The organism is Salegentibacter lacus (genome assembly GCF_020164555.1).
Taxonomy (GTDB): Bacteria; Bacteroidota; Bacteroidia; order Flavobacteriales; family Flavobacteriaceae; genus Salegentibacter; species Salegentibacter lacus.
Genome location: NZ_JAIQZB010000004.1, coordinates 1 through 115,343 on the forward strand (window position 1 = coordinate 1; position 115,343 = coordinate 115,343).

The window sequence follows — 115,343 nt, forward strand, 5'->3', positions numbered from 1 at the left end:
GAAGTATATCATACAGGATTATCCAATAAACACCGGTTGTTTCCATAGCAACAGTATCTACATTATTTTCCAGTAAGTAGGATGCTGCAGCTTCCAAATCCTCCGTAAAGGTGTCGAAACTTTTCACCTCTTTACCTTCCAATCCAACAAAAATTTTGCGGGCACCTATATCAATACCCGCCGCATGTGTTCTAATTTTTTTCATGGCGAATAAATTTTAAAAACCACAGTTGGAAAATCTTTCAGCTTGCAAGACTACCATTCGGGCATCAAGTAAATTGAGCACCAGCATCGCTAACAATATTTTCCAAAACCATACTCAGGAACAGGTATGAAAACACTATACTTATATCGGTTAACTCGTGGTTCATTATATTTACCAATAAAATTACGTCAAAATCCTACGCTAGGTAATTTTTTTTATCACAGGTCTCAGGATGACGATAAAACAAAAAGGCCTCACAGGTTTTCGAAAACCTGTGAGGCCTAATATTTTTATCAAACTTCCGAAGAAACTTAATTACCAGATCTTAACTCGATCTTCTGGTGCTACATACATTTTATCTCCTTCTTCAATATCAAAAGCGCTGTAAAAAGCATCAATATTTTGAAGCGGTACATAAGCTCTGTACATTCCAGGAGAATGAGGATCTGTCTTGATCTTGTTTTTCAAGGCTTCATCACGCATTTTGGTTCTCCAAACTGTTGCCCATGATAGGAAGAAACGTTGCTCTGGGGTGTAACCATCTATCTTTCCTGGATCTCCGTTTTCTTCTAAGTGAATTTGTAAGCCATCATAGGCAGCATTAACTCCGCCAAGATCTCCAATATTTTCACCAAGAGTAAACTGTCCGTTTATATAGACGCTATCCAATACTTCAATGTCGCTATATTGATCTGCAAGGTCTTTTCCAAGTGTTTCAAATTGTTTTAAGTCTTCGTCTGTCCACCAGTTATTCAGGTTTCCTTCAGCATCAAAACGAGAACCGCTATCGTCAAATCCGTGAGAGATTTCGTGCCCAATTACAGCTCCAATTCCACCGTAATTTACAGCAGCATCTGCTTTGTAATCGTAAAATGGGGGCTGAAGAATAGCCGCAGGAAATACAATTTCATTGTAGCTTGGGTTGTAATAAGCATTTACCGTTTGTGGGGGCATAAACCATTCGCTCTTATCTACCGGTTGACCAAGATCTGCCATATTATCGGCAACTCTCCACTTGCTGGAGTTCATCATATTTTGGAAAAAAGAACCACCGTTTTCAACATTTACAATTTCAAGGTCGCTATAATCTTTCCATTCATCTGGATAACCAACTTTAATAGTTGTAGTTCCCAGTTTTTCCTTAGCTTTTTTCTTGGTCTCTTCGCCCATCCAGCTTAGGTTATCTATCCTGTTTTCGTAAGCTTTAATCAGGTTAGAAATCATTTCCTGGGCTTTTTCTTTAGCTTCAGCCGGGAAATGTTCGTCTACATAAAGTTTACCTAAAGCTTCTCCAAGAGTTCCGTTTACAGTTTGTAGAGCGCGCTCGTCACGAGGTCGTTGCTCCTGTGCTCCTCTTAGGGTTTTGTTATAGAATTCCCAGTTTGCAGTTTCAATTTCTGTAGAAAGTGCTCCTGCTGCATCATTAAAGATGCTCCACTTTAAATAGTCTTTCCAGTCTTCAACAGAATTTTTAGCAATTACATCCTGAAGGGATTTCATATATTCAGGCTGAGAAACGATTATGGTATCTAAATTTTTTGCTCCAATTTCTTCAAAATAAGTATTCCACTCAAAAGCTGGAACCATATTTTGAAGCTCGGCTACTGTTTTTGGATTGTAAGTTTTACGGGCATCACGGCGTTCTACTTTGTCCAGTCTTGGTTCTGCAAGGCTGGTTTCAAAAGCTAAAATTCGTTCTGCTGCATCAGTTGCTTCTTCTTCAGAATAGTCTATATATTGAAGCATTCTGGTAATATGCTCCTTATATTTCTCCCTTTTTTCTTTGGAATCTGAATCATCTGCAACATAGTAGTCACGATCTGGTAGCCCTAATCCTGCAGGATAAAGGTAAGCAGCGTTCATATTACTGTTTTTAGCATCTGCACGAACCCCGAAAGAGAAAAATCCGGCACCGCCGTATTGTTGCATTTCGGTAAGGAATTCCTGTAGGTCTTCTTTGTTTTCAATAGCATCTACTTTTGCCAAATATGGTTTTACCGGTTCCACGCCTTTTTCATTTCGGGCTACGGTATCCATAATTGTATTATAAAGGTAAACCGCTTTAGCTTGATCACTCGAAGGGTCTAAGCTATCGTTAGCAGAAGCGCCTTCTAAAATAGCCATGGCATCTTTATCGGTACGCTCACGAAGTTCCATAAAACTTCCCCAGGTAGTCTGGTCTGAAGGGATTTCGGTAGAATCTACCCATTTCCCGTTTACATATCTAAAGAAATCATTCTGAGGTGCAACGGTAGTATCCATATACGCAAGATTAATACCGTGTACTTCTTCATTTTCAGCTTGGTCTTTGTCGTTATCCTGACAGCTGCTCAAGGTGGCAGCTCCCAAAACTGACAAGAACATCACTTTGGTTATTTTTTTCATGTGTGGTTTAAATTATTATGAATTTTGGCGCTAAAGTACTAAAAAGTAGCATACTTAGCCCAAGATTATTTAAGGCTGAAAATTTATTGATTTTTAAAGTGAGGATGGGCTTCCCTGTACTATTTCTCTTGAAGGTTTAATCAATTTCATTGATTAATTGTTTATCGAATTTTTCCTTCAATTTAGTTACTTCTTCAACATTCTCATTTGGAACGGTAATGGAAAGCACATAATGCGCAATTTTCCAACCTTCATTGGTTTTTTGAAGTACACCTGAGCCACGGCAGATTCCCATTTGCGTATTTAGCAACTCATCAAACCAGGCAATTTTGCTGTTTTCTTCGGTATAAATATTTCGTTCTAGAGTTGTGAAACTCCAGGCATTTCCACGATCAAAATATGGTTTTGAAAATTCCCGAAAATCATCGTTTTGCCAGTTTTCGGTAGCATCGGTACCTATAAAAACTCCGTCTTTGGTCATTAAACTGAAATACGTATCGAAATCGGCTTCGCCAGCGGCTTTGTGCCATTGAGTAAGTACAGCGTCAATATTAGATTTTTCCTGAGCCGATAGACTTATGCTGAAAATTAAAAAAAGTAGTGTTGTAAATTTTTTCATTTTGAATGAATTTTAATTCAAGATACCGATTTTTACTCAGCCGGAAAGATTTGAAACAGACGAAAGAACTAATCTATTCTACCGAAATTGAATCGACAGAAATAGTATCTCTTTCGGCTTTAAATTCATCGAGTTCATCTTCGAAATCTTCCAGCGTTTTTAGGAAAAGTTCATTAAGCTGAATCTTAAAATTATTGAATTCATCGGGAATTTCGCCAGCAACTTCAGTAATGGCATCGGCATCTAATTGCCGGCGATGAGAAAGTTGTTCTAAGACCTTTGCTTTGGTAGCCAAAACATTGGCACGGGCTCTTACCGCATTAGAGCTTAAAGAATCTGGAATACTGGTAGAAAGAGATTCCATAACCTGAGAAATTGGCCTGGAGCTTTCTATAGTTTGCTTCAGATTATAGTTTTTTAATTGGTCAACTTCATTTTGCGCCGCGATGTAAGCTAGCCACTGTATCGCGTGTTTTCTGGCTTCAGGAAGCAAAACCACTTCAATGTTAGTGGTCTTTATGGGTTGGTTTAATGCAGTAGAGTCAATCTTAGTACTGGCAATATTTTGATTTTCTGACTTTTCGCCACAAGACCAGAGAAAAATAAATGATATAAAAATCAGTTTTTTCATATAAATACAAAGTTAATCTAAAATATTTCAGATTTCATAAATTCATGGCGTGAAAGCCAAAGACATAAAAGATTTCTAATAAAAGTAAAGGTTTCGGCTACTTCATTGCGAAAACCTCTATATAAATAAATATATTTGCGGAAAAATCAATAAGATGGCCGGGAAAATTTTAATTATTGGAGCTTGCGGGCAAATTGGAACCGAGTTAACGCTGAAATTACGCGATCTCTACGGAAACGATCGGGTAGTGGCTAGTGATATTAGGGAAGGGAGCGAGGAGCTTATGGAATCTGGTCCTTTTGAAATTGCCGATGCTACTGATGCCGCTCTAATAGAATCTATTATTGATAAGTACAGCATTTCTGAAGTTTACCTTATGGCCGCTATGTTAAGCGCTACTGCAGAAAAAGTCCCGATGAAAGCCTGGAACCTTAATATGGATTCCCTTTTTCATATCCTGAATTTTGCAAAGGATAAAAAGATTGAAAAAGTATTTTGGCCGTCGAGTATTGCAGTTTTTGGGCCTACCACGCCTAAAAATGATACTCCGCAAACTACAATAATGGAGCCTTCTACGGTTTATGGAATTAGTAAACAAACCGGCGAAAGATGGTGCGAATATTATCACGATAAATACGGCGTAGACGTTAGAAGTTTGCGTTATCCTGGCATTATAAGTTATAAAACCCTTCCCGGCGGCGGAACTACCGATTATGCGATAGAGATTTTTCACGAAGCCCTTAAAAAGAAAAACTATACTTCATTTCTGGACGAAAATACCGGCCTTCCTATGATGTATATGGACGATGCGATTAAAGCTACCGTAGATATTATGGAAGCACCTTCGGAGAAAATAAAAGTACGTTCTTCTTATAATCTTTCGGCTTTAAGTTTTACGCCAAAAATTCTTGCTGAAGCTATTCAAAAGGAAATCCCTGAGTTTAAAATTGCTTATGACCCCGATTTTAGACAAAAAATTGCCGATTCCTGGCCTTCGAGCATAGATGACTCTGAAGCGAGAAAGGACTGGCAGTGGAAACACGATTTCGACCTGCAAAGCCTGGTTAAGGAAATGCTGGCAGGAGTTTCAGAGCAATTAAATACCGCGAAGTAATTCTATAAATCGAGAATTATTTCTTCTTTTTCTTCATTTTGTTCAACCAGATTAGTGTTCCGGTGATTGGTAGGCTGGTAGCGATCAAGCAGGCCAGAAAATAAATGACTTTAGAAAAAGTACCAAAGATCTCACCGGTATGAATGGGTTTTATTAAAGAAGCAACCTGAACATTTACCGGTTTTTCTGAAAATAGTTCTTTTTTGAGAATTTTCCCGTCACGATCTATAACTAACATATCATAAGTATTGGGCGACCAATTGCCGGATTCATATTTTCTAATTGAAAAAATACCCTTTTCGTCCTGCGGAAAAGAAATTGAAGTCTCCCCTGGATAATCCAGGTTTTTATTAGAAATATTGAGAATTTCAGTAATATCCAGCGTTTTAGAATTTGCGTTAATTTCTGAAGCGATTTTAGGCCCACCACGACCTCCAAAAACCTGGGTTCCTAAAACCTGGCTGCCCAAATCTTTATACCAATCAAAAGACCAGAATAGTCCGGTAAGTGTCATGACAACTAATACTAAACACGAATAAAAACCAAGGGTGTTGTGTAGATCGTGGTTAATTCTTTTCCAATTTGCTGACCATTTGATTTTAAAACCTGGTTTTAAAGTTTTCCACTTTATTTTTTTCTTCGGAAACCAAAGTACAATTCCGCTTATAGATAAAAAGAGAAAGATGATCGTAGCAATTCCCACAATGGGTCTGCCGATAGCAGAATCGAATAGCAACCAGCGATGCATTCTAAACATAGTAAAGAAAAAATCATCTGCCGGATTTTCACCTAGTTGTTGGTAATCACCGGTATATTGGTTTACATAAAAAGTGGTACCACGTCTATCTTCCGGCGAGGTTTTCACTTTGAATTCATAAGCTTTATTGGGATTTTTAGGCAACGTAAGCCCGGTAACCGCTCCTTCTTTTTCAAGGTTTTGCTGCAAATTTTCAACAGCAATTACTTCACCTTGTTGCGGGTCTACTTTTAATTCTTCAGCAAAAAGCGATTTTATTTCGGTTTGGAAGGTTAAGATAGTTCCGCTTAGGCAAACCAGGAAAAGGATAATCCCGCTCCCAAGCCCTAACCATAAATGCAGATCGTTGAGTAATTTTCTAAACGTATATTTTTTCTTTTTTTGCTTCTTCTTTGTCATGGATTCTGGTATAAAACTTAAAATAAGACTGACCGGAAAAAAGAATTTCCGGTCAGCCCTTTTTGGCAAATTCAAATATTTTTTAGGTGCTTAAAAAACTCCTATAAAGTGGCTTCCTTCTACATTTACCAGCTCGGCCCCTTTAGTTACCTCGCCCGTTTCTGTATCAATAATATAAATATTCCCGTTTTCTCCTACGGGAGCTTCGGTTACATAAACTTCATCTCCATCTACCACAAATCCCTGGTATTGGAATAGGTAGAAATCTTCGCTATATGGGATTTCATTTATTTTTTGTGCAGTTTTTGCTTCTAAATCTACCAGCGCGAAATATCCTTGTGCTCCTGCTACACCTTCAGTAGAACCTGCGTGGCGATAAGCTACAACTGCTTTTCCGCTTGCGGTAGGTCTCCAGGCCAGAATATAAGCGTCTTCTACACCTAAGGCCTCATCTAAGTTAAATACGTATGAATCGTCATACTGATTATTCGCACCAATTTTTAAGATATGAGAACCGTTGGGATCGCCCTGATTTGCCTGGTAAACACTTCCGTTCACTAAGAAAGCATTAATGCTTCGGTAACCATTGGTGTTTCCTTTCCCTACTTCAGAAGTAATAATAGTTGGGTTTTCTAAAGAAGGGTAGTCTAATACAATGGTTTTAGAACCTAAAACTTCGCCGTTCCTATCTGTTTCCCCGGTTTCAGGGTCTACCTTACTCATACGAGCTCCAATGTATAATTTATCTCCCGCAGCATTTAAGGTTGGCATATCAATCCTACCAATGTAATAGCCCTGTGCTTCCAGTTCTTCGCTTAGCTGAAGGTTTGATTCTTTGAATTCTTTTATTGCTGAGTTCTGTAAATCCAAGGTGACAATACCCATTGTAGCTTCAGTGCGAAGATAATTATCGTTATCATCAAACAGGTTCTCGGTATCTACATAAACTGCAGCTCCTGTTTGATCTCCATCAAATAATTTAATCCATCTTGGAGCAGAACCTACATATGGAGCAATGCTTATTTCAGTTCCGGTTTGTTCAAAATTTTGCCCGCCATTCACATTATATTTCGTGTAATTACCACCGGTATCGCCGGCATAACTGATATTGAATATAGTGCTGCCGTCTTCAGAAGATTGTAACCTGGCAGTTCTGTTAGAAGGTACTATAAATCCATTATCAAAAGGTTCTATAGATACTGTTGGGTCTTTAGCGTCTTTACTGTTTACAGAATAGATTAGGGTACCTCCATTACCATCGCCGGGATTTTCTCCCATTCTGGCGGCGGCAACGGTAATCCATCGGCCATCTTCATTTTCTCCCGGCTCCTGGCCGTTGTCAATAGGGGCGTCGTCACTACTACAAGAAGCCAGTAAGCCTGTTGCTATTGTAATGGTTGCTAAGGTTTTAATGCTGAAAAAATTACGTTTCATAATATTATTTTTATTAATTGGTTAAAATTTATTGATTGAATAATTTAATTTTAGATAAAAAGCCCTTCCCGGTTTTTGCACCGATAAGTTGTCGTAGACAGGCTTGTCAAAGATGTTTTTTACATCAAAACTCATTACGAAATTTTGATTCGGGAAAGTGTAGCTAAGGCCAAGATCTTGCGCTAATTGCTGAGGTACTTTAAAAAAATCGTCTCCTACCGTGTTGGATCCCTGGGGAACCAGATATGAAAATTCATCAGTAAAGTACATCGTGTAAAATAGATTTAGCCGGGAGTTTTTCTGAATTAAATTTTTAAATGAATAACGTAAGCTGCCATTCATGGTTAAAAATGGAGTATTGGGGACATCTATTTCTACGCCTCTGTTTTCAATTTTTAAATCGAATCGGGATACGTTGAAATTAAATCCAAAATTATTGTTGTAGGTATAACTGAACTGTGCGTCTATGCCTTTTGAAGTTCCGCTTCCCTGGTTTACATAAACGATTAATTCTTCATCCACATTTAAGGAAGTCTCGATAGGTAAGCCAATTCTATCTTTAATATTTCTGGTAAAAAGGTTTGTTGAAGCATTAAATCGATGTTTCTTAAGGTTAAATGTGCCTAGTTTAAGACCTAAATTATAATTGTTGCTTTGCTCGGGATTAATACTTGCATTTGCTACAACATTATCACCGTCGTTACCAAAAATTTCGGTTTCGTTTGGCAGGCGTACGGCTTTTTCGGCCGAAGTTAATAAGGTAATAGTGGAGCTAAGCTCGTAAGAAGCTGCAAAACCATAACCTTCATATTTTTTGTTGCTGCTTACAACATCATCTACAATTTGCCTGCTTCCGTCTGAATTTCTTTGAATTTCAGGATCTACACTTATTGATTTTTGTTGGTAGTATTTCCCGAATACATTGGTTTTTAACCTGTCGTCAAAAGCATTTAATTCATAGGTTAGTGAAAGTATGTTCTTGTGTAAATCCCGTGTTCCTAAAAAAGTATTTTCTAATACAGATTGTAGTTCGTCGCTATCTTCTCTGTCAATTCCACTATAAACGTGGTTTGCTAAAATTTTGTGGTTATCGTTAATAGCGTAAGCCAAACCTGTTCTAATCGAGGCAACATTTCGGTTAATTTTTGCAAGGGTAGGCCCGCCTTCTTGCTGTGAGCCCCAGGTATATTTGTATTCGTTACCTCTAAAATCTATTGCCCGTTCGCCGCTCCAGCTATAAGCCCACGGCACCGTGTCATTTACCTGGCGGTTTCGCTTCCCGTAGTATCCGGTGATATTTACATCTAATCCCGCGGTAAATAAATCTTTTTTGTGGTAAATTAAATTGGCAAGAGTTGCGTCAGATTCCAGGAATCTTCCTTCGTATGGCATAATAGTCATAAATGCACCATGTTGTACTTCTTTATAATCATCAGAACCTGTAAAACCTACAAAAAACTGGTCGGCCCATTTTATATCGGTATAGCCTAGTTGAACAGTACCTCCGGTAGACCTGTAGGCATCGTTAAACCTTCTTGCGGTAATAGGGGTTTGTTGGCCACCTAAACCTGTTACTACTACACTTCGGCCTGAAACTTCATAGTCGTTATCAGAATAATTATGAAAAGCAGAGGCTTTTACGGTAAACCCGGAATTATCAAACCTGTACAACCCATTTAAATTTGTTTGAAAAGTATTGAATGAGCCGTATGAAACAGACGCGTTAATAATTTCACTCGATTGTTTATTTAGCACAATGTTAATAGCGCCACCAAGGGCGTCATCTGCTAAATGGCCGGGAACAACTCCTTTATAAACTTCAATTCGCTCGATCATTGAGGGAGGAATACTGTTTAAGTTATAGGAAGAACCAAATGTGGAAATTGGAATTCCGTCTATAAAAATCCGTACTGCACTTCCCGATAATCCATTCAAACTGTATTCTGCACGAGAGCCTAAGCCACCATTTTGCCGAATTTTCACCCCAACGGTAGTGTTTAGTAATTCGTTTGTCTGGATATTTCTAATACTGGCTTCTCCGGTTTCTACAACATTAAGGGCAAAACCTTTTTTCTCCATTTTAGATTTGAATGATTGTGCCTGGAGGTATACTTCGCTTAATTCATTTTCTGAAGTATTAATAGTTATATTATGTTCTAAATTTTTAGAGTTTACAGCTATTTGATGGTGAGCTATAAAATTATCTTTACGAATTTCTAGTAAAAAAATTCCTGCCTGTAAGTTCTTTAATTGGTAATTGCCTTTTGAATCTGATTGGGTATTCTCACTTTGATAAAGATTGGAGGCTGTAACACTTGCTCCAATTAAAACATTCCCATTTTCATCTTCAATTATTCCAGAAATATTGAAGCTTTCAGGTTCAGTTTGCTGTGCGCTTAAAGTAGGCACACCAGCTAATAATAGCAGTAGAAAAAAGCTTATAGTAAAATTTGAATCCACAATTATATTTTATTATTCTTATTTAAACTAATTTTAAATAACTTGCAGCAAATTTATATTTTGGGTGTCTAAGGCAGTTTCTGTTTTGGGAATAAAAATTATGGAAAGCGTATTATGTATATTGAGTCTAAATTAGTAGAGATAAATGAATTATTGTTTTCATTAGACCTTTTAGAGGAAAAGGATCAAAATATTATAAAGGAAGAAATATCCAGATTCTCACAATCCTGGTTAAAAGCTAACAGCAAAATCCAGTTTACTAAGGGTTTATTTGTTGTTGATACCACCTTTAAAAACGAGAGGGATCTTACTGATGTCTTCAGCATCGGGGGCGAGTATATTCAGATATCTTATTTAGGCAAGGGAGATTCGCATTTAATTTCAGCAAAAGAGAAGAAGCCCATAGGAATGGGAAGTATTAACTGTTGTTACGAACATGATACGATTAGTACAATAGAAATGCCTGCAAATAGCCCTACACATTACCAGGCGGTTTTTCTTTCAAAAGAATATTACCTGCAATTGTTAAAAGATGAAGCCTGGATAAAGAATAATATATTTTATAGAAATATAATCGAGGGCAATTACATAAAATGGGGAACTTGTAAATTTCATATCGATTATAGTTTATATCATATTTTAAATGAGATTACACAGGGTGATTGGGAATCTGATTTCAAGAAATACTACCTAGATCTAAGGCTTAAAGAATTGTTTCTTTCCTTGCATTTATGCCAGCAAGAAGTATGTAGTGGAGTAGGAAAAGGTATAAGTGTGGAAAATCTTGAAAAAATAAGAACGGCTCACGCTTATCTAATTGAAAATTTTAAAAATCCACCTACAATAAAAGTGCTGGCCAGAAAAGTGCTTTTGAATGAGCTTCAGCTAAAAAAGGACTTTAAAAAAATGTATGGGAAAACGATTAGAAGTTTTATAATTGAGTTGCGAATGGAGAAGGCTAAAAGTTTATTGGGCAAATATACGGTAAATGAAATGGCCGGTATTTTGGGATATAAGAGCGTTCCGCATTTTATAAACACCTTTAAGAAGTGTTATGGGTATACCCCGAAACAAGGATTAAATCAGTAAAATTAGAGCATAAAAAAAGCCGCTATCACAGCGGCTTTTCAAGTTCTTGAAATAGGATAATATATATTATTCTATAACGCGTACTTCCGCAGCGTTAACTCCTTTTCTACCTTCTACTTCAACGTACTCAACTTTATCACCTTCGTTCAAGCTCTCGCCATCTAATCCAGTAATGTGTACGAAGATGTCTCTTCCTGTTTCGTCGTTGGTAATGAATCCATATCCTTTTGATTCATTGAAAAATTTAACTGTACCTTCCATCGTAATAATAAAATAAATAATTAATAAAGGGCAAAGTTAGCAATATATTATTGATGACAATGCAATATTTTTGATTTTCTTTTGAAAGACTTCTAAAACAGGTGATTAATCTATGCCTTTATCTTTCATTCTATCCATGTTCTCTTTAGTGAGAGTGTAGTCTTTGAGACGTTTTCCCTTCCATCTCACATACAGGAAAATAGGCATTAAAATAAATGCACTCGCCAGCACAGCCAGGCCAATTATCTGGTCTCCCAGCAAAACATCTTCATAAGTGCGGTAATAAAACCCCACCCCGATGGCAATTAATATTAAAATTCCTAAAATTTTTAAAATGGTATTCATAGCATTAAACGGTTACTTCTATTAATTTCTGGCGGTATGCGGTGAGTAATTTGGATTTAGAAATAAAACCAACATATTTGCCATCATCTACTACCGGCAGATTCCAGGCATTTGTTTCCTGAAATTTACTCATGATATCTTTTGGCCTATCTTTTCTAAGATCAATAATTTCCGGAGCTCGTTGCATAATGTCACTCACCTTTACTTCTTCATACATTTTCTGATCAAACATTATTGGCCTTATATCATCTAATAGAATAATTCCTAAGAATTTACGATTTTCATCGATAACGGGGAAAAGATTCCGGGAAGATTTTATTACGCCTTCGTGAATAACATCTCCCAGATTCATATCTATATTAAGGGTTACAAAGTTTTTCTCTATAATCTGCTGAATATTTAAAAGGGTTAAAACGGCCTGGTCTTTATTGTGAGTAATTAACTCCCCGCGTTGTGCAAGTTCTGTAGTGTATACCGAATGCGGCTGAAACCTGGTCGTAACTGCAAACGAAATGGCTGCGGTGATCATTAGCGGAACAAAAAGTTCGTACCCGCCGGTAAGCTCGGCAATAAGGAAAATCGCGGTAAGCGGCGCGTGCATTATTCCGGCCATAACCCCGGCCATTCCTACCAGTGTGAAATTACTAACCGAAATAGGATTATTTAAAATCCCGAGATTGTTAATAATAAGAGCGAAACAATGGCCCATGGCGCTACCCATATATAAAACCGGCGCAAAAATACCTCCAACTCCGCCGGCACCCAGGGTTAATGAAGTCGCGATTACTTTAAAAACTACCAGTCCTGCCAGCAGAAGAATTACCACCCAAATATTATCTAAGTAGGCATCAAATAAATTGGTTTGCAAGGCGAAAATATAATTTTCCTGCAGCAAATTATTTATTACATCGTAACCTTCTCCATATAGCGGAGGAATAAAAAAGATTAATACACCAAGCCCGAGACCGCCGGCGAGTAATCTTAAGAACCCCGATTTTATTTTTCGGAATATTGCGGCGAACTTAAAATAAACCTTTCCGAAATAAATAGAACAAACCGCTGCTATTACGCCCAGTAAAACATAAAATGGAACTTCAGAAACATTAAACTGATCACTTAATTGATAGTGTAAAATGATATCGTTGCCAAAAAAGAAATAGGAGGTAAGTATGGCTGAAACCGAAGCTGTAAGTAACGGAATCATAGAAACCAACGTAAGGTCAAGGCTAAATATTTCAATCGCAAAAATAATAGCGGCAATTGGTGCTTTAAATAAAGAAGACATTGCCCCGGCAGCAGCACAACCTATTAAAAGTGTGCGCGTGGCCTGGTTCATTTTGAATAAGCGAGATAAGTTGGAGCTTATGGAAGCCCCGGTAGCCACTGTAGGCGCTTCTAATCCTACCGATCCTCCAAACCCAACGGTAAGCGGGGCGGTTATTAAAGAGGCGTAAGATTGAAACCTGCGCATAATTCCCTGCCTTTTAGAAATAGCGTGCAAAACGGTGGGAATACCGTTTCCTATATCTTTTTTGATAACATATTTAATGAGAAAGACAGAAAGGGCAATCCCCAGGATTGGGAAAATAAAATAGAAAGCATTGTGATAATTCACAATAAACTCGTCTTCCAGTAAACGCTGAATATAGTGGGTGAAATTCTTGATGCCTACCGCTACAAGTCCCGCCAGGAAGCCAATGAGGGAGCTTAGCACCATCAAGAATTGTTGATGGCTAAGGTTCCTGGTGCTCCAGTCTGAAAAACGGGTTAGAAGTTCTGTAACTCTGGTACTCACTCAAAAATTTATTTAAGTGAAGATAAAAAAATCCCGATGTGAAACCGGGATTTTTCATCAATTATAATTTTACTCGATAATCGAGATTCAAATGCTCTGGCGTTTGCATTGAATACAAAGAATCATTTTTCACGGATACTTTTTGAGCTTTATTTCAGGTAGTTTACCTGTAAATGAAGTTCTTTAAGTTGTGATTCGTCAAGTGTGGCCGGCGCATCTATCATCACGTCCCTGCCGTTGTTGTTTTTAGGAAAAGCAATAAAATCCCTAATGCTTTCCTGACCGCCAAGAATGGCTACCAACCTGTCAAAGCCAAATGCAAGCCCGCCGTGAGGTGGTGCCCCGTATTGGAAAGCATCCATTAAAAAGCCGAATTGTGCTTTAGCTTCTTCCGGAGTAAACCCTAAATAATCGAACATTTTTGCCTGGGTTTCCTTGTCATGGATCCTTATGGAGCCACCCCCAATTTCATTTCCGTTCAGCACCAAATCGTAAGCATTCGCTCGAACTTCTCCCGGTTTTGTTTCCAGAAGGGCAAAATCTTCTTTTTTAGGCGAGGTAAAAGGGTGGTGCATCGCGTGAAAACGATTTGTTTCTTCATCCCATTCTAAAAGTGGGAAATCTACTACCCAAAGCGGGGCGAATTCATTAGCCTTTCTTAAACCTAATTCGTTTCCTAAGTGCATTCTTAAAGCGCTTAGCTGGGTTCTCGTTTTGTCGGCATCACCGGCCATTACAAGTATAAGATCGCCGGGTTTTGCATTTGCAGCTTCTGCCCAGGTTTTTAGATCTTCTTCGGAATAAAATTTATCTACGGAAGATTTTAAAGTTCCGTCTTCATTATATTTTGCCCAAACGAGTCCGTTGGCGCCAACCTGTGGTCTTTTAACCCAGGATATTAATTTGTCTATTTCCTTTCGGGTGAAGGAAGCTGCTCCCGGAACCGCAATTCCCACAACCAGTTCCTGCTGATCAAAAACATTAAAACCTTTGTCTTTGGCAAGTTCGTTTAATTCGGTAAACTCCATCCCAAACCTTATGTCTGGTTTGTCGTTTCCGTATTTTTTCATCGCTTGAGCGTAGGTCATTCTTGGGAATTCGGCTACTTCTACACCGTTGATTTCTTTCAGTAAATGTCTGGTTAAACCTTCAAAAATATTCAGGATATCTTCCTGCTCAACAAAAGCCATTTCACAGTCAATCTGGGTGAATTCCGGCTGTCTATCGGCTCTAAGATCTTCATCCCTGAAACACTTTACAATTTGGAAATATTTATCTATTCCGCCAACCATAAGCAATTGCTTAAAGGTTTGTGGTGATTGTGGAAGGGCGTAGAACTGACCTTCGTTCATTCGGCTTGGTACTACAAAATCGCGAGCCCCTTCAGGAGTAGATTTTATTAAATACGGAGTTTCCACCTCGATAAAGTCTTGTTTTGAAAGATAATTTCTAACTTCCATTCCCACCTTATGGCGAAATTTCAGTTTATTTTTCACCGGATTTCTACGAATATCGAGGTAACGGTATTTCATTCTTAAGTCTTCACCGCCATCGGTTTCATCTTCAATAGTAAAAGGAGGGGTGAGGGAAGTGTTGAGAATATTCACTTCTCCAACCAAAACTTCAATTTCACCGGTTGGAATATTGGTATTTTTAGATTCCCGCTCAATTACTTTTCCGCTAATTTGAATTACAAATTCACGACCCAGTTTTTGAGCTTTTTCCATAAGTTCTTTTGAAGAGCGTTCTTCATCAAAGATAAGCTGGGTGATGCCGTAACGATCGCGCAAATCTACCCAAACCATAAAACCTTTGTCCCTTATTTTTTGAACCCAGCCCGAAAGTTTTACTTCCTGGCCAATTGAAGCTGCATTTAATTCCCCGCAGGTGTGACTTCTATACATAATATTCCTGAAATTTTAAGTAGCGCAAAAGTAAGAAGTTCTATTGGGTTTCCCGATAAAATCGACTTAGAAAATACTCCCTAAATGCGATTTAAATACTCGTTCGCTCGCTTGAAAATCATATAATCTTTTAAATCATTTAAGCTGATTATCTCGGGAAAAAATCCTGTGTTAAGTTAAAAAATAACATTTAAGTAATTGTTTATCAGTTTTTTAATGTTTTAATGTTAACTTAATGTTACGTGAGTGTTGTTTTAAAGTAAACATTTAGCTATATTTGTGAAGTAAAGTTTAAAAAATAAGACTATGAAAAAGATAAAAAACATATTGATGGCTGCCATTTTTACCTTTGGAGCAGCTGCTATGGCGCAAGAAAGTCCGGAACCAAAATTTGAAAAAGAAGGAGATCTTATTAAGGGAACTTTCTTTTATGAAGACGGTTCTGTAAAACAAATGGGAACTTACAAAGATGGAAAGCTTCATGGCGAATGGATTGCTTATGATGCAGACGGTAAAAAGCAAAGCATTGCCACATACACTGAAGGGAATAAAACCGGCAAATGGTTTTTCTGGACCTCAGATAAATTGACTGAAGTAGATTACGACAATAATCAAATCGCCGGGGTAAATACCTGGAAGAGTGATGGTACTTTAGCTGATAACTAAAAGCTAAATTTCTTTACAATAAAATTTAAAGGCTGTCTGAAAAGACGGCCTTTTTTTGTTCAATTAAATCTGATTTTTAATCTTCTACCGGTACTGCATCTACTGGATCTTCAAACGCAATAAAAAGAACGCAGGGAGCATCGCCACATTTTGCCGAATGAGGTTTATTGGCCGGGCCGTAGGCGTACGAACCTTCTTTTAAGGTTTGTGGTTGTTCTCCTTCATAAGTCACCTCCATTTCACCTGAGATAAGAATAATCCTTTCGGGAGAAGTATGAGTGTGAGCTGGGATGTATGCATTAGCAGGAACTTTAAAGAAGATATCTGCATTTTTTTTGGCAGGATTTCCGTGTAACACAGCAATATTACAACCATCCGGCATAAAATCTGGGCAAGGGGCCCATTCAAGATTTGAATCGCTTTTTGAAATGGCGACTGAGTTTTCAGAAATTTCCTGGGCGAAAATTCCGCAGGAAAAGAAGAGCATAATTAAAAAGCTAAAACTTATTAAATTGGTAAGCTGATGTTGAATTTTCATAATTCCCCGGTTTTAATTGGTTAAAAGCTTTTAAAAATGTTTAATCTTTTAAGCTACTTCAATTAAATGGAGAATGGAATGAGTGAATTCCCTGTAAATAGTAAAAATAAAAAAGAGGCTGTCTGAAAAGTCTCATTTCGTCAAGCTGAACTGGTTTCAGCTTCTAACATGATTTTATTATCAACATCTTAGATTCTGAAATGAATTCAGAATGACGATTTAAAAAATTTTTCAGACAGCTTCTTTTATAATTTAAGTTTTTGCTTCCAGCTTTCTTTGTTTTCGCTCTTCGCGTTTATCGGCGGTTTTAACCTTGGCTCGATTTACCAGGTAAAACATCACCGGAACTACAACCAGCGTAAGGAAGGTAGCAAATACCAACCCGAATATTACTGTCCAGGCCAATGGCCCCCAGAAGATCACGTTATCACCCCCAATAAATACTTTTGGGTCGTAATCTGTAAATAAACTAAAGAAATCTATATTCAATCCTACTGCAAGTGGTATTAAACCAAGTACTGTAGTAATTGCGGTAAGCAAAACTGGTCGCAACCTCGATTTTCCACCTCTAACAATACAGTCGTAATACTGGGCACGGGTAAGTAAATCGTCATCATCTAAATTAAGCTCCCGTTTTTTCCGGTCTATAAGAATTTGGGTGTAATCAATAAGTACAATAGCATTATTTACTACAATACCTGCAAGAGAGATAATACCCATCATCGTCATAATAATGATGAAATCCATCTGGAAAATAATCAGCCCAAGAAACACTCCAACCAAACTCAATACTACCGCCATAACAATGATAATTGGTTTTGATAGCGAGTTGAATTGCGCAACAAGAATAAGCAAGATACCGCCCATCGCGATTAGCAAGGCTTTAAGTAAAAAAGCCATGTTTTCTTCCTGTTCTTCCTGCTCACCGGTAAATTCTAAGGTGATATCTTTTGGAAGATCATAACTTCTAAGCGCTGTTTTTAACTGGCCCACAATCTCATTCCCATTATAACCTTGCAGCACGTTGGAATAGAGGGTGATTACCCTTTTTAAATCTTTTCTTTTAATAGAACTAAAAGAAGAAGCAGATTCTGTAGTAACCAAAGATGAAATTGGCACCTGAATTATTTCTCCGGTGTTCTGATCTTTAAAAGTAACCGGCTGATTAAATAATACGTTTTCGTCATAGCGATATTCATCGGCAAAACGCATATTTATCTCATAATCATCATCACCATCTTTATATGTTGAAACCTCTTCCCCATAAATAGCACGCCGCAAAGTTTGACCTACCTGCGATGTGGAAACTCCAAGCTGTCCCGCTTTTCTTCGATCTACATTTACACTTAATTCTGGTTTAGATTTATTAACGTCTATTTTAAGCTCTTCAATTCCGGCAATACTAAGATCGTTAACATACGAACGCAAATTTTCGGCTTCCATCAACATTTGTTCATAATCTTCACCTTTAAGTTCCATATTAATTGGATATCCCGTAGGTGGGCCGGCAGCATCTTTCTCTACCACAATAGAAGCACCGGGGAATCCCTGTACTGCTTCCCGAACTTCAGATAAAACTTCGCTACTACTCACACCTCGTCTTTCGGTGAATTCACGCATAGAAAGGGTGATCTTGGCCTTGTGTGGCATTTCATTTTGCTGGCCACCATCGGTTTGCGGGTTTCCTGCACCTTCACCAACCTGAGAGATAGCCGATTCAACCATAAAGTTGTAACCGTCTTCATCCTCATATTGCTCAATAGCTTCAAAAACACGTTGCTCTACTTGTTTGGTAAGAGCGTTGGTTTTATGAATATCAGTTCCTTGTGGATACTCGATATAAGTTATTACCTGGTTTGGTTCATTTTCAGGAAAGAACAAAACCTTTGGTTGCACCAAGCCAATCAATACAAAAGAAACGAAAAGCAAGAGTAAGGTTCCGAAAAAGGTGAAATAAGCTTTCTTTCCGCGTAGCGCATATTTGAGGGTTTTTTCATACGCATTTTCCATTTTTTTAAGGGCGGTGTATTGAAAATACTCTACCCCGCGGGAAATAAAATATTTATAAACCCAAAGTAAAATAGCTACCAGAATTAGAATATTTCCGAATGCCCTAAGCGCTCCGGCATCAACTACAAATCCTATAATTAATAACAATGCTCCAAACCCGGCGAGAATAGAACTTATTTTTATAAGCTTCTTTTTCGTAAATTCTTCCTCTTCGGTTCTCATAAATTGAGAGGTAAGCATCGAGTTGATGATTAGTGCGACAAAAAGCGAGGAACCTAATACTATAGACAGCGTAATGGGGAAAATCACCATAAAACTTCCTATAATTCCCGGCCAGAGTCCCAGTGGGAAAAATGCAGCCAAGGTGGTTGCTGTAGAAGCAATAATTGGCCAGGCGATTTCACCTAAACCTTGCTTGGCAGCCTGTTTTCGTGGCATACCTTCGTCCATTAAAGTATAGACGTTTTCTACCACAACAATCCCGTTATCTACCAGCATCCCAAGTCCCATCACCAGAGCAAAAAGCACCATGGTATTTAGGGTATACCCCATACTGGATAGAATGATATACGAAAGGAACATAGATAGAGGAATCGCGATTCCTACAAATAGTGCGTTTCTAAAGCCCAGGAAAAACATAAGTACCAGAACCACCAAAATCACCCCAAATATGATATTATTTACCAGGTCGTCTACCTGGCTTCGGGTGTTGGTAGAAAGGTCGTTGGTGAGACTAATGTGTAAACTTTCGGGAAGATATTCTTCCTGTTCTTTTTTTACTATTTCTTTTATCTGGTCAACAGCCTCGATCATATTCTTACCGGCACGCTTTTTAACGTCCAGCATAACCACCGGTTCACCATATTCGCGCGCAAAAGTGGTGGCATCTTTTTCTCTAAAATTAATAGAAGCAATATCTTTAAGGAAGATATTACCACCATCGGTTTTTACCACAACATTGTTAAGTTCCTTAGGATCTTCAATTTCCCCAATGATCCTGATGTTTTTTTGAACCCCGCTGGTAATCACATTTCCACCGGAAATTGTTCTGTTTTCACTGCTTACGGCATTTACAATATCTGTAAAACTAACTTTGGAAGCCGTCATTTTATAGATATCTACGGCGATTTCAACCTCCATTTCTTCAGCCCCACGAATACTCGCTTCTTTTATCTGCGGAAGCAATTCTATGCGTTCCTGAAGATATTCGGCATATTCCTTTAACTGCTGAACGGTATAATCACCAGTTAGGTTAATGTTTAGAATAGGTTGTTCTTCTGAGATATTAAGGTCAAACACATTAGGTTCTACCTTTGCACCATTATCTAAAGTAGGCCAGGTAGTTTCGGCTTTCACCATATCTACCTTGTCTTTTACTTTGGTTTTGGCACTTTCTACTTCGACATCTTCTTCAAATTCTACAATTACAAGGGAATAATCCTGAAAAGTAGAAGACGAAATCTCTTTAACTCCGGCAACATCATTAAACTCTTCCTCGAGCGGTTCTGTGATGAATTTTTCAACATCTTCAGCAGAGTTTCCGGGGTTGATAGAACTAACATAGATCTTGGTTTCCACAACCTCGGGAAAGGTTTCCCGGGGCATATTGTAATACGACATGAGCCCACCAATCATCACAATGGCGATAATTACATATACCGTCATTTTGTTGTTAATGGCCCAGGACGAAAGCTTAAATTCTTTATCTAAATTCATTGCAGCTTAGTTTCTTATTTTAACTTCCTGACCATCGCGAAGGTTTTTAGCACCTTCTACGATCAGGGTTTCTCCGGTTTGTAATCCACTGGTTATTTCTATTTTATTATTATAGGAATATCCTGTTTCTACAATTTTTCTTTTTGCAGTACCAATCTTGTCTTCACCTTCTTTTTCCTGAAGCGTAAATACGACGCTTTCTCCTTGCGAATTTTTAAGCAAAGCATTCTCTGGAATTACGATGGCGTTTTCTGCAGTATAATCGTTTAATCTAATGGTTGCGATTTGATTTGGTTTTATCATCCCGTTTTCATTGGGAACTGCAACCTGAATACTGAACGAACGGTTGTTAGGGTTAATAGTGTTTCCAACCCTTCTAATTTCACCTTCAAATTCACGATCCAAGGAACTGATTTCTACAATTACCTCGGTACCTTTTCTTACGGTGTTTAAGTAATTTTCTGGCACTGCAGCTTCTATATACATATTTTTTAGACTCACTAATCGAAATAACTGACTTTGTCCCGGGCTTACTACTTCACCTTCCTCGGTTAAAATTTCATCTATAATTCCGCTAAAAGGAGCTCTCACAATGGTTTTATCAAGTTGAGATTTCAATCTGTTTACTGAGTTTTGCATAGACTCAAAATTGGTTTTAGCTTCTAAATACTGCATTTCTGAACCAATATTTTGCTCCCAAAGGCGCTTCTGTCGCTCAAATGTGGTTTTAGCTAAAGTAGCCTGGGTTTCTAATTGTGCCAATTCGCTTGAAAGTCCGCCGTCATCTATTTTGGCAAGAATCTGCCCTTTATTAACCTGTTGGCCTTCTTTTACCCGAAGATCTTGCAGGATCCCTGAAAATTCAGAATAAACCACAATGTTCTCATCGGTAGCAACATCCCCCTGTACTTCGGTATAATGTTTAAATAGGGTGTCGGTAATTTTCTGGGTTTCTATCAGATCTAAACGACGGCTTTTATCTAAACGGTCTATGGCCTGATCCAATTTGTCTAACTTTTGGGTGAGGTCACTTTGTTCCTGACTTAATTCAGATTTTTTGGCCCGAATTTCGGTTAGGTCTTCGTTTTCTATAATTTCTTCTACAGATTTTTCTTCCTTATTACCTCCACACGAGAGCAATAAAAGCGGAATACTTAATAAAACAGCTAACTTTTTCATTCTTGATATTTGATGGGTGTATTTAATCTTCATTGTTATATTTTCTGGTGTCCAATAGGTTTTCTAGTTCCACCTTGGCGGTAATTACATTCAGCATGGATTGTAAAAAGTCTTGCTGCGCCTGGTATAATTGGCGTTGGGCTTCGCTAAGTTCAAAACTACTGGCAATTCCTTCAAAAAACTTGATTTGGTTTTTATTTTCTATCCTTTCGGCAAGCTCCAGGTTTTTCTTTTGTGCCTGGTAATTTTCGAGGCTAAACTCATAATCGCTTTTAGCCGAATTTATTTGTCGCTTAACTTCATTTTCGGTTTGTTCTAATTCTACCATTGCCTGTTCGTAGGCAATTTGCTTTTGCTGAGTTCTGGAATTTCGCATACCACTACTAAATATGGGAATGTTTAAACTCACGCCTAAAATAGATTGGCCAAAGTATTCCTGGTCTTCATCAAAAAAGGTGAATTCCTGGCTGAAACCCTGAACGCCATAATTTAGAAATCCGCTTAAAGAAGGAAGCGCTTTAGATTTTTCCAGCTTTACTTCAATTTCACGAGATTCTGCAGTATTTGCTGCGATACGATAATCTATATTTTCTTCTACCGGAATTTCCTTTTGTAAGAGTTCCAGGTCAAAATATTCCATAGCCAGGTTATCGAGTTCTTCGGTTAGATTAACTGGTATTTCTACAGGAATTCCAAGAGTTAAATTGAACATTTCGTAAGCGATATTGCGCATACGCCGGCTTCGGCTTAAGTTATTTTTTAAGTTAAGCAAGGTGATTTCAAGCTGTTCTACATCCTCTTGTTCTGCCAGCCCGTTTTTATAGATCTCGTTGGTTTCATCATAATTTTTCTGAACGTTTTCTACGTTTTTCTGAAGAATAGCTACGTTTTCTTCTGCCAGTAAAACATTTCCGTAGGCATTAATCACCGCTTTCTTTATTTCGAGATCGGTTTTGGTTTTTGCATTCTCAGAAATTTGAAGCAAAGTTTTTGCCGATTGAATACCCACGATATATGAACCATCAAAAATTAATTGGTTCCATGTGGCTGTGGCGTTTACATTTTGTTCGGTTCCAAAAGTAACCGGTGTAAAAGTGCCTGGTTCGCCTCCGGTTATTTCAGCAGGAAGTAAGGTAACCGGCTGCTTCAGGTAATTCTGATAATCAGCCGTCGCACTTACTTGTGGTAATCCCTGGGCGATAATCTCCCATTTTTGTTTCAGGGCAATTTCAATATCCTTTTGAGCATTCACAGAAGAATAATTATTCTCCAGTCCAAATTTTATAGCTTCTTCCAGTGAAAAACTGTAGTCTTCCGGGGTTTCCTGAGCTATACTGCTTACCGAAATCAGTAAAATTAGCAGGTATCTAAATTTCATTTTCTTTCTTATTAGATTTTAATAATTCATCCAGTGTTTTTAATCCTTTCTCAGTACAAATAGAGTTGAGGTGGTATTTTAAAAAATAATCCATCAATTTAGCATTGCTGTATTCATCTTCAGGAAATAGATTTTTATCCTTTATACCTAGCATTCCCACAAAGTAAATTCGGCTTACGAAAGAAATAGGAATATCTCCTTTATAATGCCCGGTGGTAATTCCTCGCTCGAGATTATCAATTACAATTCGTTGGACAATCTCAAATTGTTTATCCCGCAACGGATAATAAACTTCGGGATAATATTTTTTTAGCTGAAACTGTGGGGAACTCTTTTCGTTCTTCAACATTTCCATCGCATACTTTTTCATTTCATACGATTCTACAATAGGATTTAGTTTTTTAGAGTTAAGAATGGTAATACCCTGCTCTATTTCTTTAATTAAATAATCTACCGTAGCCTTAACTAATTTGGTTTTAGTACTAAAATGCGCATAAATGGTTTTTTTTGAAATGGCCATTTGCTGGGCAATATCATCCATTGTTACACTTTTAAAACCGAGTCTTAGAAAGAGGTCTGCCGCATTTTTTAAAATATCTTCTTTCACTATCTTTTTAAATTTCGGCAAAACTACAATCCGGAAACTTAAAAAACAACAAAAGTTTCCTTAGTTTTTATTAATTTAACTTCTCTTATAGAATTTGAAGTACGATCAATTATGTATTTTAGCCGGAAAATTTTTTGGTATGAAGTCCATTTCTCAATACAGGGAAGCTTTTCAGGAATATTTAGATCTTAAAGTGCAGGTAAAAGAGCCTAAAAATCTTTATGAACCTATGAAGTATATTCTTAGTCTGGGCGGGAAACGTTTAAGACCAGTTTTAGTACTTATGGCGACTGATATTTTTGAAGTTGATTATAAAAAGTCCTTAGATGCTGCGTTAGCCATAGAGATATTTCATAATTTTTCTCTGGTTCACGATGATATCATGGACGATGCGCCTTTACGTCGTGGGAAAGAGACTGTGCACGAACGCTGGGATATTAATACTGGCATTCTTTCTGGCGATGCTATGCTTATAAATGCTTATCAGCTTTTTGAAAATTATGAGGGCGATACTTTTAAAGAATTGGCGCGCTTATTTACGAAAACGGCTATCCAGGTTTGTGAAGGCCAGCAATATGATATAGATTTTGAAACCCGCGACGATGTAGCTATTGAGGATTATATTAAAATGATTGAATTCAAAACTGCTGTGCTTGTTGGGGCTTCTCTACAAATGGGTGCTATCGTTGCCGGTACTTCTACACAATGCAAAGAAGCGGTTTACGAATTTGGCCGGTTGTTAGGGATTGCTTTTCAGCTTCAGGACGACTATTTAGATGCTTTTGGAGATCCTGAAACTTTTGGAAAACAACCCGGTGGCGACATTATTGAAAACAAGAAGACCTTTCTATATTTAAAATCTTTGGAAACTTCAGGAAAAAGTGAAGCTCAGCAATTAGAACATTTATATACCATTAATCCGGCAGAAACTTCAGGTAAGATTGAAGCGGTTAAAAATCTTTTTGAAAGTAGTGGTGCTGCAGAATTAACCAAGCAGGAAATAGAAAAGTACACCAATAAAGCTTTTGAGGTTCTTGATAGAATAGAAATTTCTGAAGAGAAAAAACTTCCTTTAAGAAAATTTGGAGAAATGCTTATGAACCGCAAGGTGTAAATTAGAGCAAAACCCAAATTAAGAAATTCTTAATTTTTAGGCGGTTACACCTAATATATTTGCAAACAATAAACATTTTTGGGCACATCCTGAAGTTTCTACTATGTTAAACTTCTTATAATTCATAAGATAAAAATATAGTTTGCTGCCGCCTGTTTTTTCTAAAAATTGTATTTTTGCTGTGTTTTACACTCAAAAGAAACATTAGTTTCAACTTATGGATAGATTTTCATTTTTAAATGCTGCACATACGGCATACTTCGCCGAACTTTACGACCAATATCTCCAGTACCCCGATAGTGTAGAGCCCAGTTGGAGGGCTTTTTTTCAAGGTTTTGACTTTGGAATGCAACAAAACGGAGTTTCTGCAGAAACGATGGAAGAAGCTCCTGTAGATTTTCAGGAGGGAGAAATTCCAGAACACGTTACAAAAGAATTTAAGGTAATTAGACTTATAGATGGTTACCGAACTCGCGGGCACTTGTTTACTAAAACAAATCCGGTTAGGGAGCGCCGTAAATACCGTCCAACCTTAGATATTGAGAATTTTGGACTGGAAGAAAAAGATCTGGACACTAAATTCAATGCTGGTGATATACTTGGCGTTGGTCCGAGCACTCTACGGGATATCATAAAGCACCTGGAAAAGGTTTATTGTGAATCTATCGGTATCGAATATATGTTTATTCGGAAGCCGGAAGAAATTCAATGGATTCAGGATAAGTTGAATAAAAATGAGAATCATCCCAATTTTAGTGACGATCAGAAAAAGAAGATCCTGAAGAAATTAAATCAGGCAGTTTCTTTTGAATCATTTTTACATAGAAAATACGTAGGGCAAAAACGTTTTTCACTGGAAGGTGGAGAAAGTTTAATCCCGGCCTTAGATGCACTTATAGAAAAAGCTGCAGAGTATGGCGTAAAAGATTTCGTGATGGGTATGGCTCACCGGGGTCGTTTAAATACGCTTACCAATATCTTCGGAAAAAGCGCTAAAGATATTTTTAGTGAATTTGACGGAAAGGATTACGAGCAGGATATTTTTGACGGAGATGTTAAATATCACCTGGGCTGGACTTGCTGTCGGCTTACAGATAGCGGGAAAGGAATAAATATAAATATAGCACCTAACCCTTCGCATCTTGAAGCGGTAGGTCCTGTTGTAGAAGGTATTACAAGAGCCAAGCAAGACAGGCATTACGATGGCGATAATATGAAAGTGCTTCCTATACTTGTACACGGTGATGCAGCCATTGCAGGACAGGGAGTGGTTTACGAATTGGTACAAATGGCGCAGCTGGAAGGTTATCAAACCGGCGGAACCATTCATATTGTGGTGAATAACCAAATTGGATTTACCACGAATTATCTTGATGGTCGTTCCTCAACTTATTGTACCGATGTAGGGAAGGTAACCCTTTCTCCGGTATTACACGTAAATGCAGATGATGCTGAAGCGGTGGTTCACGCGATTTTATTTGCTTTGGATTTTAGAATGAAATTCAAGCGTGATGTGTTTATAGATTTATTAGGTTACAGGAAATACGGGCATAATGAAGGCGATGAACCTAAATTTACCCAGCCAAAGTTATATAAGGCTATTTCCAAGCATCAGAATGCAATGGATATCTATGCTGAAAAGCTTAAATCGGCTAATATAATTGACAACGATTACCTTACTAAACTTGAAGAAGAATATAAAGCAGATCTGGAGGAGAATTTAGAAGATTCCCGGAAAGAAAAAACCACTAAGATCACCCCGTTCATGTACGATGAGTGGGAAGGTTTTGAGAATGTTCGGGAAGAGGAAATGATGAAGGATTTCGATACCACCTACAAGATAAAAGATCTTGATAAGGTGGCTGAAGCGATCTCTAAATTGCCAGAGGATAAGAAGTTTATGCGTAAGGTGAAAAAGATTATAGACCTGCGGCATACACTTTACTTTGAAGACAATAAGCTTGACTGGGCTATGGGGGAACATCTTGCCTATGGTTCCTTAATGAAAGAAGGATTTAACATTAGAATTAGCGGGCAGGATAGTGAAAGAGGTACTTTTTCTCACCGTCACGCCATAGTAAAAGTAGAAGATAGTGAAGAAGAAATTATTCTTCACAATAATATAGAAGGTAGAGATGGCGATTTCTTCGTTTATAACTCTCCGCTTTCAGAATATGGTGTAATGGGGTTTGATTATGGTTACGCAATGGCGAGTCCTAAAACCTTAGTCATTTGGGAAGCCCAGTTTGGGGATTTCGTAAATGGTGCGCAAATAATGATAGATCAGTATATTTCTGCTGCAGAAGACAAGTGGAAATTACAAAACGGATTGGTGCTTTTCTTACCTCACGGTTACGAAGGTCAGGGAGCAGAACACTCTTCAGCTAGAATGGAGCGTTTTCTTCAGCTTTGCGCGAAAGATAATATGTATGTGGCAGATGTTACAACACCGGCCAATATGTTTCATATCTTACGCAGGCAGATGAAAGCCGGTTTTAGAAAACCTTTGGTGATTTTCACACCAAAAAGTTTACTTAGGCATTCTAAAGTGATTTCAACAAAAGAAGATTTTGCTGAAGGAAGTTTTCAACCACTACTTGATGATCCAAAAGCGAAAGCAAAAGACGTAAAATCCCTGGTATTCTGTACCGGTAAATTTTACTACGATCTTTTAGAGCATAAAGAAGAAAACGATCGTGATGATGTAGCTCTGGTGCGTGTGGAGCAGTTGTTCCCGCTACCTATAGAGCAAATGCAAAAAGCGATCAAGAAATATAAAAATGCAGACGACGTAGTTTGGGCCCAGGAAGAACCAAGAAATATGGGTGCTTACGGACATATGTTATTGCATTTTGATGAAGCTAAAAACTTTAGGGTTTGCAGTAGAAAATTCTATGGTTCTCCGGCTGCCGGAAGTTCTGTAAGATTTAAAAAGCGTCACGATAAAGTGATTGCAAGTGTTTTTGACAAAACAGTAGAGAATTAATAATATAAATAACGAATCAAATGTTTTCGCCTGGCGGAAACTTTAAATAAAAACAAAGATCATGGCCTTAGAAATGAAAGTTCCTTCTCCGGGAGAATCTATAACCGAAGTTGAAATAGCCGAGTGGTTAGTTGAAGACGGCGACTACGTAGAAAAAGATCAGCCAATTGCCGAAGTAGATAGCGATAAAGCTACATTGGAACTTCCGGCTGAAGCCAGCGGTATCATTACGCTTAAAGCTGAAGAAGGTGATGCTGTAGCTGTGGGGCAAGTAGTATGTCTTATTGATACCGAGGCTGAAAAGCCGGGTGGAGGTGATGATAAAAAAGAATCTAAAGACAAAAAAGAAAAAGAGGAGTCTAAGGATGATTCTTCAGATAAAAAAGAAAAGGAAGATAAAGACAAGGCTGATTCTAAAACCCAGGAATCTTCTAAATCTTCAACACCTTCTCAAAAACAAGATTCTCACGCAAAAGGTAGCCCGTCTCCTGCTGCTAAAAAGATCCTTGATGAAAAAGGAGTTGATGCTAAAGATGTAGAAGGAAGCGGAAGAGATGGACGTATCACTAAAGATGATGCTGTTCAGGCAAAAGCTTCTATGGGAAGTCCGGGTAAAGGAAAACGCGGAGAATCTAAGAAGAAAATGTCTATGCTTCGTAGAAAGGTGGCTTCGCGATTGGTTTCAGTTAAAAATGATACCGCTATGCTTACTACTTTTAATGAAGTAGATATGCAGCCTATTTTCAACTTAAGAAAAAAATACAAAGAGGAATTCAAAGACAAGCACGGCGTGAGTTTAGGTTTTATGTCTTTCTTTACCCTTGCAGTGGTGCGTGCGCTGGAACAATATCCAGGTGTGAATTCTATGATAGATGGCGATCATCAGATTAGTTTCGATTATAAAGATATTAGTATTGCGGTTTCAGGACCAAAAGGTTTAATGGTGCCGGTAATAAGAAATGCTGAAAATCTTAGTTTTAGAGGAGTAGAAGATGAGGTAAAACGTCTGGCTACAAAAGCCCGTGACGGGAAAATTACCGTAGACGAAATGACCGGCGGTACTTTTACAATTACCAATGGAGGCGTATTTGGTTCTATGCTTTCTACGCCAATTATTAATCCTCCGCAAAGTGCTATTTTAGGAATGCACAACATTGTTGAGCGCCCTGTGGCTATAGATGGTCACGTAGAAATTCGCCCTATTATGTATGTGGCACTTTCTTACGATCACAGGATTATTGATGGTAAAGAATCTGTTGGTTTCCTTGTAGCGATTAAAGAAGCTATAGAAAATCCTGAAGAATTATTGATGGATAATGACGTGAAAAGAGCGCTTGAGCTTTAAATAAACCGATGTTTATAAAAATAAAAAAGGCAGCCGATCGGCTGCCTTTTTTTGATACCACAAATAACAATTAAAATAAAAACAAATTTATTATGTTCAAAAACAAAACGAATACTACAAAAATACCTAAGAAAATATAAATAAGATTATCGCGAAGTTTGTTTTTAGACACAATTGACATAGACTAACATTAATTTAATCAAACTTAAGTAACATCAGTCGGTGAGTCAAGGGGATATTTCCCCTTTCTAAAATGTTATTTTAAATAAAACGCGGGTGCCTTGTAGTCTATAATTGCTTTTCCTCTTTTTAAAAGATCAGCGCCAATAATACCGTGAACCTTTTCGGCTTCGTGGTTTACCAGGGCTTCATTTACGTGTCTTAAATCAAAGAGTACGAGGTCTACTTTTTTCTTTTTCCAGCCTTTTATTTCTATTCGGTTTTTTTGGGCGATTTGCGTAAGCATATTGGTTGCGCCGGCGCCGGCAGCTTTAACATCACTGTCTTCGGCAAGAAGTTTAAAGTGCTCTACAGCTTCGAGGCCGACGCAAGTACTGGAAGCTCCCGTATCAAGGATAAAGTTCCCTTCAATATTATTAATTTTGGCTACCAATTCCAGGTGTTGGGTTTTGGTATATTTCAATTTTATACGTTTAAAGCCTTTTTCTTTCAGCAGTTTTTTTAAAGATGACATTCTTTATGTTTTTCGCAAAGATAGGTCTTCAAAATAAATTATTTTTGCTTTTATGATTTTAACCGATACGCATATACATCTTTACAGCGAAGATTACGAAAAGGACAGGGATGAGCTTATAGAAAACGCCTTTCAGCAAAATATTGAACGGTTCTTTCTGCCTGCCATAGACTCTGAAACTACAGAAGCTATGTACGATTTGGAGGCACATTATCCCGAGAATGTTTTTTTAATGATGGGGTTACATCCAACTCATGTTCAGGAGAATTTTGAGGAAGAATTAGAACATGTAGAAGAGCAATTTGAAAAAAGAAGATTTTATGCCGTCGGCGAGATTGGTATAGATCTTCATTGGGATAAGAGTACTTTGGAAATTCAGCAGGAAGCTTTCAGGAGGCAAATCCAGCTTGCGAAGAAATACAAGCTTCCTATTGTGATTCATTGTAGAAAAGCTTTTGATGAGGTTTTTGACGTTTTGGAAGAAGAAAAAAGTGAGGATCTTTTCGGGATTTTTCACTGCTTTACAGGAACTCTGGAACAGGCTAAAAGAGCCCTTTCTTATAATTTAAAACTTGGAGTTGGAGGTGTGGTTACTTTTAAAAACGGGAAAATCGATAAATTTCTGAATGAAATACCTTTAAAGGAAATCCTTTTGGAAACCGATGGTCCATATTTATCACCATCGCCTTTCCGCGGAAAGCGTAACGAACCCGAATACCTGTTAAAAGTAGCAGAAAAGCTTGCTGAAATATATGAAAAACCGCTTGCTGAAGTTGCTGAAATAACCACCCAGAATTCAAAAGATATATTTGGGATATAAAGGAGGTTAAAATTAAAATTTGTTCATTTGCCTAGCTAACACAATTTTGCGTGAAAGAATTTGACGACATAAGGTTTTACAACGAGAGTGAGGTGCAACCTGCCTTGCAGGAGTACATGAGGCACCCCATGTTTAAAACACTATTGCAGTTTACATTTCCTGAGAAAAGTTCTGAGGAAATTGCTGCAATTATAGGAGAATGCCATTCTATCAGGGATTTTCAAACCAAAGTGATTTATAATTCGGTTTTAAAAGTTATCGAAAAAAGCACTGAAGGACTTACCTACAATGGTTTTGATAAATTAGATAGCGATCAGGCTTACTTTTATATCTCCAATCATCGTGATATTATTCTCGACACCTCATTGCTGAATACCACTTTGTATAAGCAGGACCTTGTCATGACGGCTTCAGCTATTGGGGATAACCTGGTGCAGAAACCTTTCTTAATGGCTTTATCTCGTTTAAACCGGAATTTTCTAGTAAAACGCGGAATTAGTCCCAGGGAAATGCTGAAAAGTTCTATGGTGCTTTCAGCGTATATTAAAAACCTGCTGCTAGAAGATGGAAGATCGGTTTGGATGGCGCAAAGAGAAGGTAGAACCAAAGATGGAAGCGATTATACACAGCAAGGTGTGCTAAAAATGCTTGCTATGGGCAAAGGTAAGAAGAGCCTGGCCGAGTATTTTACTGAACTCAAAATTGTGCCGGTAGCGATTTCCTATGAATTTGATCCTACCGATATTTTAAAAATGCCTGAGCTTCTTGCTAAAAGAATGAAAGAAGAATATGTGAAATCGGCTAACGAAGATTTTAATTCTATTATGCAAGGTGCCCTTGGGAATAAGGGGCGTATTCATATAAATGCTGGCGAAGTGCTTACCAAAGAAGTTTTTGAAGAAATTGAGAAAGAGCATAATTCTATTAACGCGCAACTAAAAGCAGTTGCGGCAAAAATAGATCAGCATATCTATAAAAATTACAAATTATGGCCGGCCAATTATATTGCTTTCGATTTGCTGAAGAATTCAGAAACCTATGCCGGTAAATATTCAGATAAAGAAAAAAGGCAGTTTGAGCGCCGACTTAGCCGAAGGGTAGATGTGAAAAATGCCCTGGAGCTAAACAGTTATTTATTAATGTATGCAAATCCTGTAATTAATAAAGAAGCGCTTTATGAAGAAAAGAGCTAAAATCCTGCTTGTCTATACCGGGGGAACTATTGGTATGATTAAGGATTATGATTCTGGAGCCCTTAAGGCTTTTAATTTTAATGAATTATTGCAAAACATCCCCGAGCTTAAAATTCTGGAGCACGAGATTGATACTTTGAGTTTTGATGATCCTATAGATTCCTCTAATATGAATGTGGAATGCTGGGTAAAGGTTGCAAATACGATTAATGAGAATTTTGAAACCTACGATGGTTTTGTGGTTTTGCACGGTAGCGATACTATGTCTTATACCGCATCGGCTCTTAGTTTTATGTTTGAAAATTTAACCAAACCAATTATTTTCACCGGATCACAATTACCCATTGGGGATTTAAGAACAGACGCCAAAGAAAACCTTATTACCAGTATTCAAATCGCCGGTTTGCAAAAAAATGGGAAACCTGTAATTTCTGAAGTCGGACTTTATTTTGAATATAAATTATACCGAGCCAATAGAACTACAAAGATTAATGCAGAACATTTTCAGGCTTTTGCTTCACTAAATTATCCTCCTTTGGCTGAATCGGGTGTGTATCTTTCAGTTGATTATAATGCTTTATGGCGTCCAAATCGCAGGCAAAGAACAAAATTGCACACAGGATTTAATAATGAAGTGCTGATTTTAAAGATTTTTCCGGGTATAAATGCCAAAACAGTGGAGTATATGTTATCTAAACCCGGTCTAAAAGGTGTGGTTCTGGAAACTTATGGGAGCGGTAATGCGCCAAGCGACGAATGGTTTCTGGATATTCTAAAAAGAAAAATTTCTGAAGGATTATTCGTAGTAAATGTTACCCAATGTATTGGTGGAAGTGTAGTTATGGGTCAATATGAAACAAGCGTTCAGCTTAAAAAAATAGGTGTGGTTTCAGGAAAAGATATCAGTACTGAAGCTGCGGTGGCAAAATTAATGTATCTTTTAGGAAAAGAATTGTCTCCTAAAGTGTTTAAAACTATATTTGAAACCTCTCTTAGAGGGGAAATGTCATAAAATTAACGGCAGATGCTTGACGAAGTATATTTTTTTTCGTTATTTGGCGCACCGTTTGGAAAACGTTAAGAAAGAGAGGTGGCCGAGTGGTCGAAGGCGCACGCCTGGAAAGTGTGTATACGCTACAAGCGTATCGAGGGTTCGAATCCCTTCCTCTCTGCAATAATTATTATATTTTTATTAAAAATTTATTTTTATATCTTTAACCCTTTAACTAATTAAATTAAGACAAACAGTAATGAAAAGATTATTTTCTATTTTGGTAATCGCCGCGGTGATGGTACTTGGAGCCGGAAACCTAAATGCGGCCAATAATGTTAACACATTACCTGGTACAATTGTAAATTTTGTACAAGATGAAGAGGCTGCAGCTGCCGCAGATGAGGCAGAGGAAGAAACTCTTGGTTTTCATCAGGAACTCAAAAAACGATTTATAGAAGGTGGTCCTGCATTTATGGGGATTGTTCTTCTATGTTTAATTCTTGGATTGGCTGTTGCCATAGAGAGAATTATCTTTTTAAACCTTTCTACAACTAACACTAAGAAATTAGCTAGAGATGTAGAAGATGCTTTAAATAGTGGTGGTGTAGAATCTGCTAAGGAAGTTTGTAGAAATACAAAAGGACCTGTTGCTTCTATCTACTATCAGGGTCTTGATCGTGCAGACGAAAGTATTGATGCTGCAGAAAAAGCTGTGGTAGCTTACGGTGGTGTTCAAATGGGACAGTTGGAGAAAAACGTTTCCTGGTTGTCTTTATTTATCGCTATTGCTCCTATGCTTGGTTTCATGGGTACTGTAATTGGTATGATTACCGCCTTCGATAGAATTGAGGCTGCTGGTGATATGCAACCATCTCTTGTTGCCGGAGGTATTAAAGTGGCACTTCTTACAACCGTATTTGGTTTGATCGTAGCTATTATTCTTCAAATTTTTTATAATTATATTATCGCTAAGATAGATAGTATTGTAAACGATATGGAAGATGCATCTATCACTCTTATCGATATGTTGGTAGCTTACAAAAACAAAAAAAGAATCTAAGACCAGATTAAATTATGACTTTACATAAAATATTAAAATATGTATCCATCGTTATAGGCGTTATAGGTCTTATCCTTTTAGGTAGGATACTTGCCGAAGACGGTGATGCTATAGAGGCCTCGGCCGATTTGCAAACCAGTTTGCTCAATCCATTTATGTATGTTGCATATTTAGTATTGGCAATTGTGATTGCTTTGGTTCTCGTCTTTGTGATAAAAGGCCTGTTTAAAGGAAATATAAAAAACACGCTAATTGCTGTTGGAGCATTCCTGGCGGTTATTATAATAGCTTACCTTGTAACTGACGGATCTCAAATGACGCTTAAGGACGGAGACATACTTTCGGCTAGTGCAGCCCATTGGATAAGTGCAGGTTTAGTGACTTTTTATATTCTTGCAGGAATTGCGATTTTAGCAATGTTTATATCAGGAGTTAAAAAATTAACTAAGTAAAATTATGGCAAAAAGAGACGCACCAGAAGTTAATGCCGGTTCTATGGCCGATATTGCTTTCTTGCTGCTAATCTTCTTTCTGGTAACTACTACCATTGAGACAGATAGCGGAATTAGCAGGAAGTTGCCGGAATGGCAGCCTGAAGAGCAGGATCCGCCAATAATTAAAGAACGGAATATCTTCCAGGTATTAGTTAATTCTAATAACGAATTACTTGTAGAAGATGAAGAGATGGAGATCGGGGAATTAAGACAGGCAGCTGTTGAGTTTCTTGATAATGGTGGAGGAACAGGTGATGAAGCTTGTGATTTTTGCCAGGGAGCCGGAGACCAGAGTTCATCTGTTAACCCAACGAAAGCTATTATTTCTTTGGTTAATAACAGAGGAACCGAGTATGGAACTTACATCGCTGTACAAAACGAACTTGTAGCGGCTTATAACCAACTTAGAGATAGAGAGGCCCAACGTTTGTTTGGAACCAGCTTTACAGAGATGGAGGCCAAATACAATGACTCGCGTACAAGTGAAGACGCTAAAGAAACTTTGAAGGAGAGAATTGAATTGATAAAAGATATGATCCCTCAAAAGCTTTCTGAAGCAGAACCTACGAGTTAATAACCTTAATATAAAACTTAAATTTAAGACTTAATTATGTCTAAATTCAAAAAGAAAAAGAGTGAAGGGCAACCAGCCATTAGTACAGCATCTTTACCAGATATTGTATTTATGTTACTGTTCTTCTTTATGGTTGTTACCGTTATGCGCCAAAATACGTTGATGGTACAAAATAAACTGCCATTTGCCGATCAAACTGAAAAGTTGGATAAGAAGGACTTGGTAATGTACATTTACGCCGGAAAACCCAGCCCACGTTACCAGGAAAGATTTGGTAGTGAAGCCAGGATTCAGTTAAATGATAAATTCGCTAGTGTAGGTGAAGTACAGCAGTTTATTTTTTCTGAAAGGGAAACTAAACGTGAAGAGTTAATTCCATATCTTACAACTGCCCTTAAGGTAGATGAAGAAACTAATATGGGATTGGTTTCAGATATTAAACAAGAATTAAGAAAAGCTGAGGCCTTAAAGATTAACTACACAACCAAAGAAGGTGATGCTCTGCAAAATATGCAATAATTACCAGTAGGTTATTTTTTCAAAACTGTATAAACATCCTGTCAAAATTTAAATATTTGACAGGATGTTTTTTTTATCTTTAATCTCAATTTAGCTTTGGTTTAAAATGTATAAGATATTCTCTTTTTTTTTCTTCGTTATGTTTCTTAGTGCCCCAGTTTGGGCGCAAACTGAAGAAAAGGATAGATTAGAAAGCATTCCCGATTCGGTTACTTCGGTAATAGATAGTTTGTATCGTGAAGATCAGTTTTATGTTGGCTTAACCTTTAATCTTATAGGAAACAAACCTGAAGCTATTTCCCAATCGGGGTTTTCAGGTGGAATACATGCCGGATTTACGAGAGATTTCCCTCTAAATAAACGTCGAAATATTGCGATTGCTGCCGGATTAGGTTGGTCTTTGAATAGTTATAGCCATAATCTCTTTATAGGCGAAGATGCCAATGGAGAAAGTATTTTTAGGAATCTTACTCGTGATTTAGAGTATGGTACTAACCGTTTTACTGCACAGCTAATCGAAGCGCCGCTGGAATTTCGTTGGCGTACTTCTACTCCAGAAACGTATAAATTCTGGAGAATTTATACAGGATTAAAATTCGGGTATATTTATCATTTTAAAAGTAATTTTGTTCAACCTGAAAACCAGGTCGTCCAAACCGATGTTCCAGAATTAGATCGTTTGCGAATGGGAGCAACTTTTACATTTGGATATAATACCTTCAATTTTCATATTTATTACAGTTTAAATTCTCTATTTCCGGACGCTCGCTTAAATGGTGAAACTATAGATATTTCGGTATTTAGAGTTGGGCTTATGTTTTACATTCTATAACCAGAAATATAAAACCAAAGTTTGTGGTATTACCCCGCAAAGGAGGCCAAGTAGAAGTTCATTAAATGTATGTGCTTTATAGTAAATTCTGGAAGATGCGGTGATACCCAGGGCAAGAATTAAAAAGCTAATGGTATAGGTTAAATTTATCTTGAAATTTAGACTTATGCCTATTATAAAAATTATAAGTCCGCTAAGTCCCATAATATGTAAACTGGCTTTTAAACGGAACATTACCAGTACAAACGCGAGTAAAGTTGAAAAAAGAATACCTACAAAGAAGTAATAAAGCTCGGCATAATTATAGGCATTTAGTATCTGATTTAGAACCATCGTGACTAAGATGGCAAAGAAAAGTAAAGGCCATTTACGCTCATTTACATCTTCTAAAAAAATAGATTGTGCCTTTCCCAGGTTTTTCAATAAGAAGTAAAATACAACCGGTATAAAGATGGTGAGTATTGCAATTGCAAGAAGTTTAGCCTGCGTTACTCCCGATGGAAAAAATCGTGGTGTAAATAAAAAATAAAGTAAACTTCCTACCAGCGGTATCCAAAGCGGATGAAATATGAAGGAGGCACTTTTTAATAGAAATTTCATTAAATCTCTTTTCGAAGTCTTGCTACCGAAATATCTAACTGCTCCCTGTATTTTGCCACAGTACGTCTTGCTATAGGATAACCTTTGTCTTTTAGCACCTTTGCCAGCTTTTCGTCAGTAAGTGGTTTTCGTTTGTCTTCTTCCTCAATAGACATCTCAAGGATTTTCTTGATCTCCCGGGTAGAAACATCTTCTCCCTGATCGTTTTTCATAGATTCAGAGAAGAATTCTTTAATAAGTTTAGTCCCGTAAGGAGTATCTACATATTTACTATTAGCAACACGGGAAACCGTAGAAACATCCATTTCTATTTCGTCGGCAATATCCTTTAAAATCATAGGGCGTAAATTACGCTCATCGCCGGTAAGGAAATATTCTTTTTGGTAGTTCATAATAGAACTCATAGTTACCATCAAGGTTTGCTGCCTTTGTTGTATAGCTTCAATAAACCATTTTGCGGCGTCCAGTTTCTGTTTTATAAACATTACCGCATCTTTCTGCGCCTTTGTCTTTTCTTTAGATTCCTTATAGCCTTTTAGCATATCGCTATAATCCCGGGAAACGTGCATTTGTGGTGCGTTTCTTCCGTTAAGGCTTAATTCTAAATCGGCATCGACTATTTTTATAGTAAAATCTGGGATTACGTGTTCTACCATCCTTGTATTTCCGGAGTAAGAACCACCCGGTTTAGGATTTAAATGCTCAATTACATCTATGGCTCCCCGAAGTTCGTCTTCAGAAATATCGTGTCTTGAAAGTATTTTTGTGTAATGTTTTTTGCTGAATTGATCAAAAGAGCGATCTAAAATGTCTTCAGCTAATTCAACGGCTTTTGTGGGCTCCCTACGTCTTAATTGTATAAGAAGACATTCCTGAAGCGATCTTGCGCCTACGCCCGCCGGATCAAGTTCCTGAACCTTTTTGAGCACTTTCTCTACCGACTTTTCATCGGTATAAATATTTTGGGTAAATGCCAGGTCGTCTACAACATCCTGTAACTCTCTTCTTAAGTATCCACTTTCATCAACACTGCCTACTAAAAATGCAGCGATTTGCTCTTCAGTTTCATCGAATCTAAGCGTGCTTAGCTGGGTGGTTAAATATTGTGTAAAGGACGTTCCTGCAGCATATGGGACACTTTTTTCATCATCATCAGGGCTGTAATTATTGGCTTGAAGCCTGTAATTCGGTACCTCGTCGTCACTCAAATATTCATCAACATCAATTTCAGTTTCTATAGATTCGGTTCCTTCATCTTCCCGTTCTTTGTCATTATAATCGTCTTCATATTCCTCGTATTCATCCTGAGATTCCAGCTTACCATCTTCCAAAGCCGGATTTTCTTCCAGCTCCTGTTTTATACGCTGCTCAAAAGCTTGCGTAGGAAGTTGTATAAGCTTCATCAGCTGAATTTGCTGAGGGGAAAGCTTTTGGGATAATTTGAGATTTAGTTGCTGTTTAAGCATAAATTTATTTTGCTTTACTCACTCACTAAGTGAGATTTAATTCATTTCAACGCTAAGTCGAAACATTTGTTGTTTACTACAAAAATAAGCAAAACAAAGCGACACAGCCTTTGGCATAGTAAATGATTGTGGTAAAATTTTGTTAAGTATTCTTAGCGAAACTCTTAATTTCCCTGAATTTCTTCGGAAGCGGAAGCTCAAAATTCATATTTTCCTTACTTAAAGGATGCTGAAATTCAAGGCCTGTAGCAGCTAAAAATAAACCGCTTTTTTTGATAATTTCTGAATTTTTACCGTAAAGTTTATCGCCCACAATTGGATTTCCATTGGTTGCCAGATGAATCCTTATCTGGTGCGTTCTTCCCGTTTTTGGAAAAGCTTTAACCAGGCTTAAACTTTCATTTTTAAGTTGAAAATGTTCCAAAATTTCGATGCGGGTTTCAGCTTCTTTTTCTTCTATCTTATCTTTTAAAATAACTGAAGCGGGAATAGTTCCTGAAACTAGCGCGTGATAGCTTTTTTGGATCTTTTTTTCTTCAAAAAGCCTGTTTAAATCCACCTGAACCGATTTGCTTTTCGCAACAAGCAATAATCCGGAAGTTGGGTTGTCTAAGCGATGCACAGGTAGGGGAGCCGGTAAAGCATCTTTAGCTTTAGATTCTTTTAAATTAAAAGGTAACGCATTCTCAATAGTTTTAAAATAATTCCCGCTAGTTGGCATCCCAGCCGGTTTATGCACAACCGCAAGGTAATCGTCTTCAAAAATCACTTCCAGTTTTAAAGTGAATACTTTTCTTACTGGATTTTCGGATTCAAGCAATTCCAGTTTTTGACCTTCTTTAATCCAGTCTGAAGTTTTTGCGGGTTGCCTGTCTAAAAGGATAAGTTCTTTTTTTAAAGCCTTCTTAAGCGAGCTTTTGGTGGGAAGGGAAGCAAAGATAGAAACCGCGTATTCCTGTAACCTGATTTTTTCAGTTATTACGGGAACAATATGCGTTTCTCTAATTTTCAATGGTCAGGTGGTTATTATAAACTAAAAGCTTTCGTCAAGCTGAACTTGTTTCAGCTTCTAACATGATGCAAATTTTTAATCAAATTAGATCCTGAAATAAATTCAGGATGACGTAGACAAGAATAAAAAAACCTCACAAGTTTTGAAAGCCTGTGAGGTTTTTAAAATATCTTAAAACTCAGCGTTACCGGGGAATCTTGGGAATGGAATTACATCCCTGATATTTCCCATTCCGGTTACGAATTGTACCAGTCTCTCAAACCCAAGTCCGAAACCACTGTGTACACAGGTTCCAAACTTACGGGTGTCCAGGTACCACCACAATTCTTTTTCGTCTATATTTAATTCCTTCATTTTATTTTGAAGCACGTCTAAACGCTCTTCCCTTTGTGAACCGCCAACAATTTCACCAATACCAGGGAATAAAATGTCCATCGCTCTTACGGTTTTACCGTCTTCGTTAAGACGCATATAAAAAGCCTTGATGTTTGCAGGATAATCGAACAAAATTACTGGGCACTTAAAGTGTTTTTCAACTAAAAAGCGTTCGTGCTCACTTTGTAAGTCGGCGCCCCATTCTTCAATGATATAGTTGAATTTTTTCTTTTTGTTCGGTTTGCAATTTTTAAGGATCTCGATAGCTTCAGTATAACTTACCCTTTTAAAATTGTTGTCTATCACAAAATGAAGTTTATCCAAAAGTCCCATTTCGCTGCGATCAGCTTTAGGTTTTGCATCTTCTTCAGTTTTAAACCTTTTGTCGAGGAATTCCAAGTCGTCCTGGCAGTTTTCTAAAATATATTTCAGTACATATTTTATAAAATCTTCAGCTAAATCCATATTGCCATCCAGGTCACAGAAAGCCACTTCGGGCTCTATCATCCAGAATTCAGCTAAATGGCGGGAAGTATTGGAATTTTCAGCCCTAAAAGTAGGTCCGAAAGTATAAATTTGTCCGAGACCCATGGCATAGGCTTCGCCTTCTAACTGACCGGAAACCGTTAAATTGGTCTCTTTTCCGAAGAAATCTTCACGAAAATCGATGCTACCGCCTTCATTTTTTGGAGGGTTTTCCATATTTAAAGCACTAACCCTAAACATTTCTCCCGCACCCTCGGCATCACTTCCAGTTATAATTGGCGTGTTTACATAATGAAAGTTATTTTGCTGAAAATAACTGTGTACAGCAAAAGACAGTTTAGAACGTACACGCATAATCGCGCCAAAAGTATTGGTGCGCACTCGTAAATGAGCTTGTTCCCTTAGCTTTTCAAGGCTGTGGCGCTTTGGGGAAAGAATGGTGAGTTTCACCTCTTCCGGATTTGCATCTCCGAGAATAGTAAATTCTTTAACTTCAATCTCAACTCTTTGTTGATTTCCCTGACTTTCAACCAAAGTACCTTTTACAGAAACCGCAGCGCCAATGGTGATTCTTTTCAGCTGATCCTGATCAAAATTTTCAAAATCTATTACACATTGCAGGTTGTTGATGGTAGAACCATCGTTTAAGGCAATAAAGCGATTGCTCCTAAAAGAACGAACCCAGCCGTTCACCTCAAATTCCTGTAGAAATTGATTGCTGTCTAATATTTCAGCAATTTTTGCTTGTATCATTTATGTTAGATTTAGAAAAAACAAATATAATTTTTCCGTCTCAGCCTGCAAAGCAAGCCGGTTTTTATTAATCCCTCCAGAGGCTTTAATTCCCTGGAGGCTTTTCTCGAATGAAAATATAATTTTGCAACGCATACCTCGTGGGCTTGCCCCGAGGTTCTTGATTATCTTTCTGAATTTTTAGATTCCTCTTTTTCAATTTCGGCCTCGTCTTCTTCGGTTTCAATAATTTTCATTGCGGGCTCTTTCAATACTTCTTTATTAGCGATGTTTTTCTCTAAGGAAAGTAACAAAGAAGGAAGCAATAATAAATTAGCGAGCATTGCAAAAAGTAATGTTGCAGATACAAAACCTCCAAGTGCTACCGTGCCACCAAAACTACTAATCATAAATACCGAAAACCCGAAAAATAGCACGATAGAAGTATAAAACATACTCACGCCCGTTTCCCGTAAAGCCGCATAAACCGAACGTTTTATTTTCCAGTTGTTGGCTTTAAGTTCCTGCCTGTATTTGGCTAAAAAGTGAATGGTGTCGTCTACCGAAATTCCGAAAGCGATACTAAATACCAAAATGGTAGAAGGTTTTATAGGTACACCCAAAAAGCCCATCATTCCTGCAGTAACCAGCAAAGGAAGTAGATTGGGAACCAGCGAAACCAGGATCATTCTAAACGATCTAAACATCCAGGCCATAAAAAGTGCAATAAGTAAAATGGCCAGGGAAAGCGATATAATAAGGTTTTTTACCAAATAATTGGTTCCCTTTTGAAAGATGAAGGCTTTCCCGGTAATGGAGATTTCGTAGCGTTCCTCTGGAAAAATCTTGTTGATCTTGGGCCAAAGATCTTCTTCCAAATCTTCCATCTTCTCGGTGCCAATATCCTTCATATAAGCGGTAATCCTGGCATATCTTCCCGTGCTGTCTACGTATGAAGTGAGTAAATTTTCATCTGAAGAAAAACCTTTGGTGTAAGGCATTATAAAATTCTGTTCCTGTGAACTGGGCAATTGATAGTATTGAGCATCGCCATTATAAAAAGCCTGCTTTGAATATTTTACCAGCCGGGTTATAGAAATTGGCTGAGAAAATTCAGGAATTTCAGCAAGATGGTTTTCTAATTCTTCTATTCGCTTAAGCGTAGCCGACTTTAAAACCCCATTCTTTCGTTTTGTATCCACAAGGATTTCCAAAGGCATCACTCCGTCAAATTCTTCCTCAAAGAATTTGATGTCCTGGAAGAATTCTGCTTCTTCGGGCATATCTTCCAGTAAACTTCCCGAAATTTTTATGGTGTAAATTCCAATGATGCTCGCAACTAAAAGAACAATGGAAGTTATATAAATACTGATGCGGTGATGTCTCACCATGCGTTCCATCCAGCCCACAAAACCGCCTATCCATCGCTTGTTAAGGTGTTTTAAGTGTTTACGTTTTGGCAAATTCATATAGCTGTAGATAATGGGAATTATCAACAAGCTGAGAATAAATATCGCCACAATATTTATGGAAGCTACAATACCGAATTCCTTTAGCAGGGTACTATCGGTTAAAATAAAAGTAGCAAAACCGGAAGCCGTAGTAATATTGGTCATTAAAGTGGCGTTTCCAACTTTGGTAATTACCCGTTGCAGCGATTTTGCCTGGTTGCCGTGTTTTTTGATTTCCTGCTGGTATTTATTGATGAGGAAAATACAGTTAGGAATCCCTATTACAATAATTAGCGGTGGAATAAGTGCGGTAAGCACCGTAATCTCGTAATGCAACAAACCAATGACTCCAAAAGCCCACATCACACCAATACAAACCGTGATCATGGAAATAATTGTAGCTCTTATTGATCTAAAAAAGAAGAAAAAAATCAGCGAAGTAACACCAAGCGCGGCTAGAATAAAAAGCCCTATTTCATCAATTATATTCTGAGCATTCAGCGTTCTTATGTAAGGCATCCCGGAGACTTTTACATCTATACCGGTTTTTTCTTCAAAATTAGCAATGAGCGGCTGTAATTCATCTATAACAAAGGTTTTTCGTTCCTTAGAATTCACGATTTCCTTATTCAAATAAATCGCAGATTGCAGCGTATTGGAGTGTGAACTATAAACCAGGTTTTCGTAAAACGGCAGTTGGTTATAAAGTTGATCCTGGTATTGCTGAAGTTCTTCTTCTGTAGGATCTTCTTCTGTAATAAAAGGAACCATTTCAAAACGGCTGGGATCTTCAAACTTTTTTAATTGCTGAAGATTGCTCACAGAAATCGCATAATCTACCGCTGGATATGCTTCCAGTGTTTGGGTGAGCTCTTTCCAGGCTCTAAAATTTTCAGGTTGAAAAAGCGTAGAATCTTTTATACCAAGAAGAACGAGATTTCCCTCTTCCCCAAATTTGGCAAGAAATTCATTATAAGCGATATTTTCAACGTGATCGTCTGGTAATAGGTTAGCTTCAGTATAGGAAAAACGCATATTTTTCCATTGGGTGGAGAAAAACACCGTAACGGCAATAATGAGCAAAAGTATAACAATCCTGTTACGCAGTATTAATCGCGCAACTGAGTTCCAGAATCCGAAACTAAAAATCTTGGCCATGGGAAGTTTTTAAGCGAGCGCAAAGGTATAAAAAGGAAGCCTATTTATCAGGGTTTAAGCGATTAAAGTAGCGCCGCCTAAATATCTATATGAAAGGTGAATTTAAAAGCAAAATTTTCATCAAAAGTAGGCAAACTGTATGGGCCGTAGCGGTAAGCCGCTCCTAAACCGAAACCGACAAGGATTTTTTGTAATTCTATCCCAAATTCGTGATAACCCTGTTCTAAACTTTTAAACGGAATATTGTGCCTTTCAGTATTGCTTATGTCACCAATAACGTGACGAGAAATAAAAACAAGTTCAGGCTGAATTAACCTGTGAACATTTATTGGCCTTAATTGGTGTTTTATGTGCAACATCGCCTGCTTATCGCTAAAAAACTCGTTGTAATACATCGTTTCAAAACTTCGTCTTCCGGCTACAGAGAACCGACTTAAAATCCCTTCGCGTGAAGGGCTGTTAGGTAGGGAATGAAATAAATGTGTTAGCGGAACTTCCCCGGCAGCATAGTTTCCTTCCAGGATAATTTCAGTTCGGGATTGGTTGAGCCTTTTAATTTCGTGTTCTATTAAAAGACCGAATTTGGTGTAATCAAAATCGCTCCCAAAAATTCCGGAAACACCTTTGGTAATTTGTCCCGTAAACTTAGGATAGCCTTTCTCTATTAATTTGGTAGAACTTGGGGTTTCTAGGAATTTGGCAAACGGCCTCCATGAGAAAGAAAATATAGCTTCAGAAAGCTTGTATTCTGAATATTCCTGCCCATTCAATAAAAAGCTGTAATCCCTGGTTTGAGAAATATCGCTTTTAGAAATTTGAAGCTCAGTTTTAAAATCTGAGCCAAATCTATGGGTTAAACCGCTGCTTAAAGTGCGATGCTCATAAAAGAAATTAATGTTTACAAATCGTGGTTCTACAATAGAAAAATCGTTCTTGCCCTGCAGGTAGCTAAAGCTTCCGGTTTCTACGATATCACGGGTGTAGTTGAATTTGAGATCGGTTTCGGTAGCTTTATTTAAATAGATTGAAGTTCCCAGGTTATATTTAAAGAGTTCGTCTTTGGTACCGTAAACCAGGTAGCCATTTAAGCTGAATTTCTTTGAAAATTGTTCATTTGTCTTCCCTCCAAAGCCAAGTCGAATTCCTTCATAATTATTGAACTTAAAAAACTTTCCGAGATCAAAATCCCAAAATCCCACAGGATAATATCCGGTAGAAACCGAATTTTGAAGCGCTAATTTTTCCTCAATATTTTTTTCTTTTATAAGGCTTTCGGCACGTTGCTGACTAATTTTGTTTTGTGCGCTTAAAGCTTCGGTCCTGTTTTGTTTCCAAAAGCTTTCTTCGCGGTTAATCGCTTCCGGTTGCACAAGAATTTCAGCTGAAGTTTTTAAAGTTTCAGTTGAATTTAGATGAATATCGAAATTGGTGCTTGTGGCGTTTAAAAATAGGTTTGGATCACCTTCTCCCGGAGCCAGAACATTATTTAGTATAGATTTTTTTTTCTGAAGTGTTCCTGCCGATATAATTCCGCCAAAAACCGAAATTGCCTTCTCGCCATTTCCAGGGCGAATTGTTGTGGTTTGTGTTTTAGGGAACCACAAATTTTCTTCAGGGAAATATTGATATTCCTGATCTATTTCCAGTTTTATTGCTCCCAGGAGTTGCGCCTTTGCCTGCTGGATGGCTAAAGTTTCAGTGTCCAGGTAAAGAAGTCCTTCCAAACCGGCAACGGCATGTTGTCTTTTTGGTTTGAAATAAACCACATAAGCAGGACGGGAAGCTTTTGTAGTGTCCAAAATTCTAAACGTATAATTCTTGAAAGCAGAATTTTGCAACGGCCCGGCATAATCTGTTTCAAAAATTCTAAAATCTTTTTCATACAGCGAAAATGGATTTACCGAAAGCGATAAGATCTCATAGACGGGTTTCTCAAACCCCGTGGTATTTAATGCCTGGACTTCTTCTTTTAAACCCTCTTTTTGAGTAAAATAAAATGTTGAAATTTTTTCTGAAAAATAACTCGCGGCAGAATTTATTACGGTGCCTATTTCAAAATTAGTACTGTCGCTTTGCATTGTTAATACGGCAGACTCATTGTCAATAATAAACTTATTGTAATTCTTAAAGTTGAAATTTTGTAGTTTTTCTTCGGGATCGTTCTGGTCTTTGCGTGCAATTGCTTTTTCAATTACAGCATTCGCTTTGTTGTTTCCTGAAGAAATAGTGACGGCCTTGAGTTCTTCAATTTTAGGATTTAATTTGATCCTGATGTATTCTACATCTTTCGAAACTGTAAACTCCTGAGGTTCGAAACCTACATAAGAAATACTGATCTCGGTTTCATCCTGGGTAAGCGTAATTGAAAAACTACCGTCTATTTTGCTTAGCTTTTCTTTGTCGGCATACATTATTTTGGCGTAGGCGAGGGGTTCGCCTGTTTGTTCATTTACAATTCTTCCCCTAAGCTGTTGCTGTGCAAAAACCGTAAAGGAAAAAAGCAGAAAAATAAGCAATAACGGGTAACGCATAGGTTTTTCTGGATTATGAACAACAATAAAAAGAGACTGTTTGAAGAGTCTTGATTTCGTCAAGCCGAGTTTATTTCAGCTTCTAACATGTTTAAATTCTCAACAAGTTATAGCTCCGAACAAATTTCGGAGTGAGCTCTGAAACAAGTTCAGGATGACGATTTCACAACTTCTCAAACAGCCTGTAATGTATTATAAGAAACTGACTTTGGATTATATAGTCATAATTTCTTTCTCCTTGTTTTCAAGGATGGCGTCAATACGAGTAATGTGGGCATCGGTTAATTCCTGAACCTCATTTTCGGCGTCTCTCAATAAATCTTCAGAAACATCCAGCTTTTTCAGTTCATTGTTAGCTGTTTTTCTATCGTTTCTAACGCCAACTTTAGCGTCTTCAGCTTCAGCTTTGGCTTGCTTTGTAAGTTGTTTACGACGCTCTTCTGTAAGTGGTGGAACGTTTATAATAACATTCTCTCCATTGTTCATTGGATTAAAACCAAGATTAGCCATCATTATGCCTTTTTCAATTTCTTTAATAAGGCTTTTTTCAAAAGGCTGGATAGAAATAGTTCGAGCATCTGGTGTATTAACATTGGCAACCTGTTGAAGCGGAGTTTGAGCTCCATAATATTCTACCATTACACTACCAAGCATTGCCGGATTGGCTTTACCGGCACGAATGTTTTGCAATTGCTTTTTAAGGTGATCAATTGCTTTGTCCATACCTTCTTTGGCGGTGTCTATAATAAATTCAATTTCGTCTTCCATTTTTAAAATATTAGTTGAGCGTAATAAATTTTTATAAATTAACTTTTGTACCTATTCTTTCTCCGGTTACTACTTTTAGCAGGTTTCCGGGGGTATTCATATCAAAAACAATAATTGGCAATTCGTTTTCCTGGCTTAACGTAAAAGCCGTTGTATCCATTACTTTCAATCCTTTTCTAATCACATCGTCAAAAGAAATAAAATCGAATTTTGTAGCTTGTTTGTCTTTTTCAGGATCAGCATTGTAAATTCCGTCTACACGGGTTCCTTTTAAAATAACATCGGCGTGAATTTCAATGGCCCTCAAAACTGCGGCAGAATCTGTAGTGAAATAAGGATTCCCGGTTCCACCACCAAAAATTACCACGCGGCCTTTTTCTAAATGGCGAATTGCTTTTCTCCTAATAAAAGGTTCGGCTACTTCGTTTATTTTAATGGCAGATTGCAGCCTGGTTTGAACGTCGGCATCCTCAAGAGCACTCTGTAAAGCCAATCCGTTAATAACGGTGGCGAGCATTCCCATATGATCACCCTGCACGCGATCCATTCCTTTACTGGCTCCGGCAACACCTCTAAAAATGTTTCCACCTCCAATTACAATAGCTACTTCAATTCCTTTATCGGTTACTTGTCTTATCTCTTCGGCATATTCTGCCAATCGATCGGGATCTATGCCATATTGGCGTTTTCCCATTAATGCTTCTCCCGATAGTTTTAAAAGTATTCTTTTGTATTGCATAGCCTTTTTGTAGTGATTGGTGCAAATATAGGTAATATCTTAAATTGAAAAATAACATATTCACAATCAATCTTCCGCTAATTACCAATTTTTTTGTTGAAGTGTAAGTTTGATTTGAGTTAAAATTATGTGAGTATATTTTAAAAGGTGAACTTTAGTTTTTGAAATCAAATGGCGGGGTTTTTGCTATCTTTGAACTAATTAAACAGAAAAGAAAATGTTAGGATATTATGTTATTGCAGGACTCATTTTTATAGTGAGTTTGTATGTAAGTAATAAACTGAAGAGTAAATTTAAAAAATACTCTAAAGTTCACTTACAAAATGGAATGAGCGGTAAGGAACTCGCAGAAAAAATGTTGCGGGACAACAATATTACCGATGTAAAGGTGATTTCTACCCCGGGAATGTTAACCGACCATTATAATCCGCAAAAAAAGACCATTAACCTTTCTGAAGGTGTTTACAGCCAGAGAAATGCTGCGGCAGCTGCTGTGGCCACACACGAAACAGGTCACGCCATTCAGCACGCAAATGCTTATAGCTGGTTAACGATGAGAAGCCAGTTAGTGCCGGTGGTAAGTGTAGCTTCAAGATTTTCACAATGGGTGATTTTTGGAGGATTAATACTAATGGCCACTACAGCCCTTGGAAGTACTATTTTACTTATTGGAATTATCATGTTCGGAATGGGAACTTTATTTAGTTTTATAACATTACCTGTAGAATACGATGCGAGTAAACGTGCACTTGCCTGGTTAGAAAATGAAAATATGGTTTCAGGCCAGGAACACGAAGCCGCTGAGGATTCTCTTAAATGGGCAGCAAGAACGTATGTTGTTGCCGCGATTGGTTCTTTAGCAACTTTGCTTTATTTCCTTAGTATTTATATGGGAAGGGATTAAAAGATTTCTTCGGAAAAATTATAATAAAAAACCCGCTTCAGTTGAAGCGGGTTTTTTATTATTTCTTAGATCCCGAACCTGCCTAAACGGACAGGCAGGTTCAGGATGACGTTTTAAAAATTTTATTCTGCGTTTTTATTTCTAATTTGCGGAATACGCTCATCTAATAATTTAAGACCGAGACCTTCAGTGCCCATAAGATCAAATAACTCAAGTGCACGGCGCATTGTTTGTTCTTCTTCCATTTGCTCTCCAATAAACCATTGTAGAAAATACTCGGTAGTATAATCGTTCACTTTTCGGCATTTACCTACCAAATTGTGTATTGATTTAGATATAGAAATTTCCTGATCTAAAGCAGTTTCAAAGATTTCTTCTAAAGATTTGAAATCGTGGTTTACACCACCAACTTCAGGAGAATAGGCGGTCCCGCCGTTATCATTAATATATCTAAAGATCTTCATCATATGGTCTCTTTCTTCTGCAGCCTGCTCGTAAAAGAAATCAGCACTATTAGAAAGGGCATTATGGTCGCACCAGGAAGCCATCGCTAAATATGCCGATGACGAGTGTGCTTCTTTTTCAATTTGTTTATTTAAAAGATCCATAATATCTACATGGATACTTAATTTTTGTCTTACTAAATCTTTCATTTCTCTATAATTTAACTCTAAATATTGTTCCATACAGTCTTAAAATCATAAGACTGTAAGTCACCAATTATTGTGTCCAGCATCCTGCTGGTGTCATTGATCATTTTTTATAAAATTAACCAAATGGCGAGTAAGAACCTAATTGCGAATAGAATTTAGAAGTAATCTAAAGTGAAATAATTTAAACAGAAGAAGTGGTAAGTAGAGAATTGAGTTCGAGCATAGCGAAAGTGCCGGTAAGAAATTCTTTGAGATCTATACTTTCTAAAGTATTAAATACGAAGAAATGCTCGCGGTTACAAAGCATAAGCATTTCCATTCCGTGGGTATTTTGCCCGTTGAAATGTGCTTCGAGATCAATTTCTTTAACTTGTTGTCTAAAAGCTAATAATTGGCAAAAACCAAGCTGAATAGTTTTATGCGGAAATTTTATGAAAAAGCACCGCTGCTTATCACATTGATAAGAGATAAAGAATTGGGATTGGTGTAATACTTTCATGCTGCTGCCAAAATTAATTCTTATTTAGAATAAATCCAAAGAATTAAATCTTGATTTGTCTATTTATTTGCTGATTTAACGAAATAAAGGTTTCTGTTCTCGAAACCCCTTCTATCGCCTGGATGTCTTTATTGAGAACATTCATTAAATGCTCGTTATCCCTGCACAATATTTTAATAAAAATAGACCAATTTCCGGTGGTGTAATGGCACTCAATTACTTCGGGAATTTGTCTGAGTTGTTTAACTGCTTGGGGATTACTAACCGCTTTATCTAAGTAAACCCCCACAAAAGCCATTGTTTTATAGCCAAGTAAGCGAGGGTTTATCATTAATTTAGAGCCTTCGATTAAACCGGCTTTCTCCAGTTTGCGTAAACGCTGGTGAACTGCTGCCCCGGTAATTCCGATATTCCGGGCGATTTCAAGTATAGATTTTTTAGCATCATCCATCAAGAAATTTAAAATAGTTTTATCTATACCGTCTATAACAACAGTTTCGTTTACAAGTTTCATACGGGAGGTTAGTTTAATTTAAAAGCTAAAGTAGCGAATTGAATCCAAAAATTTAATTCCCAACTTCCCCAAAAGGATTATAGCCTAAATATTCGGTTTCGGTTTCTTTAAAAACAATATTGTGCTTTTCCAATTCTTTAAGGATGGGTCCGTAAACTTCTTTTTTAATAGGAAGTTGAACTCCGGGCGTGGTTATTTCTCCTTTTAAAATCTTTAAAGTAGCTATAGCCACCGGTAGTCCTACGGTTTTTGCCATCGCAGTTTCCGTCTGGTCCTTCCCAATATGTACCATAGTGGCGTCTATTTGCTTTTTCTCGCCATTTAGTTCATAACCAAATTTGTGATACATCACGATCATATCTTTATCGTCTGGCGACAGGCTCCATTTATCCATTAGTATTTTTTGAAGGGCTTGTGCAGGAGTTGCCGCTTTAATTCCAATCTTTTTGTCTTTGTTGAATAAATCGAGCTCCAAAAGTTTTTCCCACATTAGATCGTCCTGATCTATTTTTAAATTATGCCGAAGTTTAAGTTCTACAGTATCGGTAGGGGAGTAGGGAAGAAAGGAATTTACAAAATCTCGATAGCTCATATTTTCTGAATCTTTCATCGTAAAACTATCATCGGTCATTCCCAGTTGTACAAACATATTCCAGGCACGGCTAAAGCCAACCCGTCTTATCGTGCCTCGGTAGAGTGTAAGTACATCCTCCAGGCCATAAATACTCATATAGTCAAGAGAATTTCTGTTGGCGTAACCTTCAAATTTCCCATAATCTTTAATGTGTAAAAGCTCAGTTCTTCTAAACAATCTGTGATATGGAATATATTTGAACTTTCCTTCCTGGATAAATTCAGCCACGCCGCCCTGGCCGGCAACTACCACGTTCCTGGGGTTCCAGGTAAATTTATAGTTCCACAGGTTAGTATCACTTTCAGGAGCAACGAGTCCGCCGGTAAAAGATTCGAATAAAAGTATTTTCCCGCCTTTATCTCGAATTCTATCTATAACCTGCATCGCACTCATATGATCAATACCGGGATCGACCCCAATTTCATTCATAAATATGAGTCCGTTTTGTTTTACTTCTTCATCCAATGCTTTCATTTCTTTACTGATGTAAGAAGCGGTCACCATGTTCTTTTTGAATTTCACGCAGGCTTTAGCGACTTCAATATGAAATCTCGCCGGAAGCATTGAAATTACGATATCGGCATTTTTAACTGCGTTCTCCCTGCTTTCAGCATTAAAAACATCTAAGTAAAAGGCTTCGCAATGCTTTTTGTTTCTGCAGGCTTTTTTAGCATTTTCGAGATCAATGTCCCCAATTTTTAGAAATAGATCTTCGGTCTCGGCTTTAGACAAAAGATGGTCAATTAGGACGGAAGTAGATTTTCCCGCCCCGATTATTAAAATGTTCTTCATAAAATAAATTATTTTTGTGTAGTGGTTAACGAATGTATTAAATCTTTAACTCATAAAAAATAACCTAAATGAATAGGAAGTTTTTAATAACCGGAGCGATTTTCGGATTATTAGCCGTAATAATTGGAGCTTTTGGTGCACATGGTTTAAAACCATTATTAGATGAAGCAGCCAGGGAATCTTTTGAGACCGGTGTGAAATACCAAATGTATCACGCTTTATTATTGCTTTTGGTGGCCGGTTTTAAACAGCGCTCGTTTCGCTTTCAAAAATCAATATTTTTTCTTCTATTATTTGGAGTAATATGCTTTTCGGGTTCTATATATTTGCTCGCAACCAATAATTTAACACCTGTAAATTTTAAAGGAATTGCTTTGGTAACCCCGCTGGGAGGTACGCTATTAATAGCCGCATGGACTATCTTGCTTATTGAATTTGTAAAAATAAAGCCGAAATAATTTAAGAAAGTTTAGCAGTTTATCTCTATAAGATTTATAATTTTGTACCCATAAACAAACCACACACTTTAATTTTATGGACGTACATGCCCAAACTACGAAAACGATTTCGCTAGAAAATTACGGAATCAAAAACGCAAGGGTACATTACCAGTTATCTCCTGAAGAACTTCATTATGATACCATAGAGCATGGCCTTGGAACTGAGACAAATTCTGGCGCTTTAGCAATTAATACCGGCGAGTTTACCGGGAGATCTCCAAAAGATCGCTTTATAGTAAAAGATGAGGTAACCCGCGAGAAAGTTTGGTGGGGAGATATCAATATTCCTTTTGATGCTGCCAAATTCGATAAACTTTATGATAAGGTTGCAGATTATCTATCTGATAAAGAAATTTACACTCGAGATGCTTATGCTTGCGCCGAAGAGAAATACCGCTTGAATATTAGGGTGGTAAACGAATATCCCTGGTCTAATATGTTTTCCTATAACATGTTTTTAAGACCTGAAGAGAAGGAATTAAAAAACTTTAAAGAAGATTGGTTAATTCTAAACGCTCCCGGTTTTAAAGCAAACCCAGAGGTAGATGGAACGCGCCAGGAAAATTTCGCAATCCTTAATTTCAGCAAAAAAATTGCTCTAATTGGAGGAACCGGATATACAGGTGAAATCAAAAAGGGAATTTTTTCAGCATTAAATTTTATACTTCCGGTAGATAAAAATACACTACCAATGCACTGTTCCGCCAATGTTGGAGAAGATGGAGATACTGCTATATTTTTCGGACTTTCGGGAACGGGAAAAACCACACTCTCTGCAGATCCAGCGCGAAAGCTTGTTGGAGACGATGAACATGGCTGGACCAAAGAAAACACGATTTTTAATTTTGAAGGCGGTTGCTACGCCAAAGTAATAAATCTTACCGAAGAAAATGAACCCGATATTTACCGGGCGATTAAGCCGGGCGCAATTCTGGAGAATGTGATTCTGGATGATGAGGGTAATGTAGATTTTTCTGATACGAGTATCACTCAAAATACACGAGTGAGTTATCCTATAGATCATATAGATAACATTCAGGTGCCTTCGGTAGGTGAAAACCCAAAGAATATATTTTTCCTAACGGCTGATGCTTTTGGGGTTTTGCCTCCAATAAGTAAACTTACACCTGGGCAGGCTGCCTATCATTTTATAAGTGGTTATACCGCAAAAGTAGCAGGTACCGAGGCTGGGATTAATGAACCCGTACCAAGCTTTTCAGCTTGTTTTGGTGCGCCTTTTATGCCTTTGCACCCTACCAAATATGCCGAAATGCTAAGCGCTAAAATGAAAGAAGCAGGAGTAAATGTTTGGTTGATTAATACCGGATGGACCGGCGGGCCTTACGGTACCGGAAGCAGAATGAAGCTGAAATATACACGGGCTATGATTAGCGCAGCGTTAAATGGCGGCTTAAAAGATGCTGAATTTAGTACACATAATATGTTTGGCCTGCAAATGCCATTAAATTGTCCTAATGTGCCTGCGGAAGTATTAAATCCAAGAAATACCTGGAAGGATACTGCGGCCTACGATAAAAAAGCCGGGGAACTGGCGAATTCTTTTAAAAGAAATTTTGAAAAGTTTGAAGCTTATGCTAATGATGAAATTATGGCCGGCGGGCCAACTTTATATTAGCATTATTTTTAATTAGTTAATTGAGTCAAAAAAATCCGGTGTGTAATGCACCGGATTTTTTATTTAAAATATATGGAAAGTAGTTTTAATCCAATAAGCGAGATTTAAAATACTTCCTGTATGTTACTTTTTATTTACTTCTGCAATATATTTTTGCAGTGCCATCGTCATAGATGGAGTATCTGGGGTTGGAGCTTTAATATTCACGGTTAGTCCGTGTTCTTTGGCCGCTTTAATAGTCGTATTGCCAAACACAGCTATTTTGGTTTCTTTCTGCTCAAAATCGGGAAAATTCTCAAATAGAGACTTAATTCCGCTAGGACTGAAAAACACCAGGATATCATAAGTTACATCGCGTAGGTGCGAAAGGTCGCTTACTACGGTTTTATAAAAAGTAGCCTGTTTCCATTCAACACCAAGTTTGTTTAGCGTTTTAGGTACATCAGGCTTCAGCATATCTGAAGATGGTAATAAAAACTTCTCGTTCTTGTATTTCTTGATAAGCGGAGAAAGATCGGCAAATGTTCTTTTTCCAACATAAATTTTCCGCTTGCGGTACACTACATATTTCTGCAAATAATAGGCTACAGCTTCACTTAAACAAAAGTATTTCAGGGTGTCTGGCACCTTAAAACGTAAATCCTCTGCTATTCTAAAAAAATGATCTACCGCATTTCGGCTGGTAAGAATAATTGCTGAATATTTGGTAAGGTCTACTTTTTGCTGGCGTACTTCTTTAGAAGAAACACCTTCTACGTGAATAAAAGGGATGAAATCAATTTTTATTTTTTGTTTTTCCTCAAGCTCAAAATAAGGAGAGTTCTCTACTTTAGGTTCGGGCTGGGAAACTAAAATTGTTTTCACTTTCATATATCAATACTTTTATTTAGTCCTTTGTTAAATTGTAATTAGCTTGTACAAAATAATATAGGGGGCAATTTCGAGAGCGCAAAGGTACAAAATAAAATAAAACCAATTGCTCGTTATTAAGCTTTGATTTTTTCGATATATCAATAACAGGCTAAATATATTGGTTAGGACTAAAATACCTAATAGGCTATATAGGGTAAAGGCGGTAGCATTATAGGTATAAACGAATATTAAACTGGGAATTAATAATATAAGTCCTATAAAATTGCGGTAACTTATTTTTTGATAGAGGTAGGAATCTATCTGCGGATCTAAATCAAAAACGTTCCCAACTATCTTTTCCAAACCAAATTTCAGCAAAACAAAACTCCCGTAAGCCGTGGTGATTCTTATAAATAAAAAGACCGGATCCAGCGTTGTGTCTTCCCAGAAGAAGTTGAAAAACAGATAAAAGAGTAGCGAAAATGAGATGAGATGGACAAAGAACAGCAAAATGTTAAAAGGATGAAAAGCCTTGTTCTTCTTTCCTCTAAACATCATAAATTTGTTTGAAGAAAGTAGCGCAAGAAAATCTTCAAAACGTTGTGGATATGCAGTTTTTACAATGGCCAGCAATACAAATGCACCCATTAACGTTAGGGTGATCCAGTCTAGTGAAATAACATGTCTTTCTACAGCTTCCAGGATAAAAACTTTTATGCAAATGTATAATTATTTTGAGGTTAAAAGATGAAGAGTAAGCCCGGAAACGAAGATTTAAAATGCATACATTTGTGCAAAAATTGGTAAGATGGTAAAGGGGATAGTCATTGTACCCACCTTTAATGAGATTGAAAACATTGAGAAACTGATTAGAAATGTGTTTTCTCAGGATAAAAAATTTCATATTTTGGTAGTAGATGATAATTCTCCCGATGGTACAGCAACCCGAGTAAGAACGCTACAAGCTGAATTTCACGATAGTCTTTTCCTGGAAGAAAGAGTGGGAAAACTGGGTTTGGGAACAGCTTATATTCACGGTTTTAAATGGGCGTTACAAAGGGATTACGAGTATGTTTTTGAGATGGATGCCGATTTTTCTCATAATCCCAACGATCTTGTAAGATTATATAATACCTGCAAAAGGAATAATGCCGATGTTGCCATAGGTTCCCGTTATATAACCGGAGTTAATGTAATTAACTGGCCTATGAGCAGGGTTTTATTATCCTGGTTGGCATCTAAATATGTAAGATTTATTACCGGGATGGATATTCACGATACCACGGCCGGTTTTGTTTGTTATAAAAGAAAAGTGTTGGAAATTATAGGTCTGGACAATATTCAGTTTGCGGGCTATGCGTTCCAGATAGAAATGAAATTTAAGGCATATTTGCTGAAATTTAAATTAGAGGAAGTTCCCGTAATCTTTACAGATAGAACACGAGGAACTTCAAAAATGAGTGGTTCCATAATTTCGGAAGCCATTTTTGGGGTAATAATAATGAAGATTAAAAGTCTTTTTAAGCAGATTAAATTGAAATGAAGAAGGTCTTAATCAAGAACGCGAAGATTGTAAACGAGGGTAAAATTAAAGAAGCTGATGTTTTTATTGAAGGCGGAATAATTGTAGAAATTGCCGAAAGCATTAGCGCCAAATCCCCAGATGTACAAATTTTTGATGCCGAAGGTACGCACTTATTACCCGGCGTGATAGATGATCAGGTACATTTTAGGGAACCTGGGCTCACGCATAAAGAAAATATAGAAATGGGTTCGCGTGCGGCTGTTGCCGGCGGAATTACTTCTTTTATAGAAATGCCCAATACTATTCCTCAAACAACAACCATAGAAAAACTGGAAGAGAAATTTAAACTGGCTGAAGAAAAATCTTACGCCAACTATTCTTTTATGTTTGGCGGCACTAATGATAATCTTGAGGAAATTCTTAAAGTAGATCCCAAAACCACGGCGGCTTTAAAGCTGTTTTTAGGTTCTTCTACCGGAAATATGTTGGTAGACGACGAAAAGGTTTTGGAGCAAATTTTCGCAAAATCACCGTTGCTTATCGCAGTACATTGTGAAGACGAAGAAACTATTCAAAAAAATCTGCAGGAATATCTAGAGCGTTATGGCGACGATATTCCAATAGAACTGCATCCCAAAATCAGAAGTGAAGAGGCCTGTTTTAAATCTTCATCAAGAGCAGTTGCTCTAGCTAAGAAAACCGGAGCGAGATTACACGTTTTTCACGTTTCTACAGCAAAAGAATTGAGTTTATTCAGCAATAAGAAAAAACTTAAAGATAAAAAGATAACGGCTGAGGTTTGTATACATCACCTTTGGTTCAACGATTCAGATTATAAGAAAAAAGGAACCTTAATTAAATGGAATCCGGCGGTTAAGACTAAAGAAGACCAGGAAGCTTTAATGAAAGCTTTAAATGATGATTTATTAGACGTAGTGGCTACAGACCACGCGCCGCATACTAAAGAAGAGAAGAAAAATGTCTACACTAAAGCCCCGAGTGGTGGTCCCCTGGTGCAGCATTCACTTGCAGCAATGTTGCAATTTCATCATCAGGAAAAAATTTCTTTAGAAAAAATCGTGGAAAAAATGTGCCATAACCCGGCTATTTTGTTTCAAATTAAAGATCGCGGATTTATTCGAGAAGGTTATAAAGCCGATTTGGTACTGGTAGATCTAAACGCGCCCTGGGCGGTACAACCTGATAACATTCAGTATAAATGTGGATGGTCTCCTTTTGAAGGTGTAACCTTTAAATCTAGGGTAACCCACACTTTTGTAAATGGTAATTTGGTGTATAAAAATTTCAAACATCAGCCTTTTTCGAATGTGGCAGAGCGTTTGCAGTTTGACCGATAATATGCTGAAAAAACTTTTTTTACTGTTCTTTGTTGTAGTGGCATTTGTCGCCTGTCAGGATATTGATAAATCTGAAAGACCAGGCGATCTTATTCCAGAGGATAAAATGATAGATGTAATTGCCGAAATTTCGCTAATGCAATCGGCAAGGAATTTTAATAAGCGCATCTTCGAAAATACCGGTATAAAAGGGCGGGAATATATTTATGAGAAATACGATATAGATAGCGTTCAGTTTAAACACAGCAACGATTATTATGCTGATAACTATGAAATTTACCAACGTATTTATGATAGTGTCAAAAATCGTTTTGAAAAAATGAAAGTTGATCTGGATACCCTACAGAAGCAGGAACAACGCCTTAAAGATTCTATTGCCGAGGTGAAGCGTGATTCTTTAGGAAAACAAAGAGATTCACTAAACCCTGAAGAGGAAAGAGAAATTCAGGAGATTTCTGATTCTTTAATTAAAGAAAAAGATTCACTGGATAGAATGATGATTGACAGCCTGCCGCAACCAAGGTCGAGAAACTAAGATTTATCTTTTTTGTAGAATTTAGCGGTTTCAGCAATAACCCTTCTCATAGGAGTAAATTCAAAACTTAGACTTTCTTTAATTTTCTCATTTGAATATATTGAATGCTGAAATAAGGTATTTACTGTATTGCGGGAAATTTGTCTTTTTGCACCAAAAAAACCACCTATTTTCTGAAAAATCCAACCTATCCAAACCATCCACTTTTTGAGTGCTTTTTTGGGTTTTGGTTTATCTAAGGCAGTTGCAGCTTGTTCAAATACAGTTTTAAAACTCAAGTTTTCAGAAACCAGGATGTAAGCTTCATTTTTAATTTCAGCTTCCATAAGTTTTTGCATGACAACCACAACATCTTTAACCCCTATAAATCCGGCAATTTTCGGGAAATGATAATTCATTCCCTTATCAATTTTAGAGAAAATTTTCCCGGTGCCTTCTTTCCAAAATCCGGGTCCTAGAATAATTCCTGGTTTTACAATTACGGTAGGCACGCCTTCCTGTGTGCCTCGCCAGGCTTCGATTTCAGCACCATATTTAGAAATCGCATAATCGCTATGGTCTTCTTCAGGATTCCATATAGCACGTTCTGTAATTTCTTTATTGTCTAAACTTTTGCCAAGAGCGGCAACGCTGCTTACATAACATAGTTTTTCAACTTTAAAGGCAATACAAAGGTTTACAATGTTTGCGGTACCTTCAATATTTATCTTACGTAAATTTTTATCATCATTCGGATCAAAAGAAACCAGCGCGGCACAGTGATAAACATATTTTATATTTTCAAAAGCTTTATTGAGTTGAGGTACGTTAGTAATATCGGCTTCAAACCATTCAATTTGTTGAAATAAGGTTCTGGCTTCTTCAGTAGAAGTATAATAATTAAAGACGTGCTCAACCGATGCGAGGTCGCTGTTTTTTCTGTTAAGGGCTCTAACTTTTTTGCCGGCTTTTAATAAGTTCAGCAATAAATGTGAACCCACCAATCCGGTGCCGCCTGTTACTAAAATCATTTGGTAAATATACCAAAAGCACTTAGGAAAAATAAGAGTTTATGGTATCTTTACGGCTATTTTCGAGCAAAATTATTTGAATTATGAATAAGAACTTTGTAGAAGAACTTACCTGGAGAGGCATGCTGCACGATGTGATGCCTGGCACCGAAGAACATTTAATAGAAGGCAGAATGCGTGCTGCCTATGTGGGAATAGACCCTACGGCAGATTCTCTGCATATAGGCCACCTGGTTAGCGTGATGATGCTTAGGCATTTTCAACTTTGCGGGCATAAACCTTATGCTTTAATTGGGGGCGCTACGGGTATGATTGGAGATCCATCGGGGAAATCTGCAGAACGAAATTTGCTTGATGAAAAGACTTTGCGCCATAACCAACAGGCTATAAAAAACCAGCTTTCTAAGTTTTTGGAATTTGGAAATGAAGAGAAAAATGCCGCCGCAATGGTTAATAATTATGACTGGATGAAAAATTTCAGTTTCCTGGAATTTATTCGCGATGTCGGGAAGCATATTACGGTAAACTATATGATGGCCAAAGATTCGGTTAAGAAACGTTTGTCTTCTGATGCTGCTGAAGGGATGTCTTTTACCGAATTCACTTACCAATTGGTGCAGGGTTACGATTTTCTGCATTTGTTCAGGGAGCACGATTGTACCTTGCAAATGGGCGGAAGCGACCAGTGGGGAAATATCACCACCGGCACCGAAATGATTCGCCGTATTGGAAATGGAAAAGGTTATGCCTTAACCTGCCCGTTAATCACAAAAGCCGACGGAACGAAATTTGGTAAAACCGAAGGCGGTAATGTTTGGTTAGACCCAAACCGTACCTCACCTTACAACTTCTACCAGTATTGGTTAAATACCAGCGATGTTGATGCTGAGAAATATATAAAGATCTTCACTTTACTCGGTAAAGCGGAGATAGAGAAAATCGTTGAAGAACATAAGGAGGCGCCACATTTACGGGTGCTTCAAAAAACTTTGGCTGAGGAAATTACGATAATGGTTCATTCTCGTGAAGATTATGAAAACGCGGTGAAAGCTTCTGAAGTGCTCTTCGGAAAAAGTACCGCTGCAGATCTAAAATCTTTAAATGAAGCTACATTTTTAGATGTTTTTGAAGGCGTACCGCAAGCTGAAGTGGCTAAAGCTGAAATAGAAAACGGACTCGATATGATCGCGGCTTTATCTGCTAAAACCGATTTCCTTCAATCTAATGGGGAAGCCAGAAGAGCGCTTAAAGAAAATTCAGTTTCTGTAAATAAAGAAAAAGTAAAAGAAGATTACACTATTACTACCAAGGATCTTATTAATGATAAGTATATCATTATAAATAAAGGGAAAAAGAACACTTATATAATTAGAGCGGTGTAATTCTCTGGTTAGTGTATAAAAATACAAAGCCCCATAAACAGGTTGTCTATGGGGCTTGCAACTAACTAACCAATCTAATATGAAAAAATTTCACTTAGCCTGTAAGATCAATTCAATTTATTCAAATTTCATCTTACATATAGTAAGTCGATAGAAGCCTTGAAAATTTACAAGCTTTAGCATATTTTAACTATAAAACCCTGACATTTATGTTTTTGTTGGCTTATGTTAAGTTATTGAAAGCTATAAGATTAGAAGATTACATCCTCGAATATCACTATTATCAAATCTTCCAAGAATTTCAGTTTGATTATTGTGAGTTTTTTTGCCTAAGTCCTGTGTAGCAATGAATGAACAAGAGTTAAAGTTAGCGAGATCTATCACGTTTATCCCACCTGTCTTGTGTTTTGGAAGATAGCTGAGTGCATCTTCAGGATCGCGGATAAGGATTTTCATCCAGGGTGGAGTATCAAAAATTCCATCCCCTTGCGAATAAGCCTGGGAAAGTAATTCGGTCATCCCGTATTCACTATGAATTTTCTCGACCCCAAAACCTTTAGAAAGGATTTGATGCAGTTCTTCCCGAATCATTTCTTTACGACGGCCTTTCATTCCCCCGGTTTCCATTACAGTAGTGTTATTTAAGTTGAATTCGTAAGTTTCAACCAGGTCCAGTAGGGCAAAGGAAACACCCAGAAGTAGAATTTTTTTTCCGCTTTTATCTAGTTCTTTAAGTTTTTTGTGAAGGCTATCAAGATCATCAAGATAAAATCCACTTTCATGATATTTACTGCGGTTAATGAGACTATGGACCATATAAATTAACGAAGAACCCTGGCGCTCTAAATAGGACGGTAAAAGTGCTAGAATGACAATTTCTTCCGGATTTCCATAGAATAGCTCAAAAGCTTTTAAAAAGCTTTCTTCATAAACTTTTAAATCGCTTACGTAATGTTTGCTGGTGGTTGCGCCGGTGGTGCCGCTGCTTGTAAAAATAATTTCAGTAGGGTTTTCACCGGAAATCACCTTCTTTTTTTTAAAAAATTCTATAGGTAGGAAGGGTATGTGTTTAATGGTAGAAACGTTTTCCGGATTTCGTTTTAATAACTGGCAAAATTCCCGGTAAACATTATTATGCTGAAACTGAAAAGAAAATACTTCGAGAGCGATTTCATTAAAATCTTTCTGATTAGAAATATTAAAAATTCTTTCAGATAACATTCTCGTGGTAAATTTTAAAAAGCGAAGTTAAGAAATCTTAGGAGTGCGTAGAAAAAGAAAATTTATCTAACTACCAATTTTCTCGTGGCAGTAGATTTTTCTTCCTTGATTTTTAGAATATAAATTCCCGCACTAAGGTTGGAAACATCAAGTTCTTTTCCTCTTAACTTAGTACGTTGAACAGGTTTACCTAAAACATTAAAAATCTGGATATCCTTTTCTTTATTTTGAGAAGTACTAATATATACCTTCCCGTTAGTAACCGGGTTAGGATAAATAGATAAGCCCTCAATGGGAATTTCTGTTCTATTCCCCGAGCTGGTAGTATCCTGCGCATACGCCGCATTTGGTGCGGAGAATGTGAGGAAAATAGCTAATATGAAACTATAGAGGTAGTATTGCTTCATTCTTTTTTATCGAGGTTTATACAAAACTACAATAAAAATTCAAAAACGATGCCAGAAATATTGTGTATTTCATATTAATTTTTTATTAAAAAAGGCTGCCGGTTAGGGCAGCCTTTTCGGGCTGATTCAAATTTAAACGTCAATATTTAGAATTTATAACTATAACTCAGTGAGATAGGAGTGCCAGGCTTTCTTAACGAAAATATTTGGTCCTCTGCTTCAAAAGACTGAAATCTGCTTTCAATATCATCTCCTAGCATATTGGAAAGCTTTAAAGAAATAGTAGAATTTTGCTCTTCTCCAAAAGATTTATTCAAATTAAAATTAAGGCTGTGAAATGGCATTGTGTAAACATCAGGAACGGTTCCTAAACCAACAAGTTCAAGGGTTTTTCCTTGGGTATTATAAAAAATACCGGCTTGCCAACCAGTTTGCGGATCGGTATAATCAAAACCTGCATTTAGCAGAAATGGAGATTGACCCTGTAATTGTCTTGTACCGTCAAATTCTTCTCCGGGTCTAAGGTTACGTTGGCGCGATTCATATTCCCCGCTTGGGCTTCTGTCCATTTCTACTCTCGAATCTATTATAGATACATTAAGGTTAGCACTTAATTTTCTTAGACCATCAGTAATAAATCCAAAATTCTTTCTCATTTCAATTTCTGCTCCCATTACTGTAGCATCGTTAACGTTTCTTGGCTGAAAGTTATCTGCTGAAAAATCGCTAAAAACAGAAAGCTCAATAGGATCTGTAAATCTTTTATAAAAAGCACTTACAGCAAAAAGCTGGGCATCGTCGCCATAAAGTTCGTAACGGGCGTCAATATTATCTACATAAGTAGGTTGCAAATCTATATTACCAATAAAAGTCCTGTTGGTTAAGGGGTCATAAATTTGGGCAATTGAAGCTTCTTTAAAAGAAGGCCTTGCCGTAGAACGACCATAAGAAAGTCTTAGGTTAGTATCCTCATTAAGACTGTAAATAAGGTTTGCTGAAGGAAAAAGATCCGTTCTATCTATTAGGTGTTCGTTTTCCAAAACTAAATCCCCAAGGTTATTTTGCCCTGTATAGAACTGATCAAATTTTTCCAGTCTTACACCCAGAATGGCCTTTAGGTTTTCGGTCACATTAAATTCTTCTGAAACATATGCCGAAGTATTGGTGTTATAGGCATCGTAAGTGTTTGCAGGCTCGTAGAATCCGTTTATATAAGATCCTGCCTGGTTTTCTGGGGTCCAAATATTCCCCGGAGCAAGCACCTGGTTAGGATCTCCTCCAAAATTTTGACTAATAGATCCCTGAATAAGAATTTGGTATTGATCTATAGAGAAATCCCTTTGTTTGTAGGTGTAGCCTCCTCCAAATTTAAGATTTGCATCTCTTCCAAGAAGCTGATGCTTTTTTGTAAGGTCTACTATTCCTGAAAGGTTGATCTCTTCGAGATCTCGCCATATTCTAGTAGGGCTTTCAGATGAGCTGGGACGTATACTATAAGTATCATTGCTTGGATTATATTCAAAAGCTGTAATTCGCACATCTTTATCATTAACGCGGGCAAGGCTTGGAGAAAGTTTCCACTCTGTAGTCCAGCTCGCATCTTCGTTGGTGTGTTTTCCGCTTAATAGTGCGTTAGTAATGGAACGCTGGGTATATTCCAGGTTGTCTCTAAAAACCGTTATGGCATCAGAAACAAGAATTTCTTCTCTAAAATTACCGGCTGTTGATTCACCATTTTGGATGTGAAGCAAATTAAGCTGGTATTTAGATTGTTCAGTTTTAAAAGCAAGCCCAGTTAATGCGCTAACCAAAACGTTTTCTTTTCCAACATCACCGCTTAATAACCTAGAAGGCCGCATTTCAAACTCTGAAGTTTCTCTAGGTTTTAACCAGGAGTTATTTTCAAAATCTTCAAAATACTCTGAAGTATTTTTGTAAGAAAGCGATGCGAAATATCCTAATTTATTGTTTTTCTTTCCGACATCATATTGGTTACCGGCGGTAAAACCAACACTATAATCCATATTATTTTGTTGTCTTGTGCCACCTAAAGTTGGGTTGAAGCGTTGGGTAAGTCTTGTAAGTGCAGCGTCATTATCAAAAGGTCTTGGGAAAGCCTGGCTTCTATTAACGGGCAGGTCTCTGGTACCATCGTCAAGTCCAAGAAAATCTGTGCCGCCTCCATCATATTGAAGGAAATCTGAATTAAAGTGCATAGATGGATTATAAGTACCACCAATTGAAACACTATATTCTTCACGGCTAGGAAAATCTTTTGTAATGATATTCACCATTCCCCCGGTGAAATCGGCAGGATTATCTGCGGTAAGTGATTTTATCACCATTACATTGTCCAGAATGTTAGTGGGAAAAATATCCATCTGCAAGGTATTACGATCTGGATCCAGGCCGGGAACCGACATGCCGTTTAAGATAGATTTCGTGTAACGGTCACCTAAACCTCTTACATAAACATATTTTCCACCTTGTACAGAAACACCTGGAATTGTCTTAACTGCTGAAGAAACCTCTCCAGCTCCAATTTTATCAAAGCTTTGAGAAGAAAGACCATCAGTAAGGTTTGCGGCATTTCTTTGCATATTTAGTACAGTCGCTTCTGTATTACGGGCAGTTGTTGTAGTAATTACAACTTCATCTAAAGCTCCGGCAGAAGATTTCATCTCTACATTAAGGGTTGCAACTTCTCCTTCTTCTACAACAACATCGGTTACTTCTACAGTTTCGTAGCCCACAAAGGAAAAAACAACCGTATAAGTGCCGGGTTCGGCATTCAGACTGAAATCCCCTTCAAAGTCTGAAGTGGTCCCGGTATTTGTTCCCTTAATGGAAACATTGGCAAAAGGCATTACATCGTTAACTTCAACATCGTAAATGGTGCCGGCAATCTTTCCGGTTTGTGCCTGTGCCAGACTTATGAAAAAACTAAAAAATAAAACTAGTGAAAATTGGGTTTTCATATAATTATAATTAAAAATCTGAATACTAAATTGCTCGCCTCATTTAAGAGACGAGCAATTTTGTTAAGCGCTATTTAAACTTGTCTTAGAATTGTCATTAAAATGCACCACGGAAGCTAGCATAAGTCCATCCAAAAACCGATAGGTCTGCACCTACAGTTTCCTGGTCTTGTTCTATAGCAGTTGCAAAATCGGTAGCATCGCTAGAGAAATCTGTACTTTCTGTAGTATCTACAAAGATTGCAGAAACACTCTCTACACCTTCTGGCAATACAAGTTCCCAGGCAGAGAAGCTTAAGCTTCCAGCTGTATAGTTTGCTGCAGATCCCTCATCATCGATTTCAACATCCTGTACGTCATTAAAACCTCTTACATATACATTATTGATGGCTCCCATAGCACCGTCTCTAAAATCTGCTATCTCACCAGATGGTGCGTTAGGATCTCCAATAATTGTTAGGTCCTGGATAGTAAAAGCATCTTCAAAAGTACCTTCTGGCCCGTCAATTTCTAGAGCGTGATCAGATTCTGCACCTTGAATTACCAAAGCGTTTGTAATAGTTCCAGAATAAGCCTGGTCAATGTCTAAAGCATCGTCTCCACCTGCGAATGCAACAAGATTGCTGGAGTTTACAGTACCACCAAACCATTCAAAACCATCGTCTACGTTACCCACAACTTCTACGTGATCGATAACCGTACCGTTACCAACACCACCCATAGTAAGTCCGTTAATTTCGTTACCAGAACCGATAAGTGCTCCACCGTGACGAATTGAAACATATTTGAATACTCCTGAATTGTCCTCAGGGTCATTACCTCCATATCTTCCAAACTCATCATCTGCAGGAATCCCTTCAATTTGAGATTCTTCAGAGTCACCTTCAAAAGAGCTTGGTGCACGTCCTAAAATTAATACTCCACCCCAAAGACCACGGTCATTTTCGTCTAGGTTAGACCCTTGTTTTTGTCCAAGTTCAATATCATCATTAATAGAAGTAAATACGATTGGCTCTTCCGCAGTACCTTCAGCCATAATTTGACCACCACGTGCTACAATAAGTGCAGAAGCTAACGATCCTGTTCCTTCTGCTCCTTTGATAATGGTTCCTGGTTCTATAGTAAGAACAGCTCCATCACCAACTACAAATTTTCCGTTTATTTCCCAGATAACATCATTCGTTAAAGTGAAGTCTTCTGTTAGTAGTCCAGAAAGATCTTCATCTACCGGAACTTCTCCGCCTACTTCACCTCCATCACAAGGCGCACAAGGTCCGCCGCAATCAACACCGGTTTCGTTCCCATTTTGAATTCCATCAGTACAATTTGCAAGTTGTTCTATTGGCGCATCGTCGTCTTCGCTACAGCTGGTTAAACCTAGAGTGGCAATTGCGAAACCTGCAATAATCAGTTTTTTCATAAGTCAAAAAATTTAGTTTTTGTTTCTGTATTTAATTTGAAGCAAATAAACGAGCTTAGTTTAAGTATCATTTTAGCTAAAGTTTAAGCTTAGGTTAATTGAGATAGTTCGAATGTTACTATACTGTTTATAATTAAGAGTGTGTCCAGATCACTTTCGTAAATGGAAATTTGGGAAGTTTATGAAATTGTCTAATTTGCTGAAGTTTATAATATTTTTCTCATTTATTTTACATTAACTCTATGTTAACCACTCTAAAATCCATGTCTTAGAAGATTCAAATTTATGGTTACTTTTACCTCATATTTACTAATTCAACTAAACCAAAATGAAAAAAAAGGACATTAAAATCTTACTGGTAGACGATGAACCCGATATCCTGGAAATTGTAGGATATAACCTTTCTGCAGAAGGATACCAGGTGATTACTGCAGATAATGGTGCCGATGCTGTGAAAATTGCTAAGAAGAAAAAACCACAACTAATTATTCTGGATGTAATGATGCCTGAAATGGATGGGATTGAAGCTTGTGCTCAAATAAGAAAACTGCCAGAGCTGGAAGAAACCATTATTACATTTCTAACCGCGCGAGGCGAAGATTATTCTCAAATGGCCGGTTTTGATGCAGGTGCCGATGATTATATTACCAAGCCTATTAAACCAAAAGTGCTTGTTAGTAAAGTAAAAGCTCTCTTAAGAAGATTTAAAGACGACACTGCTTCCTCTAATATTGTAAAAATAAAAGACCTTATTATTAATCGCGATGAGTATAAAGTGATTAAAGACGGAGAAGAAATTATTTTACCCAGAAAGGAATTTGAACTACTTTCCTTATTAGCCTCAAAACCCGGAAAAGTGTTTAAAAGAGAAGATATTCTGGATAATGTTTGGGGTGCTGAAGTTATTGTTGGCGGTCGTACCATAGATGTTCATATAAGAAAGCTTCGAGAAAAAATTGGAGACGAATCTTTCAAAACAGTTAAAGGAGTAGGCTACAAGTTTGTTGTTTAATGGCAAAAAAGTTTAAACGTTCATATAAATTTGCAATAAAGACTTCCCTTTATATTACACTTTTTTTAAGTGTGGTTCTGGCAGGTTTTGCCCATTTTACCAGCGGATTTATTGCCGAGCCTTTTTTTGCTTTTATTTTTATAACCTATCTGGTTTGTTTTTTTATCATTCAGTATAGGGTAGAGCATTTTATCTATAAACGAATTAAAAAGATCTACGATAATGTTTCGCTTTTAGATTCTACCACATTAAAACCCAGCCAGGTTACTACAGATATGGCTACCCTTACCCGCGAAGTTGAAAAATTCACCAAAGACAAAAAACTTGAGATAGAAACCCTAAAGGTGAGGGAAGCCTATAGAAAGGAATTTATGGGAAATGTTTCCCACGAGCTTAAAACACCGCTTTTCACTGTTCAGGGTTACATTTTAACGCTTCTTGATGGCGCTATGAAAGATAAGGCGGTACGCAAAAAATATTTGCAACGTGCCAGTAAAGGGGTAGAACGACTTATTTATATTGTGCGGGATTTAGATATGATCACCAAACTCGAGGCCGGTGATCTTCATCTTGAAGAAGAAGATTTTAATATTGTGGAGCTTGTGCAAAGTTCGTTTGATCTTTTAGAGATGAAAGCTTCCAAAAAAAATATCACCCTTACTTTCGATATCGATTATGAAGAACCTATTTGGGTCTATGGCGATAGGGATAGGATTCAGCAGGTTTTAACCAATTTGATTGTAAATTCCATTAAATACGGAAAAGAAGACGGTACTACTGAAATTAGTATAGAAAATCTTATTAAAAATAAGGTGATCGTCCGGGTAACCGATAACGGTGAAGGTATAGAAAAAGAAAATTTACCCCGTGTTTTTGAACGTTTCTACCGCGTAGATAAAAGTGGTTCCAGGAGGGAAGGAGGCTCTGGTTTAGGACTTTCTATCGTAAAACATATTATTGAAGCCCACGACGAAAAAATATATGTAGAAAGTGTTTTTGGGGTAGGAAGTGAATTTTCATTTACCCTGGAAAAGAGTAAAGATATCCCTGAAATCGACCCGGAAGTCGAGCCGACTGAAACCTGAAAAACCTTCTAACTGCTCCAATTGTGAAAGTTCAAAACTTTCCTGTGCGCAAAAAGGAGCAATTCCTGATTTCATAAAACGTTCGGCTAAATATTCCTGTTCAAATTGCCCGGGAGTTGGGATAAAAAATGCTTTTTTTTCCAGTTTGGCCAAATCCATAATACTGGAATATCCGGAACGGGAAATGATAACTGTACTACCCATGATCACGTCTTCCAGAGCTTTAGTTGTTAAATAATTTTTGATGATAAGATTTTTATTTGCTGAAGAAATGTTTTCTTTATCCATAACCCCTCTTATAAAAATGATCTTTTTATCTGTATTCAGAAAAGCGGCTAGTAATTTTTCTTCCAGCATAGTTCTTTGGGGTTCCGGGCCCGATAATATCACCGCATAATCATATTTTTTCTGTTGAGGTAATTTATTAAACCGGCTAAGTGGTCCAATGTATTTCACGTTTTCTGGCATTTCTTTTAAATGCCCCATAATTCCACTTAGATTCTGATTTCCGGATGCATCGGGAATCCAGCATTCATCAAATTTCGAAATGTATTTTTGATGTAATTTACTGCTTAAATAGGTGGTGTTTCCGCTTAAGACGCTGAATTGATGCGTTATAAAAGCGCATTTTATATGTTTATACCTGCACCCGGGGCGGTTGTCAGAAATTATTCCGTTTAGTTTATATTTTTCAACAAGGCCTCTCGTAACCTTCCTTTCTCGCTGCATTATTTTAAGCAAGCGCGGACTTTCAGCAAATATTTTCCATTTAAGCAAACCGGGAGACTTAGTGTAGGTAATATCATAGGAAGGTAGCTTCAAGCTTTTAATGTCCGGAAATTCCTTTTTCAGCAATTCTAGCGCAGCACCATCTGAAGCGATAAAAACTTCAAATTCATTCTTTTGTAATTCATTGATAATAGGGATACATCGTGTAGCGTGGCCAAGCCCCCAGTTTAAAGCCGCCACTAAAATTCGTTTCTTCCGCATATAGAAGTGAACAATTAATTTAGAATATTATTAGTGGGTAAGAAATATAACCCACTTATTATTATAATCGAATTATTCTCTATTTTAAATCGTCCAGAAATCTTTTCATCATCAACTGTTTTAATAGTTATTCTCTTGTTCTCTTTAATAACCACTTCTTTTTGAGTAATTTGGTTAGTTGTTTTAATGGTCTTCTGCTCCTGAGCGGATAACATATTTACAAAGAATAAGTTGATAAATAAATTATTAACTTATTCGTAGTTTAGTTTCTTATGTTAGATGATGAAGTACTTGAAGGGTTTTCTTCTTTTCTCCAATCTTCACTAATGTTTTGATTGTTTTCCGAATAGGTGAAAGTGATAACGTCATCTAGAATTTGAAATCCATATGATTTTTGAGTAGTGTCATAATCAAATTGAATAGTATTGTTTGACGTGTTTAATTCAAATATACCGTTGGTTTCATATCCAGCTCCAAAAGCCCTGAATTCTCCTATAAGATCATTAGGCTCACTATTTGATTGGAATTCAATGTAATCACAACATTCAGCTGCTAAGCTTGAAATTCCATTTACTACTCGAATTTCAAGTTTCCACTGTCCAAGTACGCCAACTTGCTCCAAGTTGTCAATTTGCTCCGATTCCTCTTTATTACAGCTCGAAAATGCAATTAATGTGAAAACAAAGAGGACTTTTAAATTTCTAGAATATTCCATTTTTTTTAAATTCACAACTAATTTATTCAGAACATTTGTAAAAAATCATCCCTGATACATTATTTTTAGGTTAATATCGGCTGTCACTTGTTTAAAAAGTCATAAAACGGTACCGGATAGTACCGATGAAATATATTGAAGCGTTATCTAGAATACCTCTTGAATTAAGAAGGTTAATGGAAAGAATGCTTGAAATGTTCCTAACAACCCTTTAACGCAAGAGCAGAAAATAATTGGAAAAATTAATTAAATAGTTTTTAATCCCTCATTGAGGGTTTAATTCCTCGAGGCTTGCCTCGAAATTATAAAATAGTTTTCCAATTAATACCTCGTGGGCTCGCCCCGAGGTTCTTGATTTAAAACATTTTAACATCTTATTTCGTTCCATAAAAAATTTTCTACTCCCCAATAGTTAGATAAAATCTCTTGTAAGTTTTCTCACTTGCAAGAAATTTATTCTTTTAATACGAGCAAATATGGTATGGATGATGACGGTTTAATAATAATTGGAAGATTTGGAAATGGGTTCTTCTCATTGGAAGTGTTGTAATTGCAGCATATATTTTATCCAAATATGTATCCTAAGACAGTTTACGATTATATAAGTCAAAAGGTGGATTTTTTCAAAATATAATCAGACAATATCCCGCAAAGTGTGTAAAATTAAAATAACAGGGGTTGGACCTTTTTAAGGTCTAACGCTTTTATCATCTATCAACATTCTTGCAATCATATCTTTATTGGTAATTACTTGTACATTGTCTAGATAACAATTTACATAATTAAATTCATCTGTCTTTGGTAATACCCCTGGGGCCTATTTACAATATACTGATGTAAAATAAAGTCTATTCAAAAACTGTATATTTACACCCATTTTTCAACCTATCATTGGATAAGATTCAAGCATAGGATAAAATCTATTTAGAATAAAAATACTCTTAAAAAGTCATGTTTGTTAGACAAATGTTGGATAAAGAATAGAGTTGTTGTTTTTAAAATACTGTTTGTTAATCGTTTGTGTCTAAACTATTAATAATACCAAAATATTAAATTAAGGCGTGGGAAGTAAGAATAAATTAAGACGATTCAGGGAGAATGAGGCATTTGAAAATGTGATACAACCCTCCCGGGAGGAGCTGGAGAAAGATCAATTCAGTTTAAAAGGAAAATGGAAGAAAGAGTTTTTTAAAAATGATAATCCTATCGTGCTGGAGTTAGGCTGCGGAAAAGGAGAATATACCATCGGCCTTTCCAAACAGGATTCAGAAAAGAACTTTATCGGGATAGATATTAAAGGTGCCAGATTTTGGCGGGGAGCAAAGACCGCAGTAGAAGATGATCTCGAAAATGTTGCGTTTTTAAGAACGCAAATTGAATTAATAGACCGTGTTTTTGCTGAAAATGAAGTAGATGAAATCTGGATCACTTTTCCAGATCCGCAGATTAAGTACAAGCGCACCAAGCACCGGTTGACCAATGCTGAATTTCTTCAGAAATATAAACATATTTTAAAACCAGAGGGGCTGGTAAATCTTAAAACCGATAGCGAATTTATGCACGGTTACACCCTTGGCCTTCTTCATGGCGCAGGTCACGAAATTCTGTATGCACATCATGATATTTACAAGAATGAATATTCTCCAAAAGCAGTTAGGGAAATTCAAACTTTCTATGAAAAACAGTATCTTGACCAGGGAAAACCTATAACTTATATTCAGTTTAGGATAAAATAAGTCTCTTTGGAGGAAACAAAACTTTTTTTTATCACTTATTTCGCAGCCTTACTTGGGGTAATCCCTCCCGGTTTGGTGAATATGACAGTGGCTAAAACCTGTGTTGAAAAAGGAAAGAAAAACGGACTTTACGTGGCCCTGGGCGCTACTATTGTTGTGGTTATTCAGGCAACGGTTGCGGTGTTACTCTCTAAATATATTTTTAGAAATGAGTTCGTTCAAAATATTTTACTTCGTGCAGGGCTTGTAATTTTTATCCTGCTCGCGGTTTACTTTTTTATTCAGGCTAAAAAGCGAGGTGGGATAGAGCATAAATCCCCAAAAGCAAATTCCAACAGTATTTTTAAAGGAATGCTTGTCGCGGCCCTAAACATTTTTCCTGTTCCTTATTTTGTAGCTATTGCGGGAGCTCTAAATATTGGTACTGGTGAGGCTTACGATTGGTCCCAGATTATAGCTTTTATTTTGGCCGCATCGTCGGGTAGTTTTACCTCGCTGTACCTTTATGTGGTTTCCTTTATAAGAATTGAAAAACAAGCCGAAGCCTTTTCCAGATATTCCAATTATTTTATGGCAGCTTTAATGCTAGTACTGGTGATTGTAACGCTTCTGCGAATCTACTATTCCTAAAATAATGGCGCTGGAAACTAATTTCTTTGAACGTGTATATGAAGTGGTGAGACAAATCCCAAAAGGTAAAGTCAGTTCTTACGGTGCGATTGCTAAAAGCGTTGGTGCAGCAAAAAGTGCAAGGATGGTGGGTTATGCAATGAATTCGGCTAAAGATCTTGAAGATGTGCCAGCGCATAGGGTTGTAAATAGAAATGGGTTGCTCACAGGGAAAAGCCATTTTGGAGATCATGGCGCGATGCAACAAATGCTAGAGGAAGAAGGCGTGCCCGTAAAAGATTTAAAAGTTCAGGATTTTCAAAAGCATTTTTGGGATCCAATAAAGCATTTGAAATAGACATTTTTCTGAAATTTATACGATAAGCGTACTTTATTTATGTATAGATCAATTATGGGTAAATACTTCGTTTTCTTAGCTTTTCCCCCTATATTTGCGTTTAGAATGAATCTATATAAGCTGATGAGATTTTACGCAAAAGCTCGGTAATTTAGCTTAAAATTGTCCTGCTATTTTCGGGAATATAAATATATTTTAAATGAAGTTAGACAGAAAAGAAATATTGAAATCGCTGGAAACTATTTCTGTAGCCGGAGAAGGCAAGAATATGGTAGAAAGCGGCGCTGTTCAAAACGTAATGACTTTCGGTGATGAGGTGGTAGTAGACCTTGTATTGCAAACACCTGCTTTACATATTAAAAAGCGGGCAGAAGTAGATGTTATGAAAGCTATTCACGAACATGTGGAGCAGAAAGCCAAAGTTAAGGTGAATATTAAAGTAGAATCAACCGATAAAAAACCGGAAATAAAAGGGAAAGCTATTCCCGGAATTTCCAATATTATAGCCGTTGCTTCCGGAAAAGGAGGTGTAGGTAAATCTACAGTAACTGCTAATTTGGCGGTAACTTTATCTAAAATGGGCTTTAAAGTCGGAATTTTAGATGCAGATATTTATGGGCCTTCAATCCCTATGATGTTTGATGTAGAAACCTCGAAACCCCTTTCAGTTAACGTTGATGGGAAGTCTAAAATGAAACCTGTAGAAAACTACGGAGTAAAAATTCTATCCATCGGGTTTTTTACCCAACCAAACCAGGCGGTAATTTGGCGTGGGCCAATGGCTTCTAAAGCCCTAAATCAAATGATATTTGATGCGGCCTGGGGAGAGTTAGATTTTCTTTTAGTCGATCTTCCACCGGGGACAGGAGATATTCATCTTTCTATTATGCAGTCGCTTCCAATTACCGGAGCGGTTGTGGTAAGTACCCCGCAAAATGTGGCTTTAGCTGATGCTAAAAAGGGAGTGGCGATGTTCCGTCAGGAAAGTATTAATGTTCCGGTATTGGGAATAGTAGAGAATATGGCGTATTTTACTCCAGAAGAACTTCCTGAAAATAAATATTATATCTTCGGAAAAGAGGGTGCTAAAAATCTTGCAAAAGATATTGAAGCACCATTTTTAGGTGAAATTCCGCTGGTACAAAGCTTAAGAGAATCTGGAGATATTGGTCGTCCCGCAGCCATGCAGGAGTCCACACCTCTGGAAACAGCTTTTGAACAGATTACCCGAGGTATGGTTCAGGAAACAGTGAATAGAAACAAAAGTCTGCCTCCAACTGAAGCGATAAAAATCACTACCATGGCAGGATGCAGTGCAGTTAATAAAAAATAGATGACGAGCGAAGAAGTAAAATTAAATGTAGAAAAGGCCCTTGCCGAAATTCGTCCTTTTTTGGAGAGTGACGGGGGTAACATTTCACTAATCTCTATTGAGAACGATCGCCTGGTAAAGGTTCGTCTGGAAGGTGCCTGTGTAGATTGCACAGTAAACCAGATGACGCTAAAATCTGGAGTAGAAATGACTATTAAAAAGTATGCTCCACAAATTGAGAGTGTGGTAAATATTCAAAAGTAAGCAGCTTGGCTTACGAAATTTGCAAGTAGATGATTAAAACCGATATACTTATAATTGGCGCAGGGCCAACAGGCCTATTTGCGGTTTTTGAAGCAGGATTATTAAAACTTAAATGCCATCTAATAGACGCGCTTCCACAACCTGGAGGACAGTGTTCCGAAATTTATCCTAAAAAGCCTATTTACGATATTCCGGGGTTTCCCGAGGTATTGGCCGGAGATCTCGTGACCAATCTAATGGAGCAAATAAAACCTTTTGAACCGGGATTTACACTTGGTGAAAGAGCACAAACTATAGACAAACAGGAAGACGGTAGCTTTATTGTGACTACCAATAAAGGAACAAAACATCACGCCCCGGTGGTAGTAATTGCCGGTGGGCTGGGAAGTTTTGAACCAAGAAAACCCCCAATTGCTAACATAGCCGATTTTGAAGATAAAGGTGTGGCTTATATTATTCGAGAGCCAGAAGATTATCGCGATAAAAAAGTGGTTATTGCCGGAGGTGGTGATTCAGCTTTAGATTGGGCTATTTATTTAGCCGATGTCGCTTCAGAAGTTTCCTTGGTGCACCGAAGAAAAGATTTCCGTGGCGCTTTAGATTCTGTAGAAAAGGTGGAAGAACTGTCAAAGATTGGAAAAATCAACCTTATCACCGATGCTGAGGTCACCGATCTCAAAGGAGAAGACGATCTAGAAAGTGTGGTAATTACGCATAAAGCATCTGCTTCAGAAAAAGAGATTAAAGAAACCGATTATTTTATCCCTTTATTCGGACTTTCACCTAAATTAGGGCCTATTGCTGATTGGGGGCTTGAAATCGAGAAAAACGCCATTAAAGTTGATAATGCTTACGATTATCAAACAAATATTCCCGGTGTTTACGCCATTGGCGATGTGAATACATATCCGGGCAAATTAAAGCTCATTCTTTGTGGGTTCCACGAAGCAGCGATTATGTGCCAGAGCGCTTACCAGCGTATTTTCCCTGATAAGAAATATGTGATGAAATATACCACCGTAAGTGGTATAAGCGGATTTGACGGTAGTAAGAAAGAGGCGAAAAAAGAAGTAGTAAAAAGTATAAATTAAAATAGAAAAATTCAGTTTTAGGGTCATCATTCTGAACTTGTTTCAGGTTCTAAGAGCTTAGATTTGGAAACAAGTTCAGAATGGCGTGTGATCCTGAATATTCTTTTATTGAAAGCTATGTCTGATATAAAAATAACGATTATAGACCGGGAAGGGGAAGCCCACGTGGTAGACGCTCCAACAGATATGAATATGAATCTTATGGAAGTGGTTCGATCCTATGAACTTGCTGCCGAAGGAACCATTGGTATTTGCGGTGGAATGGCGATGTGCGCCTCCTGCCAATGCTATATTCTCAATTTTGAGCATATGCTACCCGAGCAAAGTATTGAAGAGGAAGATATGTTGGATCAGGCATTTTTTGTGCAGGATAATAGTCGCCTAAGCTGCCAAATTCCAATTACTGAAGAATTAGATGGTTTGGAAGTAAAACTTGCGCCTGAAGCCCCTTAAACTTACTTTTATTCGTCAAGCCGAACTGGTTTCAGCTTCTAATATGAGTTTAATTAATATTTGATTAGATCTCCGAACAACTTTCGGAGGAAGCTCTGAAATAAATTCAGGATAAGTAGATGTTGTCATAAAAAAACCTCATAGATTTTATGATCTGTGAGGTTTGTTTTTTGTAGAAAAATTTCTTTAAATCGTTTGCAGGTTTTTAGAATTTATATTCTCTGAAATCTCTTCTTCAATGCCTTTCCAAAGTTCTAACCGGGCATCAAGCGCTTCTTCTGCCGTAGTTTTTACTTCTTCCCATTTCTTCTCATCATTTCCACAGAGTTCTTCTACCATTCTAAAGGCCATAGGCCCGTGCTCGTCACCATCCAGTTCTATATGACGATCAAAATAATATTTAAATAGACTTAAATCTTCTTTTGGAAAATTCTGCTGCACATTTTCTATGATAGACGTGAACATTCCGGGAATAAGTCCTTCGCGCCCAAAGGTAAAGGCAGAAGCAATTTTATGAGGTTTTTCTTCTGAAATTACTTCAAAGGTATTTTTTAGAAATATCTTAATATTCAGCGGGAGTTTGGTAGCTGCAATCAATAAAAAAATATCGGTGCCGTGAGTAACCTGAAGCAGAAAATCTTTAATCCTGACGGTATCTGCGCCACTTTTTTCCATGGCGTCCAGGTACATTTCAAAATGGCTTTGATGATCGCCGAAGTAATTTACATCGGTTTCTTCCGCAAGTACTATTTCATTGATTAAATAACGAGTTTCGGGATTTCCAATAGGCACCCAGGGATTGGTGGTTTTCGTAAGTTTTTCCTGTAACGCGGTAAGTAAAGACATAAAATCCCACACAGCAAAAACGTGATGCTCCATAAAGATTTGAAGGTGCTCTGGAGTCGTTATTTTTTGATATAAAGAATGATCTAAAAGTTGGTTTATTTTAGGCTGTAGCGCCTTATTTACCTCGTTTATCCTATTTTTCTCTCCCATTTTGCAAAAATAAGATTCTCTTTAGGATTTATAAAATTTAAACATTCATTTAAAACTGAATTAACGCTCAATTTCAGCTTTTTGAAGTATATTCAAAATATGGCGAAACAGTTTTTAAATTCATATAATGTCATTGTTTTTTATTCAAATAAATCAAAAGATTATTTGCAAATAGACGGTGTTGTGGCTAAAAATCCCAAACCGCTTAAAAAAGAATGCTGTGAAAAATATAAAAAGGGCAAACGCTGTAAACGCTGCCCTTGTTTTGACCTCTTGTAGTGAAACCTCGACGTCAAGCTGAACTTGTTTTCAGCTTCTAAGTTGTTCAAATTCTAAGATATTAGATCCTGAAATAAATTCAGGATGACGACTTGAATCAATTTTTATTGAAAAGCAGGAATCCCGGTAATATCCATTCCTGTAATTAATAAATGGATATCATGAGTGCCTTCATAAGTAATTACACTTTCCAGGTTCATCATATGGCGCATAATACTGTATTCTCCGGTGATTCCCATTCCGCCAAGAACCTGGCGGGCTTCCCGGGCAATGTTAATCGCCATTTCCACATTATTTCTTTTAGCCATAGAAATTTGCGCTGAAGTTGCTTTTCCTTCGTTTCTAAGCACGCCAAGTCTCCAGGCCATTAACTGCGCTTTAGTGATCTCGGTGATCATTTCAGCAAGTTTTTTCTGCTGAAGTTGTGTTCCTGCAATAGGTTTATCGAACTGAACCCGTTCTTTTGCATATCGTAAAGCAGTATCGTAACAGTCCATTGCTGCGCCTATAGCGCCCCAGGCAATTCCGTAGCGGGCAGAATCCAGGCAACCTAGAGGAGCACCAAGTCCACTTTTATTCGGCATTAAATTCTCTTTTGGGACTTTTACATTATCAAAAATAAGTTCCCCGGTAGCGCTGGCGCGAAGTGACCATTTGTTATGTGTTTCAGGAGTAGAAAAACCTTCCATTCCACGCTCCACAATAAGTCCGTGGATTCGTCCATTTTCATCTTTGGCCCAAACGATAGCGATATCTGCAAAGGGTGCATTGGAGATCCACATTTTGGCTCCATTTAGTAAATAGTGATCGCCTTTATCTTTAAAATTGGTGGTCATCCCGCTGGGATTGGAACCGTGATCGGGTTCGGTAAGTCCAAAGCAGCCCATAAATTCTCCGGAAGCCAGTTTTGGCAAGTATTTTTTACGCTGTTCTTCGGTGCCGTATTTATAAATTGGATACATTACTAATGAACTTTGTACAGACGCGGTAGAACGTATGCCACTATCACCACGCTCAATCTCCTGCATAATGAGTCCGTAAGAAATCTGGTCCAGGCCAGCACCGCCGTATTCTTCAGGAATATATGGTCCAAAAGCACCAATTTCAGCTAAACCGCCAATTATAGATTTTGGGAATTCTGCCTTTTGCGCGGCATCTTCAATTATTGGGGAAACTTTGCGTTTCACCCATTCCCGGGCGGCATCGCGAACTATCTTATGTTCATCGGTAAGCAGCTCATCAATATTATAGTAATCAGGAGCCTGGAAGTTATCTGTTCTCATTTGTGTGGTGTTTTACACAAATGTAACCAAGCTTTTTAAAGCAAACAATTTTAAGATTATAATTTAAGATAGAAGTCCTTTACCAGGTTTTTGTAGCCTTCTGTATAATTATGTCGTGATATTTCAATAATAAGTTCATTTTCTTCTGGCGTAGTTTCCTTAAAACTGAAGCTTAATAAACTTCTTTTAATTTCTGAAGTTTCATTACCTCGAACTCTCGTAATTTTTTTTGGAAAAAGATTAAATTCCCTTGCCAATGCTATAAAATTTGCTTCTTCTTTATGCGGAATAATAATATTGAATTCGCCATCTGGATGAAGTAATTTGGAAACGCCTTCAGCTAATTCTGAAAAGGGTAAAGCTTCGGAAAAGCGGGCTTTATTTCTGCTTGCGCTTTCTGAAGTGTAATTTTCAGCATAAAACGGCGGATTAGAAATGATGAGTTCATATTTGTCTTCATCCTGCATTTCCTCAACAAATTCATCAAAGGCGGCGTGATAGCAAAACATCCTGTCGCCCCAATTATTTTGTTCAAAATTATCTACGGCCTGCTCGTAAGCATTTTCGTCGATTTCCAGAGCATCAATAAGAAGAGCAGGGGAGCGTTGTGCGAGCATTAAAGCAATTACACCGGTTCCTGTGCCAATATCTAGAATACTGTCTGGTTGATGATCCAGGGAAGCCCAGGCACCTAGTAGAACTCCGTCGGTCCCAATCTTCATTGCACAGCGATCCTGTTCTATTTTGAATTCTTTAAACTGAAATGCTTTTTCTGACATGTTGTAAAAATAAAAAAACCGCTTCTGATTAGAGAAGCGGTTTTAAGTTTATTAGAGATTTCCGCTTGGGCGGAAAAAATAATTTTATTCTCCTAAAGCAACTCTTTCAAAAGCTACTACTTCAAGATCTGAGTCTACAGATTTCACGTAATCGGCAACGCTTTGTTTTCCGTCTTTAATAAAAGCCTGGTTAACTAAAGTGTTGTCTTTAAAATAACGCTGGATCTTTCCTTTTGCTATTTTATCTAGCATATCTTCAGGTTTTCCTTCCTGGCGAAGCGTATCTTTAGCGATCTCAATTTCTTTGTTTATAGTTTCCTGGTCTACACCTTCTTCGTTAAGTGCGATAGGGTTCATAGCAGCAGCCTGCATAGAAACGTTTTTTGCAGCTTCTTCAGCACCTTCAGTTTGTTTTGAAAGACCTGTGATTACAGCAATTTTGTTTCCTGCGTGAATGTAAGAACCTACAAAAGGAGCTTCTAAAGTTTTAAAAGCACCAATTTCTATCTTCTCACCAATTACACCGGTTTGCTCAGTTAATTTATCCTGAACTGAAACACCGTTGTAGTCTGCGTTAAGCAATTCCTCTTTTGAAGAAACAGTTAAGGCGATATCTGCGAAATTGTTTGCCATTTTCACGAAATCATCGTTTTTAGCAACAAAGTCGGTTTCACAGTTAAGAGAGATAATAACACCTTTAGTGTTATCGTCATTTACTTTTGCGATTGCGGCCCCTTCAGCTGATTCTCTATCGGCTCTCTTTGCAGCAACTTTTTGACCTTTCTTACGAAGTACTTCAATAGCTTTATCAAAATCACCATCTGCTTCTACAAGTGCCTTTTTGCAATCCATCATACCGGCACCGGTAGCTTTTCTTAATTTGTTTACTTCTGCGGCGGTTATCTTAGCCATAGTATAGATTTTTATTTAAAAAAGTCGCTTAGAGACCAACTGTTAGGAAAGAAACTAAACGACTTTTTGAATGTTATAAAATGTTGTTTTATTCTTCTTCGTTAGATGAAGCTTTATCTAAGGTTTCTTTCTTAGATTCAAGTTTTACATCTTTCTTAGCTTCTTGCATTGCCTTTTTATCTTCGGCATCTTTAGAAGGAACTTCAGCTTCTGGTTGCTTTACGGCAGCCTTTGGTGCTTTTGGCTCTTTTTCTTCTACTTCTGCTTTTTCTTTTTTAGATTCTTTAGAAGCTTTTCTTTCAGAAAGGCCGTCTACAATAGAATCTGCAACATAAGAAACCACTTTGTTGATAGACTTTGAAGCATCGTCATTAGATGGAATTACGTACTCAACCTCACGAGGATCTGAGTTTGTATCTACCATAGCGAAAATTGGAATGTTTAATTTTTGAGCTTCTTTAATAGCAATGTGTTCACGAGTGATATCAACTACAAAAAGCGCTCCTGGAAGTCTGCTCATATCAGAAATAGAACCAAGGTTCTTTTCTAATTTAGCTCTTAAACGATCTACCTGAAGGCGTTCTTTTTTAGAAAGTGTATTAAAGGTACCATCTTTTTTCATTCTATCTATAGAAGCCATTTTCTTAACGGCTCTACGAATAGTTACGAAGTTGGTAAGCATACCACCGGGCCAGCGCTCGGTAATGTATGGCATGTTAGCTTTTTCAGCTTGTTCGGCTACAATTTCTTTAGCTTGTTTCTTGGTAGCTACGAAAAGTATTTTTCTACCGCTGGCTGCAATTTTTGCAAGGGCATCACCTGCTTCCTGCATTTTAGCAGCACTCTTATATAAGTTGATGATGTGAATCCCGTTACGCTCCATATAGATATATGGGGCCATATTTGGGTTCCATCTTCTTGTAAGGTGTCCAAAATGTACACCTGCATCAAGTAATTCTTTTACTTCTACTTTGTTTGCCATTTTTGTAATAGTTTACTTTCTGTTGAAGATAGCAACAAGTAAGTGGCTGTTTTTTATAAACACGGCCTTACCTGTTTAGATGCTAAACTAACTCCCAATAGCATTTGGGATAACAACAAAATTCTTTTTAATATTAAATGAACTTTGGAATATAGATTCCAATAAAAATTAACGCTTAGAGAACTGAAATTTCTTACGGGCTTTCTTCTGTCCGAATTTCTTACGCTCTACCATTCTTGGGTCTCTGGTCATTAAACCTTCTGGCTTTAACACCGCTCTGTTCTCTGCATCCAGTTCTACCATTGCTCTTGCAAGTGCAAGACGAATAGCTTCTGCCTGTCCTGTAATTCCACCACCGTAAACATTAGCAATAATGTCGAAGTTATCGTCATTACCAGTAAGGTTAAGGGCCTGGTTTACTTTGTAAAGTAAAGGACCTGTGGTAAAGTAGTCTTTAAGGTCTTTTTTGTTAACGCTGAATTTCCCGCTTCCTTCCGAAACGTAAACACGCGCAACCGCCGTTTTTCTACGGCCAATTTTGTGAATAACCTCCATTACTTAAGATCGTTTAAGTTAATAGTTTTAGGTTTTTGGGCAGTATGATCGTGATCAGTTCCTGCGTAAACCTTTAAATTTCTAAATAGGTCTGCTCCAAGTTTGTTCTTTGGTAGCATTCCTTTGACTGATTTTTCGATTAATCTCTCTGGATTCTTTTCGAATAATTCAGCTGCTGTTAGACTTTTTTGTCCACCCGGGTAGCCAGTATGACGAATGTATTCTTTCGAATCCCATTTCTTACCGGTTAAGTTGATCTTTTCTGCGTTGGTAACGATTACGTTATCACCACAATCAACGTGCGGGGTGAAGTTAGGTTTGTGCTTACCTCTTAGTAGCTTGGCTACTTTAGATGATAGGCGGCCCAACGTCTGTCCTTCAGCATCTACGTGTACCCAATCTTTGGTCACGGTAGCCTTGTTGGCTGATACTGTTTTGTAGCTTAATGTGTCCACACTAATTAAATTTACTTATTATTAAACATTCCATTCCCCGTTCCCTCCATGAATCATGTCGGGAAATCGGGGTGCAAATGTACAATTATAAATTCATATAGCAAATCCGAAATTAATTAATTTGTTTTGAGGAACATAGCTGTACAACAGATTTTTAGGATTAAGCTTTTTCATATAAATTTCTAATGGTTTAGAAGGGTATTGAAGCTTGATTCTTACTAATTAATTCTAACTATAATCGATAAAACACACTAAACGAACGTTAAACGATAATTTAAATGTTAATAAAGTCACAAAAATTATTTAAGGCTTCCTATCTTTGTACTCTCAAATTGATTTAGCTATGAAAACCTTACTTAATTTAAAAAACCTTTACGCTGCATTTGGAATGATGTTAATTTTAGTTTCCTGTGAACCTAACGAAGATCACGTAGCTGAAACTGATATTACTGCGACCAATGCGATGGCAACTATAACTCCGGCAGACCTTGAAGGAGAATGGCGGCTTTCAGCAATGAACACCGATACCGTTGTAGATCTTAATAGCGATGGAGTATTTAATTCTAATATTTTACTGGAAACCGATTGTTTTGCTGATATGGGCGTCGTTTTTTCTCCAGGTGGTAATATGACCACTACCAACGCTAAACTGGATTTTAAGTCGGGAGTGAGCAATAATGATTTTGAATGTCTTTCTGGTAGAACAGATACCGGTCTTTGGGATGTTGAAAACCAGAATGAGGAGGAAAGACTTATAATAACTATGACTATTGATGGAGATACTCATACTCACAAACGTGTGTTGGAAAGAACTACAAATACCTTTGCTTTTGAAATTCATAAACTCGAATCTCAGCAATATTATGGGAATCCAGACGGGACCGATGCTCAAGACGTCACCGTTTTATCCTTAGAATACACTAGGGTGAATTAGAAACCTAAACAATCTTTTAATGCTAAGTGTTAGATAAAAAAACCTCGCAGCTTGGGCCACGAGGTTTTTTGTTTCAATTCTTTAGGTGAGATTTAAATCTTAGATCCTGAAACAAGCCCGCCTGGCCGGACGGGCAGGTTCAGGATGATATATTAAAAATTTTACATTTTCATCTCTAATGCGCTTCCAGCCAGTTGTTGCCTTCTCCCAATTCTACATCTAACGGAACTTCCAACTTATAGGCGTTTTCCATTTCGTGCTTGATCATTTTCTTAACTTGTTCAACTTCATCTTTGTGGGCGTCAAAAACCAATTCATCGTGCACTTGAAGCAACATTTTAGTTTTAAACTTCTCTTCAGAAAGTTTTCTGTAGATATTAATCATTGCCAGTTTAATAATATCGGCCGCGCTTCCCTGAATTGGAGCATTTACCGCATTTCTTTCAGCAGCGCCTCTTATCACGGCATTTTGTGAATTGATATCTTTTAAATAACGTCTTCGGCCTAAAATAGTTTGTACATAACCATTTTCCCTGGCAAAAGCTACCTGTTCGGCAATGTAGCCGGTTAGTTTAGGATAGGTTTTATAATAGGTATCAATAAGTTCTTTGGCTTCAGAGCGGGATAAATTGGTCTGATTGCTCAAGCCAAAAGCCGAAACGCCGTAGATAATCCCAAAATTAACGGTTTTAGCGTTGCTTCTTTGTTCGCGGGTTACTTCATCTATTTCTACATTAAAAACCTGTGCTGCAGTAGAAGCGTGAATATCCTTACCGTCTTTAAAGGCTTTTATCATATTATCTTCCTGGCTAAGAGCAGCGATAATTCGTAATTCAATTTGAGAATAATCGGCAGCGAGCAGGATATGGTTTTCGTCCCGTGGAACAAAAGCTTTTCTAACCTGCCTTCCACGCTCAGTTCTAATTGGAATATTTTGAAGGTTTGGATTGTTGGAACTCAATCTCCCGGTAGCTGCGACTGTTTGAACATAATCGGTATGAATTCTCCCGGTTGGCTTCTGTACCTGGTTCGGCAATGAATCTACGTAAGTATTTTGCAATTTTACCAAAGCACGATACATCAATACGTTCTCTACGATCTTATGTTCTTTTACCAGATAAGAAAGTACATCCTCACTGGTAGAATACTGGCCGGTTTTGGTTTTTTTTGGTTTTTTTACCAATTCCATTTTTTCGAAAAGGATTAAGCCTAATTGTTTTGGGGAACTAATTTTAAATTCTTCCCCGGCTTCTTTGTAGATACTTTGTTCCAATTCTTTAATATCGCTATCTAGAGCATCAGAAAGAGATTTTAAGAAATTTTCGTCTAGTTTTATGCCTTCCAGTTCCATTGCGGCAAGTACTCTAACCAGCGGAATTTCAATTTCATCAAAAAGCTTTCTGGTTTCTGCTTCTTTCAATTCCTTTTCAAAGAATTTTTTAAGCTGAAGGGTTACATCGGCATCTTCAACTCCATATTCGGTTTGCTCTTCCAGGGGAACATCCCGCATCGATTTTTGATTCTTTCCTTTCTTCCCAATTAATTCTGAAATAGGCTGTGGACTATAATTCAAATAGGTTTCGGCGAGAATATCCATATTATGACGCATATCCGGGTTAATCAGATAATGCGCGATCATCGTGTCAAAAAGCTTTCCTTTTATTTCAATATTATATTTTGCTAAAACCTTAATATCATATTTAAGGTTCTGACCAATTTTTTCAATCTTTTCATCTTCAAAAAACGGTCTTAATTCTTCAATAAGTTCCTGTGCTTCATCACGCTGTTCAGGAAAAGCCAGGTAAAAACCTTTTCCGGTTTCCCAGGAAAAAGCGATTCCAACCAGTTCTGCTTCCAGGGCGTTTAAGCTTGTTGTCTCGGTATCAACACAAACGCTTTTTTGTTTCATTAAATTCTTAAGAAACAATTCCCTGGCCATTTTAGTATTCAGGCTCTGGTATACGTGCGGAGTATCTTTTAAGGATTTCCTTCCGCCTGTGCTAGCTTCAATTTTTTCTGAATTATCACCGCCAAACAAAGAAAACTGTCCTTCCCCGGCTGTATTGGAAACTTTTTTGGCTGATGGAGAATTAGTGACCTGAGTTTGTTGTTGGTCTTCTTCGCCGCTAAATAATTTTATAAATTGGTCTTTAAGTCTTCTAAACTCAAGTTCATCAAAAATCTCCTGAACCTTCTCGGCATCTGGTTGAGAAAGTTCATAATCTTCTGCATGAAATTTTACATTGCAATCGGTAAGAATAGCCGCGAGCTTTTTAGAAAGAATTCCCTGCTCGGCGTGGCTTTCTACCTTTTCCTTCATTTTTCCCTTTAACTGGTCGGTATTGGCCAGTAATTCTTCCATACTTCCAAATTGCTTCAGGAATTTTTTAGCGGTTTTTTCACCCACACCGGGAAGTCCGGGGATATTATCTACGGCGTCGCCCATCATTCCGAGGAAATCTATCACCTGCTCGGGACGTTCCACTCCAAATTTCTTCTGAACTTCAGGAATACCCCAAATTTCAATTCCGTTACCCATTCTGGCCGGGCGGTACATAAAAATATTTTCGGTTACCAATTGGGCAAAATCCTTATCCGGGGTTACCATAAAAACCTGGTAGTTTTCTTTCTCGGCTTGTTGGGCAAGGGTGCCAATAATATCATCGGCTTCACATCCGGGTAGTACAACTACGGGAATATGCATAGCATTTAAGATATCCTGAATAATAGGAATTGCATCTTTTATAGGTTCCGGGGTAGCATCGCGATTAGCTTTGTATTCAGCGAACATTTCTGTTCTTACCTGGCTGCCTTCTTTATCGAAACAAACGGCAAGATGATCTGGTTTTTCACGTCTAATTACATCGAAAAGGGAATTCATAAAACCCATTATCGCTGAAGTGTCAAAACCTTTAGAATTAATCCTGGGGTTTTTAATAAAAGCGTAATAACCTCTAAAAATCAGGGCGTAGGCATCAACAAGAAACAGGCGTTTTTGAGCAGACATATATTTTGGAATATTATTTTTTCTGAATATCCCAAAACTACAAAGATATTATCATACAGGCTTTAGGCGTTCTTAAAAACTTGTCTATTAAAAATCTAAGCAATTAAGAGAATTAGGCTGCTGCTACTTTTCTTCTTTTATTGCTGTATGCATAATAAAATATGTAAGCGTAGCAAGCCATTACCAAAATCAACGCTACATTAAAATTGAATGAATCGGTTAAGTATCCATATGCCGGCGGAATTATTGCACCACCTACAATCATAGTACATAATACTCCAGATCCTTGCGCTTTATCATCGCCTAATCCGTCTAAAGCAAGGCTAAAAATTGTGGGGAACATAATGGAGTTAAACAATCCTACCGCGATAATGGTCCACATAGCGGCCAGGCCAGCCGAGAAATTTGAGATTAAGATCATACCAATCGCACCGATGGCAAAAATGCTTAAGATTTTTGCAGGATTAAAAATTGAGGTGAGGTAAGAACCAATAAATCTCCCAATCATTGCTCCTGTCCAGTAGAAGGTCACGAAAACTCCCACTACGGCCATATCGCTGGAAGCTGAAACACCTGTGGTCAAGATCCATTCGGCAATGGTTCGCATAAAGGAAGTTTCCCTTACCGTAGCGGCAAGATCAAGGCTCAAGAAATAATTCACCATATAACTTCCCAGTGCAACTTCAGCTCCCACATAGCAAAATAAACCAATGGCGCCTAGAATAAGATTTCTATTTTTTAAGACTTTTCGATAGTCATTGGAGGCCTCTTTGTCACCAACTTTCGGAAGTTTTACAAAAAAGAAAACCAGAGCGATTATAACTATAAAAGCTGCAATCCCTAGAAATGGGGTTTGCACTGCTGCAGCCTCAGCTACTAAATAACTTTCCTGAGCAGGAGTATCCAGAGCTTCAATTTCAGCGCTTGTTTTTACTTTATCCTGAAGAATAAAAAGTGCGCCCAAAGCCGGTGCGATAGCGGTTCCCAGGGAATTAAAAGCCTGTGAAAGGTTCAATCTACTGGAAGCGGTTTTTTCAGGACCAAGAATGGTTACATATGGGTTGGCAGCTACCTGAAGAATAGTGATCCCGGCAGCAAGCGTAAAATAACCTAACATGAAAATTCCGAAGACGCGATAGGAAGCAGCGGGATAGAAAAGGAGACAACCCAGTGCCATTGTACCTAAACCAAGAATAATTCCTCGTTTATATCCAATTTTTGATAAAATATAGCCTGCCGGAATGGAGAGTAAGAAATAGGCCCCAAAAAAGGCGAATTGCACCATCCCTGCCTGGAAATATGAAAGCGTGAAAACCTCTCGAAGTCTTGGAATAAGTGAATCTACAAGAACGGTGATAAATCCCCAAAGGAAGAAAAGTATGGTTACAAAGATAAATGCGGTGCGATAAGATTTTTTCTGTTCCATTTACAAATAAGATTGACTGGGGTTGTTGGTGTTTTTGTTGTCTTGGTATTTAGCATACGAAAAGCCTTCGTGAATGCAATATGAACCTATTTCCCCATTTTTATTTAAAGCTATAAATGCAGCTTGAAAATCTTTGTAATTCGGGTTTTGTTTAATAATTCGCTGCACGGCGATTTCACAGGCTTCTTGTGGACTTTTACCCTGACGCATTAATTCAACAATTAGAAAGCTCCCAACACTTTTCAAAATTACTTCACCCATTCCAGTGGCAACCGCACCGCCAACTTCGTTATCGAGATACAGGCCTGCACCAATAATCGGAGAATCACCCACACGGCCATTCATTTTGTAAGCTAAGCCAGAAGTAGTGCAAGCACCGGCGATATCGCCTTTATTGTCCAGGCAAAGCATTCCTATGGTATCGTGATTTTCAATGTTGATTATAGGTTTATATTCTTTATTTTTCAACCATTCTTTCCACGCTTTTTCCGATTCTTTTGTAAGCAAATTTTTTCGTTGAAATCCTTGCTGAATAGCAAATTGTAAAGCGCCTTCCCCAGCCAGCATAACGTGGGGAGTTTCTTCCATAACTTTTCGTGCTACTGAAACCGGGTGTTCAATTTCCTTTAAATAAACTACGCTTCCACAATCTCCGGAAGGTGCCATTATGCAGGCATCTAAAGTAACATTGCCATCACGGTCTGGCGCACCTCCATTTCCTACAGTAGTATTTTTAAGATTAGATTCTTCTATCCTTACGCCTTGTTCTGCAGCATCTAAAGCTGAAGTTCCTTTATAGAGAAGTTCTCCAGCGGTTTTACTGGCTTCGTGAAAGTTCCACGTAGCTATGCAAATAGGGGAGGGTTTGCCCTGTTTTTTAAAAGTGGCAGCATTTAGATTTAAGCTTCCCGGGAGCAGCCCTGCACCCGCTCCAGCGATTCCAGCAGCTTTTATAAAATTTCTTCGTTTCATTTTAAAATTAATTACAGTTGAAAAGCCGTGAAAAATACTTCTTATTAGTGGTATAGTCAAATATTATAGCTGAACAACATTTCTGGCGCTATTTAGGAGACGAATAATTGATGATTTATGCCTGCCACAGGCGTTAAATTAAACCTAAACGAAATATATAAAGTAATGATTAAAAGTATATTCGCAAAAAATTAAGATTGCTCATGCGCTGGATTATATTCATAGTTTTTTTCTTATTTATAGAGATTTATGCCTACCAGGCTTTAAAAACATTAACCCGAAATTATTGGGTGGTAATTTTGTATTTTGTTATCACGGCGGCAGTATTGGGTAATTTCCTGTATCAGTGGTTAACCCCGGCTGAAGGGAGTGTGCTTACCGGGGCACGAGGCTATGCCTTTGGTTTTTTACTTTCGGTAATGCTTTTTAAACTTATCCTCACTCTAATTATGTTTGGAGAAGATATCTTTAGATTGGGCGCAGGTGGTTTTGAAAAATTATTTTCCTCAAATGGAAGTTTTTCCTTACCCTCAAGGAGAAAGTTTTTAAGTCAGTTAGCGATGGGAATTGCTGCCATTCCGTTGGCTTCGGTTTTATACGGAATGTACCAGGGAAAATATAATTTTAGAGTCTTGCGTTATACTCTTTATTTTGAAGATTTACCCGACGCTTTTGACGGGTATCGTTTAAGCCAGATAAGCGATGTTCACAGCGGAAGTTTTGATAATAAGAAGAAGATAAAATATGGAATAGACCTGCTTAACGAGCAGGAAAGCGATATGATTGTTTTTACGGGAGACCTTGTAAATAATGAAGCTTCAGAAATGGAGCCGTGGAAGGAAATGTTTGGCGAAATAAAAGCGAAAGACGGAGTTTATTCTATATTAGGAAATCACGACTACGGCGATTATAAAGATTGGAATACTCCTGAAGAGAAAAAACAAAACCTGGATACCTTGAAAGAAACCCACGCAAAAATGGGTTGGCAGCTATTGCTTAATGAGCATAAATTTATTGAACGAAACGGTGAGAAAATTGCTTTGTTAGGCGTTGAAAACTGGGGTGCCGGCGGATTTAAAAAAGAAGGAGATCTCGATAAAGCAGGAGCTGGATTAAGCGAGAAAGATTTTAAAGTTTTATTGAGTCACGATCCTTCTTACTGGCAGGAAAAGATAAAAAAAGACCCCAAAAACTATCATTTAACACTTAGTGGGCATACCCACGGAATGCAGTTTGGGATTGAAATACCGGGCTGGTTTAAATGGAGCCCTGTTCAATACCGCTACCAAAACTGGGCAGGAATGTACGAGGAATTTGGGCGTTATATTAACGTGAACCGCGGATTTGGCTATCTGGCCTTTCCCGGTAGAGTGGGAATCTGGCCCGAGGTAAGTGTAATTGAACTCAAAAAAGGCCCGAAACCAGCATAATCTGGAGAATTTGCTATATTTGAGTAAGTGTTTGTTCCGGAAATACTATGAATTGGGTAGAGATTTTAACGCTCATTTTGTGAATTAAGTTGAAGTAATTCTAATTAAAAGAAAAACTACATGTCAAAATTTGGTGAATTAATAGATCTCAATATTCCGGTGTTGTTGGATTTTTATACTGAATGGAACGAAGATTCTAAAGCTATGAACCCGGTGTTACGGGAAGTTGCCGCTTCTTTGGGTAATAAGGTAAAAGTGATAAAAATTGATGTAGATAAAAATTCCCAACTCGCCGAGGCTCTTAGAGTAAAGGCTTTGCCAACTTTAATGATCTATAAATCTGGTGAAATGAAATGGCGACAAAGCGGTGAGCAGGATGTGGCAACGCTGGTAGGTATTCTTAAAGAATACGTTTAAAGCGCCTTAAAATTGAATCCCTTTTCGGCATAGTATTCCAAAACTTTTGGGAGCGTATATTTCAGATTTTTAAAGGCTTTTTGGCTATCGTGGAAAACGACCGTACTTCCTGCTGAAGCATTCTGAATCACATTTTTAAAGCATTTTTCCTCAGAAATTCGTTCGTCAAAATCCCCGCTTAAAACATCCCACATCACTATTCTATAATTCAGTTTTACGAGTTCTGTAGCCTGCGAATTTTTGATTTTTCCGTAGGGTGGGCGGAAGAATTTCTGGTTTATAGTTTCGGGTTTCGCGTTCTCCAGGGCTCTTCTTCTTGATTCTTTGATCTTGGTTCCCGATTCTCGGTTCTGGTCTCTATTATCTCTGTTCTCTGTTCGATTTTCTAAAAGTATTTCTTCAGCCTTAAGCACATTTTCAACATAAGCATTGGTCTTGTTTTTCCAACCGTTGAGATGATTAAAAGTATGGTTTCCTAAGCTATGGCCTTCCGTAATTAATAGCTGAAATATCTTTGGGTTTTTTCTAACGTTATCACCTATACAAAAGAAAGTTGCTTTTGCATCATACTTCTCTAGTTCGGCTAAAACCCAGGGTGTGATTTTGGGAACCGGTCCGTCATCAAAAGTGAGGTAAATGCTTTTTTCTTCCTTAATCTGTGTAATTCGGTTAGGATAGAGTATCCTTAAAATCGACGGATATTTTATGAAAAACGGGTTCATATAAAAAAGCATTTTCGGAAGAAAAATGATTCCAGTTGACTTGTTAAGGTAGCAATTACACTATTTCTGCCACTTAGTGCTTTGATATAAAGTATCCCTGCAAGGCTTCTAAAGCTTACAGGGATATTTTATAATTAAACTCAATTATTCTTCTACTGCAGAATCTATTCGGAGTGTATTATTGCCCTGATTCAATTCCGGATTTATTTCTTCCTGGATTAGATTTTCCTGTGAATCTGTGGGATTTACTTTCTCCTCTTCTCCATAAAAATGACGGAACATTTCAAGGTGCTCATTAAATTCGTCTGCTTTTTCTTCGAGGATTTCTTCATCCTGGTGAACCACTAACAAATCTAACAGGGCACGATAGCGCTCAATATCTGATACAATCTCATTGAAATTTCGATACTGCCTGTCTATATCCCAACTGCTATAATATTCCAGGTTTTCCTGGTAATTTTTAGCAATTTTCTCCCAGATTTCCCTGGCTTTCTCGGGTTCACCAACTTCATAATAGCCGCTAACATAAGGTTCTAACAGGGCGTAATATTTATAATGCTCAACCGGCATATTTTCCATAGCAAGATCAAGAATATTTTCAGCTCTGGTGGTGTCCTGTTCATTCAATAGGTTTTCTACCAATCTGGCAAGATTGCTCCTGTAGGTTATGGAATTTCTACGCGTTTCAGTATCATGGTAAATATCATCTGATCCCATATTACCCCAATCCCAGTTCATTACGATGTCATACATCTTATCGGTATTAATTCGTCCCATATCGTAAGGATTTCTAGGATCTATAGGAGTTTTTATAGGAACCAGTTTGTAGGCCACTCCTTCAAGCTGAAGGTATTCTTTCATCCACAGGAAATCTTCATCGTTAAAGCTTCCCCCGGAAAAGTAAATTGGTCTTTCCCAGTTGTTATTACCTATAAGGTCCAGCATTAGTAGTGTATTCTTGTAAATAACCTGAGAATCTATGTTGATCACAATTTCATCTACAATTTGATCGGCAAACCGTTCATCTACGATCCCATTTGCTAAAACCGTTTCTTTATCTACCGGAATCCTAATGTTTTTGGAGGGAAAAGTACTTATCATCTGGCCGCTTTGCAACTCAGCTTTCGTCCTTGGGTCGTCGTTTTGAATATAATTCAACCAGGTTTTAATTGGTAGGGTGTCTTTGGTGACTTCTCGTGCAAAAACTGCATCGTTAACGCCGTTGTAATCTTCGTTCTCAAACTGAGAAGGAATAGGGTCACTGTCAAAAGCTTTACGTTTCATTTGGTCTATGTACCAGTCGGTAGCAAAAAGGCTGGTGTTAACAACCCGAACATCGGTACGGTAGCGTTCAATTTGCTGTACATACCAGAGTGCAAAGGTGTCGTTATCTCCAATGGTGAAAATTATTCCATTTTCATCTACAGAATCCAGGTACATTTTAGCCATGGTAAGGGTAGAATCTCTCCCACTACGGTCGTGGTCGTCCCAGTTTTCTGAAGCTAAAAGTACGGGAACCGCTAAAATTGAAGCGGCGATTACTATTGGTGCAGCGAGTTTTGGTTTCAGGAATTTTTTGGCCCAATCAAAGAGGGCATAGGCCCCAAAACCAATCCAGATCGCGAAAACGTAAAACGAACCTACTAAGGCGTAATCACGTTCCCGGGGTTCAAATGGCCTTTCATTTAAATAGATCTTTAAGGCAATTCCTGTAAAGAGGAAAAATACCAGCAAGACCCAGAAATTATTTTTATCGCGCTTAAATTGAAAAACAAGGCCTATTAATCCTAAAATTAATGGAAGAAAATAATAGGTATTCCGGGCTTTGTTGTTTTTTACATCGCTGGGAAGATTGTCTTGTGGGCCAACGTGCATCTCGTCTATAAAATCGATACCGCTAATCCAGTTTCCGTGGATATCGGTATATTTTCCCTGGATATCGTCCTGGCGCCCAACAAAATTCCACATAAAATAACGCCAGTACATATAACCTATTTGGTACTCTAATAAATACCCAATATTTGAAGCGAACGAAGGTTTTTCAATATTCAAATATTCCCCAAACTGCCTTAGGAAGTTATGATAATCATTATTATCCAGTTCTCCCTGGGCAAAGCGGTTTTGAAATTCGTTTACTGCGCTTACAAGTCTTTCTTCACCCTGATATTCCGGTTTTATGGTAAAATCTAACGGGCCGGTAAAATCCATATAATTTGCAGCATGCTGGGAACTCCACATTCTGGGCAGAACTGCTTTATGGGAATCATCCAGGTTTTGCTTTGCGTTTTTATAATCGTTTACAATAATATATTCCCCGGCTTCTTCGTCTTTTTCATACTTGGGTTTAGCGTCAGTATAAGGATTGTCTTCATCTAAACCGGCATACATTTCCGAAAACTGCGGGCCGTAAAATAAATGGGTTTCCCCGTATTGTTCCCTATTATAATAAGCTAATAATTCTCGTGCATTATCAGGGCTGTTTTCATTAATAACCGTGGGCGCGTTAGATCTTATAGGAAGCATTACCCAACTTGAAAAGCCAATTAGGATAAAAAGAATACAAAGGAATAAGGTGTTTAGTTGAAAGTAATTTTTCTTACGGGTATAGTTAATTCCGAAGTAAAAAGCAGCCACGATCACTAAAAGCGCGATCACTGTACCGGTATTAAAAGGAAGCCCCAGCGAATTGGTAAAGAACAATTCTGAAGCAGCAAAGAAAGTAAGTGTGTAGGGCAGAAGCAACTTGAAAATAAACATTAGTACAGCTACTACTACAATATTGGCGACAACAAAATTCTTTACCGTAACCTTTTTGTAATTTTTAAAGAAGTATAAAAAGCCGATGGCAGGAATGGTAAGCAGTCCCAAAAAGTGAACTCCAAAAGATAGACCTACAACCAGTGAAATTAATATTAACCAGCGATTACCCCGAGGTTTAAACATATCCCGCTCCCAAAGTAAACCTAAGTAGAACATAAGTGCCATAAGGCAGGCGGCCATAGCGTAAACTTCGGCTTCTACTGCACTAAACCAGAAACTATCGGTAAAGGTAAACGCTAAAGATCCTACTAAAGCACTGCCCAAAACGGCCATTTTATTAGCGGGTTTTAATTTCTCAACCGGGCCTGCAATCTTTAAAACCAATAAACTTATAGACCAGAACATAAACAGCACAGCAAAGGCACTGGCGGCTCCAGACATAAAGTTCACCATGAGTGCAACCTGAGAATTATCTGTTGCAAATGTGGCAAAGAACGCTCCCAGCATTTGGTAGAAAGGCGCTCCCGGTGGGTGACCTACTTCAAGATTTGCTGAGGTTGCAATGTATTCACCTGCATCCCAAAAGCTTGCGGTGGGTTCTAAGGTGAGGGTATAAGTGGTGAGTGCTATTACAAATACCAGCCATCCTAGTATTTTATTCCACTTCCTGAAGCTAAAATCTGTCATTATTGAGTAAAGTTGAGTCTTATGTGGCGAATTTAATAATAAAATTATGAATGCTCGATAATCGAGATTTAAATGCTCTGCGGCCTGGCTCGATGTCAGGATATATTTTCCAATATGCCTATTTTGGGCTTTGCCCCAAGGCAACTTACTAACGGACTTTAAAACGAAATATTTTCTGGAAAGGCTGAAAATAAAGCTGTTTTAAGAATTTAATTTTAACAGATATTATATTGAAAATCAGCACCGATGAAATTAGCTTTTATTTTTTACAAAAAAAGTTTGCGCAATAGAAAGTTTGTTTTAAATTTGCATCCGCATTACAGCAATGGCCTATGGTGTAACTGGCAACACGTCTGGTTTTGGTCCAGAAGAGTCTAGGTTCGAGCCCTAGTAGGCCAACAGAATTAACCGAATTGTGAAAACAGTTCGGTTTTTTTGTTTTTAGGATAGTTTTTCAGGCAGGAAGTTATATAAATACTTGTCACTTGTGGTAATCTTTAAAAACTAAATCCAATTCCAATTTGCAACTGTGAGGTGTATTCCCTCGTATTTAAAGGTGTTTTGCTGTCAAAATAATAATCGTAAATCGTAAAAACTTTAAACCAGTCGGCCAGGGGAATATCCAACCTAAACTGTTCTAGTATTCTGTAATCTTCAAGGTTTTTGTATAGCGGCTGGTAATAAACCGTATTAGTAACAGAGAAATTTTTTGATTTCGAAAGATAGGAAACGGATAAATAAGTACTGTTTCGATGATTATAATTAGTAGTGCCGGCTCTATCACTATACTCCACTTCATACATATAGCTATTCCCAAGATAACCTGAAAAATTTTCGCGGTTCATCCATTTCATTCTTAAACCTGCACCTACAAGATTTCTTTGCTCAACCACCAAAAGTTGGTTGTATTGTCCCTGTAAAAAAGCTTCTAATCTTAATAGTTGATTGAATTTATAATTAAAACGTGTATGCAGAAACCAGGAGTTCTGCAAATTTCCTTCATCAGAATCTATTAACCGGTAATTTCCTAAAAACAAATATGTTTTTTTTAAATCTTTAGATTTTAATTGTGTGGTTAGTGTTCCGTTTACCTGATTTACAGATACGCCATCGTTATTAGAATGGTTAAAAGCAAAATCGGCGCTAAGTACAAACCTGGTAGAATCGGTTTGAAGACGTTTCGTTTCAATATTTACCAGTTGAGCCTGCCCCAGGAGAGGAATAAATAGAAACAGCAAAAAGAATCTCTTAAACATTTAATTTTTTTAGCAAAACAAAGATAAAACTAGAGACTCGCTTCTCCAACAATCAATTTTTTTAAAGTGATGTTCTTGTGATGCTTAACCTTGGTTATAAATAAGAGCATTATTTTCTTCTTTTTTAATTCCGAAATTAAAACTCTGTTTTCTTAATAATTCGTTCAACACTTTGTAATTTAGTTTCGATAAATACCTAACTAATAAACTGTGGCTTTAAAATTTTTTAAAGAAAACGAGCAAATTTTCAATACTTTATTCGAAGCGGCTTCAGAAGGAGTTATCGTAGTAGATAGCCAGCAAATAATAGTTACAGCCAATAGGGCTGCATTAATCATGTTTGGTTACGAAAAGGAAGAACTTTTAGACGAGCATCTAAATATTCTAATTCCTATACGATACAAAGCCAATCACCATGAGCATTTCGATAGGTTTATGGAGTACAGTGAGAAACGACAAATGGGCCACGGCAGAGATTTGTTTGGTGTTAAAAAAGACGGAACACAATTTCCGGTAGAAGCAGGTTTAAATCCTTTTAAAGTAGATGGGGAGCGTTTTGTAATGTCTTTAATTGTTGACATTACAGTTAGAAAAGAAAATCAGCAGCGCATTAGAGAGCTCAATGCCGAGCTGGAAGATAAAATTAAAATACGAACCCGCGAACTTAGACATACGGTAGATAACCTTGAAAAGGAAATTACAAAGCGAAAAGAAGCCGAAAAACGTATTAAACTCGCACTAAAACAGGAAAAAGAACTTAACGAGTTAAAAACAAAATTTCTCTCCCTGGTTTCCCACGAATTCAAAACTCCGTTAAGTGGGATTCTTACCTCGGCAACTTTAGCCGAAAAATATACCCAAGCCGAACAGCAAGAAAAAAGAACAAAACACCTTACCACTATAAAAAATAAGGTGCATTATTTAAATAATATTTTAAATGATTTTCTATCCTTAGAACGTTTGGAATCGGGGAATGTAAATTACAAATACACAGCTTTTAGTCTTAATAAGATGGTAAACGAAGTGATTTACAATGCTAATGTTACTTTAAAATATGGGCAGGAGATAGAATATGATAGTGAGCTGGAAGATATCACCCTGTATCAGGATGAAAAAATTCTGGAACTTATTCTTTCCAATTTAATAGGAAATTCTATTAAATATTCACCAGAAGATTCAACGATCTATTTCCGAATATTTCCTACTGAAGAAAAAATTATCTTTGAAGTTGAAGATGAAGGAATGGGAATTCCTCAGAAAGATCAAAAGCATATTTTTGAGCGCTATTTTAGGGCTGAAAATGCTTTACTGAACCAGGGAACTGGCATAGGTCTAAATATAGTTAAAGTTCATCTTGAAAATATGGGAGGTAAAATCAAATTTGAAAGTGTAGAAAATAAAGGCACTAAATTTACCGTAACATTACCTAACCAAAATAGATAACCGCATGTTTTACGTGAGTGGTCATAGAAAATAGTTTAAAATGAAGAAAATACTTTTAATTGAAGACGATGTAACCGTTAGGGAGAATACCGCAGAATTACTGGAACTCTCAAATTATGAAGTAGTAACCGCACCCAATGGAAAAAAAGGTGTAGATAAAGCAAAAGAAGAATCGCCCGATATAATTGTGTGCGATATCATGATGCCAGAGCTTGATGGCTACGATGTGCTCACCCGCCTTTCGGAAGATCCTAAAACCAAAGGAATTCCTTTTATTTTCCTTTCGGCAAAAACCGAGCATAAAGATGTAAGAAGGGGGATGGATCTTGGTGCAGACGATTATTTAACCAAACCTTTTGAAGAAGAAGACCTCTTGAGTGCTATTGAGAGCAGGCTAGCGAAAGTAGAGATTTTACAAGCGCAAAAAGATGAGGGTGGGGAAACCGTTCAAAATCTGTCTGCTTTTCGCGAGATGATGAGAAACCGGGAAAAATTTGGTTATAAAGCCGGTGAAAATATTTATGAGGAAGGAAAATCTTCCCTGCATTTTTATATGGTAGAGCGCGGGGTGGTGAAAGCTCATAAATATGATAGTCGTGGCAAAGAAATGATTACCGAACTTTATAAAGAAGGCGATTTCTTTGGAAATCTTAGCTTTAATAAAAATTCAGCTTACGGTGAATATACCACGGCTTTAGAAGAAAGTGTACTTTACATAGTTTCTAAAGACGATTTAAGGGAAATACTGAAAAATAACAGTAATATTAGCATGGAGTTGCTTCAGGAAATGGGTGATCATTTAATGGGTGTTAAAGAACAACTTATGGAAATTGCTTACGCTTCGGTGAGAAGAAAAACCGCGCGTACCATTCTACTTTTTGCACATAAAATAAAGAAAAACCCATTACACAGTATTAGAATTTCCCGGGCAGATCTTGCTGGTGTAGCTGGTATAGCTTCAGAAACATTAATAAGAACCCTTTCAGATTTTAAAAAAGAAGGACTTATAGAAATTGAAGGTAGAAATGTAAAGCTCTTGGACGCTGAAAAGTTAGAGGCAATTAGTTAATTTTTACAGAACTGACCGGAGTCATATTTAGGATTGATCTTTCACATTATTTTTGGCCAAAATTAGTGCTGAAAGGTCAAGCCTATGAATATTTTAATACTAACAGATTTTTCTCCTCAGGCTTATAATGCTGCTCGTTACGCCTTGAATTCAGCTTCAGGCTTATCCCAATTTTATGTACTTAACGCTTCTTCTACCGGGGAAGCCACGCAGATAGATGAGGCGCTTTTAGAGTTTGTAGCTAAGCTTAAAAAAGAGCCGGCAGCAAACGAGCATTCATTTTCTACCCTTCCATTTGCCGATAATCTAATAAACGCGACCCGCAAGGTGGTGACCGAAAAAAAGATAAACTTAATTGTTATGGGGGCATCGGGAAAAAACACTTCTAATTTTCAGGGTCTGGGTGGCAATACCTGTAATGTGGTGAAAAAAGTAAAATGCCCGGTACTGGTAGTGCCTAATTGTGATTTCAAGCAATGGGAAAGACTATATCTTCCATTAGATCTTCGTTTTCCAGTACATACTGAGGCTTTACAATTATTGCAAAAATTACCCGTTTCAAAGGATGTAACTTTAGATGTGTGGGAATTTAATTTGAATAATGCTGAGTCACAAATAGAAGATTTTAGATTGCCCAATTATAAAATTTTCCGTAAAACCCTAAAAAGAGAGTCAGATTTTCTGGAAAAATTCTGGCCAGAAGCAAATACAAAAGCCAATATTATTGTGTTTTTTGCAAGACAACTTCATATTACGGAGAAGCTTTTAAACAGGCTTTCGGCTACCGAAACCAGGAACCAAAACCTCCCGGTTCTTATACTACACGGTTAAACTTCTAAAATTAGGTTAAAGTTTGCGGCTAAGCTATTAAAATTAGTCCCTTAGCCTCCTGCTATGTTGCTAAATATAGCAGAAATCCTTATGTTTATGCTTCTTTCAAAAGAAGATATCTGAAAGATTTTATTGGCGTCAAGCTGAATTTGTTTCAGCTTCTAACATGTTTTGAATAATAACAACTTAGATTCTGAAATAAATTTAGAATGACGATTTCAATTTGTTTTCAAACAGTCTTCTTTTTTTATAAAGGGTATAATAAATTTTTAAAAAATAAATTATGAATAAAGACGAAGTATTAAATAGACTTAAAGAAGGTAACGGGCGTTTTACCGCCGATAAAAAAGAAGGAAATTTACAGGATAAATCTCGCAGAGAAGAGTTAACTAAAGGGCAGGCGCCTTACGCAATCGTTCTTAGCTGTGCCGATAGCCGTGTAGTACCGGAGCTTGCTTTTGATACTGGTCTGGGTGAATTATTTACCGTGCGTGTAGCCGGAAATATTGCTAATAGTTCTTCTATTGCCAGTATGGAATATGCTGTTGCCAATCTTGGAACCGAAATTATTGTAGTAATGGGTCACGAAAGTTGTGGTGCTGTTACTGCCGCAATGAGTGGGGGAGACAATGGTTACAACTTAAACCATCTGGTTTCTCATATTGCTCCTGCAATAGCAGCTTCAGGTAAAGATGCACCGGTTAATGATGTAGTGAAGAAAAACGCACAATTAACCGCTGAAGAGCTTAAAACACGTTCTACGATTATAAAAGAGGCGGCCGATAGCGGGAAAGTGAAAATCGTATCAGCTTATTATAATTTAGATTCAGGCAAAGTAGATTTTCTATAGATAGATAATAATTTAAAAAGCCCCATGAGCAAATGCTTTTGGGGCTTTTTTTATACGTGGTTTTCACGAGACTGAAACATCTTTAAATATAAATGTGAAGACATCTTTCGGGCATTATTTTTCGCGCGGTTAGCAAGTTCACCTTCATATAATTCGTCTATAGTTTCAAACCATAAGTTTAGCCAGATTCCAAAATGATAATTGGAAATCTCCTGGTTGTTTTCCTGGTCTACCTTCACGTGAACCTTTTGCGGATTCCCTTTGTAGATCGCTTTAAAAAAGAGGTTACTTTCCCAGAAATCGGTTAATTTCTCGAGATGGGCATCCCAGTCTTTTATCACCTCATTGAAAAAATGACCAATTTCAGGATTCTGCCTTACTTTTTTATAAAATCCGGAAACCAGTAGAAAAATATCTTCCCGGGTTTTAATATCATTTTTCATAAAAATAATTTAGAAAATATTTATAAGAATAAAGATAGACGATATTGCAAGGCTTAGCAAAAGCGTATTAAATACTATTTTTGATTTAAACTGCGCCAAAATTACGGTATTGAATCCCATACAAACAACCACAACAATAAAAAGTTGAAGCATATCTATAAAAGTATGCCCGTTCATTAAAATTAGCATTGCTGCCACAGATCCTAAACAACTGGATGCAATAATACCAATTGCAGAATATCCTAAACTCATTTCTTCAAAATCGGCTAGCAAAGTCTTGTAAAGTTTCATAATTTTTAATTTTAAATGTGGGGTAAAATTAAGGTTGGAGCAATGGAAATCTTATGAGCATAATCATAAGTATAAAAAAAGCCTGGAGAAAATTAAGTTTCTCCAGGCTTTGAAAATCATTATAAGTAATTCTACCTAAATTGATTATGAGATTCTCTCTCCAATTGCTCCCTATGATCTGGATGCGCTATAGAGATAAGTTCTTTTGCTCTTTGTTTCAGGTTTTTTCCGTAGAGATTTACTACGCCATATTCTGTAGCAATGTAATGTACGTGCGCCCTGGTTGTGGTTACTCCGGCACCTTCTTTTAGAAAAGGCACAATTTTGGAAATCCCGTTTTTAGTGATTGAGGGCATAGCAATAATGGGTTTTCCACCTTCAGATAGCGCTGCGCCTCTTATAAAATCCATTTGCCCGCCAACTCCAGAAAATTGATATTTCCCAATAGTATCGGCACAAACCTGGCCGGTAAGATCTATTTCTATAGCCGAGTTTATAGCGGTTACCTTTGGGTTTTGCCTAATTATGGCCGTATCGTTTGTATAGGCTGCTTCTTTAAAATGCACAATGGGATTATCGTCTATAAAATCATATAGATCGGGCGAACCTATGGCAAAACAAGTCACCAGTTTTCCGGTTTTTATTTCCTTATTTGCTCCGGTAATCACTCCCGATTTTACCAGGGGAAGAATTCCGTCAGAAAACATTTCAGTATGAATTCCAAGGTTTTTATGATTTTGCAGATTATTTAAAACCACGTTGGGGATACCGCCGATTCCCATTTGTAGGGTAGCGCCATCTTCAATTAATTCGGCTACGTGTTTGCCAATTTGCTTTTCAATTTCGGTAGGAGCAGTAAAGCTGGTAGCAAAAATAGGTTGATTCACTTCTATGGCGGCATCAATCTGGCTGCTGTGAATAATCCCGTCGCCGTGGGTTCTGGGTACATTCGGATTTATTTGTGCGATTACTTTTTTAGCCTTTTGAATAGCGGGTAATGTAATATCTACCGAAACGCCCAGCGAACAATAGCCGTGTTTATCTGGTGGGGAAACCTGTATAAAAGCAACATCTAAAGGCAAAATATCCCTTCGGAAAAGATTATGAATTTCACTTAGAAAAATTGGAATATAAGTTCCTTTGTTGGAGTTGACCGCATTTCTAACATTTCCGGCGACAAAACACGTGTTTATGCTGAAAGAATCGGCATAAGGTTCTTCGGTATATTTTGCTTTTCCTTCGGTGTGAATTTGTATTATTTCAACATCAGATAATTCATTATAGCGATCGCATAATGCATCAATTAAGGTAACCGGGGTCATTGCGGCACCCTGAATAAAAATGCGATTACCAGAATTTACTATAGCAACTGCTTCTTGTGCGGATAATATCTTTGGATTTTTCACAATTTAAGTTTTAATATTCAGATCAAAATTGATCTCAATTTCTTCATCTATGACAATTAAGCCAAAAATTTTGCTAGGTGCTTGTAGATTAAAATCCTTGATGTTTAGTTCTAATTTTCCTACAAAACGAATTTCGTTTTTCCAGGTGATTTCAATTGGAAAGCGGTAATCGTTTTCAATTCCTGCAATGGTAAAACTTAAAGTTACTGTGGCATCTTCTTCCTGGTGGAGATCTATTTTTTTTATTTTCAAAAAAATCTCCGGGTATTTTTCAGTTTTAAGTAGGTCGTGAAAATCTTTATTGATTTTTCTGTGTCCGCAGTCAAAATTTTTATTTTCTAGGGTAAGTATACTGTTTTTGAATATTAGGGCGCGTTCTTTATCAATGTAGTGAACCTTAAAGCTTTCGTTTTTGAAGTAAAGCGGATTAAAATTACATTCAAATTCATTTATGTTTGTAGTACCAGTAATACTTAGGCTACTGTTGGGCAGGATGACAATTTCGCGGGTCTCTAAACTAGTTTGTGTCAGGCCCGAAAAACTAAGAAATATCGTGAAGAAAAAAAGAAAATAAGTTCTCATCCTGATTAAATTTAGGGCTTTCTAATAAATATATGCAATCATTTTTTATTGAAAACAGGAAATAAAAAAGCCCCGGTGAATCTCTTAGAGATAGCATCCGGGGCTCAACATTCAACTTAAAAACTAATTACTGCTTCAATGTTGAATCCGTTAAACTGAGCATCGTCATAAACAGTTCCGGCAGGATAGTCGTTATACTGCTGGTTTACATACTCAACTTTTGCGAGAACGTTTTTGGTCAAGAACCATCCACCACCTACGTTGAAACGGTTAACTGAAACATCATCATTGCTTGCAGTGTTGTATCGAGTACCTACGTAAAAGTCTTCGCCCTGACCAAAACGGTAGATAAGCTCACCTGCATACTGATTCCAATCATCATTTTCAGTTGATGCATTTTCATAGATTCCAAAGAACTCAAGTCCACCAAATTTTATGAATGGGTTGATCATGAAAGAAGTAAGTTCTGCTCCAGTGGCAGGGTTAATTCTACCAGCTCTGAAATCACCTTCTATTACATTGTAGTATCTTGTTCCTGCACGGTCACCACTGTAAAGGTATTGTGTAGATCCTCTTGAACCAATAGGTCTGAATCCAGAGTGAAATACAGATCCTGTTAATCTAAATCTGAAATCTTCGTTTATTTGCTTATCGTAACCAATCTTTGCAAGGTATGAAGGATCTCTATCAGTTTCCAGAGAACTTTGATTAATAGTACTGTTGGTAAAACCTGCCATTGCTAACCATGGACCGTTCATGTAGTAAACCTCTGCACCAACTTCAGTAGTAAAGGCATCCATTAAATAATTACCTACAAATGGGTTATAAAGAGCCATCGCGTTGTCAGATCTTCTAAAGTGAGCATCACCATAGTTGTTTTCCATGTGACCAATTTTCACTCTCCAATTATCCATATAACCTGCTAGATCTTCACTGATCCACTCAAGACCATCTATTTGAATATACCCACCTTTTACATATGCTTCATTGTGGTGTAAAGAAGAAAGATATGTTCTCAAGTGCATTCTCAATCCCGGAGCTAAAAGAACATCGAGATCAAGGTTTGCGGTAGCAAGGTTAAAGTTAGTTCCCAGTTCAGCAAGATCGTCGTTCTCCCCTGAAGAATTTTCCTGGCGTAGACCTTGTAATTGAATGGTAGAAGCACCACCTATTCTTACCTGAACTCCGTCAAAATCATAATCTGTGTCTTTTGTTGGTTCGAACTCGGTAAGACCACGCTGGTCTGGAGCTCTAAAGTTAGGAAGATCTCTGTCCCATATAGTTTTGTTCTCTACATCCACATCTACGTCTACGTCTTGTGCCTGTGCCTGAAAGCCTGCGGCCATCATTAAAGCAATTCCGAAATATTTGATTGAATTTTTCATTGTAATAATTTTTAAATTGAATAGTTATTTAGAAAATGTTGATTTGAATTTAATAGTTAGGTCTTCTCCTGTGGTAATTGTTCCAAACATAGCAGTTGGAGGGTCTACTTTGTAATGAGTCATATTGATTTTTTGTTCACCATTAATTTGTAATTTATTTCCATTAAGTTTTACTGTAAATGCTACGGGGACTTGTTTAGAAACTCCTGAAATTTTTAAAGTTGCAAGACCGTTCACTTTATAGGAGTCGCTTCCCTGAGCTTCAATCTTTTTAACTTCGTCCAGTTTAAATTCTATATTTTTATATTCGCTAGTGTTAAGCGCTTTATAAGCATTTTTGTCCATTCCACCTTTTCCGCTATCTAAGCTTTCAGCAGGAACGGTAACCTGTAAGCTGGAAATTCCTGTGAGCTTCCCCTCTTCGGTAGTGATTGTGGCGCCTCCTTTTTTAGAGTTTGCCTTCATTTCCCAATCGTGGATATTAGAAGTTCCTTCAACAATAATTTCTGAAGAATTATCCATTCTAAAGTTTTGACCGATCATGCTGCCTGCGGTTAGCAACATAAAGAATACGCCTGTAAGAATTACTTGATATGATTTTAAAACTTTCATGATATTAGGTTTTTAAGTTTGGTACAAAGTTGGGGTAGAAATAGAGCAGAATCTATGACGAGTATCAGGTTTGAGAATATTTTTTAAGAGAAATTTGGGAGACACGATAAAGGAGTTTATAGTGTTTACGCGGCTTTTCGTTCACTAAAACGTTTGCGATTTTCGAATATAAAAAAATTTACTGCGATAAAAAACAGCAGAATGCAGGAAGAATTTTTAGGAAATAATACTATTTCTAAAGAAAAAATGAAATCTGAACGCGCTTCTTAGTAATAAAGCTCGTCGGTTTTTAGATTTAAGAACCTCGAGGTTGCGAAAAATGTACTTAGCCAGGTAATAAGGATACCCATAACAAAAACGCCTATAAATAAAGCGGCAAGTAATTTTACGTCTGAAGTTAATGAAAGCTGCGGAAAGCTATTGTTGAGGTAATACAGTGCTCCGGCCATTCCTATAAGCGCGATGATTGCACCTATTATTCCCAGTTTTACACTTTGCCAGATAAAAGGTCTTCGAATAAAACCTTTGGTAGCGCCTACCATTTGCATGGTTTTAATAATAAATCTTTTCGAATACACCGAAAGCCTTATAGAACTATTGATAAGCAATACCGCGATAAACGTGAAAACTCCACTCGCAATAAGCACCCAGAAACTGATTTTCTTTACATTTTCGTTTAAAAGTGCGATAAGGGGTTTGTCATAAACCACTTCATCTACAAAGTTTTTGGAAGTAAGGTCGGCTGCGATTTCATCTACCTGTTCACCTGAAACAAAATCGGCATTCATATAAACATCTATGGAATTCTGTAAAGGATTATAGCCTAAAAACTCCATAAAATCTTCGCCTATTTCTTTGCTGTGCGCTTCGGCTGCTTCTTCTTTAGAAACATAGGTGGAAGATTTGGTGTAATCTGCCATCGCCAGGCTTTTCTTTAGCTGTTCTATTTCAACCTCTTTGGCGGTATCTTTTAAATATACGGTAAGCGCGATTTGTTCTTTAAAATGATCGGCTACTTTTTTGGTGTTCAAGACCAGCAACCCCAACATTCCTAATAAAAAAAGTACTAAAGCAATACTAATTACTACAGAAAAATAAGACGAGATTAAACGGCGTCTCTGGTACTTTTCAAAAGATGTGCTCATAGGGCGATCTCAGATTTTTTGTAAAAATAAAAAAGATAAGCTTGCAATATCTTTAAAACGTTTAAAGTTTAAAAAAATTAGCAAAGACCTGAAATATTTTTCAACGATTGCTGGAATTCTTAGGTATGCTGGAGTAGTAATTTTACTTTTATATTGAAAAGCACGAATAATATGAACATTTTAATCTTCGGAATTGGTGGAGTAGGCGGTTATTTTGGAGGAAAACTGGCTCAGGCAGGATTTGACGTCACTATGATTGCCCGCGGAAAGCACCTGGAAGCAATAAAGAAAAACGGACTCGAAGTTGAAAGTATCAACGGAAATTTTAAAGTAAAACCTAATTTGGTAACCGATAATTTAGCTGAAGTTCCTACTCCAGAGCTGGTGATTTTAGGCGTAAAATCCTGGCAAATTCAGGAAGTTGCAAAGCAATTAAAACCTATTATTTCAGCTGAAACAATGGTGGTGCCTTTACAAAATGGCGCCAATAACGTTGAAAAGCTACAAGAAATCCTTCCGAAGAAAAATATACTGGCGGGGCTTTGCCATATTGTGAGTTTTGTCGAAAAACCGGGAAAAGTAAAACACGTTTCCTTTGAACCCCGTATCACTTTTGGGGAGATTGATAATTCAAAATCAGAAAGAATTCAGCAATTAAAATCGGTTTTTGACAAAGCAGAAATCACCAATTTTAATCCTGAAAATATTCAGCTGGACATCTGGAAGAAATTTTTATTTATCGCAACTATAAGTGGCCTCGGCGGATTAACACGGGTTTCCATAGATAAAATAAGGGAAAGCGAATATTTGTATGATCTTTTACAAAAAACAGCCCGAGAAATTATGTTGGTTGCCAGGGCAAAAGGAATTCCGTTAGCAGAAGAACACCTGGAAAAAGTTTTTGAACTTATTCAAAATCAGCCGCAGGGAACAACAGCTTCCACGCAACGTGATATTATGGCAGGGCGCCCTTCAGAACTGGAGAATTTCAACGGATTTATCGTAAAAGAAGCCGAAAAATTAAAGATTTCAACACCCGTAAATAAAATGATCTACGAGTGTTTACTGCCTATGGAAATGGAAGCGAGAAAAAATTAACTATTCTTCGTTTTCTCCATTGAAATCTAATTCTGTAAAGTTTTCATCTATAATCATCGTGAGGCATCCGTTAACCTGTAAATGCTCCAGAGATTTCGTTTCATTATCCAGCTGAATGGTTTTTATTTCAAACGGCAATCCGTGGATTTTCAATTTGAAATTTTTACAGTCGCCGTCAAAGGAACCTTCTTTATGTTGCTGAATAATCAATTGGTTTTTCCTTCCTGTAAGTTTAAAACTTCTTAAACAAAAACGTCCTTTGGTATAATCGTAGCCATCGTGGGCATCTTCAAAGAATTGAGAATCTTCTTTCCCTCTCTTATAATAAACTTCCAGTGTTATTTCTTCTATCTTTTTTTCGCCTACGTGTTGTTGTACGGGATATTTTGGGATTATAGCACCTTCTTTAATAAAGACCGGCATACTGTCAATATCAGCATCTACCCACATTTCTTTACCGCCTGTTACCAATTCATCGGTCCAGTAGTTATACCATTTACCTCGAGGAACATACATGCGCCTTCCTTTGGCATTAGGCTCTATGATTGGACAGGCGAGAATGCTATCGCCAAAAATAAACTCATCTATTCTATAATGCGTGTTCACATCTTCCTGGTCAAACATTACCAGGGATTTTACTAAAGGCACTCCTTTTTCGGTATAATCCCAAAAAGCAGTATATAGATATGGAAGTAGCTGATAGCGTAATTCAATAAATTTACGCACTATATCGGTAATATCTTCATCAAAAGTCCAGGGTTCCTGGTCGCCGTGATCGCCGGAAGAATGCACCCTAAAAAACGGGTGAAAAGTAGCTAACTGAATCCATCTGGTAAATAGTTCGCCGTGTGGTTGTTCGGCGAAACCGCCGATATCACTTCCTGCGAAAGAAAAACCAGACATTGCCAGGCGTTGAACCTGCACGTTGGCAATCCATAAATGTTCCCAGGTGGCAATATTATCTCCGGTCCAGGTTGAAGTGTAGCGTTGAGTTCCTGAATAAGCGGCTCTTGTAATTACAAAAGGCCTTTTTGGATGCGAGAATTTCTTTACACCCTGATAGGTTGCCCTTGCCATTTGCATTCCGTAAATATTGTGGGCTTTTCTATGGCTACAGGCATTTCCGTCGTAATCATGCCTTACATCGTGAGGAAAAGTTTTATTCGGAACTTCCATCACCGCAGGCTCGTTCATATCGTTCCAGATACCTTTAACACCTATATCTTCAATTAATTCTTTAAAGAGTCCAGACCACCACTCCCTAATTTTAGGGTTTGTGAAATCGGGGAAATAACATTCCCCTGGCCAAACTTTACCTTTTATATAAGGGCCATCGGCGCGTTTACAGAAATAATCGTTTTCAAGTCCTTCTTTATAAACCCAGTAATTTTTATCAATTTTAATTCCCGGATCTATGATCGCAACAGTTTTAAAACCATCTGCTTCAAGTTCCTTTACCATTCGTTTTGGATCGGGGAAATATTCCTTGTTCCAGGTAAAACACCTAAAACCTTCCATATAATCAATATCAAGATAGATAGCATCACAAGGAATTTGCAATTCCCTGAATTTAGAAGTGATTTCTTTTACCTTACTTTCGGGATAATAGCTCCATTTACATTGATGAAATCCTAAAGCCCAAAGCGGAGGTAAATCTGGTTTCCCGGTTAGGTCGGTATAGTATTCAACGACATCGGTCATTTTAGGGCCGTAGATGAAGTAATAATTCATCTCGCCACCTTGCGCCCAGAAACTGGTTACAAAACGCCTTTCCTGCGCAAAATCGAAATAAGACCTAAAGGTATTATCAAAGAAAATTCCGTAGGCTTTCTTGTTGTGAAGCCCGGTGTAAAAAGGAATTGTTTTATAAATAGGATCGGTATCTTTTCCGTAGGCATAAGAATCGGTTACCCAATTTTCAAAGCGTTTGCCCTTTAGATTTAGATTTCCCGGTTTATCGCCCAGACCAAAATAGCTTTCCCCATCGTGAGAAACTTTACTCATTTTTACGATATCGCCACCAAATTCGTAGCTATCTTCCCAATGAAAACCAAGTTCATCTTCGTTGATTAAAGTTCCGTCTGCTCTATCGTAAATCTTTACTTTTAATCCCTTTTTGGAGACCTCACAGATTATTTTGGTAGTAGTGATACTGTAGCAATCTTCCTGCTCTTCAATATCTAATTGATTGTACCCAATACTTGCGTGCTTAGTGATCGCATATGAAAAATCCTTGGCAAACATACCGGTAGTAGAATATCTAAAGCGAAGCAAACCATCCCTGAGGATAGTAATTTGCAAAGCCACATCATTTTCTGTGGTAAAGTACAGGGTATCAACATCCTTACGGAAGGAAATTACACTAGATGGAAAAGCATTTCCTTTTTGTTCTAACTCGGTATTTGTGATCATATTTTATAATGGATTACTAGGCGATAAAAGAACTGAATAGTTTTCATATATAAGTTAGTATTGGCAAATTATTTATAAGCGTTTATTAACTATATCGTTGTTGTTCATTTAACTAACTTGAATACTTGAAAGCAAGCATCGCCAAAGGTGGGATATCTATAACTGTTGAATATTTTCTGGAATGCCAGGCTTTGTTGGTAGATGTCTTTTTTGAATTCTTGTAATCTCCTGTTCCGTAGAATTTCTTTTCATTGCTATTGAAAATTTCTTCGAGTTTACCGGCTTCAGGCAGGCCAATTTGGTAGTTTTCTCTCGGAATCGGGGTTAGATTACAAACAATAATCAAATTGTCTTTAGGCTGATCTCCTTTTCTGATAAAGCTTATAACCGAATTCTCGGCATCGCTGTAATCAATCCATTCAAAACCTTCGGGTACAAATTGTTTTTCATATAAAGCCGGCTGTGATTTGTAGAATTCATTTAAAGCTTTTACTAACTCCTGCATTCCTTTGTGGGAATCATATTCTAATAAATGCCAGTCTAAACTTTTTTGAAAATCCCATTCCTCGCTTTGTCCAAATTCACAACCCTGGAACAATAATTTGGTTCCGGGGTGCGTAAACATATAGGCATACAGCAAACGCAAATTGGCAAAGCGTTGCCATTCGTCGCCCGGCATTCTTCCTAAAATTGAATGTTTGCCGTAAACCACTTCATCGTGGGATAAAGGCAGCATAAAATTTTCAGTAAAAGCGTAAGTAAGGGAAAAAGTGATATTATTTTGGTGGTGTTTTCGGTAAATAGGTTCTTTCGCAAAATACTGAAGTGTATCGTGCATCCAGCCCATCATCCATTTCATCCCAAAACCGAGTCCGCCGAGAAATACGGGTTTGGAAACTCCACTGTATGCGGTAGATTCTTCCGCAATGGTTTGTACATCAGGAAAAGAAGCATACACTTCTTTATTGAGTTCCTCCAAAAATGATATCGCCTGGAGGTTCTTATTTCCTCCAAATTCATTGGGTTCCCATTCGCCCTCATCCCTGGAATAATCCAGGTAAAGAATGGAAGCCACAGCATCTACCCGTATGCCGTCGATATGAAACTGTTCTAACCAATATAAAGCATTACTGATTAAAAATGCTCTTACCTCGTTTCGGTTATAATTAAAAATTAAACTTTTCCAGTCGGGATGATAGCCCCTTTTTGGATCGGGATGTTCATAAAGATGAGTTCCGTCAAAATATCCGAGTCCGTGGCTATCTTCCGGGAAATGTGAAGGAACCCAGTCTAAGATTACTCCAATATCATTTTCGTGAAGTTTGTCTACCAGAAATTTAAAGTCATCTGGATAACCAAATCGCGAGGTTGGTGCGAAATATCCGGTAATTTGATATCCCCAACTCGGGTCGTAAGGATATTCCATAATAGGCATAAACTCTACGTGGGTAAAGCCCATCTCTTTTACATAGGAAACCAGATCTGTGGCGAGTTCCTGGTAAGAAAGTGACCGGTTTTCTTCGGTTTTCTTCTTCCAGGAAGATAAATGCACTTCATAAACCGAAAAAGGAGCATTTAAAGAATTATGCTTTTTCCGCTTCTTCAGCCAGGATTTATCTTTCCATTTATAATCGTCTTCCCAAACTACAGAAGCTGTATTTGGCGGATGCTCGCAGCGCCTGGCATAAGGATCGGCTTTTTCGGTAACAATGGAGTTATGATTACTATGGATTTTATACTTGTATAAATTTCCTTTTTCTACATTGGGGATAAAGCCTTCCCAGATTCCGCTGCCGTCCCAACGCACGTTTAGTTGGTATTCACCATCCTGCCAATGATTAAAATCACCAATCACTGAAACCTGTTTGGCACCGGGAGCCCAAACTGCAAAATAGGTTCCTTTAACCTTATTGAGCGTGATTGGGTGCGAACCAAATTTCTCGTACAAACGAAAATGTTTGCCCGACTTAAATAAGTTAATATCAAATTCTGAAAATAAACTGTGCGTTATAACTTTTGTCATATTATCCTATAGTTGTTCCGGGTGGAAGTACTGCATCTTTTTTAAGCACTACAATTCCCTCTTTTATTACGTAAGCATCTGTTTCATCATCTTCTAAATGGGGACCGCCATTGATTGTGGTATTGTCTCCAATTCTACAATTTTTATCGATTATGGCGTTATTTATATTGCAATTTTCACCTATTCCGGCAAGATTTCGAATTTTATTTCCTTCAATTTCCTCTAAAGATTCATAAAAATCGCATCCCATCATATAACAATTTTTCACGACAGAACCTTTTCCAATTCTAGACCTGACGCCGATTACCGAAGACTCAATTTCCTTAGCGTGGATAATACAACCTTCAGCAATAACAGCTTTTTTTAGATTGGTTCCTGAAATTTTTGAAGTCGGGAGAATCCTCGCCCGAGTATAAACCCGGTTTTCCATATCATAAAGGTTGAATTTTGGGATGTCTTCGGTTAAACCGATATTCGCTTCAAAAAAGGATTCTATATTTCCTATATCTGTCCAGTAGCCTTCAAATTGGTAACCACAAACTTTTTTCTTTCCTATAGCCTGCGGAATTATCTCTTTTCCGAAATCTACCGTACTCTCGTCGTCCATCAATTCAACCAGCAACTTGCGGTTAAATACGTAAATTCCCATAGAACCTAAATAAGAGCGACCTTCAGCTTCCATCTCCGGTCCCACGGGTGAAGTCCAGTCCGGTAGAAGTTCAGATTTCGGTTTTTCTATAAATGAAGTAATATTATTGTCTTTATCGGTTTTCATAATCCCGAAACTCGGGGCTTCTTTTGCAGTAACTGGAACGGTACCAATAGTAATATCGGCGCAGGAATCTATATGTTGCTGGACCATTTTATTGTAATCCATATGGTACAATTGATCTCCGGAAAGGATTAGGAAATAATCAAATTTATGTTTTTTGAAATGATGCATTCCCTGTCTAACAGCATCGGCAGTACCCTGGTACCAGGTTTTGTTATTTGGGGTTTGCTCTGCTGCCAAAACATCTACAAAAGCCGGACTAAAAAAACTGAAATGATAAGTATTCTTGATATGCTTGTTTAAGGAAGCCGAATTAAACTGCGTTAACACATACATTCTCTTAAGGTTTGCATTAATACAGTTTGAGATTGGAATATCTACCAAGCGATATTTACCTGCGATTGGAACTGCAGGTTTAGACCTGCTTTCTGTTAATGGGTGGAGCCTGGTGCCCTGACCGCCTCCAAGAATAACCGATAATACTTTGTCGTTTAACATGATTAGCCGCTTTTTAGTGAGTTATACAAATCGATATACTGCTGAGCTGAAACATTCCAGGAATGATCTATGCCCATAATATGTTTTCTGGTTCTTTTAAATTTGGGAGCGTCCTTATAAAATGTAATTGCCCTTGTTATGGTTTGAAGCATATCATCTTCTGAAGCTTCTTCATGACTAAACCCAAAACCACCATCTTCAATATCTATTACGGTGTCTTTTAGTCCGCCAATACTTCGCACTAAGGGAATTGTGCCATAGCGAAGGGAATACAATTGATTAAGTCCGCAGGGTTCTACCCGGGAAGGCATTAAAAGGAAATCGGCGCCGGCATAGATGAGGTGTGAAAGTTTTTCATCGTAACCAATAAAAACATTGTAAACGCCTTTATGTTTTTTCTTCAGGCTTTCTAATTCGTTTTCCACTTCAGGATTACCCGAGCCTAAAATAAGGATGCTGCAATCTTTTTTGGCCAGGACTTTATCTAAAACTTCCGGTAAAAGATCTGCGCCTTTTTCATAAACCAACCTTCCAATAAAAGCGAATAGAGGTTTTGAAGCTGAAAAACCAAATTCTTTACAAAGCCATTTCTTATTGGCCGTTTTTCCGCTTTGAATATTTTTAGACGAATAATTTTTTTCTATAAACTCATCGGTTTCAGGATTCCAGACTTTAGAGTCTATTCCGTTTAGAATTCCAACACATTTTTCATTTTCGTGACTCAGTAAACTTTCCAAACCATTTGCAGCTTCTTGTAATTCCCCCATATAACTCGGCGAAACCGTGGTTACCCGCCAGGCACATTTTATTCCTGCTGCTAAGGGATTTATCATTCCATCCCAATCGAGCAAGCCAATATGGTTTATGTCAAACGCTGGGAGATAATGTACTTTGTCGTGTGAAAACCATCCCTGGTATTGCGCGTTATGAATAGTAAGAATAACGGGAATTTGATTCAGCGATTCGTATTTAAAACACTCCTGCGCCATAAAAGGAATTAATCCTGTGTGATGGTCGTGGCAATGAATTATGGAAGGTTTTTCTTTTGAGGTGAGAAACCAATCCATTACCGCGATTTGAAAAGCTACAAAACGTGCAGTATCATCTTCGGAATAAACGAAATCCTTAAATAAAAGTTCCGGTATATCAACAAAAAGGACTTCAATATCTAAAACATTTTCTTTTAATTTCAGGATTTTATAAGGATAGGTATTTTCTCCCAAAACCAATTCTGCTTTGTAAACACTTTCAAATTTGTGGGCAGCGGTGAATTTATTATCATATAAAGGCATCACCACTTTAGCGCTAACACCGGCTTCCTGCTGGTATTTTGGTAAGGAGCCAACAACATCTCCCAGGCCTCCAACTTTTGCGATTGGGTAACATTCAGCGCTTACGTGTATCACGTTCATATAGAAATTTTTGAAAAAAATATGAGTTAATCAGGTTGTCTATTAGCGATTTTAAAGATCTGAATTTTGTAAAGCTTCTAAATTCACACCCCGTTTATCGCCAATTCTCTATAAATTTAGTAAAATAAAGGGATTCCTCATATTAATGAAGGTGTAAAATTGTTCTATTTCTGATTAGTTGAAAATATTAGGATCGAAATGAAATAAAATTTCTGGCTATAAATTTTTATTCAGCTTATCAGGATTTTGCCTGGTATCGAACACCGTGATTATCTTAATTTCGGAAGGATTAAACCGGGAGAAAATTGTAGTTTGTTTTGTGATAACAGCTTGATGTAACCCGGGTTTTGCAAGAGATTTAGGAAAGATTTCGGGATAGGTTTTAATTATTTCAAGATTGTGGTCTAAATTTTTTAATAAACTCCTTCTTTACTTTTTCAGACCAGTTTTTACTCAAATATTCAAATAACTTATTAAGTTTTTTCTCAGCAGTTTTGGTGATAATGACCGTTCGAATCACTATCTGTGTTTTTTAATGAATTTTTCATAAGAAGTTGTTTCTTCCCTTGCAATTTCTTTATCAGCCTCTTCAATTTCAGCTTTTTAGTCGGTAGAAAGTTCATCCCAAAAATACTTAGGTTTATTCTTTTTTAAAATTTCTCGGATAGGCCTAATTAATTCAGGATCATTAGTCTTCATTAATAATTGGGCAAGCGATATTTTTTCTTCCTGAATATTCATTTATAGTAATTTTAGAAGGATACTAAGATAAGAAATTAGCTTTAAACCAGTATTTTAAAAGAATTTTTTCAGATTTCAAATAAGCTTCTAATCCCTTAAGGCTAAATTCCCATAAGTGGTTTAAAATTGTAAATTTGCAGGCATTAATATAAAGTCGCTTTGCGCTCAACCTGCAGGTAAGAAAAACAAAACAATGAGTTACAACTTTAACGAAATTGAAGCCAAATGGCAAAAATACTGGTCCGAAAATCAAACTTTTCGCGCCAGCAATTCATCAGATAAACCTAAATATTACGTTTTGGATATGTTCCCATATCCTTCGGGCGCCGGACTTCACGTAGGGCACCCGCTGGGTTATATTGCCAGCGATATTTATGCGCGTTACAAACGCCACACTGGTTTCAATGTTTTGCATCCGCAAGGTTACGATAGTTTTGGATTGCCTGCAGAGCAATATGCGATTCAAACGGGTCAACACCCGGCGCTTACCACCGCGAAGAATATTAAAAGATACCGGGAGCAACTTGATAAGATTGGTTTTTCTTTCGATTGGAGCAGGGAAGTGCGCACAAGTGATCCCGAATATTATAAATGGACG

Annotated in this window: 102 protein-coding genes, 2 tRNA genes and 1 pseudogene (1 of these 105 running past the window's edge); 42 read left to right on the forward strand and 63 right to left on the reverse strand. The window is 37.5% G+C overall.

Going from position 1 to position 115,343, the window contains the following annotated elements:
* The 4 genes and pseudogenes from LB465_RS03855 to LB465_RS03870 all read right to left on the reverse strand — a co-directional run.
* Positions 1-205, reverse strand: a pseudogene (locus LB465_RS03855) (IS110 family transposase); the annotation flags it as partial.
* A 315-nt stretch (positions 206-520) separates the two neighbouring features.
* Positions 521-2,590: a M13 family metallopeptidase gene (locus LB465_RS03860; protein ID WP_224467228.1), complete on the reverse strand. Its 2,070-nt coding sequence runs from the start codon at positions 2,588-2,590 to the stop codon at positions 521-523.
* Positions 2,591-2,726: 136 nt separating this feature from the next.
* On the reverse strand, positions 2,727-3,209 hold the full coding sequence (locus tag LB465_RS03865) for a nuclear transport factor 2 family protein (RefSeq protein WP_224467231.1): 483 nt from the start codon (positions 3,207-3,209) through the stop codon (positions 2,727-2,729).
* Between the two features lie 73 nt (positions 3,210-3,282).
* Entirely contained in the window at positions 3,283-3,840 is a 558-nt protein-coding gene (locus LB465_RS03870) for a hypothetical protein (protein WP_224467233.1), read from the reverse strand.
* A 154-nt stretch (positions 3,841-3,994) separates the two neighbouring features.
* Here LB465_RS03870 and LB465_RS03875 point away from each other — a divergent pair, with 154 nt between their 5' ends.
* Positions 3,995-4,954 (forward strand): NAD-dependent epimerase/dehydratase family protein, encoded by a 960-nt coding sequence (locus tag LB465_RS03875; RefSeq protein ID WP_224467235.1) that lies wholly within the window; start codon positions 3,995-3,997, stop codon positions 4,952-4,954.
* A 16-nt stretch (positions 4,955-4,970) separates the two neighbouring features.
* Here LB465_RS03875 and LB465_RS03880 read toward each other — a convergent pair whose 3' ends face one another.
* The 3 genes from LB465_RS03880 to LB465_RS03890 form a co-directional block, all read right to left on the reverse strand.
* Complete coding sequence (locus LB465_RS03880; RefSeq protein ID WP_224467237.1) at positions 4,971-6,110, reverse strand: PepSY-associated TM helix domain-containing protein; 1,140 nt, start codon at positions 6,108-6,110, stop codon at positions 4,971-4,973.
* 90 nt (positions 6,111-6,200) lie between these two features.
* Positions 6,201-7,544: a hypothetical protein gene (locus tag LB465_RS03885; protein ID WP_224467239.1), complete on the reverse strand. Its 1,344-nt coding sequence runs from the start codon at positions 7,542-7,544 to the stop codon at positions 6,201-6,203.
* A 21-nt stretch (positions 7,545-7,565) separates the two neighbouring features.
* On the reverse strand, positions 7,566-10,004 hold the full coding sequence (locus LB465_RS03890) for a TonB-dependent receptor (protein ID WP_224467241.1): 2,439 nt from the start codon (positions 10,002-10,004) through the stop codon (positions 7,566-7,568).
* 114 nt (positions 10,005-10,118) lie between these two features.
* Between LB465_RS03890 and LB465_RS03895 the strand changes: the two genes are divergently transcribed.
* The gene (locus LB465_RS03895; protein WP_224467243.1) at positions 10,119-11,093 is read left to right on the forward strand and encodes a helix-turn-helix transcriptional regulator; all 975 of its coding nucleotides are present in this window, start codon (positions 10,119-10,121) and stop codon (positions 11,091-11,093) included.
* Between the two features lie 66 nt (positions 11,094-11,159).
* On the opposite strand, the gene LB465_RS03900 is transcribed toward LB465_RS03895, so the two are convergent.
* The 4 genes from LB465_RS03900 to aspS all read right to left on the reverse strand — a co-directional run bounded on the left by LB465_RS03900 (position 11,160) and on the right by aspS (position 15,398).
* The gene (locus tag LB465_RS03900; RefSeq protein WP_037318850.1) at positions 11,160-11,354 is read right to left on the reverse strand and encodes a cold-shock protein; all 195 of its coding nucleotides are present in this window, start codon (positions 11,352-11,354) and stop codon (positions 11,160-11,162) included.
* A 105-nt stretch (positions 11,355-11,459) separates the two neighbouring features.
* Positions 11,460-11,699, reverse strand: a complete 240-nt coding sequence (locus tag LB465_RS03905; protein WP_224467245.1) for a hypothetical protein — start codon at positions 11,697-11,699, stop codon at positions 11,460-11,462.
* A 4-nt stretch (positions 11,700-11,703) separates the two neighbouring features.
* Complete coding sequence (locus LB465_RS03910) at positions 11,704-13,494, reverse strand: chloride channel protein (protein ID WP_224467247.1); 1,791 nt, start codon at positions 13,492-13,494, stop codon at positions 11,704-11,706.
* Positions 13,495-13,643: 149 nt separating this feature from the next.
* Complete coding sequence (gene aspS / locus LB465_RS03915; protein WP_224467250.1) at positions 13,644-15,398, reverse strand: aspartate--tRNA ligase; 1,755 nt, start codon at positions 15,396-15,398, stop codon at positions 13,644-13,646.
* A 306-nt stretch (positions 15,399-15,704) separates the two neighbouring features.
* Here aspS and LB465_RS03920 point away from each other — a divergent pair, with 306 nt between their 5' ends.
* Positions 15,705-16,064, forward strand: a complete 360-nt coding sequence (locus tag LB465_RS03920; RefSeq protein WP_224467252.1) for a toxin-antitoxin system YwqK family antitoxin — start codon at positions 15,705-15,707, stop codon at positions 16,062-16,064.
* Positions 16,065-16,140: 76 nt separating this feature from the next.
* On the opposite strand, the gene LB465_RS03925 is transcribed toward LB465_RS03920, so the two are convergent.
* From LB465_RS03925 to LB465_RS03945, 5 genes are all read right to left on the reverse strand, one after another.
* Entirely contained in the window at positions 16,141-16,602 is a 462-nt protein-coding gene (locus LB465_RS03925; RefSeq protein WP_224467254.1) for a cupin domain-containing protein, read from the reverse strand.
* Positions 16,603-16,854: 252 nt separating this feature from the next.
* A complete protein-coding gene (locus tag LB465_RS03930) occupies positions 16,855-20,328 on the reverse strand; it encodes an efflux RND transporter permease subunit (protein WP_224467256.1) in 3,474 nt (1,157 codons plus the stop codon).
* 6 nt (positions 20,329-20,334) lie between these two features.
* A complete protein-coding gene (locus tag LB465_RS03935; protein WP_224467258.1) occupies positions 20,335-21,507 on the reverse strand; it encodes an efflux RND transporter periplasmic adaptor subunit in 1,173 nt (390 codons plus the stop codon).
* 22 nt (positions 21,508-21,529) lie between these two features.
* Positions 21,530-22,885: a TolC family protein gene (locus LB465_RS03940; RefSeq protein ID WP_224467260.1), complete on the reverse strand. Its 1,356-nt coding sequence runs from the start codon at positions 22,883-22,885 to the stop codon at positions 21,530-21,532.
* The gene (locus LB465_RS03945; protein WP_224467262.1) at positions 22,875-23,492 is read right to left on the reverse strand and encodes a TetR/AcrR family transcriptional regulator; all 618 of its coding nucleotides are present in this window, start codon (positions 23,490-23,492) and stop codon (positions 22,875-22,877) included. The genes LB465_RS03940 and LB465_RS03945 overlap by 11 nt, the downstream gene beginning before the upstream one ends.
* Positions 23,493-23,631: 139 nt before the next feature.
* Here LB465_RS03945 and LB465_RS03950 point away from each other — a divergent pair, with 139 nt between their 5' ends.
* The 3 genes from LB465_RS03950 (at position 23,632) to odhB (ending at position 28,937) form a co-directional block, all read left to right on the forward strand.
* Positions 23,632-24,606 carry a polyprenyl synthetase family protein gene (locus LB465_RS03950; RefSeq protein WP_224467264.1) on the forward strand — a complete coding sequence of 325 codons (975 nt, stop codon included), beginning with the start codon at positions 23,632-23,634 and terminating at the stop codon, positions 24,604-24,606.
* A gap of 217 nt (positions 24,607-24,823) precedes the next feature.
* Complete coding sequence (locus tag LB465_RS03955) at positions 24,824-27,592, forward strand: 2-oxoglutarate dehydrogenase E1 component (RefSeq protein ID WP_224467266.1); 2,769 nt, start codon at positions 24,824-24,826, stop codon at positions 27,590-27,592.
* Positions 27,593-27,653: 61 nt separating this feature from the next.
* A complete protein-coding gene (gene odhB, locus LB465_RS03960) occupies positions 27,654-28,937 on the forward strand; it encodes a 2-oxoglutarate dehydrogenase complex dihydrolipoyllysine-residue succinyltransferase (protein ID WP_224467269.1) in 1,284 nt (427 codons plus the stop codon).
* Positions 28,938-29,193: 256 nt separating this feature from the next.
* On the opposite strand, the gene LB465_RS03965 is transcribed toward odhB, so the two are convergent.
* Positions 29,194-29,631, reverse strand: a complete 438-nt coding sequence (locus LB465_RS03965; RefSeq protein WP_224467271.1) for a retropepsin-like aspartic protease — start codon at positions 29,629-29,631, stop codon at positions 29,194-29,196.
* Between the two features lie 52 nt (positions 29,632-29,683).
* Between LB465_RS03965 and LB465_RS03970 the strand changes: the two genes are divergently transcribed.
* The 9 genes from LB465_RS03970 (at position 29,684) to LB465_RS04010 (ending at position 36,117) form a co-directional block, all read left to right on the forward strand.
* On the forward strand, positions 29,684-30,451 hold the full coding sequence (locus tag LB465_RS03970; RefSeq protein WP_224467273.1) for a TatD family hydrolase: 768 nt from the start codon (positions 29,684-29,686) through the stop codon (positions 30,449-30,451).
* A gap of 50 nt (positions 30,452-30,501) precedes the next feature.
* Entirely contained in the window at positions 30,502-31,644 is a 1,143-nt protein-coding gene (locus LB465_RS03975) for a 1-acyl-sn-glycerol-3-phosphate acyltransferase (RefSeq protein ID WP_224467275.1), read from the forward strand.
* Complete coding sequence (locus LB465_RS03980) at positions 31,628-32,656, forward strand: asparaginase (protein WP_224467277.1); 1,029 nt, start codon at positions 31,628-31,630, stop codon at positions 32,654-32,656. Before LB465_RS03975 ends, LB465_RS03980 begins: the two co-directional genes overlap by 17 nt.
* Positions 32,657-32,728: 72 nt before the next feature.
* Positions 32,729-32,816 (forward strand) — tRNA-Ser (locus LB465_RS03985).
* A gap of 78 nt (positions 32,817-32,894) precedes the next feature.
* Positions 32,895-33,698 carry a MotA/TolQ/ExbB proton channel family protein gene (locus LB465_RS03990; RefSeq protein WP_075325126.1) on the forward strand — a complete coding sequence of 268 codons (804 nt, stop codon included), beginning with the start codon at positions 32,895-32,897 and terminating at the stop codon, positions 33,696-33,698.
* A 14-nt stretch (positions 33,699-33,712) separates the two neighbouring features.
* Positions 33,713-34,150: a hypothetical protein gene (locus LB465_RS03995; protein WP_224467279.1), complete on the forward strand. Its 438-nt coding sequence runs from the start codon at positions 33,713-33,715 to the stop codon at positions 34,148-34,150.
* A 4-nt stretch (positions 34,151-34,154) separates the two neighbouring features.
* Positions 34,155-34,766 carry an ExbD/TolR family protein gene (locus LB465_RS04000; protein ID WP_224467282.1) on the forward strand — a complete coding sequence of 204 codons (612 nt, stop codon included), beginning with the start codon at positions 34,155-34,157 and terminating at the stop codon, positions 34,764-34,766.
* A 36-nt stretch (positions 34,767-34,802) separates the two neighbouring features.
* Complete coding sequence (locus LB465_RS04005) at positions 34,803-35,285, forward strand: ExbD/TolR family protein (RefSeq protein WP_224467284.1); 483 nt, start codon at positions 34,803-34,805, stop codon at positions 35,283-35,285.
* Between the two features lie 106 nt (positions 35,286-35,391).
* A complete protein-coding gene (locus LB465_RS04010) occupies positions 35,392-36,117 on the forward strand; it encodes a porin family protein (RefSeq protein ID WP_224467286.1) in 726 nt (241 codons plus the stop codon).
* Here LB465_RS04010 and LB465_RS04015 read toward each other — a convergent pair.
* The 8 genes from LB465_RS04015 to pyrH form a co-directional block, all read right to left on the reverse strand.
* Entirely contained in the window at positions 36,112-36,717 is a 606-nt protein-coding gene (locus LB465_RS04015) for a hypothetical protein (protein WP_224467289.1), read from the reverse strand. The genes LB465_RS04010 and LB465_RS04015 overlap by 6 nt on opposite strands.
* Positions 36,717-38,183, reverse strand: coding sequence for an RNA polymerase factor sigma-54 (rpoN, locus tag LB465_RS04020; RefSeq protein ID WP_224467291.1), 1,467 nt, complete (start codon positions 38,181-38,183; stop codon positions 36,717-36,719). Before rpoN ends, LB465_RS04015 begins: the two co-directional genes overlap by 1 nt.
* Positions 38,184-38,325: 142 nt before the next feature.
* Positions 38,326-39,195, reverse strand: coding sequence for an RluA family pseudouridine synthase (locus LB465_RS04025; RefSeq protein WP_224467293.1), 870 nt, complete (start codon positions 39,193-39,195; stop codon positions 38,326-38,328).
* A gap of 171 nt (positions 39,196-39,366) precedes the next feature.
* On the reverse strand, positions 39,367-40,809 hold the full coding sequence (gene asnS, locus LB465_RS04030; protein ID WP_224467296.1) for an asparagine--tRNA ligase: 1,443 nt from the start codon (positions 40,807-40,809) through the stop codon (positions 39,367-39,369).
* A 164-nt stretch (positions 40,810-40,973) separates the two neighbouring features.
* Positions 40,974-43,397 carry an efflux RND transporter permease subunit gene (locus LB465_RS04035; protein WP_224467299.1) on the reverse strand — a complete coding sequence of 808 codons (2,424 nt, stop codon included), beginning with the start codon at positions 43,395-43,397 and terminating at the stop codon, positions 40,974-40,976.
* Between the two features lie 77 nt (positions 43,398-43,474).
* On the reverse strand, positions 43,475-45,928 hold the full coding sequence (locus tag LB465_RS04040; protein ID WP_224467301.1) for a DUF5686 family protein: 2,454 nt from the start codon (positions 45,926-45,928) through the stop codon (positions 43,475-43,477).
* Between the two features lie 213 nt (positions 45,929-46,141).
* Complete coding sequence (frr, locus tag LB465_RS04045; protein ID WP_224467304.1) at positions 46,142-46,696, reverse strand: ribosome recycling factor; 555 nt, start codon at positions 46,694-46,696, stop codon at positions 46,142-46,144.
* Between the two features lie 31 nt (positions 46,697-46,727).
* A complete protein-coding gene (gene pyrH, locus LB465_RS04050) occupies positions 46,728-47,435 on the reverse strand; it encodes a UMP kinase (RefSeq protein ID WP_224467306.1) in 708 nt (235 codons plus the stop codon).
* A 217-nt stretch (positions 47,436-47,652) separates the two neighbouring features.
* Between pyrH and LB465_RS04055 the strand changes: the two genes are divergently transcribed.
* Positions 47,653-48,339 (forward strand): zinc metallopeptidase, encoded by a 687-nt coding sequence (locus LB465_RS04055; RefSeq protein ID WP_224467309.1) that lies wholly within the window; start codon positions 47,653-47,655, stop codon positions 48,337-48,339.
* Positions 48,340-48,461: 122 nt separating this feature from the next.
* On the opposite strand, the gene LB465_RS04060 is transcribed toward LB465_RS04055, so the two are convergent.
* The 4 genes from LB465_RS04060 to LB465_RS04075 form a co-directional block, all read right to left on the reverse strand.
* Positions 48,462-48,992, reverse strand: a complete 531-nt coding sequence (locus LB465_RS04060; protein ID WP_224467312.1) for a ferritin — start codon at positions 48,990-48,992, stop codon at positions 48,462-48,464.
* A gap of 181 nt (positions 48,993-49,173) precedes the next feature.
* A complete protein-coding gene (locus tag LB465_RS04065) occupies positions 49,174-49,491 on the reverse strand; it encodes a hypothetical protein (protein ID WP_224467314.1) in 318 nt (105 codons plus the stop codon).
* 43 nt (positions 49,492-49,534) lie between these two features.
* Complete coding sequence (locus LB465_RS04070; protein ID WP_224467316.1) at positions 49,535-50,005, reverse strand: Lrp/AsnC ligand binding domain-containing protein; 471 nt, start codon at positions 50,003-50,005, stop codon at positions 49,535-49,537.
* Positions 50,006-50,057: 52 nt separating this feature from the next.
* Positions 50,058-51,431: a saccharopine dehydrogenase family protein gene (locus tag LB465_RS04075; RefSeq protein ID WP_224467318.1), complete on the reverse strand. Its 1,374-nt coding sequence runs from the start codon at positions 51,429-51,431 to the stop codon at positions 50,058-50,060.
* Positions 51,432-51,499: 68 nt separating this feature from the next.
* Here LB465_RS04075 and LB465_RS04080 point away from each other — a divergent pair, with 68 nt between their 5' ends.
* Both LB465_RS04080 and pckA read left to right on the forward strand, forming a co-directional pair.
* Entirely contained in the window at positions 51,500-51,889 is a 390-nt protein-coding gene (locus tag LB465_RS04080; protein ID WP_224467320.1) for a DUF423 domain-containing protein, read from the forward strand.
* Between the two features lie 76 nt (positions 51,890-51,965).
* The gene (gene pckA / locus LB465_RS04085; protein WP_224467323.1) at positions 51,966-53,567 is read left to right on the forward strand and encodes a phosphoenolpyruvate carboxykinase (ATP); all 1,602 of its coding nucleotides are present in this window, start codon (positions 51,966-51,968) and stop codon (positions 53,565-53,567) included.
* Between the two features lie 123 nt (positions 53,568-53,690).
* Here the strand turns inward: pckA and LB465_RS04090 are convergent, their stop codons facing one another.
* On the reverse strand, positions 53,691-54,437 hold the full coding sequence (locus LB465_RS04090; protein WP_224467325.1) for a uroporphyrinogen-III synthase: 747 nt from the start codon (positions 54,435-54,437) through the stop codon (positions 53,691-53,693).
* Positions 54,438-54,464: 27 nt separating this feature from the next.
* Positions 54,465-55,142 (reverse strand): DUF4271 domain-containing protein, encoded by a 678-nt coding sequence (locus LB465_RS04095; RefSeq protein ID WP_317198421.1) that lies wholly within the window; start codon positions 55,140-55,142, stop codon positions 54,465-54,467.
* Between the two features lie 85 nt (positions 55,143-55,227).
* Here LB465_RS04095 and LB465_RS04100 point away from each other — a divergent pair, with 85 nt between their 5' ends.
* Genes LB465_RS04100 through LB465_RS04110 form a run of 3 tightly spaced genes read left to right on the forward strand, consistent with a single transcriptional unit; the run spans position 55,228 to position 57,837 of the window.
* Positions 55,228-55,962, forward strand: coding sequence for a polyprenol monophosphomannose synthase (locus tag LB465_RS04100; protein WP_224467329.1), 735 nt, complete (start codon positions 55,228-55,230; stop codon positions 55,960-55,962).
* Entirely contained in the window at positions 55,959-57,302 is a 1,344-nt protein-coding gene (locus tag LB465_RS04105) for a dihydroorotase (RefSeq protein WP_224467332.1), read from the forward strand. The genes LB465_RS04100 and LB465_RS04105 overlap by 4 nt, the downstream gene beginning before the upstream one ends.
* A gap of 1 nt (position 57,303) precedes the next feature.
* Positions 57,304-57,837: a DUF4296 domain-containing protein gene (locus tag LB465_RS04110; RefSeq protein ID WP_224467334.1), complete on the forward strand. Its 534-nt coding sequence runs from the start codon at positions 57,304-57,306 to the stop codon at positions 57,835-57,837.
* Here LB465_RS04110 and LB465_RS04115 read toward each other — a convergent pair.
* Positions 57,834-58,847, reverse strand: coding sequence for an NAD-dependent epimerase/dehydratase family protein (locus tag LB465_RS04115; RefSeq protein WP_224467336.1), 1,014 nt, complete (start codon positions 58,845-58,847; stop codon positions 57,834-57,836). The two genes, LB465_RS04110 and LB465_RS04115, sit on opposite strands and share 4 nt — an antisense overlap.
* Positions 58,848-58,930: 83 nt before the next feature.
* On the opposite strand from LB465_RS04115, the gene tyrS reads away from it, so the two are divergent.
* Positions 58,931-60,229: a tyrosine--tRNA ligase gene (tyrS, locus tag LB465_RS04120; protein ID WP_224467338.1), complete on the forward strand. Its 1,299-nt coding sequence runs from the start codon at positions 58,931-58,933 to the stop codon at positions 60,227-60,229.
* A 243-nt stretch (positions 60,230-60,472) separates the two neighbouring features.
* Here the strand turns inward: tyrS and LB465_RS04125 are convergent, their stop codons facing one another.
* From LB465_RS04125 to LB465_RS04140, 4 genes are all read right to left on the reverse strand, one after another.
* The gene (locus tag LB465_RS04125; RefSeq protein WP_224467341.1) at positions 60,473-61,450 is read right to left on the reverse strand and encodes a LuxE/PaaK family acyltransferase; all 978 of its coding nucleotides are present in this window, start codon (positions 61,448-61,450) and stop codon (positions 60,473-60,475) included.
* Positions 61,451-61,512: 62 nt separating this feature from the next.
* Complete coding sequence (locus tag LB465_RS04130) at positions 61,513-61,857, reverse strand: T9SS type A sorting domain-containing protein (RefSeq protein WP_224467344.1); 345 nt, start codon at positions 61,855-61,857, stop codon at positions 61,513-61,515.
* Positions 61,858-62,003: 146 nt separating this feature from the next.
* Positions 62,004-64,835 (reverse strand): TonB-dependent receptor, encoded by a 2,832-nt coding sequence (locus tag LB465_RS04135; protein ID WP_224467346.1) that lies wholly within the window; start codon positions 64,833-64,835, stop codon positions 62,004-62,006.
* 97 nt (positions 64,836-64,932) lie between these two features.
* A complete protein-coding gene (locus LB465_RS04140) occupies positions 64,933-66,255 on the reverse strand; it encodes a hypothetical protein (RefSeq protein WP_224467349.1) in 1,323 nt (440 codons plus the stop codon).
* A gap of 328 nt (positions 66,256-66,583) precedes the next feature.
* On the opposite strand from LB465_RS04140, the gene LB465_RS04145 reads away from it, so the two are divergent.
* Complete coding sequence (locus LB465_RS04145) at positions 66,584-67,267, forward strand: response regulator transcription factor (protein WP_224467351.1); 684 nt, start codon at positions 66,584-66,586, stop codon at positions 67,265-67,267.
* A complete protein-coding gene (locus LB465_RS04150; protein WP_224467354.1) occupies positions 67,267-68,352 on the forward strand; it encodes a sensor histidine kinase in 1,086 nt (361 codons plus the stop codon). Before LB465_RS04145 ends, LB465_RS04150 begins: the two co-directional genes overlap by 1 nt.
* On the opposite strand, the gene LB465_RS04155 is transcribed toward LB465_RS04150, so the two are convergent.
* Both LB465_RS04155 and LB465_RS04160 read right to left on the reverse strand, forming a co-directional pair.
* Positions 68,284-69,342: a glycosyltransferase gene (locus LB465_RS04155; RefSeq protein ID WP_224467357.1), complete on the reverse strand. Its 1,059-nt coding sequence runs from the start codon at positions 69,340-69,342 to the stop codon at positions 68,284-68,286. The genes LB465_RS04150 and LB465_RS04155 overlap by 69 nt on opposite strands.
* A gap of 262 nt (positions 69,343-69,604) precedes the next feature.
* Positions 69,605-70,057: a hypothetical protein gene (locus tag LB465_RS04160; protein WP_224467359.1), complete on the reverse strand. Its 453-nt coding sequence runs from the start codon at positions 70,055-70,057 to the stop codon at positions 69,605-69,607.
* A 1,061-nt stretch (positions 70,058-71,118) separates the two neighbouring features.
* Here LB465_RS04160 and trmB point away from each other — a divergent pair.
* The 7 genes from trmB to LB465_RS04195 all read left to right on the forward strand — a co-directional run bounded on the left by trmB (position 71,119) and on the right by LB465_RS04195 (position 75,880).
* Positions 71,119-71,793, forward strand: coding sequence for a tRNA (guanosine(46)-N7)-methyltransferase TrmB (gene trmB, locus LB465_RS04165; protein WP_224467361.1), 675 nt, complete (start codon positions 71,119-71,121; stop codon positions 71,791-71,793).
* A 6-nt stretch (positions 71,794-71,799) separates the two neighbouring features.
* Complete coding sequence (locus LB465_RS04170) at positions 71,800-72,423, forward strand: LysE family translocator (RefSeq protein WP_224467363.1); 624 nt, start codon at positions 71,800-71,802, stop codon at positions 72,421-72,423.
* 4 nt (positions 72,424-72,427) lie between these two features.
* On the forward strand, positions 72,428-72,760 hold the full coding sequence (locus LB465_RS04175) for an MGMT family protein (RefSeq protein ID WP_224467365.1): 333 nt from the start codon (positions 72,428-72,430) through the stop codon (positions 72,758-72,760).
* A gap of 199 nt (positions 72,761-72,959) precedes the next feature.
* The gene (locus tag LB465_RS04180) at positions 72,960-74,093 is read left to right on the forward strand and encodes an Mrp/NBP35 family ATP-binding protein (RefSeq protein ID WP_224467367.1); all 1,134 of its coding nucleotides are present in this window, start codon (positions 72,960-72,962) and stop codon (positions 74,091-74,093) included.
* A complete protein-coding gene (locus LB465_RS04185; protein ID WP_133546495.1) occupies positions 74,094-74,336 on the forward strand; it encodes a NifU family protein in 243 nt (80 codons plus the stop codon).
* A gap of 29 nt (positions 74,337-74,365) precedes the next feature.
* Positions 74,366-75,427, forward strand: coding sequence for an NAD(P)/FAD-dependent oxidoreductase (locus LB465_RS04190; protein WP_224467369.1), 1,062 nt, complete (start codon positions 74,366-74,368; stop codon positions 75,425-75,427).
* 117 nt (positions 75,428-75,544) lie between these two features.
* Positions 75,545-75,880: a 2Fe-2S iron-sulfur cluster-binding protein gene (locus LB465_RS04195; RefSeq protein ID WP_070053486.1), complete on the forward strand. Its 336-nt coding sequence runs from the start codon at positions 75,545-75,547 to the stop codon at positions 75,878-75,880.
* A 186-nt stretch (positions 75,881-76,066) separates the two neighbouring features.
* On the opposite strand, the gene LB465_RS04200 is transcribed toward LB465_RS04195, so the two are convergent.
* Positions 76,067-76,876, reverse strand: a complete 810-nt coding sequence (locus LB465_RS04200; RefSeq protein WP_224467371.1) for a DUF3050 domain-containing protein — start codon at positions 76,874-76,876, stop codon at positions 76,067-76,069.
* 99 nt (positions 76,877-76,975) lie between these two features.
* Here LB465_RS04200 and LB465_RS04205 point away from each other — a divergent pair, with 99 nt between their 5' ends.
* Positions 76,976-77,155, forward strand: a complete 180-nt coding sequence (locus LB465_RS04205; protein WP_037318993.1) for a hypothetical protein — start codon at positions 76,976-76,978, stop codon at positions 77,153-77,155.
* 104 nt (positions 77,156-77,259) lie between these two features.
* On the opposite strand, the gene LB465_RS04210 is transcribed toward LB465_RS04205, so the two are convergent.
* The 6 genes from LB465_RS04210 to rplM form a co-directional block, all read right to left on the reverse strand.
* On the reverse strand, positions 77,260-78,438 hold the full coding sequence (locus LB465_RS04210) for an acyl-CoA dehydrogenase family protein (RefSeq protein WP_224467374.1): 1,179 nt from the start codon (positions 78,436-78,438) through the stop codon (positions 77,260-77,262).
* A 56-nt stretch (positions 78,439-78,494) separates the two neighbouring features.
* Entirely contained in the window at positions 78,495-79,217 is a 723-nt protein-coding gene (locus tag LB465_RS04215) for a tRNA1(Val) (adenine(37)-N6)-methyltransferase (RefSeq protein ID WP_224467376.1), read from the reverse strand.
* Between the two features lie 84 nt (positions 79,218-79,301).
* Entirely contained in the window at positions 79,302-80,129 is an 828-nt protein-coding gene (gene tsf, locus LB465_RS04220) for a translation elongation factor Ts (protein ID WP_224467379.1), read from the reverse strand.
* An 88-nt stretch (positions 80,130-80,217) separates the two neighbouring features.
* Positions 80,218-81,111: a 30S ribosomal protein S2 gene (gene rpsB, locus LB465_RS04225; RefSeq protein WP_224467382.1), complete on the reverse strand. Its 894-nt coding sequence runs from the start codon at positions 81,109-81,111 to the stop codon at positions 80,218-80,220.
* 168 nt (positions 81,112-81,279) lie between these two features.
* A complete protein-coding gene (gene rpsI / locus LB465_RS04230; RefSeq protein ID WP_075325081.1) occupies positions 81,280-81,666 on the reverse strand; it encodes a 30S ribosomal protein S9 in 387 nt (128 codons plus the stop codon).
* A complete protein-coding gene (gene rplM, locus LB465_RS04235) occupies positions 81,666-82,121 on the reverse strand; it encodes a 50S ribosomal protein L13 (protein ID WP_037319005.1) in 456 nt (151 codons plus the stop codon). The genes rpsI and rplM overlap by 1 nt, the downstream gene beginning before the upstream one ends.
* A 343-nt stretch (positions 82,122-82,464) precedes the next feature.
* On the opposite strand from rplM, the gene LB465_RS04240 reads away from it, so the two are divergent.
* A complete protein-coding gene (locus LB465_RS04240) occupies positions 82,465-83,055 on the forward strand; it encodes a lipocalin family protein (protein WP_224467384.1) in 591 nt (196 codons plus the stop codon).
* 175 nt (positions 83,056-83,230) lie between these two features.
* Here LB465_RS04240 and polA read toward each other — a convergent pair whose 3' ends face one another.
* The 3 genes from polA to LB465_RS04255 all read right to left on the reverse strand — a co-directional run bounded on the left by polA (position 83,231) and on the right by LB465_RS04255 (position 88,460).
* Positions 83,231-86,062, reverse strand: a complete 2,832-nt coding sequence (gene polA, locus LB465_RS04245) for a DNA polymerase I (RefSeq protein WP_224467386.1) — start codon at positions 86,060-86,062, stop codon at positions 83,231-83,233.
* Between the two features lie 112 nt (positions 86,063-86,174).
* Positions 86,175-87,488 carry an L-fucose:H+ symporter permease gene (gene fucP, locus LB465_RS04250; protein WP_224467388.1) on the reverse strand — a complete coding sequence of 438 codons (1,314 nt, stop codon included), beginning with the start codon at positions 87,486-87,488 and terminating at the stop codon, positions 86,175-86,177.
* The gene (locus LB465_RS04255) at positions 87,489-88,460 is read right to left on the reverse strand and encodes a N(4)-(beta-N-acetylglucosaminyl)-L-asparaginase (RefSeq protein ID WP_224467391.1); all 972 of its coding nucleotides are present in this window, start codon (positions 88,458-88,460) and stop codon (positions 87,489-87,491) included.
* Positions 88,461-88,663: 203 nt separating this feature from the next.
* On the opposite strand from LB465_RS04255, the gene LB465_RS04260 reads away from it, so the two are divergent.
* Together LB465_RS04260 and LB465_RS04265 are read left to right on the forward strand one after the other, a co-directional pair.
* Complete coding sequence (locus LB465_RS04260) at positions 88,664-89,890, forward strand: metallophosphoesterase (protein WP_224467393.1); 1,227 nt, start codon at positions 88,664-88,666, stop codon at positions 89,888-89,890.
* A 120-nt stretch (positions 89,891-90,010) separates the two neighbouring features.
* The gene (locus tag LB465_RS04265; protein WP_224467395.1) at positions 90,011-90,307 is read left to right on the forward strand and encodes a thioredoxin family protein; all 297 of its coding nucleotides are present in this window, start codon (positions 90,011-90,013) and stop codon (positions 90,305-90,307) included.
* Here LB465_RS04265 and LB465_RS04270 read toward each other — a convergent pair.
* Positions 90,304-91,029: a polysaccharide deacetylase family protein gene (locus tag LB465_RS04270; protein ID WP_224467397.1), complete on the reverse strand. Its 726-nt coding sequence runs from the start codon at positions 91,027-91,029 to the stop codon at positions 90,304-90,306. The two genes, LB465_RS04265 and LB465_RS04270, sit on opposite strands and share 4 nt — an antisense overlap.
* A gap of 144 nt (positions 91,030-91,173) precedes the next feature.
* A complete protein-coding gene (locus tag LB465_RS04275; protein ID WP_224467399.1) occupies positions 91,174-94,476 on the reverse strand; it encodes a DUF2723 domain-containing protein in 3,303 nt (1,100 codons plus the stop codon).
* Positions 94,477-94,802: 326 nt separating this feature from the next.
* Between LB465_RS04275 and LB465_RS04280 the strand changes: the two genes are divergently transcribed.
* Positions 94,803-94,875, forward strand: a tRNA-Gln gene (locus tag LB465_RS04280).
* 98 nt (positions 94,876-94,973) lie between these two features.
* Here the strand turns inward: LB465_RS04280 and LB465_RS04285 are convergent.
* Positions 94,974-95,732, reverse strand: coding sequence for a DUF481 domain-containing protein (locus LB465_RS04285; protein ID WP_224467401.1), 759 nt, complete (start codon positions 95,730-95,732; stop codon positions 94,974-94,976).
* 210 nt (positions 95,733-95,942) lie between these two features.
* On the opposite strand from LB465_RS04285, the gene LB465_RS04290 reads away from it, so the two are divergent.
* From LB465_RS04290 to LB465_RS04305, 4 genes are all read left to right on the forward strand, one after another.
* Positions 95,943-97,175, forward strand: coding sequence for a PAS domain-containing sensor histidine kinase (locus LB465_RS04290; protein ID WP_224467403.1), 1,233 nt, complete (start codon positions 95,943-95,945; stop codon positions 97,173-97,175).
* 40 nt (positions 97,176-97,215) lie between these two features.
* On the forward strand, positions 97,216-98,244 hold the full coding sequence (locus LB465_RS04295) for a response regulator (RefSeq protein ID WP_224467406.1): 1,029 nt from the start codon (positions 97,216-97,218) through the stop codon (positions 98,242-98,244).
* Positions 98,245-98,328: 84 nt separating this feature from the next.
* Positions 98,329-99,075 (forward strand): universal stress protein, encoded by a 747-nt coding sequence (locus tag LB465_RS04300; RefSeq protein ID WP_224467408.1) that lies wholly within the window; start codon positions 98,329-98,331, stop codon positions 99,073-99,075.
* Positions 99,076-99,358: 283 nt separating this feature from the next.
* On the forward strand, positions 99,359-99,925 hold the full coding sequence (locus LB465_RS04305) for a carbonic anhydrase (protein WP_224467411.1): 567 nt from the start codon (positions 99,359-99,361) through the stop codon (positions 99,923-99,925).
* Between the two features lie 50 nt (positions 99,926-99,975).
* Here the strand turns inward: LB465_RS04305 and LB465_RS04310 are convergent, their stop codons facing one another.
* The 7 genes from LB465_RS04310 to LB465_RS04340 all read right to left on the reverse strand — a co-directional run bounded on the left by LB465_RS04310 (position 99,976) and on the right by LB465_RS04340 (position 105,789).
* A complete protein-coding gene (locus LB465_RS04310; protein WP_224467413.1) occupies positions 99,976-100,368 on the reverse strand; it encodes a group III truncated hemoglobin in 393 nt (130 codons plus the stop codon).
* A gap of 9 nt (positions 100,369-100,377) precedes the next feature.
* Complete coding sequence (locus LB465_RS04315; RefSeq protein WP_224467417.1) at positions 100,378-100,659, reverse strand: hypothetical protein; 282 nt, start codon at positions 100,657-100,659, stop codon at positions 100,378-100,380.
* Between the two features lie 131 nt (positions 100,660-100,790).
* Complete coding sequence (locus LB465_RS04320; protein WP_224467419.1) at positions 100,791-102,065, reverse strand: acetyl-CoA hydrolase/transferase family protein; 1,275 nt, start codon at positions 102,063-102,065, stop codon at positions 100,791-100,793.
* Positions 102,066-102,068: 3 nt separating this feature from the next.
* Positions 102,069-102,647, reverse strand: coding sequence for a YceI family protein (locus LB465_RS04325; protein ID WP_224467422.1), 579 nt, complete (start codon positions 102,645-102,647; stop codon positions 102,069-102,071).
* Positions 102,648-102,763: 116 nt separating this feature from the next.
* Positions 102,764-104,032 carry a hypothetical protein gene (locus tag LB465_RS04330; RefSeq protein WP_224467424.1) on the reverse strand — a complete coding sequence of 423 codons (1,269 nt, stop codon included), beginning with the start codon at positions 104,030-104,032 and terminating at the stop codon, positions 102,764-102,766.
* Positions 104,033-104,056: 24 nt separating this feature from the next.
* A complete protein-coding gene (locus LB465_RS04335) occupies positions 104,057-104,644 on the reverse strand; it encodes a YceI family protein (RefSeq protein WP_224467427.1) in 588 nt (195 codons plus the stop codon).
* Between the two features lie 266 nt (positions 104,645-104,910).
* Positions 104,911-105,789 carry a cell division protein FtsX gene (locus tag LB465_RS04340; protein WP_224467430.1) on the reverse strand — a complete coding sequence of 293 codons (879 nt, stop codon included), beginning with the start codon at positions 105,787-105,789 and terminating at the stop codon, positions 104,911-104,913.
* A gap of 171 nt (positions 105,790-105,960) precedes the next feature.
* Between LB465_RS04340 and LB465_RS04345 the strand changes: the two genes are divergently transcribed.
* Positions 105,961-106,887: a ketopantoate reductase family protein gene (locus tag LB465_RS04345; RefSeq protein WP_224467432.1), complete on the forward strand. Its 927-nt coding sequence runs from the start codon at positions 105,961-105,963 to the stop codon at positions 106,885-106,887.
* Here LB465_RS04345 and LB465_RS04350 read toward each other — a convergent pair whose 3' ends face one another.
* The 5 genes from LB465_RS04350 to LB465_RS04370 all read right to left on the reverse strand — a co-directional run bounded on the left by LB465_RS04350 (position 106,888) and on the right by LB465_RS04370 (position 114,745).
* Positions 106,888-109,299 (reverse strand): glycoside hydrolase family 31 protein, encoded by a 2,412-nt coding sequence (locus LB465_RS04350; protein ID WP_224467435.1) that lies wholly within the window; start codon positions 109,297-109,299, stop codon positions 106,888-106,890.
* Positions 109,300-109,411: 112 nt separating this feature from the next.
* On the reverse strand, positions 109,412-111,322 hold the full coding sequence (gene glgB, locus LB465_RS04355) for a 1,4-alpha-glucan branching protein GlgB (protein WP_224467437.1): 1,911 nt from the start codon (positions 111,320-111,322) through the stop codon (positions 109,412-109,414).
* Position 111,323: 1 nt separating this feature from the next.
* Entirely contained in the window at positions 111,324-112,592 is a 1,269-nt protein-coding gene (locus LB465_RS04360; protein ID WP_224467439.1) for a glucose-1-phosphate adenylyltransferase, read from the reverse strand.
* A gap of 2 nt (positions 112,593-112,594) precedes the next feature.
* Entirely contained in the window at positions 112,595-114,004 is a 1,410-nt protein-coding gene (locus tag LB465_RS04365) for a glycogen synthase (protein ID WP_224467441.1), read from the reverse strand.
* 603 nt (positions 114,005-114,607) lie between these two features.
* Complete coding sequence (locus LB465_RS04370; protein ID WP_224467443.1) at positions 114,608-114,745, reverse strand: hypothetical protein; 138 nt, start codon at positions 114,743-114,745, stop codon at positions 114,608-114,610.
* A gap of 193 nt (positions 114,746-114,938) precedes the next feature.
* Here LB465_RS04370 and leuS point away from each other — a divergent pair, with 193 nt between their 5' ends.
* Positions 114,939-115,343: the beginning of a leucine--tRNA ligase gene (gene leuS / locus LB465_RS04375; protein WP_224467446.1), read on the forward strand. It continues 2,454 nt past the right edge of the window; only the first 405 of its 2,859 coding nucleotides appear in the window; it begins with the start codon at positions 114,939-114,941; its stop codon lies off the right edge, out of view.

Coding starts and splice junctions, on each gene's coding strand:
- LB465_RS03860 (WP_224467228.1), bottom strand. CDS start 2,590: ATGAAAAAAATAACCAAAGTGATGTTCTTGTCAGTTTTGGGAGCTGCC.
- LB465_RS03865 (WP_224467231.1), bottom strand. CDS start 3,209: ATGAAAAAATTTACAACACTACTTTTTTTAATTTTCAGCATAAGTCTA.
- LB465_RS03870 (WP_224467233.1), bottom strand. CDS start 3,840: ATGAAAAAACTGATTTTTATATCATTTATTTTTCTCTGGTCTTGTGGC.
- LB465_RS03875 (WP_224467235.1), top strand. CDS start 3,995: ATGGCCGGGAAAATTTTAATTATTGGAGCTTGCGGGCAAATTGGAACC.
- LB465_RS03880 (WP_224467237.1), bottom strand. CDS start 6,110: ATGACAAAGAAGAAGCAAAAAAAGAAAAAATATACGTTTAGAAAATTA.
- LB465_RS03885 (WP_224467239.1), bottom strand. CDS start 7,544: ATGAAACGTAATTTTTTCAGCATTAAAACCTTAGCAACCATTACAATA.
- LB465_RS03895 (WP_224467243.1), top strand. CDS start 10,119: ATGTATATTGAGTCTAAATTAGTAGAGATAAATGAATTATTGTTTTCA.
- LB465_RS03900 (WP_037318850.1), bottom strand. CDS start 11,354: ATGGAAGGTACAGTTAAATTTTTCAATGAATCAAAAGGATATGGATTC.
- LB465_RS03905 (WP_224467245.1), bottom strand. CDS start 11,699: ATGAATACCATTTTAAAAATTTTAGGAATTTTAATATTAATTGCCATC.
- aspS (WP_224467250.1), bottom strand. CDS start 15,398: ATGTATAGAAGTCACACCTGCGGGGAATTAAATGCAGCTTCAATTGGC.
- LB465_RS03920 (WP_224467252.1), top strand. CDS start 15,705: ATGAAAAAGATAAAAAACATATTGATGGCTGCCATTTTTACCTTTGGA.
- LB465_RS03925 (WP_224467254.1), bottom strand. CDS start 16,602: ATGAAAATTCAACATCAGCTTACCAATTTAATAAGTTTTAGCTTTTTA.
- LB465_RS03930 (WP_224467256.1), bottom strand. CDS start 20,328: ATGAATTTAGATAAAGAATTTAAGCTTTCGTCCTGGGCCATTAACAAC.
- LB465_RS03935 (WP_224467258.1), bottom strand. CDS start 21,507: ATGAAAAAGTTAGCTGTTTTATTAAGTATTCCGCTTTTATTGCTCTCG.
- LB465_RS03940 (WP_224467260.1), bottom strand. CDS start 22,885: ATGAAATTTAGATACCTGCTAATTTTACTGATTTCGGTAAGCAGTATA.
- LB465_RS03950 (WP_224467264.1), top strand. CDS start 23,632: ATGAAGTCCATTTCTCAATACAGGGAAGCTTTTCAGGAATATTTAGAT.
- LB465_RS03955 (WP_224467266.1), top strand. CDS start 24,824: ATGGATAGATTTTCATTTTTAAATGCTGCACATACGGCATACTTCGCC.
- odhB (WP_224467269.1), top strand. CDS start 27,654: ATGGCCTTAGAAATGAAAGTTCCTTCTCCGGGAGAATCTATAACCGAA.
- LB465_RS03965 (WP_224467271.1), bottom strand. CDS start 29,631: ATGTCATCTTTAAAAAAACTGCTGAAAGAAAAAGGCTTTAAACGTATA.
- LB465_RS03970 (WP_224467273.1), top strand. CDS start 29,684: ATGATTTTAACCGATACGCATATACATCTTTACAGCGAAGATTACGAA.
- LB465_RS03980 (WP_224467277.1), top strand. CDS start 31,628: ATGAAGAAAAGAGCTAAAATCCTGCTTGTCTATACCGGGGGAACTATT.
- LB465_RS03990 (WP_075325126.1), top strand. CDS start 32,895: ATGAAAAGATTATTTTCTATTTTGGTAATCGCCGCGGTGATGGTACTT.
- LB465_RS03995 (WP_224467279.1), top strand. CDS start 33,713: ATGACTTTACATAAAATATTAAAATATGTATCCATCGTTATAGGCGTT.
- LB465_RS04000 (WP_224467282.1), top strand. CDS start 34,155: ATGGCAAAAAGAGACGCACCAGAAGTTAATGCCGGTTCTATGGCCGAT.
- LB465_RS04005 (WP_224467284.1), top strand. CDS start 34,803: ATGTCTAAATTCAAAAAGAAAAAGAGTGAAGGGCAACCAGCCATTAGT.
- LB465_RS04010 (WP_224467286.1), top strand. CDS start 35,392: ATGTATAAGATATTCTCTTTTTTTTTCTTCGTTATGTTTCTTAGTGCC.
- LB465_RS04015 (WP_224467289.1), bottom strand. CDS start 36,717: ATGAAATTTCTATTAAAAAGTGCCTCCTTCATATTTCATCCGCTTTGG.
- rpoN (WP_224467291.1), bottom strand. CDS start 38,183: ATGCTTAAACAGCAACTAAATCTCAAATTATCCCAAAAGCTTTCCCCT.
- asnS (WP_224467296.1), bottom strand. CDS start 40,809: ATGATACAAGCAAAAATTGCTGAAATATTAGACAGCAATCAATTTCTA.
- LB465_RS04035 (WP_224467299.1), bottom strand. CDS start 43,397: ATGGCCAAGATTTTTAGTTTCGGATTCTGGAACTCAGTTGCGCGATTA.
- LB465_RS04040 (WP_224467301.1), bottom strand. CDS start 45,928: ATGCGTTACCCGTTATTGCTTATTTTTCTGCTTTTTTCCTTTACGGTT.
- frr (WP_224467304.1), bottom strand. CDS start 46,696: ATGGAAGACGAAATTGAATTTATTATAGACACCGCCAAAGAAGGTATG.
- pyrH (WP_224467306.1), bottom strand. CDS start 47,435: ATGCAATACAAAAGAATACTTTTAAAACTATCGGGAGAAGCATTAATG.
- LB465_RS04055 (WP_224467309.1), top strand. CDS start 47,653: ATGTTAGGATATTATGTTATTGCAGGACTCATTTTTATAGTGAGTTTG.
- LB465_RS04060 (WP_224467312.1), bottom strand. CDS start 48,992: ATGAAAGATTTAGTAAGACAAAAATTAAGTATCCATGTAGATATTATG.
- LB465_RS04065 (WP_224467314.1), bottom strand. CDS start 49,491: ATGAAAGTATTACACCAATCCCAATTCTTTATCTCTTATCAATGTGAT.
- LB465_RS04070 (WP_224467316.1), bottom strand. CDS start 50,005: ATGAAACTTGTAAACGAAACTGTTGTTATAGACGGTATAGATAAAACT.
- LB465_RS04075 (WP_224467318.1), bottom strand. CDS start 51,431: ATGAAGAACATTTTAATAATCGGGGCGGGAAAATCTACTTCCGTCCTA.
- LB465_RS04080 (WP_224467320.1), top strand. CDS start 51,500: ATGAATAGGAAGTTTTTAATAACCGGAGCGATTTTCGGATTATTAGCC.
- pckA (WP_224467323.1), top strand. CDS start 51,966: ATGGACGTACATGCCCAAACTACGAAAACGATTTCGCTAGAAAATTAC.
- LB465_RS04090 (WP_224467325.1), bottom strand. CDS start 54,437: ATGAAAGTGAAAACAATTTTAGTTTCCCAGCCCGAACCTAAAGTAGAG.
- LB465_RS04100 (WP_224467329.1), top strand. CDS start 55,228: ATGGTAAAGGGGATAGTCATTGTACCCACCTTTAATGAGATTGAAAAC.
- LB465_RS04105 (WP_224467332.1), top strand. CDS start 55,959: ATGAAGAAGGTCTTAATCAAGAACGCGAAGATTGTAAACGAGGGTAAA.
- LB465_RS04110 (WP_224467334.1), top strand. CDS start 57,304: ATGCTGAAAAAACTTTTTTTACTGTTCTTTGTTGTAGTGGCATTTGTC.
- LB465_RS04115 (WP_224467336.1), bottom strand. CDS start 58,847: ATGATTTTAGTAACAGGCGGCACCGGATTGGTGGGTTCACATTTATTG.
- tyrS (WP_224467338.1), top strand. CDS start 58,931: ATGAATAAGAACTTTGTAGAAGAACTTACCTGGAGAGGCATGCTGCAC.
- LB465_RS04125 (WP_224467341.1), bottom strand. CDS start 61,450: ATGTTATCTGAAAGAATTTTTAATATTTCTAATCAGAAAGATTTTAAT.
- LB465_RS04130 (WP_224467344.1), bottom strand. CDS start 61,857: ATGAAGCAATACTACCTCTATAGTTTCATATTAGCTATTTTCCTCACA.
- LB465_RS04135 (WP_224467346.1), bottom strand. CDS start 64,835: ATGAAAACCCAATTTTCACTAGTTTTATTTTTTAGTTTTTTCATAAGT.
- LB465_RS04140 (WP_224467349.1), bottom strand. CDS start 66,255: ATGAAAAAACTGATTATTGCAGGTTTCGCAATTGCCACTCTAGGTTTA.
- LB465_RS04145 (WP_224467351.1), top strand. CDS start 66,584: ATGAAAAAAAAGGACATTAAAATCTTACTGGTAGACGATGAACCCGAT.
- LB465_RS04150 (WP_224467354.1), top strand. CDS start 67,267: ATGGCAAAAAAGTTTAAACGTTCATATAAATTTGCAATAAAGACTTCC.
- LB465_RS04155 (WP_224467357.1), bottom strand. CDS start 69,342: ATGCGGAAGAAACGAATTTTAGTGGCGGCTTTAAACTGGGGGCTTGGC.
- LB465_RS04160 (WP_224467359.1), bottom strand. CDS start 70,057: ATGGAATATTCTAGAAATTTAAAAGTCCTCTTTGTTTTCACATTAATT.
- LB465_RS04175 (WP_224467365.1), top strand. CDS start 72,428: ATGGCGCTGGAAACTAATTTCTTTGAACGTGTATATGAAGTGGTGAGA.
- LB465_RS04180 (WP_224467367.1), top strand. CDS start 72,960: ATGAAGTTAGACAGAAAAGAAATATTGAAATCGCTGGAAACTATTTCT.
- LB465_RS04185 (WP_133546495.1), top strand. CDS start 74,094: ATGACGAGCGAAGAAGTAAAATTAAATGTAGAAAAGGCCCTTGCCGAA.
- LB465_RS04190 (WP_224467369.1), top strand. CDS start 74,366: ATGATTAAAACCGATATACTTATAATTGGCGCAGGGCCAACAGGCCTA.
- LB465_RS04195 (WP_070053486.1), top strand. CDS start 75,545: ATGTCTGATATAAAAATAACGATTATAGACCGGGAAGGGGAAGCCCAC.
- LB465_RS04200 (WP_224467371.1), bottom strand. CDS start 76,876: ATGGGAGAGAAAAATAGGATAAACGAGGTAAATAAGGCGCTACAGCCT.
- LB465_RS04205 (WP_037318993.1), top strand. CDS start 76,976: ATGGCGAAACAGTTTTTAAATTCATATAATGTCATTGTTTTTTATTCA.
- LB465_RS04210 (WP_224467374.1), bottom strand. CDS start 78,438: ATGAGAACAGATAACTTCCAGGCTCCTGATTACTATAATATTGATGAG.
- LB465_RS04215 (WP_224467376.1), bottom strand. CDS start 79,217: ATGTCAGAAAAAGCATTTCAGTTTAAAGAATTCAAAATAGAACAGGAT.
- tsf (WP_224467379.1), bottom strand. CDS start 80,129: ATGGCTAAGATAACCGCCGCAGAAGTAAACAAATTAAGAAAAGCTACC.
- rpsB (WP_224467382.1), bottom strand. CDS start 81,111: ATGGCAAACAAAGTAGAAGTAAAAGAATTACTTGATGCAGGTGTACAT.
- rpsI (WP_075325081.1), bottom strand. CDS start 81,666: ATGGAGGTTATTCACAAAATTGGCCGTAGAAAAACGGCGGTTGCGCGT.
- LB465_RS04240 (WP_224467384.1), top strand. CDS start 82,465: ATGAAAACCTTACTTAATTTAAAAAACCTTTACGCTGCATTTGGAATG.
- polA (WP_224467386.1), bottom strand. CDS start 86,062: ATGTCTGCTCAAAAACGCCTGTTTCTTGTTGATGCCTACGCCCTGATT.
- fucP (WP_224467388.1), bottom strand. CDS start 87,488: ATGGAACAGAAAAAATCTTATCGCACCGCATTTATCTTTGTAACCATA.
- LB465_RS04255 (WP_224467391.1), bottom strand. CDS start 88,460: ATGAAACGAAGAAATTTTATAAAAGCTGCTGGAATCGCTGGAGCGGGT.
- LB465_RS04260 (WP_224467393.1), top strand. CDS start 88,664: ATGCGCTGGATTATATTCATAGTTTTTTTCTTATTTATAGAGATTTAT.
- LB465_RS04265 (WP_224467395.1), top strand. CDS start 90,011: ATGTCAAAATTTGGTGAATTAATAGATCTCAATATTCCGGTGTTGTTG.
- LB465_RS04270 (WP_224467397.1), bottom strand. CDS start 91,029: ATGAACCCGTTTTTCATAAAATATCCGTCGATTTTAAGGATACTCTAT.
- LB465_RS04275 (WP_224467399.1), bottom strand. CDS start 94,476: ATGACAGATTTTAGCTTCAGGAAGTGGAATAAAATACTAGGATGGCTG.
- LB465_RS04285 (WP_224467401.1), bottom strand. CDS start 95,732: ATGTTTAAGAGATTCTTTTTGCTGTTTCTATTTATTCCTCTCCTGGGG.
- LB465_RS04295 (WP_224467406.1), top strand. CDS start 97,216: ATGAAGAAAATACTTTTAATTGAAGACGATGTAACCGTTAGGGAGAAT.
- LB465_RS04300 (WP_224467408.1), top strand. CDS start 98,329: ATGAATATTTTAATACTAACAGATTTTTCTCCTCAGGCTTATAATGCT.
- LB465_RS04305 (WP_224467411.1), top strand. CDS start 99,359: ATGAATAAAGACGAAGTATTAAATAGACTTAAAGAAGGTAACGGGCGT.
- LB465_RS04310 (WP_224467413.1), bottom strand. CDS start 100,368: ATGAAAAATGATATTAAAACCCGGGAAGATATTTTTCTACTGGTTTCC.
- LB465_RS04315 (WP_224467417.1), bottom strand. CDS start 100,659: ATGAAACTTTACAAGACTTTGCTAGCCGATTTTGAAGAAATGAGTTTA.
- LB465_RS04325 (WP_224467422.1), bottom strand. CDS start 102,647: ATGAGAACTTATTTTCTTTTTTTCTTCACGATATTTCTTAGTTTTTCG.
- LB465_RS04330 (WP_224467424.1), bottom strand. CDS start 104,032: ATGAAAAATTCAATCAAATATTTCGGAATTGCTTTAATGATGGCCGCA.
- LB465_RS04335 (WP_224467427.1), bottom strand. CDS start 104,644: ATGAAAGTTTTAAAATCATATCAAGTAATTCTTACAGGCGTATTCTTT.
- LB465_RS04340 (WP_224467430.1), bottom strand. CDS start 105,789: ATGAGCACATCTTTTGAAAAGTACCAGAGACGCCGTTTAATCTCGTCT.
- LB465_RS04345 (WP_224467432.1), top strand. CDS start 105,961: ATGAACATTTTAATCTTCGGAATTGGTGGAGTAGGCGGTTATTTTGGA.
- LB465_RS04350 (WP_224467435.1), bottom strand. CDS start 109,299: ATGATCACAAATACCGAGTTAGAACAAAAAGGAAATGCTTTTCCATCT.
- glgB (WP_224467437.1), bottom strand. CDS start 111,322: ATGACAAAAGTTATAACGCACAGTTTATTTTCAGAATTTGATATTAAC.
- LB465_RS04360 (WP_224467439.1), bottom strand. CDS start 112,592: ATGTTAAACGACAAAGTATTATCGGTTATTCTTGGAGGCGGTCAGGGC.
- LB465_RS04365 (WP_224467441.1), bottom strand. CDS start 114,004: ATGAACGTGATACACGTAAGCGCTGAATGTTACCCAATCGCAAAAGTT.
- LB465_RS04370 (WP_224467443.1), bottom strand. CDS start 114,745: ATGAATATTCAGGAAGAAAAAATATCGCTTGCCCAATTATTAATGAAG.